Annotated in this window: 100 protein-coding genes and 1 rRNA gene; 25 read left to right on the forward strand and 76 right to left on the reverse strand. The window is 28.6% G+C overall.

All coding sequences use genetic code 11. The features are described from left to right. Nucleotides 1-339 precede the first annotated feature (339 nt). The 21 genes from ASHG_RS08190 to ASHG_RS08290 form a co-directional block, all read right to left on the reverse strand. Nucleotides 340-822: a helix-turn-helix domain-containing protein gene (locus tag ASHG_RS08190; RefSeq protein WP_051145911.1), complete on the reverse strand. Its 483-nt coding sequence runs from the start codon at nt 820-822 to the stop codon at nt 340-342. A gap of 110 nt (nt 823-932) precedes the next feature. Beyond that, nucleotides 933-3,029, reverse strand: coding sequence for a glycoside hydrolase family 3 protein (locus tag ASHG_RS08195; protein ID WP_040398796.1), 2,097 nt, complete (start codon nt 3,027-3,029; stop codon nt 933-935). A 24-nt stretch (nt 3,030-3,053) separates the two neighbouring features. Further along, on the reverse strand, nt 3,054-4,430 hold the full coding sequence (locus ASHG_RS08200) for an MFS transporter (protein ID WP_040398797.1): 1,377 nt from the start codon (nt 4,428-4,430) through the stop codon (nt 3,054-3,056). Between the two features lie 68 nt (nt 4,431-4,498). Then, the gene (locus tag ASHG_RS08205; protein ID WP_040398798.1) at nt 4,499-5,494 is read right to left on the reverse strand and encodes a sugar kinase; all 996 of its coding nucleotides are present in this window, start codon (nt 5,492-5,494) and stop codon (nt 4,499-4,501) included. Beyond that, on the reverse strand, nt 5,494-6,120 hold the full coding sequence (locus tag ASHG_RS08210) for a bifunctional 2-keto-4-hydroxyglutarate aldolase/2-keto-3-deoxy-6-phosphogluconate aldolase (RefSeq protein ID WP_040398799.1): 627 nt from the start codon (nt 6,118-6,120) through the stop codon (nt 5,494-5,496). The genes ASHG_RS08205 and ASHG_RS08210 overlap by 1 nt, the downstream gene beginning before the upstream one ends. 12 nt (nt 6,121-6,132) lie before the next feature. Continuing rightward, the gene (gene uxaC, locus ASHG_RS08215; RefSeq protein ID WP_040398800.1) at nt 6,133-7,542 is read right to left on the reverse strand and encodes a glucuronate isomerase; all 1,410 of its coding nucleotides are present in this window, start codon (nt 7,540-7,542) and stop codon (nt 6,133-6,135) included. A 10-nt stretch (nt 7,543-7,552) separates the two neighbouring features. Further along, nucleotides 7,553-8,854 carry a TRAP transporter large permease gene (locus ASHG_RS08220; RefSeq protein ID WP_040398801.1) on the reverse strand — a complete coding sequence of 434 codons (1,302 nt, stop codon included), beginning with the start codon at nt 8,852-8,854 and terminating at the stop codon, nt 7,553-7,555. Further along, nucleotides 8,854-9,405, reverse strand: coding sequence for a TRAP transporter small permease (locus ASHG_RS08225; protein ID WP_040398802.1), 552 nt, complete (start codon nt 9,403-9,405; stop codon nt 8,854-8,856). The genes ASHG_RS08220 and ASHG_RS08225 overlap by 1 nt, the downstream gene beginning before the upstream one ends. Then, complete coding sequence (locus ASHG_RS08230; protein ID WP_040398803.1) at nt 9,406-10,425, reverse strand: TRAP transporter substrate-binding protein; 1,020 nt, start codon at nt 10,423-10,425, stop codon at nt 9,406-9,408. Between the two features lie 15 nt (nt 10,426-10,440). Continuing rightward, complete coding sequence (gene uxuA / locus ASHG_RS08235) at nt 10,441-11,511, reverse strand: mannonate dehydratase (RefSeq protein WP_040398804.1); 1,071 nt, start codon at nt 11,509-11,511, stop codon at nt 10,441-10,443. A gap of 12 nt (nt 11,512-11,523) precedes the next feature. After that, complete coding sequence (locus tag ASHG_RS08240) at nt 11,524-13,101, reverse strand: mannitol dehydrogenase family protein (protein WP_040398805.1); 1,578 nt, start codon at nt 13,099-13,101, stop codon at nt 11,524-11,526. 76 nt (nt 13,102-13,177) lie between these two features. Beyond that, nucleotides 13,178-14,173 (reverse strand): LacI family DNA-binding transcriptional regulator, encoded by a 996-nt coding sequence (locus ASHG_RS08245; protein ID WP_040398806.1) that lies wholly within the window; start codon nt 14,171-14,173, stop codon nt 13,178-13,180. 662 nt (nt 14,174-14,835) lie between these two features. Further along, a complete protein-coding gene (locus tag ASHG_RS08250) occupies nt 14,836-15,690 on the reverse strand; it encodes a DegV family protein (protein ID WP_040398807.1) in 855 nt (284 codons plus the stop codon). Nucleotides 15,691-15,756: 66 nt separating this feature from the next. After that, nucleotides 15,757-16,446: a 2,3-diphosphoglycerate-dependent phosphoglycerate mutase gene (gpmA, locus tag ASHG_RS08255; RefSeq protein ID WP_040398808.1), complete on the reverse strand. Its 690-nt coding sequence runs from the start codon at nt 16,444-16,446 to the stop codon at nt 15,757-15,759. Next, entirely contained in the window at nt 16,446-17,495 is a 1,050-nt protein-coding gene (mreB, locus tag ASHG_RS08260; RefSeq protein WP_040398809.1) for a rod shape-determining protein, read from the reverse strand. The genes gpmA and mreB overlap by 1 nt, the downstream gene beginning before the upstream one ends. 8 nt (nt 17,496-17,503) lie before the next feature. After that, a complete protein-coding gene (gene metK, locus ASHG_RS08265; RefSeq protein ID WP_040398810.1) occupies nt 17,504-18,673 on the reverse strand; it encodes a methionine adenosyltransferase in 1,170 nt (389 codons plus the stop codon). Nucleotides 18,674-18,722: 49 nt separating this feature from the next. Further along, nucleotides 18,723-19,199 (reverse strand): 2-C-methyl-D-erythritol 2,4-cyclodiphosphate synthase, encoded by a 477-nt coding sequence (gene ispF, locus ASHG_RS08270; RefSeq protein WP_040398811.1) that lies wholly within the window; start codon nt 19,197-19,199, stop codon nt 18,723-18,725. Further along, nucleotides 19,200-19,889, reverse strand: a complete 690-nt coding sequence (gene ispD, locus ASHG_RS08275) for a 2-C-methyl-D-erythritol 4-phosphate cytidylyltransferase (RefSeq protein WP_040398812.1) — start codon at nt 19,887-19,889, stop codon at nt 19,200-19,202. Between the two features lies 1 nt (nt 19,890). Further along, nucleotides 19,891-20,991 (reverse strand): PIN/TRAM domain-containing protein, encoded by a 1,101-nt coding sequence (locus tag ASHG_RS08280; protein WP_040398813.1) that lies wholly within the window; start codon nt 20,989-20,991, stop codon nt 19,891-19,893. A gap of 20 nt (nt 20,992-21,011) precedes the next feature. Then, the gene (locus ASHG_RS08285) at nt 21,012-21,491 is read right to left on the reverse strand and encodes a CarD family transcriptional regulator (RefSeq protein WP_040398814.1); all 480 of its coding nucleotides are present in this window, start codon (nt 21,489-21,491) and stop codon (nt 21,012-21,014) included. Nucleotides 21,492-21,571: 80 nt separating this feature from the next. Then, on the reverse strand, nt 21,572-22,510 hold the full coding sequence (locus tag ASHG_RS08290) for a diacylglycerol/lipid kinase family protein (RefSeq protein WP_040398815.1): 939 nt from the start codon (nt 22,508-22,510) through the stop codon (nt 21,572-21,574). Nucleotides 22,511-22,667: 157 nt separating this feature from the next. On the opposite strand from ASHG_RS08290, the gene ASHG_RS08295 reads away from it, so the two are divergent. After that, complete coding sequence (locus ASHG_RS08295; protein WP_040398816.1) at nt 22,668-23,216, forward strand: energy-coupled thiamine transporter ThiT; 549 nt, start codon at nt 22,668-22,670, stop codon at nt 23,214-23,216. 37 nt (nt 23,217-23,253) lie between these two features. Here the strand turns inward: ASHG_RS08295 and ASHG_RS08300 are convergent, their stop codons facing one another. The 10 genes from ASHG_RS08300 to ASHG_RS08345 form a co-directional block, all read right to left on the reverse strand. Further along, on the reverse strand, nt 23,254-24,180 hold the full coding sequence (locus tag ASHG_RS08300) for a type I phosphomannose isomerase catalytic subunit (protein WP_040398817.1): 927 nt from the start codon (nt 24,178-24,180) through the stop codon (nt 23,254-23,256). Nucleotides 24,181-24,245: 65 nt separating this feature from the next. After that, nucleotides 24,246-25,058, reverse strand: coding sequence for a hypothetical protein (locus tag ASHG_RS08305; protein WP_040398818.1), 813 nt, complete (start codon nt 25,056-25,058; stop codon nt 24,246-24,248). Next, on the reverse strand, nt 25,051-25,740 hold the full coding sequence (locus ASHG_RS08310) for an ABC transporter ATP-binding protein (RefSeq protein ID WP_040398819.1): 690 nt from the start codon (nt 25,738-25,740) through the stop codon (nt 25,051-25,053). Before ASHG_RS08310 ends, ASHG_RS08305 begins: the two co-directional genes overlap by 8 nt. Continuing rightward, on the reverse strand, nt 25,740-26,099 hold the full coding sequence (locus tag ASHG_RS08315; protein ID WP_040398820.1) for a GntR family transcriptional regulator: 360 nt from the start codon (nt 26,097-26,099) through the stop codon (nt 25,740-25,742). Before ASHG_RS08315 ends, ASHG_RS08310 begins: the two co-directional genes overlap by 1 nt. Beyond that, the gene (locus tag ASHG_RS08320; protein WP_040398821.1) at nt 26,100-26,357 is read right to left on the reverse strand and encodes a glycine zipper domain-containing protein; all 258 of its coding nucleotides are present in this window, start codon (nt 26,355-26,357) and stop codon (nt 26,100-26,102) included. It abuts the gene before it with no gap. A 462-nt stretch (nt 26,358-26,819) separates the two neighbouring features. After that, the gene (locus ASHG_RS08325) at nt 26,820-27,893 is read right to left on the reverse strand and encodes a DUF4097 family beta strand repeat-containing protein (protein ID WP_040398822.1); all 1,074 of its coding nucleotides are present in this window, start codon (nt 27,891-27,893) and stop codon (nt 26,820-26,822) included. Continuing rightward, nucleotides 27,886-28,242, reverse strand: coding sequence for a DUF2089 domain-containing protein (locus tag ASHG_RS08330; protein ID WP_040398823.1), 357 nt, complete (start codon nt 28,240-28,242; stop codon nt 27,886-27,888). The genes ASHG_RS08325 and ASHG_RS08330 overlap by 8 nt, the downstream gene beginning before the upstream one ends. A gap of 177 nt (nt 28,243-28,419) precedes the next feature. Beyond that, nucleotides 28,420-29,112 carry a hypothetical protein gene (locus ASHG_RS08335; protein WP_040398824.1) on the reverse strand — a complete coding sequence of 231 codons (693 nt, stop codon included), beginning with the start codon at nt 29,110-29,112 and terminating at the stop codon, nt 28,420-28,422. Further along, complete coding sequence (locus ASHG_RS08340; RefSeq protein WP_040398825.1) at nt 29,109-30,116, reverse strand: LTA glycolipid anchor biosynthesis glycosyltransferase, IagA/BgsA family; 1,008 nt, start codon at nt 30,114-30,116, stop codon at nt 29,109-29,111. Before ASHG_RS08340 ends, ASHG_RS08335 begins: the two co-directional genes overlap by 4 nt. After that, nucleotides 30,097-31,254: a glycosyltransferase gene (locus ASHG_RS08345; protein ID WP_040398826.1), complete on the reverse strand. Its 1,158-nt coding sequence runs from the start codon at nt 31,252-31,254 to the stop codon at nt 30,097-30,099. Before ASHG_RS08345 ends, ASHG_RS08340 begins: the two co-directional genes overlap by 20 nt. A 144-nt stretch (nt 31,255-31,398) precedes the next feature. On the opposite strand from ASHG_RS08345, the gene ASHG_RS08350 reads away from it, so the two are divergent. After that, nucleotides 31,399-31,770, forward strand: a complete 372-nt coding sequence (locus ASHG_RS08350; protein WP_040398827.1) for a hypothetical protein — start codon at nt 31,399-31,401, stop codon at nt 31,768-31,770. A gap of 43 nt (nt 31,771-31,813) precedes the next feature. Here ASHG_RS08350 and sdaAA read toward each other — a convergent pair whose 3' ends face one another. The 3 genes from sdaAA to ASHG_RS08365 are packed head-to-tail and all read right to left on the reverse strand — an operon-like array spanning nt 31,814 to nt 34,002. Continuing rightward, nucleotides 31,814-32,695, reverse strand: a complete 882-nt coding sequence (gene sdaAA, locus ASHG_RS08355) for an L-serine ammonia-lyase, iron-sulfur-dependent, subunit alpha (protein WP_040398828.1) — start codon at nt 32,693-32,695, stop codon at nt 31,814-31,816. A gap of 3 nt (nt 32,696-32,698) precedes the next feature. Continuing rightward, nucleotides 32,699-33,355 carry an L-serine ammonia-lyase, iron-sulfur-dependent subunit beta gene (gene sdaAB / locus ASHG_RS08360; protein ID WP_040398829.1) on the reverse strand — a complete coding sequence of 219 codons (657 nt, stop codon included), beginning with the start codon at nt 33,353-33,355 and terminating at the stop codon, nt 32,699-32,701. Continuing rightward, the gene (locus ASHG_RS08365) at nt 33,355-34,002 is read right to left on the reverse strand and encodes an HAD family hydrolase (RefSeq protein WP_040398830.1); all 648 of its coding nucleotides are present in this window, start codon (nt 34,000-34,002) and stop codon (nt 33,355-33,357) included. Before ASHG_RS08365 ends, sdaAB begins: the two co-directional genes overlap by 1 nt. A 117-nt stretch (nt 34,003-34,119) precedes the next feature. On the opposite strand from ASHG_RS08365, the gene ASHG_RS08370 reads away from it, so the two are divergent. Next, nucleotides 34,120-35,562 (forward strand): nicotinate phosphoribosyltransferase, encoded by a 1,443-nt coding sequence (locus tag ASHG_RS08370; protein WP_040398831.1) that lies wholly within the window; start codon nt 34,120-34,122, stop codon nt 35,560-35,562. Continuing rightward, nucleotides 35,517-36,305 (forward strand): SDR family NAD(P)-dependent oxidoreductase, encoded by a 789-nt coding sequence (locus ASHG_RS08375; protein ID WP_244264289.1) that lies wholly within the window; start codon nt 35,517-35,519, stop codon nt 36,303-36,305. The genes ASHG_RS08370 and ASHG_RS08375 overlap by 46 nt, the downstream gene beginning before the upstream one ends. 98 nt (nt 36,306-36,403) lie before the next feature. On the opposite strand, the gene ASHG_RS08380 is transcribed toward ASHG_RS08375, so the two are convergent. The 9 genes from ASHG_RS08380 to ASHG_RS08415 all read right to left on the reverse strand — a co-directional run bounded on the left by ASHG_RS08380 (nt 36,404) and on the right by ASHG_RS08415 (nt 44,908). Further along, nucleotides 36,404-37,339: a D-ribose ABC transporter substrate-binding protein gene (locus ASHG_RS08380; RefSeq protein WP_040398832.1), complete on the reverse strand. Its 936-nt coding sequence runs from the start codon at nt 37,337-37,339 to the stop codon at nt 36,404-36,406. 10 nt (nt 37,340-37,349) lie between these two features. Next, nucleotides 37,350-38,294: an ABC transporter permease gene (locus ASHG_RS08385; RefSeq protein WP_040398833.1), complete on the reverse strand. Its 945-nt coding sequence runs from the start codon at nt 38,292-38,294 to the stop codon at nt 37,350-37,352. Next, complete coding sequence (locus ASHG_RS08390) at nt 38,291-39,772, reverse strand: sugar ABC transporter ATP-binding protein (protein ID WP_040398834.1); 1,482 nt, start codon at nt 39,770-39,772, stop codon at nt 38,291-38,293. The genes ASHG_RS08385 and ASHG_RS08390 overlap by 4 nt, the downstream gene beginning before the upstream one ends. Nucleotides 39,773-39,781: 9 nt before the next feature. Continuing rightward, on the reverse strand, nt 39,782-40,174 hold the full coding sequence (gene rbsD / locus ASHG_RS08395; protein ID WP_040398835.1) for a D-ribose pyranase: 393 nt from the start codon (nt 40,172-40,174) through the stop codon (nt 39,782-39,784). Further along, nucleotides 40,171-41,064 (reverse strand): ribokinase, encoded by an 894-nt coding sequence (locus tag ASHG_RS08400; RefSeq protein WP_040398836.1) that lies wholly within the window; start codon nt 41,062-41,064, stop codon nt 40,171-40,173. The genes rbsD and ASHG_RS08400 overlap by 4 nt, the downstream gene beginning before the upstream one ends. Next, nucleotides 41,051-41,590 carry a substrate-binding domain-containing protein gene (locus tag ASHG_RS09435; RefSeq protein WP_244264290.1) on the reverse strand — a complete coding sequence of 180 codons (540 nt, stop codon included), beginning with the start codon at nt 41,588-41,590 and terminating at the stop codon, nt 41,051-41,053. Before ASHG_RS09435 ends, ASHG_RS08400 begins: the two co-directional genes overlap by 14 nt. Before the next feature lie 32 nt (nt 41,591-41,622). After that, complete coding sequence (locus ASHG_RS09440; RefSeq protein ID WP_244264291.1) at nt 41,623-42,051, reverse strand: LacI family DNA-binding transcriptional regulator; 429 nt, start codon at nt 42,049-42,051, stop codon at nt 41,623-41,625. Nucleotides 42,052-42,231: 180 nt separating this feature from the next. Further along, a complete protein-coding gene (gene radA / locus ASHG_RS08410) occupies nt 42,232-43,605 on the reverse strand; it encodes a DNA repair protein RadA (RefSeq protein WP_040398837.1) in 1,374 nt (457 codons plus the stop codon). Further along, nucleotides 43,592-44,908, reverse strand: coding sequence for a glutamate-cysteine ligase family protein (locus ASHG_RS08415; RefSeq protein WP_040398838.1), 1,317 nt, complete (start codon nt 44,906-44,908; stop codon nt 43,592-43,594). Before ASHG_RS08415 ends, radA begins: the two co-directional genes overlap by 14 nt. A 162-nt stretch (nt 44,909-45,070) precedes the next feature. On the opposite strand from ASHG_RS08415, the gene ASHG_RS08420 reads away from it, so the two are divergent. Then, nucleotides 45,071-45,736, forward strand: coding sequence for a hypothetical protein (locus ASHG_RS08420; RefSeq protein ID WP_040398839.1), 666 nt, complete (start codon nt 45,071-45,073; stop codon nt 45,734-45,736). 12 nt (nt 45,737-45,748) lie between these two features. Beyond that, nucleotides 45,749-46,468, forward strand: coding sequence for a hypothetical protein (locus ASHG_RS08425; RefSeq protein WP_040398840.1), 720 nt, complete (start codon nt 45,749-45,751; stop codon nt 46,466-46,468). A 235-nt stretch (nt 46,469-46,703) separates the two neighbouring features. Here ASHG_RS08425 and ASHG_RS08430 read toward each other — a convergent pair whose 3' ends face one another. Beyond that, nucleotides 46,704-47,891, reverse strand: coding sequence for a M20 metallopeptidase family protein (locus ASHG_RS08430; RefSeq protein WP_040398894.1), 1,188 nt, complete (start codon nt 47,889-47,891; stop codon nt 46,704-46,706). Between the two features lie 143 nt (nt 47,892-48,034). On the opposite strand from ASHG_RS08430, the gene ASHG_RS08435 reads away from it, so the two are divergent. The 4 genes from ASHG_RS08435 (at nt 48,035) to ASHG_RS08450 (ending at nt 55,409) form a co-directional block, all read left to right on the forward strand. Continuing rightward, the gene (locus ASHG_RS08435; RefSeq protein ID WP_040398841.1) at nt 48,035-48,997 is read left to right on the forward strand and encodes a hypothetical protein; all 963 of its coding nucleotides are present in this window, start codon (nt 48,035-48,037) and stop codon (nt 48,995-48,997) included. Beyond that, nucleotides 48,997-49,446 (forward strand): methylated-DNA--[protein]-cysteine S-methyltransferase, encoded by a 450-nt coding sequence (locus ASHG_RS08440; protein ID WP_040398842.1) that lies wholly within the window; start codon nt 48,997-48,999, stop codon nt 49,444-49,446. Before ASHG_RS08435 ends, ASHG_RS08440 begins: the two co-directional genes overlap by 1 nt. After that, nucleotides 49,436-50,239, forward strand: coding sequence for a hypothetical protein (locus tag ASHG_RS08445; protein WP_040398843.1), 804 nt, complete (start codon nt 49,436-49,438; stop codon nt 50,237-50,239). The genes ASHG_RS08440 and ASHG_RS08445 overlap by 11 nt, the downstream gene beginning before the upstream one ends. Before the next feature lie 448 nt (nt 50,240-50,687). Beyond that, nucleotides 50,688-55,409 (forward strand): lectin like domain-containing protein, encoded by a 4,722-nt coding sequence (locus tag ASHG_RS08450; RefSeq protein WP_040398844.1) that lies wholly within the window; start codon nt 50,688-50,690, stop codon nt 55,407-55,409. 73 nt (nt 55,410-55,482) lie between these two features. On the opposite strand, the gene ASHG_RS08455 is transcribed toward ASHG_RS08450, so the two are convergent. After that, the gene (locus tag ASHG_RS08455) at nt 55,483-56,481 is read right to left on the reverse strand and encodes a Gfo/Idh/MocA family protein (RefSeq protein ID WP_040398845.1); all 999 of its coding nucleotides are present in this window, start codon (nt 56,479-56,481) and stop codon (nt 55,483-55,485) included. Further along, on the reverse strand, nt 56,474-57,100 hold the full coding sequence (locus tag ASHG_RS08460) for a hypothetical protein (protein ID WP_040398846.1): 627 nt from the start codon (nt 57,098-57,100) through the stop codon (nt 56,474-56,476). The genes ASHG_RS08455 and ASHG_RS08460 overlap by 8 nt, the downstream gene beginning before the upstream one ends. 57 nt (nt 57,101-57,157) lie before the next feature. On the opposite strand from ASHG_RS08460, the gene ASHG_RS08465 reads away from it, so the two are divergent. From ASHG_RS08465 to ASHG_RS08490, 6 genes are all read left to right on the forward strand, one after another. After that, the gene (locus ASHG_RS08465) at nt 57,158-57,604 is read left to right on the forward strand and encodes a hypothetical protein (protein WP_040398847.1); all 447 of its coding nucleotides are present in this window, start codon (nt 57,158-57,160) and stop codon (nt 57,602-57,604) included. Between the two features lie 576 nt (nt 57,605-58,180). Then, the gene (locus tag ASHG_RS08470; protein ID WP_040398848.1) at nt 58,181-58,867 is read left to right on the forward strand and encodes a ZinT/AdcA family metal-binding protein; all 687 of its coding nucleotides are present in this window, start codon (nt 58,181-58,183) and stop codon (nt 58,865-58,867) included. Nucleotides 58,868-58,912: 45 nt separating this feature from the next. Beyond that, complete coding sequence (locus ASHG_RS08475; RefSeq protein WP_040398849.1) at nt 58,913-60,250, forward strand: metal ABC transporter solute-binding protein, Zn/Mn family; 1,338 nt, start codon at nt 58,913-58,915, stop codon at nt 60,248-60,250. Then, nucleotides 60,231-60,902, forward strand: coding sequence for a metal ABC transporter ATP-binding protein (locus tag ASHG_RS08480; protein ID WP_040398850.1), 672 nt, complete (start codon nt 60,231-60,233; stop codon nt 60,900-60,902). The genes ASHG_RS08475 and ASHG_RS08480 overlap by 20 nt, the downstream gene beginning before the upstream one ends. Then, a complete protein-coding gene (locus ASHG_RS08485) occupies nt 60,896-61,696 on the forward strand; it encodes a metal ABC transporter permease (RefSeq protein ID WP_004814465.1) in 801 nt (266 codons plus the stop codon). Before ASHG_RS08480 ends, ASHG_RS08485 begins: the two co-directional genes overlap by 7 nt. 200 nt (nt 61,697-61,896) lie before the next feature. Continuing rightward, nucleotides 61,897-62,880: a hypothetical protein gene (locus ASHG_RS08490; protein WP_244264292.1), complete on the forward strand. Its 984-nt coding sequence runs from the start codon at nt 61,897-61,899 to the stop codon at nt 62,878-62,880. A 257-nt stretch (nt 62,881-63,137) separates the two neighbouring features. On the opposite strand, the gene ASHG_RS08495 is transcribed toward ASHG_RS08490, so the two are convergent. From ASHG_RS08495 to ASHG_RS08525, 7 genes are all read right to left on the reverse strand, one after another. Then, nucleotides 63,138-65,543, reverse strand: coding sequence for an ATP-dependent Clp protease ATP-binding subunit (locus ASHG_RS08495; RefSeq protein ID WP_040398852.1), 2,406 nt, complete (start codon nt 65,541-65,543; stop codon nt 63,138-63,140). Then, complete coding sequence (locus tag ASHG_RS08500; protein WP_040398853.1) at nt 65,543-66,511, reverse strand: ATP--guanido phosphotransferase; 969 nt, start codon at nt 66,509-66,511, stop codon at nt 65,543-65,545. The genes ASHG_RS08495 and ASHG_RS08500 overlap by 1 nt, the downstream gene beginning before the upstream one ends. After that, nucleotides 66,508-67,083, reverse strand: coding sequence for a transcriptional regulator (locus ASHG_RS08505; RefSeq protein ID WP_040398854.1), 576 nt, complete (start codon nt 67,081-67,083; stop codon nt 66,508-66,510). Before ASHG_RS08505 ends, ASHG_RS08500 begins: the two co-directional genes overlap by 4 nt. Nucleotides 67,084-67,087: 4 nt before the next feature. Continuing rightward, nucleotides 67,088-67,552, reverse strand: coding sequence for a CtsR family transcriptional regulator (locus ASHG_RS08510; protein WP_040398855.1), 465 nt, complete (start codon nt 67,550-67,552; stop codon nt 67,088-67,090). A gap of 403 nt (nt 67,553-67,955) precedes the next feature. After that, nucleotides 67,956-68,642 carry a zinc metallopeptidase gene (locus ASHG_RS08515; protein WP_040398856.1) on the reverse strand — a complete coding sequence of 229 codons (687 nt, stop codon included), beginning with the start codon at nt 68,640-68,642 and terminating at the stop codon, nt 67,956-67,958. A gap of 695 nt (nt 68,643-69,337) precedes the next feature. Then, the gene (locus ASHG_RS08520; RefSeq protein WP_040398857.1) at nt 69,338-70,003 is read right to left on the reverse strand and encodes a potassium channel family protein; all 666 of its coding nucleotides are present in this window, start codon (nt 70,001-70,003) and stop codon (nt 69,338-69,340) included. 9 nt (nt 70,004-70,012) lie between these two features. After that, nucleotides 70,013-71,380, reverse strand: a complete 1,368-nt coding sequence (locus ASHG_RS08525) for a TrkH family potassium uptake protein (protein WP_040398858.1) — start codon at nt 71,378-71,380, stop codon at nt 70,013-70,015. A gap of 170 nt (nt 71,381-71,550) precedes the next feature. On the opposite strand from ASHG_RS08525, the gene ASHG_RS08530 reads away from it, so the two are divergent. Then, a complete protein-coding gene (locus ASHG_RS08530) occupies nt 71,551-72,051 on the forward strand; it encodes an LURP-one-related/scramblase family protein (RefSeq protein ID WP_040398859.1) in 501 nt (166 codons plus the stop codon). Nucleotides 72,052-72,221: 170 nt separating this feature from the next. Beyond that, the gene (locus ASHG_RS08535; RefSeq protein ID WP_040398860.1) at nt 72,222-74,900 is read left to right on the forward strand and encodes a cation-translocating P-type ATPase; all 2,679 of its coding nucleotides are present in this window, start codon (nt 72,222-72,224) and stop codon (nt 74,898-74,900) included. A gap of 911 nt (nt 74,901-75,811) precedes the next feature. Here ASHG_RS08535 and ASHG_RS08545 read toward each other — a convergent pair. After that, nucleotides 75,812-76,372, reverse strand: a complete 561-nt coding sequence (locus ASHG_RS08545) for a chromate transporter (RefSeq protein ID WP_040398861.1) — start codon at nt 76,370-76,372, stop codon at nt 75,812-75,814. Continuing rightward, complete coding sequence (locus tag ASHG_RS08550; protein ID WP_040398862.1) at nt 76,365-76,898, reverse strand: chromate transporter; 534 nt, start codon at nt 76,896-76,898, stop codon at nt 76,365-76,367. The genes ASHG_RS08545 and ASHG_RS08550 overlap by 8 nt, the downstream gene beginning before the upstream one ends. 113 nt (nt 76,899-77,011) lie before the next feature. Here ASHG_RS08550 and ASHG_RS08555 point away from each other — a divergent pair, with 113 nt between their 5' ends. Next, complete coding sequence (locus ASHG_RS08555) at nt 77,012-77,551, forward strand: GNAT family N-acetyltransferase (RefSeq protein ID WP_040398863.1); 540 nt, start codon at nt 77,012-77,014, stop codon at nt 77,549-77,551. Between the two features lie 16 nt (nt 77,552-77,567). After that, a complete protein-coding gene (locus ASHG_RS08560) occupies nt 77,568-78,221 on the forward strand; it encodes an HAD family hydrolase (RefSeq protein WP_040398864.1) in 654 nt (217 codons plus the stop codon). Between the two features lie 276 nt (nt 78,222-78,497). Here the strand turns inward: ASHG_RS08560 and ASHG_RS08565 are convergent, their stop codons facing one another. From ASHG_RS08565 to ASHG_RS08625, 13 genes are all read right to left on the reverse strand, one after another. After that, nucleotides 78,498-79,859, reverse strand: coding sequence for an MATE family efflux transporter (locus tag ASHG_RS08565; RefSeq protein ID WP_040398865.1), 1,362 nt, complete (start codon nt 79,857-79,859; stop codon nt 78,498-78,500). Nucleotides 79,860-80,068: 209 nt separating this feature from the next. Further along, the gene (locus tag ASHG_RS08570) at nt 80,069-80,848 is read right to left on the reverse strand and encodes a dimethylarginine dimethylaminohydrolase family protein (RefSeq protein WP_040398866.1); all 780 of its coding nucleotides are present in this window, start codon (nt 80,846-80,848) and stop codon (nt 80,069-80,071) included. Between the two features lie 92 nt (nt 80,849-80,940). Continuing rightward, on the reverse strand, nt 80,941-82,053 hold the full coding sequence (locus tag ASHG_RS08575; protein WP_040398867.1) for an ABC transporter ATP-binding protein: 1,113 nt from the start codon (nt 82,051-82,053) through the stop codon (nt 80,941-80,943). A gap of 51 nt (nt 82,054-82,104) precedes the next feature. Next, on the reverse strand, nt 82,105-83,565 hold the full coding sequence (gene malQ, locus ASHG_RS08580; protein ID WP_040398868.1) for a 4-alpha-glucanotransferase: 1,461 nt from the start codon (nt 83,563-83,565) through the stop codon (nt 82,105-82,107). Between the two features lie 8 nt (nt 83,566-83,573). Next, nucleotides 83,574-84,605 (reverse strand): LacI family DNA-binding transcriptional regulator, encoded by a 1,032-nt coding sequence (locus ASHG_RS08585; RefSeq protein ID WP_040398869.1) that lies wholly within the window; start codon nt 84,603-84,605, stop codon nt 83,574-83,576. 4 nt (nt 84,606-84,609) lie between these two features. After that, on the reverse strand, nt 84,610-85,446 hold the full coding sequence (locus ASHG_RS08590) for a carbohydrate ABC transporter permease (RefSeq protein WP_040398870.1): 837 nt from the start codon (nt 85,444-85,446) through the stop codon (nt 84,610-84,612). Further along, nucleotides 85,446-86,291 carry a carbohydrate ABC transporter permease gene (locus ASHG_RS08595; protein WP_040398871.1) on the reverse strand — a complete coding sequence of 282 codons (846 nt, stop codon included), beginning with the start codon at nt 86,289-86,291 and terminating at the stop codon, nt 85,446-85,448. Before ASHG_RS08595 ends, ASHG_RS08590 begins: the two co-directional genes overlap by 1 nt. Nucleotides 86,292-86,406: 115 nt before the next feature. Then, nucleotides 86,407-87,765, reverse strand: coding sequence for an ABC transporter substrate-binding protein (locus tag ASHG_RS08600; protein WP_040398872.1), 1,359 nt, complete (start codon nt 87,763-87,765; stop codon nt 86,407-86,409). Between the two features lie 743 nt (nt 87,766-88,508). Next, nucleotides 88,509-88,775, reverse strand: coding sequence for a hypothetical protein (locus ASHG_RS08605; protein WP_040398873.1), 267 nt, complete (start codon nt 88,773-88,775; stop codon nt 88,509-88,511). Between the two features lie 8 nt (nt 88,776-88,783). Further along, a complete protein-coding gene (locus tag ASHG_RS08610) occupies nt 88,784-89,029 on the reverse strand; it encodes a hypothetical protein (RefSeq protein WP_040398874.1) in 246 nt (81 codons plus the stop codon). Further along, complete coding sequence (locus tag ASHG_RS08615) at nt 89,019-89,759, reverse strand: TIGR03915 family putative DNA repair protein (protein ID WP_040398875.1); 741 nt, start codon at nt 89,757-89,759, stop codon at nt 89,019-89,021. The genes ASHG_RS08610 and ASHG_RS08615 overlap by 11 nt, the downstream gene beginning before the upstream one ends. A 4-nt stretch (nt 89,760-89,763) precedes the next feature. After that, nucleotides 89,764-90,999 (reverse strand): putative DNA modification/repair radical SAM protein, encoded by a 1,236-nt coding sequence (locus ASHG_RS08620; protein ID WP_040398876.1) that lies wholly within the window; start codon nt 90,997-90,999, stop codon nt 89,764-89,766. A gap of 152 nt (nt 91,000-91,151) precedes the next feature. Further along, a complete protein-coding gene (locus tag ASHG_RS08625) occupies nt 91,152-91,880 on the reverse strand; it encodes a hypothetical protein (protein WP_040398877.1) in 729 nt (242 codons plus the stop codon). A gap of 92 nt (nt 91,881-91,972) precedes the next feature. Here ASHG_RS08625 and ASHG_RS08630 point away from each other — a divergent pair, with 92 nt between their 5' ends. Further along, nucleotides 91,973-92,239 (forward strand): hypothetical protein, encoded by a 267-nt coding sequence (locus tag ASHG_RS08630; RefSeq protein ID WP_040398878.1) that lies wholly within the window; start codon nt 91,973-91,975, stop codon nt 92,237-92,239. A gap of 719 nt (nt 92,240-92,958) precedes the next feature. Here the strand turns inward: ASHG_RS08630 and megL are convergent. Then, nucleotides 92,959-94,149, reverse strand: coding sequence for a methionine gamma-lyase (gene megL, locus ASHG_RS08635; RefSeq protein ID WP_040398879.1), 1,191 nt, complete (start codon nt 94,147-94,149; stop codon nt 92,959-92,961). Between the two features lie 90 nt (nt 94,150-94,239). Here megL and ASHG_RS08640 point away from each other — a divergent pair, with 90 nt between their 5' ends. After that, on the forward strand, nt 94,240-95,157 hold the full coding sequence (locus ASHG_RS08640) for a LysR family transcriptional regulator (RefSeq protein ID WP_040398880.1): 918 nt from the start codon (nt 94,240-94,242) through the stop codon (nt 95,155-95,157). Here the strand turns inward: ASHG_RS08640 and ASHG_RS08645 are convergent. The 4 genes from ASHG_RS08645 to ASHG_RS08660 form a co-directional block, all read right to left on the reverse strand. Continuing rightward, complete coding sequence (locus tag ASHG_RS08645; RefSeq protein WP_040398881.1) at nt 95,120-96,514, reverse strand: Na+/H+ antiporter NhaC family protein; 1,395 nt, start codon at nt 96,512-96,514, stop codon at nt 95,120-95,122. The two genes, ASHG_RS08640 and ASHG_RS08645, sit on opposite strands and share 38 nt — an antisense overlap. A 398-nt stretch (nt 96,515-96,912) precedes the next feature. Next, the gene (locus tag ASHG_RS08650) at nt 96,913-98,715 is read right to left on the reverse strand and encodes an acyltransferase family protein (RefSeq protein ID WP_040398882.1); all 1,803 of its coding nucleotides are present in this window, start codon (nt 98,713-98,715) and stop codon (nt 96,913-96,915) included. Further along, the gene (locus ASHG_RS08655; RefSeq protein WP_040398883.1) at nt 98,705-99,091 is read right to left on the reverse strand and encodes an MORN repeat-containing protein; all 387 of its coding nucleotides are present in this window, start codon (nt 99,089-99,091) and stop codon (nt 98,705-98,707) included. The genes ASHG_RS08650 and ASHG_RS08655 overlap by 11 nt, the downstream gene beginning before the upstream one ends. Nucleotides 99,092-99,235: 144 nt before the next feature. Then, nucleotides 99,236-100,606, reverse strand: a complete 1,371-nt coding sequence (locus ASHG_RS08660) for a Na+/H+ antiporter NhaC family protein (protein WP_040398884.1) — start codon at nt 100,604-100,606, stop codon at nt 99,236-99,238. A gap of 234 nt (nt 100,607-100,840) precedes the next feature. Between ASHG_RS08660 and ASHG_RS08665 the strand changes: the two genes are divergently transcribed. From ASHG_RS08665 to ASHG_RS08675, 3 genes are all read left to right on the forward strand, one after another. Continuing rightward, nucleotides 100,841-101,794, forward strand: coding sequence for a 3-hydroxyacyl-CoA dehydrogenase (locus tag ASHG_RS08665; protein ID WP_040398885.1), 954 nt, complete (start codon nt 100,841-100,843; stop codon nt 101,792-101,794). Nucleotides 101,795-102,253: 459 nt separating this feature from the next. Then, nucleotides 102,254-103,477, forward strand: a complete 1,224-nt coding sequence (locus tag ASHG_RS08670) for an amidohydrolase (RefSeq protein ID WP_051145912.1) — start codon at nt 102,254-102,256, stop codon at nt 103,475-103,477. A 13-nt stretch (nt 103,478-103,490) separates the two neighbouring features. Beyond that, nucleotides 103,491-104,777, forward strand: a complete 1,287-nt coding sequence (locus ASHG_RS08675; protein WP_040398887.1) for a dicarboxylate/amino acid:cation symporter — start codon at nt 103,491-103,493, stop codon at nt 104,775-104,777. Between the two features lie 126 nt (nt 104,778-104,903). Here the strand turns inward: ASHG_RS08675 and ASHG_RS08680 are convergent, their stop codons facing one another. The 3 genes from ASHG_RS08680 to rrf all read right to left on the reverse strand — a co-directional run bounded on the left by ASHG_RS08680 (nt 104,904) and on the right by rrf (nt 106,338). Continuing rightward, the gene (locus ASHG_RS08680) at nt 104,904-105,191 is read right to left on the reverse strand and encodes an AraC family ligand binding domain-containing protein (RefSeq protein WP_040398888.1); all 288 of its coding nucleotides are present in this window, start codon (nt 105,189-105,191) and stop codon (nt 104,904-104,906) included. A gap of 52 nt (nt 105,192-105,243) precedes the next feature. Next, on the reverse strand, nt 105,244-105,816 hold the full coding sequence (locus ASHG_RS08685; RefSeq protein WP_040398889.1) for a uracil-DNA glycosylase family protein: 573 nt from the start codon (nt 105,814-105,816) through the stop codon (nt 105,244-105,246). Between the two features lie 405 nt (nt 105,817-106,221). Next, nucleotides 106,222-106,338 (reverse strand): 5S ribosomal RNA (gene rrf / locus ASHG_RS08690). Between the last annotated feature and the right edge of the window lie 31 nt (nt 106,339-106,369).

The raw sequence follows: 106,369 nt of genomic DNA on the forward strand, positions 1-106,369 counted from the left end.
TTAATATTTAAAAATTTACACAGTCTCTTCTTTTTATTTATTGTTAGTCCTGATCTTTTTAACATGACTGTTATTCTTCTATAGCCGTAGTTTGGATTTTCTTTTCTTATTTTGAATATTTTGTTTTCTATTTCTATATCTTTATTTGGTCTATTTAAACGTTTTTGCCAATACATATATGCTGATTTGCCAAGATGAAGTTTTTTTAACAAGTCTTTTAGTTTGTATTTGTTCTTAAGAGCTCGATTGTTTCAGTAATTGTCTTATTTCTGCATCTGTCATCTGAGACAATTCTCTCTTTTTTATTGCATAATTTTCTAGCTTAAGCCAATAGTTTTTTTATTCTAATTTCTTTATTTTTTTTAATTGTGCTTGTGTTAATAATTCATTTTCTGAATTGCTTAAGTTTTCTGATGATTCTATTTTAGTGTCTTTTGATTTATTTTGAGACTTTGGCATTTTTGAAGGTCTTCCTCTCTTTTTAGATTTCAGTTCTTCTATGCCTTTTTCTCTAAAGTCTATTACCCATCTTGCTATTATTGATGGGTTGTTTATCTTTAATTCATTTGCTAGGCTTTGATAGGACATTTTTCCTGTTAAGTACAGGTTTACTACATTTAACTTAAATTCCAAAGTGTATTGTGTATTTTTTCTCTTTACTTTTAGCCCTTCATAGCCTTGTGATTTGTATGCATTTACCCATCTTTTTACTATTTCCTGATGAGAAAGTTTATATTTTTCTGATAAAGATTTATATGAGATGCTTGATTCTAAATATTCCTTTACTACTTTCATTTTAAATTCTGTACTATATTTTGTCATTTAAAAACTGACCTCCTTTAGTTAGTTTTTAGGTCTAATTTTTGGGAGTCAGTTCATTCTATTCATCACCTTTTTATTTTTATTAAATTTTGAAATTTTTAAAAATTTATTTAATAACTTAAGCCATGTCCTAATTTGTAAATATTTCCATCTTTATCTTTATAAGCATAAGTCATGCCTTCTGGCATATATTTATCCTTATCATATCCAGGAACATCATTTGGAGAAATGCATTCACCATTTTCATCTACTGCGATTACTTTTTCGCTTTGTGGGAATGTGAATGGTAGTTTTCCAACTGGTGAAACTTTTCCTAAAAGTACATCTAATTGGGCATCAATGTAGGTTTCAAAATTTGCGCAAAGAGCGTCTGCTTTTTCTTCAATTGAATCAAGAAGCCATGGCATGGTTGAGTTTACACTTATTATTAATTTCCCATTATTTTCTTTCATAATTTTTGAAAGCTCATCTACCCTTTTAATGTTTGAAACTGTTGTTTCTTTATATTCGCTTCCATCAATTGCTATATTGGTTTTATCTTCGCAAAGCGCAAGTTCTAGAAGGCCTGGTGTAGCTGAAAAATAATTTCCAGATTTTGGTGTTATAAAACAAATTGAATAATCTGCATCTTTCGGATCGTCAACAAGTTTTATTTCAGAATATTTTTTTGCTTTTTCTATAGCTTCTTTTCTAAATTTATCTGCTTTTTCATTTTCTTTGTGTAAAAATTCTATATAAATTTTAGAATTTTCTTTTATTGGCAAAGTCTTTTCAGAATTTTTAAGAATTACTAAAGATTTTTGATGAGCCCTATATGCTTTTTTCCTATTTTCTTCATTTTCTATAATTTCACTTGCCTTATTCGGATCTACATATGTTTTATCATCAAATAAACCTAATGCAAACATTTCTGTCAAAAGTCTTACATTTGCTTCGTTTATTCTTTCTTCTTTGATTTTTCCTTTTTCTACAGCTTCTAAAATCCAATGAACTTCATTTGTATCAGAAATTAAATCAACTCCATTGTTTATAGCAAAGGCTGCTCTTTCATCTTTTTCAAGATGCAAAACTCCCCAAGCCATATTATCCAAAATTCCACTATCTGAATTTATATATCCCTTAAATCCAAATTTATCTCTTAAAATATTTTGAATAAAATATTCATTAAAAGCAAATCCTACTGGTTCAAACGGAACTCTTTTTCCATCAAAAAATTGTACAGAGCTTTTTTCATGACTTGGTATAGAATAATAAGGCATTATTGATGAAACATTCTCCTCACAAGCTACTTTAAATGGAGGAAGATGATATTTTTCTAATGAGCCTTTAGTTTTATAAACATTATATTTTCCTTCTTTATAATGTGGATCAAAACCATTTTCTCTAGCTCCTCCACCTGGAAAATGCTTTATAGTTAAGGCTACTGATTCTGAATCTAATTTTTCTCTTTGGAAAGCATTAATCAATCTTTTACAAGCATCTGAAATTAAATCTGTATCTTCTCCAAAAGTTCCATAGAATCTTTGCCATCTTGGATCTGTTGCTGTATCAACCATATACATATATCCTTTTTTTAATCCTGTAGCTTTCCATTCTTCTCTTGCTATTTCTCCAAATTCTGAAAATATTGAGGAGTCTCCGCCCTTTGCCCTATCTCCTAAAGCAATTGCAGCAAGACCTAAAGTTGATGGATAAGTTGTAAAAACTCCAACAGCATCATTCATTCCAAAAGTTGCCTCAGCATTTTCATTTCTTGAATTTGATGCAATTATTGCAGGAATTCCAAGTCTTGTTGATTCGCAAACTTCATTTACTGCATTTGTCCACTCAGCAATATCTTTTTCGCTAAAATTATCTCTTAAGATAAAATGTCTTAAATGTAAATCTTTTATATGACCTGTTGTTCCATAATTTTTTTGTCCTATAAAAACTGTTTGGTCATAAAAAACTTCTTCATCTAAAATTCCATTATGGCTAGTCTTTGATTTGTCTTCTTGATTTAAACCCATTTTTTGAGATTTTATCATCATATTTCCACACTTTTCTTCTAGTGTCATCCTATTTACCAAATCTTTTGCACGACATAGAGGATCAAGTCTCCAATCTTCATAAGGGTCCAATCTTCCATTTCCATTTAAATCTTTAAATAATAAACCTTCTTCTTTTATTATTTTTTTACTTTTTGTTTCGAGTTTAGGTTGGTACATATAAGCTCCTCTTAATTTTTTTACTTATCTGTTTTCTTCTAATATTTCATTATTTCTTAATACAGTTTTTCTGTTTAGTGGATATATAAAGAATAAAACTAATCCTGCTACAATCAAGGCTATTGCTGGCATTAAAGTTGTCACTCTATATATTCCATTTGCAACCTCAACACTTTGGTCTGCAAGACCAGAAACATATCCAACTGAAGCCAAGGCAAATCCACCAAGACCTCCTGCTGCTGCTTGTCCTAATTTTCTTGCAAATGAATATACTGCATAAACTTTTCCGTCATCTCTTTGTTTGTTTTTAATTTCCAAATCATCAATTACATCTGTAATCATTGCCCAAGTTAGGGTGTTAAATACTCCTAAAAACATAAAGGCTAGAGCATTTATAAATAAAAATACGTACATATTTTTTATTTTTAGTATAAATAGGGCTAAGAAAATTAAACCTGAACCCAAAACTCCAATTGTTGAAGCTTCTTTTTTACCTACAGTTTGTCCCAATTTCATAGCAATTGGAGCTGTTATTAAAACTGGTAAATTCATTGCAAGTCCTGCAAGAGACATTCCTACTGAGTTTTTAAAATAAACATTATAAACATAAGCGTTCATAGCCATTACTAAGAGCATTGCTAAAAGTTGTAATATAGAAATTAATATTATAGCTATAAGTGATCTTTTATTTAATAAATTGAAAATTCCTGATAAAATTGAAGTTTTTTTAGTTTCTTTTGCAATATTTACTCTTTCTGTAACACTTTTATAGCAAAACATATATGATAATACCGCTAAAATTCCAAATACTCCAGCAACTATTGGAAATCTTCCGTGTAAAAGTACATCAGCTTCACCCGGTGTTTTTCTATAAAGCAAAAATGGTGTTACAAACCCTATTGATAATTGAGCTACTGTTGTTCCTATAGTTCTAAAAGTTGACAATTCTGTTCTATCATCTGTGTCAGGACTTATTGCTGATGCCATAGATCCGTAAGGAATATTTATAAAGGTATAACAAAATGATCCCCAAAATAGGTAAGTTACATACATATAAATAATTTTAAAAGTCATTGACATATCTTTAAGACCAGTTTGGAATAATAAAAATGATGCAAAGGCTACTGGTATAGCTCCCCATTTAATAAATGGTCTAAATTTTCCATCTTTATTTCCCATAAACCTATCTACAATAGTTCCCATTCCTACATCTGTAAAAGCATCTAAAACTCTTGCCAAAACAAATAAACTTGCTACAATTTTTCCATCAACTCCCCAAACATCTGTGTAAAATAGCATTAAATATCCTGATACAAAGAAAAATGTAAAGTTATTTGCTATATCTCCTGCCGCATATCCTAGTTTGTCCATAATGCCAAACGGTTTTGTTTTTGCTTGCATAATTTGCACTCCTTTTTTATTTTTTGGTAACGTTTTTTTTATTTTTTATAAAACTAGCCTTACTAGTTTTATCTTTGAACTTTTCCTGAAGTATCTCCTCCTACAAGATTTTCTATTTCTCCACGGCTTGCCAAATTTACATCGCCTTTTATTGTATGTTTTATTGCTGAAGTTGCTACAGCAAAATCAAGTGCATCTTTTTTATTTTTTCCATCCAAAAGACCGGTCAAAAGTCCTGACGTGAAACTATCTCCACCGCCAATTCTTTCTACAATTTCTATATCGATTGCCTTTGTAAAATAAGCTTGGTCTCCACTATAAATTCCTGCAGACAGTCTATTTCTTGATGCAGAAAAACATTCTCTTATTGTTGAACAAATATTTTTTATTCCTGTTCTTTGGTAAGTTTCTTTAAACATTATTTCAAGACTTTCTTTATTAAATTCACCCTTATATGATTTGTGAATTTGTGGAATAACTCCTATACAAAGGTCTACATACTTGTTTGTTTTTTCATAAAATTCTAAAGCTTCGTCAAGTGTCCACAATTTTGATCTGTAATTTAGATCAAAAGATACAAAAACATTATTTTCTTTAGCTTTTTTCATCGCCTCAAGGGTTATTTCTTGACAATTTTTTGAAATTGCTGGAGTTATTCCTGAAACGTGAAAAACATCTGTATTTTTAAAGATTTCATCAAAATCAAAATCTTCAACTTTCGCTTTTGAAAATGATGAATTTTTTCTATCATATATTACTTTTGATGGCCTAAGTGAAACTCCATTTTCTGAATAATATATGCCTACTCTGTCTCCACCTCTTTTAATATAATCAGTTTTGACTCCAAACTGTCTCAATGAATTTATTGCCGCTTGTCCAATTTCATGTTCTGGCAATTTTGTTACAAAATATGCATCATAGCCAAAATTTGATAGGGCTACTGCAACGTTTGCTTCTCCTCCTCCATAAAATGCATCAAAATTTTGTGCATGCAAAAATCTATCATATCCTTTGGGAGATAATCTTAACATTATCTCCCCAAGAGTCACTATTTTTTTTGCCATTATTTTCTTACCTCAGAAATTTTTTCTAAATATTCTTTTGCTTTTTTAGTAATTTCTTCTCTTGATCCTTTTACAAGATTTGACCCTGCTCCAACTGCAACTACTCCAGCTTCAAACCAATCTTTTATATTTTCTAAACCTACTCCACCTGTTGGCATAATTTGAAAATGTGGATATGGTCCATGGATTGCCTTTACATATGATGGTCCTGGTAGGGAACCTGGGAATAATTTTATAATATCTACCCCATATTCATAAGCTTTTAGCATCTCTGCAGGTGTGATACATCCTGGCATATAAGGAATATTATATCTATTGCAAAGTTTTGCAACTTCTTTGTCAAATGATGGACTTACTACAAATTTTGCTCCATTCATTATTGCAAGTCTTGCAGTTGTTGGATCTAAAACCGTTCCTGCTCCTATTAAAGTATCTTCTGGTAATTCTTTTTGAAGAATTTGGAAAACTTCGATTGCATTTGGAATTGTAAAAGTTACTTCGAGTGTATTTATTCCTCCATCGATTAAACCTTTACAAAATTCTACCGCTTGTTCAGAAGAATTTGCTCTTATTACTGGCACTATTCCCAATTCTTTTATTCTTGAAAGTGTTTCAATTTTTGACATATAATCTCCTTCTTACATTTCTATTTTTATAAAATTTTTAGCATTGTTTATGCAAATATCTTCAATGACTTTTCCTAAAAATTCTTCATCCCAAGGATATTCACCATTTTCTACAAGGCCTCCTACAAAATTACAAAGGATTCTTCTAAAATATTCGTGCCTTGGATATGATAAAAACGATCTTGAATCTGTTAGCATTCCAACAAATTTAGCCAAAACACCTACTTGAGAAAATACTTTCATTTGCTCAATCATTCCTTCTTTGTGATCAAGATGCCACCAAGCTGTTCCAAGTTGTACTGTAGAAATTTTTTCTTCATTAAATCTATTAAATGATCCTGCAATTGTCATTACTGGATAATTATCTTTTGGATTTAGCGGGAAAATTAATGTTCTTGGTAAGCCTTCGCCTTCTTCTATATCTGATAAAATATTTGCTAAATTTTGAGCGTAAGCTAGGTCTGATTGAGCATCTCCTCCAACATCAGCTCCTATGGCCTTAAACATTTTTTTGGAATTATTTCTAATTACTCCAACATGAATTTCCATTGCCCAATCAAGTTTTTGATATTCTTTTGCCAAAAACAAAAGCATTTCTGTTTTGAATTTTTCTTCTTCGTCCTTGTTTATGTTTTCTTCAGAAAATTTCTTTTTCAAAATTTCATTTATTTCTTTTTCAATTGCTCTTTTGTATGGGACATATTCAAAGGCTTGATCGCTTGCCCTACATCCATTTTCATTAAAGAAATTAATTCTTTGCTTTAAAGCTTCTTTTAAACTTTCAAAATCTTTGATTTCTACTCCGCTTATTTTTGATAAGTCTTTTAAATAAGTATTAAAAGTATCTTTTTCTATATAGATTGCATTATCTGGTCTAAAGGCTGGTTTTACTACAAAATCAAGATTTTCTTTTTCTAGTTTTTGATGGTAAATCAACTCGTCTATGGGATCATTTGTTGTACAAACTGCTGCCACCTTGCTCATTTTTATCAAGCCTTGTGGTCTATATTCATCTTTTTTCAAAAGTTCATTACATTTTTCATAGATTTCTTTTGCTGTTGATTTGTCCAAACAATAATCAATTCCAAAATAATTTTTAAGTTCAAGATGGGTCCAGTGATAAATTGGATTTCCTATTAAATTTGGCATTATTTCTGCGTATTTTTCAAATTTTTCAAAATCTCCTGCATCGCCAGTTATATATTTTTCATCTACTCCACAAGCTCTCATAACTCTCCACTTGTAGTGATCTCCACCAAGCCAAGCTTCGGTTATTGATGGAATTTTTTTATTTTCATAAATTTCTTTTGCCTCAAGATGACAATGAAAATCAAATATTGGAACATCTTTTGCATATTTATGAAAAAGAATTTTCCCATATTCATTTCTGAGCATAAAGTCATCTGTCATAAATTTATTCATCTTTTCCTCCTTAAATTAAGCCTGCGGCTTGTGGCAAGCCAAGTGACATAAATGGAACGTAGGTTACAAGAATTAAGCCTAATAAAATTCCTGCATAAAATCTAAGCATATAAGGCATAACTTCTGCAAGGCTTGTATCTCCAACTTTTATAGCAACAAAAAGTGTGTTTCCAACTGGTGGAGTTATATTTCCTATACAAAGATTGTAAACAAGTATTAAACCAAAATGTATTGGATGCATTCCAAATTCTGTAACTATTGGCAAGAATAATGGTGTGAAAATCAAAATTGCTGGTGTTACATCCATGAATGTTCCTGCTATTAATAAAATCACATTTATAATTAGTAAAATTATATATTTATTATTTGTTATTGATAAAAGGGCTGCCCCTATCATTTGTGGAATTCCTGTAAATGCCATAACCCATGACAAAATATTTGAAACTCCTATAAGAAATACTACAATTCCACTCATTTTTGTAGATTCTACTAAAATATTCCATACTTTTTTTACATTTAAGTTTTTGTAAATAAATCCAAGTACTAAAGAATATAAAACTGAAATTGCTGAACCTTCTGTAGCTGTAAATACTCCAATAATTATTCCACCAATAACTACAATTATTAATCCTAGTGAAGGAAGGGCCTCTATTGTTGCTTTTCCTAAATTTTTCCACGAAAATTTTCCTTCATTTGATGTGTAGCCTTTTTTCTTTGCAAATGCAATTGCAACAACAATACATGCTACTGTCCAAATTATTCCTGGAATATATCCTGCAAGAAACAGTGCTGCAACACTTGTTCCTCCTGAAACTAATGAATAAGTAATTAAGGCATTTGATGGTGGAATTAAAAGTCCTGATGGAGCACTTGCTCCGTTTGCACTTGATGTAAGTGCCTTATCATAGCCTTGTTTTTCTTCTCCATCTTTTACCATTGATCCAACTGCTGCAGCAGCTGCTGATGCTGATCCTGAGATTGCACCAAAAAGTGCATTTGCTCCAACATTTGTAACCATCAAGGCTCCTGGAAGTTTTCCAAGAATTGCCATTACAAAATTTACAAGTCTTTTTGCAATTCCACCTTCATTCATTAAATTTCCTGCAAGAATAAAAAATGGTATGGCGGTTAAGGTAAAAGAACTCATTCCAACGAATGTTCTTTGGGCTGCTGTTATAACTGATATATTTAGGGCGACTGTTAACAAAATTCCAGAAATTGCTGCTATACCTATTGAGAAAGATATAGGAACTCCAAGTATTAATAAAATTGCTAGTACGCAAAGTATAACTGCTAGTGCTTGTAATGCCATTATTTCTCACCTCTCTTTAGGTATTTTTCTGTTTCACTATCTATTGCACCTTCTGTAGAAGATTCTTCTACAGATTTTTTTTGAGTGAAAATTATTTTTCCATCAAAAATATCTTTTATATTGAGTAGGGCATAAATAATATTTACAATACCTGAAATTAAAATTGGTATATAAAATATTCCTATTGGAACTGAAAGTGATGAGGTCATTTGTCCCATCGCAAGTTTAGTTATAGAATATCCTCCATAAACCAAAATTACTACTGAAAATATTAAAATTATTATCTCTGAAAAAATTCCTACTATCTTTTGAACTTGAGGACTTCTTTTATCCATTATTACTGGAATATTCATGTGTCCTCTTTCTCCTACAACAAGGCTTGCTCCAAAAAGAGTTGACCAGGCAAAAAGATATGCTGTCAATTCTTCTGTCCATGTTGCTGAATTATTTAAGACATATCTTGTAAATACTTGCCAAATTACAAGTATAAACATCACAGCAAGGGTTGTGGCTGATAAAATTTTCATTATATTATCTAATATTTTTCTCATTTATTTTGCCTCCTTTGCTGGATATTTCTTGTTATATTCTTGAATTTTTTCATAGTAAGGTTTTAATTTTTTGTTTTTATTTATTACTTCTTCTTTTAGTGGTTCTACAACTTTTGAAAAGGCCTCTTGGTCTGGGTAAATAAATTCTACTCCCATTTCTGTTGCCTTTGTTTTTGCATTTTCTACTGAACTTTTCCACTCTTTTCTTTGTTTTTCTGATAAAACCTTAAATCCTTCTTCAAAAACTTTTCTATCTTCTTTTGGTAAGCTTTCTAGCCACTCATAATTTGCTATTACTATATCTGGTACCATTTGGTGCATATCATAAGAATAGTATTTACAAATTTCTCCATGTCCATTTTCTGTCAAGGACATCTCATTATTTTCTGCCCCATCAATTATTCCTGATTGTAAGGCTGTATAAACTTCTCCAAATCCCATTGGTGATGCACTTGCTCCAAACATATCCATCATTTTTACATTTGTTGGTGATTGTTGAACTCTTATTTTTAATCCTTTTAAGTCTTCTGGTTTTTCTATTTTTCTATCTTTTGTATAAAAAGATCTACTTCCTGCATCTAACCAAGTTACTCCAACAAATCCACCTTCTTTTGTTGATGAAAAAATCGGTCCTGTTATTTCTTTATCGTCCATTACTGAATGATAAGCTTTTTCTGATGAAAATAAGTATGGTAGGTTAAATATTTCGTACACATTATCAAACGTTTCAAGAATAGCATTACTTGCAACACAAATATCTATAGCTCCTGTTTGTGTCAATTGAACCATATCTGTTTGGCTTCCGAGTAGTTCGGAAGGATAAACTTGAACATCATATTTATCTCCAAGTTTATCTTCCACATATTTTTCAAATTCCAAAAGTCCTATATGAGTTGGGTGCTTTTGAGATTGGTTATGTCCTACTCTTACAATAATTTTTTCTTGGGCGTTTGATGAACATGATGCTAATATTAAAACCATAAATAAGCTTAATATTATTGATTTTAATTTTTTGTTCATATATCCCTCTTTTTTTTATTTATTATTTTTATCTATTGCTTCCCATAAACCGTTGATATAAGCTACTCCAAGTGCCCTATCATAAAGTCCATAGCCTGCTCTTCCTTCTTCGCCCCAAATCATTCTTCCATGGTCTGGTCTTAAATATCCATCAAATCCTGCATCATACAAAGCTTTCATAATTTTATACATATCTAGGCTTCCTGCAGATGATAGGTGAGCTGATTCATAAAATTCTTTTTCACCTGTAAATTTTATATTTCTAACGTGCATTGCTCCGATTTTTCCTCTTTTTGCAAAATCGTAGATTATTTCAGCAACATTATTTTCTTTTCTTGAACCAAGAGATCCTGTACAAATACAAAGTGTGTTTGATGGACTATCTACTAGATTTACAATTTTTTCTAAATCTTCTGGTGTAGATGTTATTCTTGGTATATTAAATATTGGCCAAGCAGGATCATCTGGATGAACTGCCATTTTTATTCCTACTTCTTCGCAAACTGGAATTATTCTTTCTAAGAAATATTTATAATTTTCTCTTAATTTATCCTCATCTATGCCTTCATAAATTTTAAGTGTATCTTCAAGTTGGGATAATCTTTCTGGCTCCCAGCCTGGAAGTTCAAAATTTCCTGCTCCATCTAAAATTTCATCAACCATATCTCTTGGACTTAATCCTTCTACCTTTTTTTGATCAAAAGCTAGAGTGTTTGAGCCGTCAGATAGCTCTTTTTTTAGGTCTGTTTTTACCCAATCAAAAACTGGCATAAAATTATAAATTACTGTTTTTACTCCACAAGCTGCAACATTTTTTAAAGATTGTTTATAATTTTCTATATATTTATCTCTTGTATCAAGTCCCATTTTTATATCTTCGTGGACATTGATTGATTCGATTATTTCACATTCAAGTCCAACTGCATGGCATTTGTCTACGTATTTTTGGAAAACATCTTTTTCCCAAACTTCGCCTGCTTCCCACTCATTCATCATAACCATTACCCCAGTAACTCCTGGAATTTGTGCAACATATTCTAGTGATATTGGGTCGTCGTTTCCATAATGTCTAAATGTCATTTTCATAATTTTTTACCTCTATAAATATTTTTTTAATGTCTCTCTTACTGAACCAGGCTTTTGGGATAATTCTTTGAAATATTCTTTTACCTTGTCGGAAAGTCCTACTTCTTTTAAATTTACTCCAAATATTCTTTCATTTTCTAATAATTTATTTAGTCCTTCTGTTTCTTTAAATTCTCCCAATTTTATTCCTTCAAGATCTTTTTGTAATTCTTTCATTAATGGATCTGGTGAAAGGTCGAATTTTTCTCCCTTATCATTTACGCCCAATAAATATCTTAGCCATCCTGCAAGAGCAAGTGGTATATATTTTAAATCTTTGGCATCTTTTCCTTCAGTTTTCACATAAGATTTTATGGTTTCTCCAAATCTTATGGCAACTTTTTGTGATGTATCTGTTGCAATTCTTTGTGGTGTGTCTGGTATGAATTTATTTGGAAGTCTCACGTTTATTACTTCATCAATAAAATCTTTTGGATCTAAAATTTTTGGATCTGCCACTACTGGAAGTGCCTCGTCATAGCCTATTTTTTTAATTAATTTTACAAGTTCTTCATCTTTCATTTCTTCAGAAATTGATTCATAGCCTAAAACGCAACCATAAGTTGCAAGAACTGTGTGAAGTGGATTTAGGCAAGTTGTAACCTTCATTGTTTCAATTTTGTTTACAGTTTTTCTATCAGTTAAATACACTCCAACCTTTGAAAAATCTGGTCTATCATTTTTGAAATCATCTTCCATTACCAAATATTCTGCTTCTTCACTGTTTACAAAAGGAGCTATATAGGTATTTTTGCTTGTAATTACTGTATCCATATTTTCAAATCCAAGTTTTTCCACATAATCTTGAACTTCTTTTGCAGGTCTTGGTGTGATTTTATCTATCATTGTCCATGGATAAGAAACTTTTTCTTCAAGGTATTTTATAAACCCATCTTCTACCTTTCCTGATTCATTCCATTTTTTAGAAATTAGCATTACAGAATTTTTTACCTTATCTCCATTTTTAGAACAATTGTCAAGACTTAAAAGGGTTAGCTCTTTTGCATTTTTCTTAAATCTTTTGTACAAAAGATTTGTAAGAATACTCATCAAATGTTTACCATCTTCTGGATTGTTTTCCAAATCATTTTTTACAACATCCATTAAATCTCCGTTTGGAGCATACAAATTGTATCCTTTTTCTGTTATTGTAAAACTTGCTATTTGAAGATTATCGTTTAAAAATATTTCTTCAATTCTTTTAAGATCATTTAGTGTTAAACTTTCTACCAAATTTGCAATTAAGTTTGTGTCAAATTTCCCATTTTTGTGAAGGGTCACTGAAAGAGCAAGGTTATCATGAGGCTTATATATCTTTTCAATTATTTCGCCATCAAAAGTTTCAACTACAGAAATTCCCCTGTCAAACTCACCTTCATTTATCAAATCTTGACCAATTCTTGCAATGTATCCCCTAAAAATATTTCCAGAACCAAAAGCAATCCATTTTGGATCCCTAATGGAATCTTCTCTCAATTTTTCAACATCATATTTAGGAAACTCATCAACATTTTTTTCGATTTCTTTTAAATTTTTCAAATCTAATTTCATAATTACTCCTTTAATTAAACAAGAAACATTCCGACCTTAAGTCAACACTTTGACCAATCTATATATATTTTCTAAATTAAATACTCTGTTTTTGAACAAATTTTGCTTTAATTAAATTAATTTGTTCAAATTTTTCACCCTTTTCAAGCCTAAACAAATTTTCTATGGCAATTTCCGCCTGCTTTCCTATGTTTTGATCAATCGAAGAAATAGGCTTATAGGTATAATTAGTAATATCCTCATTATCAAAACCACAAATTCCAATATCTTCTGGAACCCTTATATCATTTTTTAAAAAATATTTGTAAAATTTAACCGCGAGACTATCAAGCTCAAATTGAATGCAATCTATTTTTTTCTTTTTAATAAATGAAACTATTTGATCAACATCCTCATTAAAATCTTTTACCATAAATTCAATAAAGTCATTTTGAGGATAATTTTTTTTCAAAGATTCAATAAAACCAGTTTTTTTCGCCTTATAAGCCCTTGTTTGATTTTTATGACCCTTTGAAATAAAAATAGGTTTTTTGTAGCCCTTCTTCTTAAAAAAAGATAAGGACTGGTCTATTGCATCAACTTCATCACAACAAACATAAATAATATTCCTATACTTTTTTTCACCAATAACATTTAACATCACAAATGGAATTTCCCTAGAAATATTCTCAAGCTCTTTCAAAAAATCTTTTTCCCCATAAGTTGAACCAACGGTTATAATTGCATCAACTTTCTTTTCTCTCAAAACTTTAAGGTAGTCAAGCTTTTCACTTTCATCATCACTTGTATTACAAAGAATTGAAACAATTCCACGAGCTTTTAGATTTCTTTCAAGTGCGTAGGCAGATTGATTATCAAAATAATTTCTAATATTTCCAACCATAATACCAATATAGTTTGTTTTTGAACTTGCAAGAGCTCTTGCAACATCATTAGGTATAAAATTTAATTTTTCTATAGCATCCTCAACTTTTTTTCTAGTTTTATCAGATACCCTATTGGTACCATTTATAACCCTAGAAACGGTTGCAACAGATACGTCAGCATATTCTGCAACATCATAAATGTTCATAAATCCCTCTAGTAAAATATAACAAGCTGTCATGATTTTAAGCAATAAAATTCCTATTTAAAGCACCTAAGCCATTTAATAATTTTGATTTTATCTCTACCAAAAAATTAATAAATACTAAAAACTTCTTTTTAAAACCATGAAATTCCACCAAAAATAAGATTTTAAATCTTAAAGTTCTATAAAAATTAAGTATCTGAAATAAAATTTCTAATTGGAAATTTTAATTTAAATCTTAAATATTTACTCTTAAATTCATTACAATGCTTACCCAATTTTTTAAATCAAAAAATTATTTTCTCAAAAAAATTTTGATGAAAACATTTTTGTAACCGCTTACATTTTTAATAAAAATATATAAGCCCTAGGGCTTAACAAGATTATTTTTTCTTAGAATAAACTTCAATCTTTATCTACAATAAATATATCATAGTTTTTTATCAATTACAAGCTTTAAATTTAAATTTTCATAAATTATATCAAGCTAAAACTAAATTTTTTTGAAAAATAAAAATATCTTGCTAAAAATTAAAAATGAAAAAATATCACTAAATATTAAAAAAATATAAAAAATAAGCCATCTCTATTTATCGAGACGACTTAAATAAGATTTTTATATATTATTTTAATTTTTTTCTTCATTATTAAAGAACATATAAAATTTAGCAATCAACAACACTTACAAGTAGAGATTTGGGGCCTAGGTGGACTCCAAATACTGGTGGGACTGACATTTCTTTGAATAGTTTTGCATTTTTTATTTCATCTTTTAATAATTCTTTCATTATTTTTATTTCATCAAAGCTTGACCCACCGCCTATTGCTAGCATATATTCTTTTTTGTCTTTTATTTTTTTCTTTACAATTTTTGCCATTTCTTTGAAAGACTTTTTCTTACCTATTACTTTTTTGGCAATTTTAATTTCCCCGTCTTTCATCGTAAAAATCGGAGTGAAGTTTATTAGATTTGCTACTTTTCCTATTGATTTTGGTAGCCTACCTCCTTTTACAAGGTAGTCAAGACTATCTGCCCTTACAAATACATTTGCTTTTTCTACATCTGCTAGGGCCTGTTTATAGATTTGATCATAACTTTTTTTATCTATTGCAGCTTGGGCTGCTTTTGTTGCTATAAAATAAATGGGGAGAGAGGCTATTTTTGTATCTATTACATCTATTGTCACATCTTTTTCTATATGATCTTTGGCCAAATTCATCATGTTATTCATGCCAGAAAGTGACGACCCTATTGAAAAACAAAGAAATTTATTATAGCCTTCTTTTATATATTTTTCCAACATTTCTGTAAATTCTCCAACTCCCGGAATTGAAGTAGTCACTTTTTCTTCACTTTTTCCAAGTTTTTCAAAAAATTCTTCACTTTCTATGTCAACTTGGTCTGTGTATGTCTTATCCTCAAAGTGAATTTTAAATGAAATTACACCAATATTATATTTTTTAGCTTCTTCAAGGCTAATAGAACTTCCTGAATCAACTATTATTTTTATTTTTTCCATTTTATTCCTCGATAGTAACATTAGAAAAAGAGCCTCAAAACAAAAAGTTTCAAGGCCTTGTCTTTTTTATAAATAATATTTTTTAATTACATTTAGATTATCATCTAATTCGTAAACTAGTGGTTTTCCTGTTGGAATTTCTAAGTCCATTATGTCGTCATCAGAGATTTTTTCTAAATGTTTTGCCATAGCTCTTAAAGAGTTTCCGTGTGCTGCAACTAAAACTGTTTTTCCATCTAATAAGTCTTTTGCAATATTGTCTGTGTAGAATGGAAGACATCTTTCAAGTGTTACTTTTAAGTTTTCAGCTACTGGGATTATTTCTTTTGGAAATTCTTTAAATCTATCTTGGCTTGCTTGTTCTTTTGCATCTTCTTCTGAAAGAGCTGGTGGAAGTGTATCGTATGATCTTCTCCAGATATGAACTTGTTCATCTCCATATTTTTCTGCTGTTTCTTTTTTGTTTAAGCCTTGAAGTGCTCCATAGTGACGTTCATTTAATCTCCATGATTTTACTTGTGGAACAAATAATTGGTCAGAATATTCTAGGGCAAAGTTACAAGTTTTGATAGCTCTTTTTAAAATTGATGTATAAGCAACGTCAAATTTAATTCCAGCTTCTTTTATTTTTCTTCCTGCTTCTTTTGCTTCTTCTACTCCTTTTTCTGATAAATCAACATCCACCCAACCAGTAAATTTGTTGGCAAGGTTCCATTCACTTTGTCCGTGTCTTACGAAAACTAATTTTTTTGTCATTATCTTCTCCTCATTTTTTCCTTTTTTTCAAGTTGTTTTTGCTTGGCTTTCATTGACTCATTCTTTTCTTCATCAATGTTATCAATCCATGTGAGGGCATTTGCAGTTCCCTTTATTACACATTCCCTAGGATCTTCTGCAATTTTTACACCAATTTGTAATCTTTCATTTATTCTTTTTGAAAGACCAAGTGTTAGCGCTCCTCCACCTGTTAAGAATATACCTCTTTCGTATAAATCTGCAGCAAGTTCTGGTGGAGTTTGCTCCAAAACATTTTTTATTCCATTAATAATTTTATCAATTGATGGAAGAAGGCAATCATATATTTCTCCCACAGGAATATAAATTCTTGATGGAAGTCCATCTTCTATTAACCTTCCAACAACCTCAATTGAATCTGTAAAGTCTGCTTCTTGGGCTTTAATTTTTATCATTTCAGCACTAGATTCTCCAATTAGCATCCTATATCTTTTTCTAATATGATCTTTTATATCATTGTCAAAATCATCACCAGAAATTTCTATAGAAGCACTTGTTACAATTTGTCCCATAGAAACTACAGCTATATCAGAAGTTCCTCCTCCAATATCTATAATCATATTTCCCTTTTCATCTGTAATATCTATATCGGCACCAATTGCTGCTGCAAGAGGTTCATCAATTAAATAAACTCTGTGGGCCCCAGCATTTTCTGCCGCTTGAAGCACTGCTCTTTTTTCAATTTGAGTTGCCTTACTTGGGACGCAAATCAAAAGATCTGGCTTAAAAAAGGACTTATCCAAGGATTTTTTTAAAAAATATTTTAACATTTCTTCTGTTGCTTTAAAATCTGCAATAACTCCATTTTTCAATGGTTTTAGGGCAACTACATTTCCAGGAGTTCTGCCCAATATTTTTTTAGCGTCCTTTCCTACTGAAAGTATTTTTCCAGTAAGAGTGTCTTTTGCTATAACTGAAGGTTCTTCTAAACAAATTCCCTTACCTTCTACAAAAACTAGGACTGAGGCTGTTCCCAAATCTATTGCAACACTTTTTCTAAACCTTGACATGGCCTCTCCTATTTATTTTTTAATTTATCCACTTGGTCTAATTTTTCCCAAGTAAAGTCTTTATCATTTCTTCCAAAATGTCCATAAGCAGCTGTTTTTTTGAAAATTGGTCTTTGTAAATCTAATTTGTCAATTATTGCTTGAGGTCTAAAATCAAAAACTTCTTTTACAATTTCTGATAATTTTTCATCTTCATATTTACCAGTTCCAAAACTATCTACATAAATTGAAAGAGGTTTTGCAACTCCTATTGCGTAGGCTACTCCTATTTCACATTTTTTACAAAGTCCTGCTGCTACCATATTTTTTGCTGCATATCTTGCCATATAGGCTGCTGACCTATCAACTTTTGTAGCATCTTTTCCAGAAAATGCTCCTCCACCAGATTTTGAATATCCACCGTAAGAATCTACAATTATTTTTCTTCCTGTAAGTCCAGAATCTCCTTTTGGTCCACCGATTACAAACTTTCCTGTTGGATTTATATAATATTTTGTATCATCATCGATGTATTTTGGATCTATTACTTCTTTGATTACTTTTTCAATTACATCTTTTTTAATTTGTTCAAGACTTACATCTTCTGAGTGTTGGGTTGAAATAACTATAGAATCTACTCTTTTTAAAACCCCATCTTCATATTCGACTGTAACTTGGCTTTTGCCATCCGGTCTTAAATAATCAAGAATTTTTTCTTTTCTAACATAGGTTAATTTTTGGGCAAGTTTTTGGGCATAAACAACTGATAGTGGAAGATATTCATCTGTTTCATCATCTGCATAACCAAAAACCATTCCTTGGTCACCTGCTCCAATTTTGTCATATTTATCATTTGTTGACTTATAATCCATAGAATCATCAACTCCTTGAGCAATATCAGGAGATTGTTCTATAAGAGATGTTAAAACTGCAACATTTTGATAATCAAATCCTAATTTTGGATCATCATAACCTATTTGTCTTATTGTTTCTCTTGCTATACTTTCTATTGGGGCATAAGCATTTGTAGAAATTTCTCCAACAACCATTACAAGCCCTGTTGTTGTGATACATTCACAAGCTACCCTTGAGTTTTTATCTTGTTTTAAACATTCATCCAAGATGGCATCAGATATTTGATCGCATACCTTATCTGGATGTCCTTCTGTTACTGACTCTGAAGTAAATAATTTTTTCATCTTAACTCCCTTCTTTTAAGGATAATTATACCTTAAAGACTTTATTTTTTTAAGCTATTTTTTCTAATAAAACTACGGCTCTTGCCTCAATTCCTTCTCCACGTCCTGTGAAAGATAATTTTTCTGAGGTTGATGCTTTTATTGATACATTTTCTATATCTGTTTTTAAATGTTTTGCTAATTTTTTTTGAATCTCTTCTCTTTTTGGTGAAATTTTTGGCATCTCACAAATTATTACCGTATCCAAATTTCCAATTTTATAGGATTTTTCTTCCATTAATTTTACCACCCTATCAAGAAGTTTTATGGAATATATATCCTTATATTCATCATCTGTATCTGGAAATAAATTTCCTATATCAGGAAGATTTAAGGCTCCAAGAATTGCATCCATTATGGCATGAACCAAAACATCTGCATCAGAATGACCCAAAAGTCCCTTTTCATATTGAAATTCTACTCCCCCAAGGATTAATTTTCTATTTTCTACTAATTTGTGAACATCATATCCTAATCCAATTCTCATCTAATCCTCCAAAAATCCTCTAGCAAATATCAAATCTTCTGGCGTTGTCATCTTTATATTTGAGTATTCACCTTCAACCACTTTTATTTTTTCTTCACTAAAGATTTCAAAAAGTTGGCTATCATCTGTAATTGTAAAATCACTTTGTATATATTTTTTATAATAAGATAAAATTAGTTCTTTATCAAAAGCTTGAGGTGTTTGAACATTATAGACTTCTTTTCTAAGTGGTGTGTTTTTCACTAATAAATCTTTGTCTACAATTTTTACCGTGTCTTTTGATTTTACAGCACTTATTACTGCCTTATATTCTTTTGAATTTTCTATTACTTTTTCAAATAATTCTTTACTTGCAAAAGGTCTTACCCCATCATGAGTTAAGACCAATTTAGAATTTTTATCTACAGCTTTTAAGCCTTCATAGGTTGACAGTTCTCTTGTTTGTTTGCCAAATACATAAGATATTTTTTTATCGTATTTTTTGATAATATCTTTTAAATAGTTTTCATCATCTTTTCTAATTACTACAATTATTTGGTCGATTTCTTCTAAAGATACTATTGTATCAAGACATATTTCAAGAATTTTTTTTCCTTTTAATTCTATGTAAGGTTTGGCCCTATCTGATTTCATCCTAAGTCCATTACCTGCTGCTGTAATTACTGCTGATATTTTTTTCCCATCTATCATACTATTCCTTCGCCTTTACAAAAATCATTTTTCCTGCAGATGTTTGTAAAACACTTGTTACTGTTGTATTTATTTTCTCTCCAATTAAATCTTTTCCATCTTCAACTACAACCATAGTTCCATCTTCAAGATACCCAACTCCTTGGTTTCTAGATTTTCCTTCTTTTATAACTTCAATTTCCATAAGCTCTCCTGGAAGAACTTTTGTTTTCATAGCATTTGCTAAATCATTTATATTTAGTACTGTAATCCCTTGTACATCTGCAACTTTATTTAAATTGTAGTCGTTGGTAAATATTTTTGCCCCCGTATCCTGAGCATATTTTAATAATTTTGAATCAACTTCTTTTATTTTTGGATAATCTATATCACTTATTTCTAAATTTATTTCCTTATTTTTTTTAATCTCTTTTACAACATCAAGTCCACGTCTGCCTCTTTCTCTTTTTAAATCGTCTGGACTATCTGCTATATGTTGGAGTTCTTCTAGGACAAATTCTGGTATTATAAGCTTTCCTTCAATAAAATTTATCTTTATAATATCCAAAATTCTTCCATCAATTAATACAGATGTATCAATTAATTTTGAGGAGTAATCCTTATCTAAATTCTTTTTACTTTCTTTTCTATTTTGTATTTTTACCTCTTTTACCTTTTGAAATATTTGAGGGTACTTGTCTGGATATTTTGATGCAATTCTCCAACCCAAAAGTCCAAAGCCCAAATAAATAATAATAGATAATAGCACAAAAATTGAATTACCAACAAGTGGTAATGATAAAGAGCTTAGTGGTCTGGTTACAAGAAATGCCAAAATTAAACTTACAATTACTCCGCTTATTCCAACAGCAACACTTAATGGGGGCAAATCCTCCAAATATTTTTCTAATTTCATAAATACATCTTCCAGCATTTTATAAATAAATCCTGATAAAAAATAAAATAATATCGCAAATAATAAAGCTACTAAGACATTAGCTGCAACAAAAAAAACAGAACTATCTATTGTAAAATTCACAACAGATAGTACCAATTTAAATACAGATATGCCTAGAATAGCTCCAATTACGAAAAACATAATTCGAAATATTCTATTAAACATTTTTTTCTCCTAATATTGGATTATAATCCTATCGATTCGTCAATCATTTTTTCAGCGTCATCTTTTTCTAAAGAACCTGACATAACTAATTCGCTAGCCATAATTCTTCTTGCTCTGTTTAAGAGTTTTTTCTCCGTTGTTGAAAGTCCCTTGTCATCGTCTAAGGCAACAAGGTCTCTTACCATATTTGCAATTTTAAAAATGTCTCCAGTTTTTAAAATTTCTTGATTTTCTCTATACCTTAGATTCCAATTATTGTTTAAATCTTCTGGATCTTCTTCTAAAATTTTAAGTATTTTCTCTCCTTCTTCTTTTGATATAACATCCCTTATATTCATTTTATTAATATTTGATTTTGGAATTGAAATATCCATGTTACCTATAGGCATCTTAAGAATAAAATATTCTTTTTCTTCGCCTAAAAATTCCTTAATTTCTACAGAATCTATTATCCCTGCTCCATGCATAGGATAAACTATTTTATCACCGATTTTAAACATTTTGACCTCCTAGGTTCTCTCTTTTATTATAACCTTTTTCGGCCAAATAGTAAATGAAATAATTTTACAGTATACTACCACTAAGATTTTTTGTCAATCATTTTTTTATTAGCTATAAGCTCTTTTGAATCTTTTGAAAAACCACATCTCATTTTTACAGCTCTATTTAAAACTTTTATTTCACTTTTTTTATAAGATCCACCATAATCTCCATCCAAAGTCCAAGAAATTTTCCCATCACTTTCAACTTTGAAAACAGAACCCGATCTAAAAATCACATTATCATTTTCTTTTTTACTTCTAAGTCCTTCGATAATTTGATTTAGTTCTATAAGCCCGTTTGGTTTTTTTATTAAAACTGCCTCAAAAATTCCATCATCAAGACCAATATTTTTTTTGTAAAAATTATTAAAGCCTCCAACCGATACAGAATTTGTTGCCATAAAGTGGATAAATTCTCCTTCAAAAACTTCATCATCTATTGTTATTTTTGCTTTGTAAGCTTTTAAATTTGAAACAGTTTTTACTCCTTCTAGTATATAGGCAAATCTACCAAAAATATTTTTCATTGATTGGTCTGTTTCATAAGAAACTTGGGCAATTGACCCAAAAGCTGCAACATAGGTGAAAAATTTTGAATTAAATTTTCCAACGTCTATATCCATAGTCTCACCATTTATAGCAATCTTTGTAGCTTTTTTTATATCTGTTGGTATTTTTAATGATCTTGAAAAATCATTTGTAGATCCTGTTGGAATATATCCTATTATAGATTTTTCTTCTGATTTTAATAAGCCTGATACAACTTCATCCAAAGTTCCATCACCACCACTTACCAAAATTTCATCGTATTCTTTTGAAAATTCTTTTACTTTTTCTCTAGCATCGTTAGCTTTTTGAGTAGCGTATACAGTTGGAAAATAAGATTTTTTGCTAAAATATTCTACAATTTCACTTAAATGATTTCCAATAGTTTTTTGTCCACTCATTGGATTATATATATATAATAATTTTTTCATTCTATCCCTCGAATTCAATCATAAATATATTTATATTTTACTTATATTCCAATATTTTTAAAGTATTTTCTTATCAAAATATTTTTATTTTACTTATTTAAGTGATATACTTAAAATTGATAACATATGAAATATAACATAGAAAAAGGAGATAATTATGGAGAAAAATAATACAAGGTTTATAGTTGAAGGAGGAGTATCAATAGCTCTTTCATTTATACTTTCCTTTGTGGTTTTATTCAGGATGCCACTTGGCGGATCTGTTACCCTTGCTTCTAGACTTCCCCTAGTAATTTTTGCTATAAGATGGGGTTTTAAAAAAGGCTTGTGGGCAGCTCTAATTTTTGGAATTTTGAATATGGTTTTTGGAGGATATGTGATTCATCCAGCCCAAGCTATCTTGGATTATATCCTATCTTTTTCAGCAATTGCCATTTCTGGAATTTCTTTTGGAAAAAGCAAAACAAAATTTTCTTATATTCCATCAATTATTATTTCTTATTTGGTAAGTGGTTTATTTAATGTAATAAGTGCCTTCGTATTCTTTAATGATATGGCAACAGCAAAAGCTGCAGGATTTAATAATTTCACCCTATATGCCTTTGCTTACAATTATTCCTTCTTGGCAGTTGATGCCTTGATTTTAATTGTTGTATTCTTATTAATTTATGATAGGTTGAAGCTTTATTTAGATAAGCAAAGTTAAAAATAAGAATTTAAAAAGACCATCCTTGGATGGTCTTTTATTTTGATACGGATTCTACTATTTCTAGGTCTCCTTGGAAAGTATAATTTTTTACATAATTTGTCAAAATGAAAAAATCTCCTTTTTTTATTGGATATTTTTCATCATCTACTATAAGTTGGCCCTCTCCATTTATTACACTTTCTAATAAATAAGGATCTTTTCTATCAAAAGAATCTTTTCCTTTTATATTTATTTTTTTTACTAAAAAATACTCATTATCATACAAAATTTCTGATTTTTCTTCTAAATTTTCATGAGTTTTTTCTGTGTCAAGGCACTTTATTGCCTCTTTTGATTTTTCTAAATGTAAATCTCTCAAGTTTCCATTTTTATCCAACCTATCATAATCATAAAGTCTATAAGTTAAATCTGATGCTTGTTGGATTTCTAAAATCAAACTTCCTTTTTTTATAGCGTGAACCATACCTGCAGGAACCTTAAAAAAATCTCCTTTTATAGATTTTTCTACATTTAATAATTCATCCCATTTTTTATTATCAATCATTTTTATAGCATCTTTTTTATCCTTAGTTTTTAGACCATAAATAATTGAGGCCTCATCTTCATTTAAAATATACCAACATTCACTTTTACCGTAGGAATTTTCTTTTTTTGCCATGTCATCATCTGGATGGACTTGGATTGATAAATCATCATTTGCATCTATTAGTTTTATCAAAAGGGGAAATTTTTCTTTATTTTCATTTCCAAAAAGATCTTTTTGGTTTTGGTATAAAAAATCTAAATTTTCACCCTTATATTTTCCATTTAAAATTTTTGACGGAAATTCTTTCATTGCAGAAATCGCCCAATATTCTCCTATACTTTTTGAGTCAAATTGATAGGGAAATTCTTTTTCAAGTCTTTTCCCTCCCCAAATTTTTTCTACAAATTCTCCTTTTAAAAATAAAATTTTTTCCATAAGTCACCTCTTTTTTATTATACTAAGAAAAAAATAAAGCCCAAGGATAACCCTTGAGCCTATTTTTATGCTACTGTTAATTTATTTTTGTGGAAGAAGTTTGTAAGATAAATTTGAACTGCTGATACTACTATGTTTAAAATAGTACCTAAGCCCATTATTCTTGTTAGCTCTTCTACTGTTTCTATCTTGCTTAAATAAAATCCATTTTGTGTTTGAGCTGAGCTTTCTGATACTTTTAACGCAAATGTTTCAAAAAATTTCACTCCTAATGTAAGTCCCAGTATTGAAACTATTATTGTTATTATTATAAATACCAAAACCGGTCCAAATTTTCCCATATCTTTAAAAGTTTTGCTTGAACCTATGCTGATTGATGCCAAAATTCTTGTAAAAGTTGCAAGCAAGGAAAATATTAGTGTTATTATCCCCATTATTAATGTTTTTGATGGAAATTGATCCAAAAAACTTTTTATTTGGTCAAATAATTCTTTTATTCCTATTCCATCTTGTCCTGTCGAAATAACTAAAAATCCAAAAAATTCTATCAAAAATATTAAACCTGCAAGTATGGCAAGAATCATTATATTTAGAATTCTTGATGCTGTTACATCTTTTGATTTTACTGGGAGTACATCATAAAAGGCAGCTTCTTCTCCATAAAATTTCTTATAATCGTTTAAAATAACAATTATCATAGAAATTGCAAAGGATGAATACATGACTAGCATTGAGATAGCCATGATAAAATCCAAAAACGCTGAATCAAAATATGAATTTACAAAATTTAATATCATTACCAAAATTATAGGAATCACTACCCAAGGAATTATGTCCCTAATATTTTCTTTTAATTGGTGTTTTAATAATTTAGCCATTGAAAACCTCCTCGAAGTATTCTTCAACTCCCATCTTGTGATTTTGTCTTAAATCATCAATGTTTTCTTCCAAAATAATTTTTCCATCAGAAATAAATACAACCTTATCCAAAAGTCTTTCGATTTGACTAATCAAATGAGTTGAAATAATCATAAGTCCTTCTGAATCAAAATTTTCTATTATTACATCCATAATTTTTCTCCTACTTGCAGGATCAATCCCACTCATAGGCTCATCCAAAAGATATAAATCAGATTTTCTTGAAAGGGAAAGGGCAATTTGAACCTTATCTTTCATTCCCTTAGACATATTTTTTATTTTCATATTCATATCAAGCTTAAACTCTCTAATTATTTTTTCAAATTTTTCTTTTGAAAAATCTTCAAAAAATTCACCATATAAGTTTGAAATTTTTGTTAAATTGTATGATTTATCCAAAGAAAGATGGTCTGGTTGATAGGATACAAAAGATTTTGTAAGATAGTCTGGATTTTCCCCACCAATTTTAACATCGCCCTCATAATTTTTTTCAAGACCTGCAAGAATTCTAAGTAAAGTTGTTTTTCCCGAGCCATTTGGACCCAAAAGCCCGACAATTTCTCCCTTTTTAAAAGATAAATTCATCTTATCTAAAACAAGTTTATTTTTGTATGCAATAGATAAATTTTTAATCTCTAACATTAGTCCACCTCCCAAAATTTATTAAGACCATCAAGAGCATCTTCTTTTGAAATTTTTAAATTTTTTGCATTTTCTATAAAATCCTCGCAAATTATTTCAAAAGCATTTTTTGACAAAGATTTTATCAAATCTTTATCATCAGTTACGAATCTTCCACTAGTTCTTTGGCTTTGACAAAGCCCATCTCGTTCAAGTTCAGCTAAGGCTCTTTGAACAGTATTTGGATTGACCTCATAAAATTTTGCAAGATTTCTTACAGAGTCAATTTTTTCACCAGGACTCCAAATACCACTTGAAATTTTCGACTTAAAATCTTCCAAAATTTGAAGATAAATAGGTCTATCATTATCAAATTCCATTTAAGCCTCCTTTTTCTCTATAGCTTGGCCAATAGTTAAACCTAAAAGCATGCCAATAGAAATCCAATATCCCATATCATCGAAAAGACTTCCAAAAGCTGCTCCAAAAACTATCCCAAGTCCTATTCCTTCAGCCAAATAATTTTCATCGTTTTTTGAATTTTTGCCTTCCATCTTTTTCTTATCTAATTTTTTTATCAAAAAAACTAAAGAAATCCCCAATAGAAGTATTGGTAAAATTATTTTTAAAATTTCCATAAATATCCTTTTTGTACTTCTGTATTATTGTACCAGTTCCTTAATACAATAATATTATATCTCCAATTTTTATTTTTGTAAAGACTTTTTTTTAAAATTTTATAAAAAATTAAAATTTACACTTACTTTACAAAATTTTTTTCTTATTAAAACATATTTATCCTATTATTAATTTGAAAGAAAAAAGATAAATTACTTAATGATTTCAAAAATAATTGCTCTTCCTTATTAAATTATAATTTCTTCCTTTTTTCTTTTAAGAAATATTTGTTCATAATCCCTCTAAATACAAATATTTCATTAATTTATCTTGGATCTTTTACAAAAAGTGATTTTTAAAAGTCCAAAATTAAATTGAAGTTTATAGCTTCTATTAGTATAAGATATGTCAAGGGCATATCTTTTTTTATAATTTCACATAAAAAAATAGCCTTAGGAAAAATCCTAAGACTAATTTTTTTATTATCTAATGCTTACCTTACCAAAACCAGATTTTACATCTATATTAAGGTCATTTTCTTCTGGATTTGTTGAAACTTGGTAGCCATTTTCTTTTTGCAATTTATTTTTAAATTTGTCAGCTATTGAATAAGAAGAAGCTTTTATTAAAGCTTTAATATTTTTTCTAAATTCATTTGTATCTATTACAACTGAACCAAATTTAGTATCAATATTTATTTCTTTGCTATCAACAATTTTATAAATTCTGATTGAACCTGATTTTGATGAAAGATTTATATTTTCCATATTTAATCCATCAACTCTAATAGATCCATTAACTAAATTAATATCAGCTTTTCCTCCACTTACATTTGTAAGATAAACAGAACCATTTACATTAGAAACTTCTATGTCTCCATTTGTATTTCTAAGCTCAATTCTTCCGTTTGTGTTTTTAAGGTCGATATTTCCTGCAGAATTAATTACAGTAAGTCTTGCATTAATTGATTCCATATTATTTTCTTTAAAATCAACATCACAAAGTTCAACTTGACCATTTACAATATTTACATCAATTCTATCGTAGATATTTTTTCCCAAGTACAATTTTACATTTGCACTTGCATCCAAGAATTTATAATCTTGTTTTGTATTAATAATAAGTTTATCATCAACAACTTCGATATTTAGATATTCTTTGTCCATATCTTCCTTGTTTTTATAATAAACTTTTTGTTCAACTAAAATATGATTTTCTTGAGCTCTTTCAATTTCGAAAGAACCATTTGTTACATCAATTTCAATTGAATTAATATCATCATCAATTTTGGTTTGATTTTCAGATTTTGTTGAGTTTATATGATAAATATTTGGAATATTTACATTATCAAGGTCAAAATCAAAATCAAAATTTGAGATAGTTTCGCTAGTTTTTTTCATGATTTTTTCAAAAGAAGTAGATAATTTATCAACAAAACTTTCTTCGTTGTTTTTTGATTTATCCTTACCTACAGCTTCCAAAAGATCACTAGCTTGTTCAACTGTAATTTTTCCTTCTTTTAACATATCTAAAATCATTTTCTTTTCATCATTCATCTTTTAACTCCTTTAAAAGTTCACTTGCTTGATCTGGAGTAATTTCTCCCCTATCAACCATGTTCAAAATATCAATTCTAGATTCTTTTTTATCTATTTTTCCACCAAGTTTTTTTACTATCTTGTCAATTCTATTTCTAACAGTTGGATAAGAAATCCCTAGACTCTCACCAACATCTTTTATACTTCCACGCTTTTGTAAAAAAAGCTCAATAAATTCCAAATCTTCTATATCAAGCATTTGAAATTTACCCATTTCAAATTCGCCACTAACTTCTGTCAAACATGAATTACATTTATAAGATGTGATAACTAAGTCATCACCACAATTAGGACATTTATTAATCAACTCGAGCCTCCTTTTATATTTATAGTATACCATGCTTTTAATTTTTGTAAAGTCTAATTTTAATATTTTTAATATTTTGATTCATTTTATTAATTAAATTAATATTTTATTTTAATAACCTTAGTTTTAAAATTGATTTATCTTAAAATTAAAAAAAGACAAAAGAAAATCTTTTGTCTAAATTATTTTTTTTGCCCAATAACTTTTTAGTGTTCTTATTATCCATATTACCGTATTTACCATAAGTCCAAAGTTTACAGTAAAATTCAATAAAAGAGACATTGTGTATATATTGGGATTTTTTATAAATTTATATGGATTTAGGTAGGATAATAAAGAAAATATCAAAAATACTATTATCCATTTTATAGATGTTTTCAAATTCTCTGAATAATCTAGGAAAATAAAGTGTCTATTTTTGTATCTTTTTATAAAATTATCTCTTTTTTCTTTATAAATTTTTCTATCATCTCTTTCATTTTTTATCAAACTCGCATAATAAAATATCCAATCATCATAAGTTGAAGAATATTTTTTCAAATTACCAAGCTCATCCTTTGAATAAGAAAGATCTATAATTTTTTTACTAATATTAGCCTTCGATTTATATGATATTCTTTTTTCTCTTAAATATTTTAATTTTTCTATATCATTTTCATTTTCTATTAATTTTAGAGTTTCATTTTCATACTTCATTATATTTTTTCTTATTAGATAATATGATCCCATCAATATAACAAATACAATAAATTGGCCTAAAAGTACCAAATAAATATTATCTACGCCCAAACTTGTAATAAACATCATTACAAAACTTGGTATAAAAATTATTATAAAGGCATAGACTATAAATTTTAATACACTTCTCATTTTTCTTCTCTTTCTAAAAGCTGTTCATATATTTTTTTTAGTCTCTCACCGACATTTTCTAAGGACTTTTCTTTAGCTAAAAGATAAGCTTTTTCTTTTAAAGAAGGAAGTTTACCCTCAAGAATCAATTTTATTTTTTTATAAAACTCCTCCTTATCTTTTGCCTTATAAATATTTTCCCCTTCTTTTAAGTTTTTATAAATTTCAATATCTCTAATTATAATATCAGCCTTTGTCGAAAGCGCCTCAAGAAGGACTATGCCTTCAGTTTCTTCAAAAGTTGGAAAAATATAAAGATCTGATCCAGAGTAAGCTTCCCTTAATAAATTTTGATCAACATAACCTGGAAAATGTAAATTATTTAAATCTGTTTTTACAGCTTTTCTTATTTTTTCTGGGACAAGTTTTAAATTTAATTCTCCAAACCAAATAAATTCATATTGGGGAAGTTTTTTAGCTAGATCAACGAAATCCAATATTCCCTTTCTTTCTATAAAAAGTCCAACAGAAATTATCGATTTTTTATTTTTATCAAGACCATATCTTTGGTAAAAATTCTCCCTATCTTTTTTATCTTCCTTCCAAAAATTCAAATCAATCCCATTTGAAACAACTTCAATTTTTCTATCCATATTATAAGATTCTAGGATTTTTTTGGAATAATCCGTCGGAGTTAGAATTAAGTCTCCCATTTTATAGCAATGGATCAACCATTTTTTAAAAAAAGGAGCGATTTGGTTTGAAAAAATAAAAGAATTTTTAAAATCTTCTTCTGTAGAATGACCGTGATACACAACTTTTTTTCCTGCTTTTTTTGCCTTTTTTGCAAAAGATACAGATTTTGGAAATACTGTATTAATGTGGCAAATATCATGATCATCCTTAGAATTTAAAGTATAAGAAACACCCGCAAGTTCTAAGGCTTTTTTTTGGTGATCGATGGCCTTTCCAACTCCAGATTCTTTAACCGTTTGATAATCCTCGTTATATATAAGAATTTTCATCTATTATTTCCTTTTCTAAAGCTTTTTTATAAATTTTCTCACATTTTTTACCAAAAGAATCTATGGAAAAATTCTCAAGAGCATAATCTCTGGCATTTTGAGAAAGCTCTTCTCTTTTTTTATCATCTGAAAAAATAATTTGCAAAAATTTTTCAAAATCATAAAAATCTTTATATTGATATCCATTAAAATCATCTATTATTACATGGTCAAGGCACAAATCTTTTCTACAAATTGCCAAAGTACCATTGCTCATAGCTTCATAATAAGTAAGACCTTGAGTTTCAGACTTGCTTGCAGAAACAAAGGCATCTGCCATCCTATAATAATTATTTACCTCTTTTGGTTTAACCATTCCTGCAAAATAAATTCTCTTGTCAATTTTTTTGCTGTATTCTTTCAAACTATCAAGATAAGGGCCACCACCTACAAGAATAAATTTTAGCTTTTCAATATGAAGTTTGTCATAATAATCAATAAGCTCCTCAATATTTTTCTCTTCGGCAAGCCTACCCAAATAAAGAATTATCTTATCACTTTTATCAAACCCATAATAATCTCTTAGCTTATATTTATCTGATAAATTTTCAGGCATCTCTATACCTGTTGGAATTATTTTTATTTTTTCATCCTCAATATCGTAAGATTTCAAAATCTCCAAAGTTTTTTTGCTAGGAGCAATTATATAATCTGTCCTATCAGCTATGGCCTTAGAAAATACAGAAATAACTTTTTTTCCAACTTTTTTTGATGGAGAAAAATAATGGGTGTAATCTTCATAAATAGTATGATATGTATGAATAATCGGACAAGATGCTTTTTTTGCAATTTTTGTTGCCATCATAAAGGTCGAAAATTCGCACTGGGAATGAACAACATCAGGTTTCCAATCCTTAATTTCTTTGATAAATTTATTTCTCAAAGTAGCTGAAATTCTCGCCTCTGGATAAATTTTACCAGCACCCAAACTTCCTATATAATAAACATTTTCTTTTTTATAACTTTCAGTAGAATTTGATAGGGTTAAAACTTTTACATCAAAACCACGATCTTCAAGATAGGATTTTAAATTTAAAATTGATCTTACTACACCGTTTACAACTGGATGATACCAATCAGATGTAATTAAAATTTTCATAAAACCACCTCTTAACTGATTAACTTTCTTTATTAAAACTAAAAAGCTTCATTATTATTGTATGCAAAAACTTATAATTTTTCAATTTTCTAAAAATGAGGTATATTTTATCTAAATGAATCGTTTAAAAGAAAGGGTGATTATTTGGGAAATTTAATAGTAGGAGATGTGCTTTTATTATTCTTTTCAATATATGTAGGAATATTTTTCAAAAAATTTCATACAGATTATCCAAAAATGAAGGTAGGTTTTCATATTTGGGAAGTTTGCTATAACAAAGAATGTTGGGAATATGGAAATAATTTTTCTGGAAATCTTTCAATTATTCTTGGAATAATACTATTTGGCATAATTTATCCAATAATTATATATTTAAAAGTAAAAAGAACTATATGTGTTATTCTTCTAATTCTTTTTACTATCCTATATTTTATCCTTTTACTTTTAATTTTAAGATACCACATGAGAAAAAAATTTAATTTAAAAGATGAAAAAGATGATGAGGATAAAAAATAAAGCTATTTTACAAAAAAGTAAAATAGCTTTTTATTTTAAAATTTTAATCTTCTTCTTTGTCTATATATTTTCTTTTAAGTCTTATAGCTGATGGGCAAGCTGCAACTCCACCATCTCCAGTTTCTCTTAAACTTGCTGGAAGAGCATCTCCAACTTCTTTTAAAGCATCTACTGTTTCATCAAATGTTACCAAAACTTTTACTCCAGCAATTGCCATATCAGCTGCAGAAAGTGCATTTATAACACCTGATGCATTTCTAATATTGCAAGGAAATTCTACCATTCCTCCAATTGGATCACAAACAAGACCCATAATTGATAAAAGTGCAATTGATGCAGCATCTTCCATTACATCAATACTTGCTCCTCTTAAATAACAAATTGCAGCTGCACACATAGCTGCTGCAGATCCACATTCAGCTTGGCATCCGCCTTCAGCTCCTGCAAATGTTGCATTATCAGCAATAATTTGTCCAAATTCTGTTGCAACAAGCATAGCTTTTATTAACTCTTCATCAGAATATCCATATTTTTCACGCATAGCCATAAGACTTGCTGGAACAATTCCTGCAGATCCTGCTGTTGGACTTGCTACAATTTTTCCCATTGAAGCATTAACTTCTGATGTAGAAAAAGCCATAGCCATTGCCTTTGTTGGCAAATCACCCATTATTGTATCATCTGATAGAAAATAATTATTCATTGATTTTGCATTTCCACCAGTCATTTTTGTCATTGACATTAATTCTTTATCCAAAGCTCTTTGTGAAGATTTTTTCATAACATCAAGTGATTTTTGTAATAGTTCAAAAACTTCTTCTTTTGATTTTTTTGTAAGTTCCATCTCATCTTCAAGAGCAATTTCCCAAACTTCTTTATTCTCTTCTTTTATTCTATTTTTAATATATTCCATTGTTGTTTTCATATACTACCCCAAATATTTTATAAACTCAAAATTCTTTCCAGCTTCAATTTCTTTGTAAATATCTTCTTCCAAATCTTGATCTAATTCTACAATTAGCATAATTATTCCACCTTTATGCATGGTTTTCATGTTTTTAATATTATAATTGTGGTCAAACAAAACATTTGAAATAAAAGCAATCATTCCCTTTTGTTCAGGATATGTACAAATAATTGTTGGATTTTTACCATTATATTCTACTTCATTATCCATTATTTGATTGATCATAATATTTCCACCACCAATTGATGAACCTCTCAAATTAAATTCGTGTCCATCTGGATAATGTAGAACTATTTTAACTGTGTTTGGATGAACTTCTCCCATATCTTGTGGTATGAAATTATAAGAAATTCCTTTTTCTTCAGCTAATTTAAATGAATCTCTTAATCTTTCATCTTCTGGTCCAAAACCTAGAATTCCTCCAACCAAAGCTCTATCAGTTCCGTGACCTTGGTAAGTTTTTTCAAATGATCCATGTAAATAAAAATCTACTTTTGTAAATCCTTCTCCTCCTAAATCTCTTGCAATTTTTGCAATTCTATTTGCCCCAGCAGTATGGGATGATGATGGCCCAATCATTACAGGACCAATAATATCAAATACTGATAAATTTGCCATTATACTCTCCTTATTTTTGAAATTTCTTTTGGATTATCTATTATAAGATTTGGTTTTGAATTTTCAAGAATTTTTCTTTCTCTAAAACCCCAAGAACATCCTACAGTAAATACTCCAGCATTCTTACCGCACTCCATGTCGACTTCGCTATCTCCAAAATAAATTATATCTGAAAAATCGACTTCAAATCTTTCTTTTATTATATACATCCCCTCAGGCGAAGGTTTTCTCTTTATATCTTCTCTATATCCTAAAATAAAATCAAAATAACCCTCGCCAAAAACATCACTTATAACTTTTTTGCAAGTAGAATCTGGCTTATTAGAAAAAGCAACCAAAAATTCATCTCTTTTTTTAATTTTTTCAAGCTCTTCTACAATTCCTTCATATGGTTTTGTAAGGTAAGACGGATTATCATCATATCTTTTATTATAAGAATTTAAAACTTCTTCTCTCTTATCAGATTTTTCAAATCCTATGTAATCAAGAGTTTTTTCCATCAAAACTTTTGGTCCATTTCCAACAAATTCTCTAACTTTATCTTTAGGAACTTCTTTTAGTCCAAAAGATTTCAAAGTTTGATTTATATTATATGATATGGAGTCAATCGTATTAAGTAGCGTTCCATCTATATCAAAAATATACATTTATTAATTCTCCTTTTGTTTGTAACATACGCAAACTATTATTACTATACCACTTATTAGTGGTATAATAAAAGTAATATGTAGAAATGAAAATTTAAAATTATAAGGAAGGAAAATATGCAAACAAGAAGAAATTTATCCATGCTAAGTGATTTTTATGAATTCACCATGGCTTATGGATATTTTGAAAGTGGAATGGAAGATACGATTGCAGTTTTTGATGCATTTTATAGAAAAAATCCTGATGAGGGTGGATTTTCAATTTTTTCAGGATTAGATGATATTATAGATTATGTTGAAAATATCCATTTTGATGATGAAGATATAGAATATTTTAGAAAAAATACAAAATTCTCAGAAGAATTTTTAACATATTTAAAAAATTTTAAATTCACAGGAGATATTTGGGCATTTCCTGAAGGATCTGCAATGTTTCCATCTGAACCAATTGTTACCGTTAGAGCTCCAATAATCGAAGCTCAAATTTTAGAAACATATTTGCTTTTGTCTTTAAATTATGGATCTTTGGTAGCTACAAAAACAAATAGAATTGTAAGGGCTGCAAAGGGAAGAACTGTGATGGAATTTGGGGCAAGGCGTGCCCAAGGGCCTGACGCTTCTGTAAAGGGAGCAAGGTCTGCCTTTATAGCTGGAGCTCCAATCACATCAAACACTCTTTCAAGTCAAATGTATGATTATCCTGCTGGAGGAACTATGGCTCACTCTTGGGTTCAATCATTTGATAGCGAATATGAGTCATTTTTGGCGTACGCAAAATTATATCCAGATAACTGTATTTTATTAATTGACACCTACGATGTTTTAAAACAGGGTTTGCCAAATGCTATGAAAGTTTTCAAGGAAGTTTTAGATCCTTTGGGAATTTCTGGAGGAGTTAGGATTGATTCAGGAGATATTGCCTACCTATCAAAAGAATGTAGAAAAATTTTGGATGAAAACGGCTACAAGGATGCAAAAATTGTTGCAAGCAATTCTCTTGACGAATACAAAATCGAATCCCTTCTCCAACAAGGAGCAGAAATAGATTCATTTGGAATAGGCGAAAGATTAATTACAGCAAAATCCGATCCAGTCTTTGGTGGAGTATATAAACTTGTCGAAATAGAAGATGAAAATGGAAAACTCGCAAAAATAAAAGTATCAGAAAATGTAGAAAAAATTACAACTCCTGGTCTTAAAGAAGTTTACAGACTATACGATAAAAAAACCGGCAAGGCAGAGGCTGACTATATAACATTAAAAGAAGAAGTTGTTGATGATAGTAAACCTCTTGTAATTTTTGATCCACACTTTACTTGGAAGATGAAAAGAATGGAAAATTACGAAATTAGAAAAATGCAAGTTCCAATTTTTAAAAACGGAAAAAAAGTTTATGAATCACCAAAAATTGACCAAATAAACGAATATTGTAAATCAGAAGTAAAATCATTGTGGGATGAGGTAAAAAGATTCGACCAACCTCATAATTACTATGTCGATCTTTCCCACGATTTATGGAATTTAAAACAAAACCTAATAATGAAGGCAATGAGCAAATAATGATTGCCATAATCACAGGTGCAAGCTCTGGAGTAGGTTATGAATTTGCAAAACAAATAGATAAAAAAAATTATGAAGAAATTTGGTTAATAGCTAGAAGAGAATATAAACTTAAAACTTTATCTAATAAGTTAAAAACAAGGGCAAAAATATTTGCCCTTGATTTATGTGATGAGAAATCTTTTGAAATTATAAAAAAAGAATTAAAAATTTCAAACAAAAAAATTGGACTTTTGATAAACTCTGCTGGAATGGGAGAAAATGATTATTTCAAGAACACAAAACTTGAAAAAGATATGAAAACTTTGAATTTAAACATAAAAGCTCTCACAGCTATGACAAAAATATGCTTAGAATTTTTCCAAAAAGATGGCATAATTTTAAATATAGCATCTTCTGCCTCCTTTATTCCACAAGCAAAATTCGCCCTTTATGCCGCAAGTAAATCCTATGTTCTATCATTTTCAAGGGCAATAAGACGAGAATTTAAAGATATAAAAGTTTCTGTCTTATGTCCAAACAGGGTAAAAACAGAATTTTTAAAAAAATCTAAAAATAATTCCACAGGAATAAAAAATTTAGGAAATGAAAATTTAGAAAAAATGGTAGAAAAAACCATTAAAAAAATGGGCAAAAAAGACCTAATTACAAGTCACCCAAGTGCAAAAATTTTGTTAATAATTTCAAAAATCCTACCCCATTCTTTTATCTTGTGGATTGAGGGATTTATGGGTCTATATTAGTTTTTACAAATTTTATAGCTTAAAAAAATGAGCTAAGAAAATAATCTTAGCTCATTTTTTAGTCTTTTTTAATTTTAGGATCTTATTGCTTTATTTTTTTATTTTACTAATTCTAGTGGTGAGTCTACTTTTTCTTCTACTTTTTCACCTTTTAGATATTTTACTGCAGTTTCTAGGGCGATTTTTCCCATTTCTTTTGGTTTTTGTGCGACTGTTGCTGTCATTGTTCCTTCTTTTACTGCATTTATTGCATCTTCGTTTCCATCAAATCCAACTAAAACTATATCTTTTCCACTTGCTTTTATAGCTTCGCTTGCTCCTAGTGCCATTTCATCGTTTTGGCAAAATACTGCTTTTACATCTGGTTGAGCTTGGAGTAAATTTTCCATTACTGTCATTCCTTCAGCCCTATCGAAGTTTGCTGTTTGGCTTGCTACTAGGTCAATTTTTTTATCTGTTGCTTTTTTAAATCCTTCTCCTCTTTCACGAGTTGAACTTGCACCTGGAATTCCTTCTAGTTGAATTACTTTTGCATCTTTTCCTGCTTTTTCTAAAATAAATTCTCCAGCAAGTTTTCCACCTTCGATGTTATTACTTGAAATAAAGCTTACTATTTCTCCTTCATCTGAGCTTCTATCTACACAAATTACAGGAATATTTGCTTCGTTTGCTTTTTTTACTGATGATGAGATTGCTGTTGAATCTACTGGATTTATTATTATTAAATCTACTTTTTGTGTTATTAAATCTTCAACTTGGTTATTTTGTGATGATGAATCGTTTTGTGCATCTGTTATTACTGTTTCAACATCTTTATCTTTTGCAGCTTCTTCTACTCCCTCTCTAATTGATACGAAAAATGGGTTATTTAATGTTGATAAGGAAACTCCAACTTTTAATTTTCCGTCTTTTGCTTTTTCTTCCTTTTTTGTATTTGATGAATTATCTTTTGTATCTTGTCCTTCAATGCTACAAGCTGTAAATGTAAATATAGCTATAGCTAAAATAGCCAATATTTTTCTAAATTTTTTCATGTTTTTTCTCCTATTTATTTCTTTTTCTGTCTATTAGAACTGCAATTAAGATTACAATTCCTTTTACTATTTGTTGATAGAAACTTGAAACTCCCAATAAGTTTAGTCCGTTATTTAGAACTCCTAAAATTAAAATTCCTATTAATGTTCCTGTTAATGATCCGCTTCCACCTGTCATGCTTGTTCCACCTAATACAACGGCTGCTATAGCATCCATTTCGTAGGCAGAGCCTGCTGTTGGTTGAGCTGAATTTAATCTTGATGTAAGTACAAGTCCTGACAAAACTGCCATCAAAGCACTTATTATATATACAAATGTTTTTGATTTTGCTATATTTATTCCTGATATAAAACTTGCTTTTTCATTTCCTCCTACAGCAAATATTTTTCTACCGTAGGATGTTTTGTTTAAAAGCATCCATAATATTAAATAAACTATTATAAATAAGATTACTTGGAAAGGAATTCCAAAAATTTGTCCTTTTCCTAAAAATTGAAAAGCAAAATCATCTCTTTGTCCTGCTATTGGTCTTCCATCCATTAAAACTAAGGTTAGTCCTCTAAATATTGTCATTGTTGCAAGGGTTACTATAAATGGTGCAAGTTTTCCTTTTGTAATTAATAAACCATTTATTAATCCCAAAATAAGACCCAATAAAATCGCAATTATTATTGCAAGTATTGTGCTTATTCCACTTTGCATAAGCCAGGCAAATACTGCCGAACTTAAAGCGAGGGTTGATCCAACTGAAAGGTCTATTCCTCCTGTTAAGATTACAAAGGTCATTCCTAGGGCAACAAAACCATTTATTATTAATTGTCTCATTAAGTTTAATAAGTTACTTATTTGCAAAAATGCTGGATTAAGTACACTTACAAAACATATTAAAATTAATAAAGCAAGTATTGTGCCAAGATTTTGATTTTCTTTAAATCGATTTTTTATATTGGTCATATTTTTCCTCCTGTGGCAAGGGTCATTACTTTTTCTTGACTTGCATTATCGCTTGAAATTTCTCCTTGCATTTTTCCTTCATATATTACATAAATTCTATTTGATAAGCTGAGTAGTTCTGGTAAATCGCTTGATATAAGTATGATTGATACGCCTTTTTTTGTTAAATCTTTTATAAGATCGTATATTTCTCTTTTTGCTCCTACGTCTACTCCCTTGGTTGGTTCATCTAAAATTAAAATTTCTGGATTTATGGCATACCATTTTGCAAAAACAACTTTTTGTTGGTTTCCTCCTGATAAGTCTGAAACTTTTGATTCTGATGATTGGGTTTTTACTTTAAAACTATCAACCAGGCTATTAGAAAGATTTTTTTCTTTATTCTTATCTATAAAAGAATTTTTTGAAAATTTTTCAAAGTTTAATAAGGAGATATTTTCTCTAATAGATTCATCAAGTATTAGTCCTTCTTCTTGCCTGTTTTCTGTTACAAAACCAATTTTATTTTTTATGGCATCAATCGGTTTATTTATTACAACTTTTTTGCCATCAATAAAAACTTCTCCCCTATCTTTTGGGTCAAGTCCAAAAACAGATCTCATAATTTCAGTTCTTCCTGCTCCCATAAGACCAGAAATTCCCAAAACTTCACCTTTTTTCGCCTTTATATTTATATTTTCAAAATATCCTTTTCTACTAAAATCTTTTATCTCAATTTTTACATCAGATATTTCAGCATCCATTTGAGGATAAAAATCTCCAATATCACGACCAACCATAGCTGAAACCACTTCTTTTTCACAAGTTTGGTTTGTATTCATTAGTGATACTGACTTTCCATCTCTCATTACTGTTATTTTATTTGTAAAAGAAAATATTTCTTCCATCCTGTGAGAAATATATATCATGGAAACTTTTTGATCTCTTAGTATTTTTATTAGCTTAAATAATTTTTCAATTTCATTATTGGTTAGGGCAGATGTTGGTTCGTCAAGGATTAGTACATTTACCTTATTTAAATTCGCCTTGGCTATTTCCATCATTTGCCTTTGCCCTACGGATAATTTTGAAACTTTTATATCTGGATCTATATCTAGGTCAAATTTTTTAAGAAGTTCTATGGATTTTTTTCTCATAGCTTCCTTATCAAGAAAAATCCCCTTCCTAATTTCATTGTTCATAAAAATATTATCCATTACAGTAAGATCTGGCCAATCTGATAATTCTTGGTGGATAAAACTTATACCATATTTTTTGGCATCGTTGGTGTTATTAATTTCAACTTTTTTCCCATCAATTAGTATTTCTCCCTTATCTTTTGGCAAAACTCCGGATAAAATATTCATGAGGGTAGATTTACCTGCTCCATTTTCTCCAACCAAGGCGTGAATTTCTCCTTCATTTAAGGTAAAATCTACTCCTTTTAGGACATCATTTTTCCCAAATGATTTGTAAATATCTTTCATTTCAATTTTCATAAAATCCTCCTAAAAGATATTTTTTGATCTTAAAATTATATTTGAATAAGGAGTATCCTCACCAGTCCTTATAACAAATTTCACATCTTTTAATTTTTTCTTAAAATCTTCATGAGATATATATTCGCATTCTAGCTCTGGTAAAAGATTTTTTATATCATTTTCTTGTTTAGGATTATTTTCTTTTATTTCTTCTGCCAAATAATAATATTCGCAGCCAAAATCTTCAAGTAAAATTTCTAAGACATGGATAAATTTAGGCTCGCCAAGCTTTAAAGCTAAGTCAATTTTTTTATCAGGATCAATTGGCAAACCACAATCTCCAATTGCTATTAAATCCATATGACCCAAATCAGAAAGTCTTTTTGAAATTTCGCTGTTTAATATTCCTTTTTCCTTCATATTTCTTTCCTTTCAAAATTATTCACATCATCAAGGCTTGGAATTGAGATGCTTGCTCCTTTTTTTGTAACAGATAAGGCTGATGCCTTGCTTGCAATTTCCATAGACTCTTTTGTATCCTTTCCCTGATAAAGTTGAGAAACAAAAAATCCTGTAAAGGTATCGCCTGCTCCTGTTGAATCAATAGCCTCAACCTTGAAAGAGTCTTGTTTTATTTTTTCATTTTTATCTATAAAGATTGAACCCTTACTTCCCAAAGTCATAACTATTTTTAAGTTTGGATAAGTATTTTTAAAATAAGAAATTTTCTCATCATTTGTTTTTTTTCCACTAATGCTTGCTGCCTCATGTTCATTAACCAAGATAAGGTCGATTTTTTCATAATCAAATTCCTTTATCCTATCTGTTATAGGAGAAGGATTCAAGACTATTTTCATATTTTTCTCATAGGCTCTATCTATCAAATATTTCATAGAATTAATTTCATTTTGTAAAACTAAAACATCATTTCCATCAAAGTCTTCCAAAACTTCATCTATATATTTTTCATCGTTATCAAAATTAGCTCCCTTGTAAAGAACTATTGAATTTTCTCCCTTATCATCTACCTGAATTATTGCATTTCCTGTCATTTTTTCAGATTTTTTTATGTATTTTGTATTAACATTTTCTTTTTCTAAGTAATCAATCAAAAAAGACCCATCTTGACCCACACTTCCTGCATGATAAACTTTATCAAAACTTTTAGCCAAGGCAACAGATTGGTTTAAACCCTTACCACCAGGTCTTTTTTCAATGCTTTTTGCGCTAATAGTTTCTCCAGGCCTTACAATTTCTTCAACCCTAAAAAATATATCAATATTTAAAGAACCAAAATTAAGTATCTTCATTTTTCATTCCTACACTTTCTCCAAAATTTATAAAAGGTTCTACCATAACCTTCCTACTAACTTTCTTATTTTTTATCAAATCATCTGCCATTTTAATAGAGTATTTTGCTATTTTTTCAAGATTTTGATCAATTGATGTAAGATTTGGACTAACAAGATGATTTAAAAATAAATTATCATAGCTTATCAATGAAATATCTTTTGGAACTTTAACATTATTTTCAGAAAAAAATTTCAAAAGTCCGTATGATGACATATCAGAAAAAGAAAAAATAGCATCAACATTTTTTTCCAAAAAAAATTTTCCAGATTCATATCCACCCTCAAAAGTATAATCACCGTGAATTATATTTGAAGAATTAATATAAATATCATTGTTCATAGCAGCTTTAATAGCTCCTGAAAGTCTTCTAGAAGAATTGGCAGTAGATCTTGGACCAATAAGAATTCCAATATTTTTAAAGCCCCTATCAATTAAATACTGCATCCCCAAAAGACCACCCTTTTCATTATTTCCAGTTACCATGTGATAATTCCTGTCGTTAAAATCAACCTCATCTAAAAAAATAATATTATTTTTTTAATCAAATCTTGGTCAATATTTTTTACATTTCTATCAACTATCAAAGATGCTGCAAAAAAATTACTATTTAAAATTTTTGAAAATTTTGACTTTTCTAAACCCTTATTATTTGTGTTGTGAATATATAAAAAATACTTATATTTTTCTGCATAATAGGTAAGATTTTTAACTAACAAAGAAAAAAATGGATTGGAAATGTCGGGAATGATAGCCATAATCACATTACTTTTTTTGCTAGCAAGAGCCTTTGCAAAATTATTTGCATTATAATTTAAGCTTTCGGCTGCATCAATAACTTTTTTTCTAGTTTTTTCAGATATTTTATTGTTAGTATTATTCAAAACCATAGAAACTGTAGTAATAGAAACCCCAGCATGTTTTGCTACATCTTTAATATTTGCCATAAAAAACTCCGTTAAAACGTTTTAATCATTTATAATATAAACTTTTAACTTGATTTTGTCAATATTTTTTTCTATTTCTTCTTTAAAAATTGTTCTTATAAAAAATAAGTCTAGAAAAACTATGAATAATCACAATTTTTCTAAACTTATTTAAATCTAACACTTTAATATATTTAATTTTTATTTTCTAAAAACATCCAAAATAACTTCTTTTATATTTTTCATCTCTTTTATCTGAAGATTTTCGAATTCTTTTTTATCAATTTGAGATTTTCCTATATAGGCTTTTTTGTAGCCCAATCTTTCTAGCTCTTTTAGCCTTAATTTTATTTGTGGAACTTTTTTAAGCTCCCCAGTAAGGCCAACTTCTGCTATAAATACTGTTTTGTTATCGATTGGTTTTTTTAGGTATGAAGATGCAATTGAAATCATTATGGCAAGATTTACTGATTGCTCTCTCATTTTAAGGCCACCTGTTGCCTTTATTATTACATTTTCATCAAACAAATTAATTCCAGCTCTTTCTTGTAAAATTGAAATTAAAGTATTTAAATCATCTTTTCTTAAACTATCTCCAATTCTTTGAGGATAAGGCATAAATGATTTTGAAACCAAAGATTCTATTTCAATTTCTAAAAGTCTTGTTCCTTCTTTCATTACAGAAATTGCAGATCCTTCTACTTCTGTATCTCTTTCTGTAATAAAATACTCTGAAGGATTTGTTATTTCAATCAAGCCTTCTTCTTGCATGGAAAATAATCCAACTTCCCCTGTCGGACCAAACCTATTTTTTGTACTTGTTAAAAGCCTAAGATCATCTTCATTTTCTCCATCCAAAACTAAAACTGTATCAACCAAGTGTTCCAAGGTTCTAAGTCCTGCCATTTCTCCCGTTTTATTCATATGACCAACCATAATAAAGGCTCTTTTTTTCTCAGGATTTTTAGCAAGGTCTACGCATTTATTTGCACATTCTATAGTTTGGGTTGGGGAACCTTGTTTGTTATCAAATTCATTTAGGCTAAAAGTTTGAATCGAATCCAAAATTATTATATCTGCATCTTTTTTCTTTATTTCACTTTCAGCAAGATCCATAGAATTTGTCGATAATATCCAAATATTAGGAGAAATTTCTCCAATAATTCTATCGGCTCTAGACTTAATTTGCGATTCACTTTCTTCTCCCGAAATATACATAACCTTAAAGCCATCTTTAGCATAGGAAGATGATAATTGCAAAAGAAGAGTTGATTTTCCAGCTCCAGGTCTTGCAGTTAAAATTGAAACAGAATCTTTTACAAGTCCTCCTCCTATTGCCCTATCAAATTCTTCAAATCTTGATTTAATTCTTTCTGATTGGTCAAGTTTTATTTCTTTTAATAATCTTGCCTCATTATCAGAATCTATGGAAATCGGATTTTTTGATGAAGATTCTTTTTTTACAGTTTTTTCAATCAAAGTACCCCATTTTCCACACTCTGGACATTTACCTGCCCAAACAGCTTGTGTGTGACCACAATTTTTACATTCAAAAGCTTTTTTAAGCTTTGCCATTAAATTCACCTACTGCATAATTTACAGAAAATTTCTCACAAGCTTTTTTAGGATCTTCTTTGTAGATTTTTTCAAATTTATCTTTCAAAGTTTCTTTTTCATCTACTAATTTTTCTATACAAGTTAAATATGATTTTTCCTCATCGTTTAAAGCATTTTTTGAAAGAGAAATAAAATATTTTATCCATTCATAAATAGTTTTGTCTTCATATTTTGCATCAAATCCTTTTTCACTTGCATCAATCTTTAATTTTTGACAAGCTTCATAGGTCATATTTTTAAAATCTTCCCTTAATTTATTTAAGTTTTCTTCATTATAAAATAAGCCTTTCAAAAGAGCAGGGAAAGAAATATTGTATGGATAAGGAACTGCATCCGGCATTCTAATTTCTAAATATTTTTTTGCCCTAACATCTGGAAAAACAATTGATAGAGCATGGAAAATCATCTCGTCTGAAAAGTCTTCATCCATTATTTTTTCAAATTTTGTATCTGCCTTATAAATATCTTTTCCATTTTCATGAACAAAAATTATATCTGTATCTAGAATTTTCTCTGCATATTTTTCATATCCCATATCTTCATCAAAGGCAAATTCATAAACTCCAGTCCTGTTTTTATCACAATATTCCCAAATTTCTTGGCGAAGATTTCTCTTTTTATAAACTTCACCTTCAAAAATATAAGCATTATCATAAAGTGTATACATAAAGGCTGATAGGGCATTTGCTACAAAAAATTTCTTTTTGAAATCTTCTTCATCATGATAATCAATAGCACTTTGAACACTTGCAGTTCCCCTCATCATATTTAGGGCATATTTTCCAGCAAATTCTGTAAAATATTTTTGCATATACCTATACCTATCTTTTGGAATAATTTTCAAATCCATAATTTTTGATTTAGGATGATAGCCCAAAGTTTCTAAGTATTGGTTTTTTTCTTCAAAAATTGGCATAATTTCTGTCATTATCTTTTTATAAGATTCATCCAAGTCTTTTATATTTTTCTTTGCATCAATTGCAAGTTCAAATTGACCTGCAGGCTCAAGGTTTACAGCAATATCAGCTTTTCGAAGTCCAAGGATATATCCTTCTTCTTCATTTGTTAGCTCAAAACCCATATGATTTAATTTTCTTAGAGTATCTCCTACTCCTTTTTTACCAAAATAATCATAGGAAAAAATTTTATCTTTATCTATAACAAAATGTTCCATTTCAAGACCCATTTTAAAATTTTCTTTTTGACTTTCACCTGATTTTATATAGGCTACTATTTTATCTTTTTTTTCTTGATAATTCACGCTTATCCTCCATCCTCTAGACTTTCACTAATTAATAATATACCCCTTTTGTCCTTTTAATAAATTTCTATCTTTTTACTAAATATTTTTTGGTTTGTTAATACTTTCTCTTTATTTTGAAAATGGTATATGATTTATATAAGAGATTAATAAGGAGGATATATGATTAAAAAAATTTTTATTGGCCTTTCCCTGCTAATTTTTATGACAGGATGTGGTAAAGAAAGGTCAGATACTAGTGTGGAAATTTATAACAAGGCTTCTTTAGAAAATAAGGAAAATAACTTAAATTCTAACGAAAAATCAAATACAAAAGAAGCTGCAAAAAAAGTAAAGGATCCATATCAAGAAATTTACAAAAAAATCGAAGGGATTAAATTTTATCTATCTGGTGGCTCTGAGATGGAATCAATTTATTTTTATAAGGATGGATATTTTGATGGGGCCTTAAAAACTGGTGATGGATATGAAATAAAACAAGCTTTTTATAATGGAAAGTTTGATATAGTTGAAAAAATTGATAATACAAGCTACAAAATAAAACTTATAAGGCTTGATTATGATAGCAAAACTGGAGAAAAATCTAGCAAAAATATAAATGGAACTAATTTCCAAATAACAAATATCAAAACAGATCTTTTTGATAATGAAAATAAAACCTATATTCTCCACCTGCCTGATACAAAAACAGCTTTTCTTAATGAAAATATAATTACTGGAATGAAAATGGCTGGAAATAACTTTGGAGAAGATAAGATTGGTCTTTTTCTTCTAACAAAAGAAGTTGCAGAAGGAGAATCTTTTGCCATGGTCCAATATAAAAAATAAGGAGGAATTTTTATGAAATTTACAAAAAAATTAGGATTAATTCTAGGCTTTATAATATTTATCCCATCCATAACACATGCAAGTAAGCTTGTTGATATTAAAGAAATTAGGGGAGATAAAAATCATTACATGGATTTTCTTTTTAACAATACACAGATGGTCTGTGATAAAAACGAAGTCCAAGAAAAATCCCAAGAAAATGGTCAAGGAAAAAATAAAGAGGATGAGAGATGGGAAGGCGATATTTTAAAAGAGCTTTCTGGTAAAAGTTTTTCATTTTATTCAGGACTTGGTGCTTGGATGACAAATTTAACCTTTACAGATGAGAAAGGAAATTTCAAGGCAAGTTTTTCAGATTCTGATATGGACCAAGTTCAAGGGGCAGAATGCGTGGGAAAATTTAACCTTGTGGAAAGAATTGACGATACGTCTTATAAGTTAAAACTTTCAAATGTAAAAACTACTTCACAAATTGGCGAATCTTATGTAGATGGGAAATTAAATATAGGAAAAAAAGTTCCCTATGGTTTAGAAACTTTGGAAAATCCCGATGAATATAATGCTTCCTTTAGCCTATATTTACCAAAAAGATTAAAGTCTCAAATAGATGAAAATGTATATGGCTGGGCATACAATGTAACTGATCACGCCTATATAGATGATTACCAATCAAGAATTTTTATCCTAGCAAACGACTCCACCAAGGCTGGTTTTGCTGAAAATATAAAATAAAAAACAAAAAAGCCTTTATATTATTGAAAAATTTGAAATCATAAAGCTAATAAATATCCTAGTGAAAAATTGATTTTTTTAAATTTTTTTCTAAAAGAGGTAAATATTAAAATTATCCTACTTAAAATATTTTAATATTTACCTTCTTTTTTATAAATTTATGATTTTTTAAATGTATCAATTTTTATTTCGTATTTTATAATAAAAACTATTAAAAGTTTAATCTTATTAATTTTTAAAATTCTTTCAAATACCTATAAGCGATCTCTGCCATAAGTCCTGATCCAATATAAAATACGCTCTCATCTACGTCAAATTTTGAATTATGGTGAGGATAAATTTTTCCATCTTTATTAGCCTTTAAATTATTCAAAGATAAGAATGTTCCCTTTGTTTCTTTTTCAAAAAAGGCAAAATCTTCTCCACCCATGGTAGGCTTTGAAATTTCTATTACCTTATCATCTCCCAAAATTTCTTGGGCTATATTTTTTACATAAGCTGTGAATTCTTTGTCGTTAATAACTGCTGGATAATATCTTTTATAATCAAGCTCAGCTTCACACCTAAAGGCCTTGGCAATACTTTCAGAAATTTCTTTCATTCTTTTTTCAACAAAATCTCTCACATCTTCATCAAGAGTCCTAACAGTTCCTTCTTCCCAAACCTCATCTGGAATAATATTTTGACAAGTTCCTCCATGAATTTGGCAAATAGAAATTAAGGCAGATTTTGTTGGATCAAGTTCTCTAGAAATTATTTTTTGTAGTGCAAGGTTAATTTCACTAATTGTAACGATTGGGTCAATAAAATTTTCAGGCCTTGCCCCATGTCCTCCGTGACCCTTAACTTTTAAGATAAAAGCATCCATAGAAGCCATCATGGCACCTTCTTTATAACCAACAGTTCCTGTTGGAAGATGACCAAAAATTCCACCTTCGTGTAGGCTAATAACCCTATAAACTTTTGGATTTTCCATACAGCCCTCATCAATCATAGGTTTTGCCCCACCTGGAATTTCTTCTCCTGGTTGGAAAAATATTTTTACCAAGCCATCAAGATCTTTTTCATTTTCTTTTAAAATTCTACAAGCTCCAAGAGCCATTGCCGTATGACCATCGTGGCCGCAAGCATGCATCTTTCCTTCATGAGTTGAACAAAAAGAAAGAGAAGTTTCTTCCTTAATAGGAAGGGCGTCCATGTCAGCTCTTATAGCTATACATTTTCCCTTATAATCACCAATTTCTGCAACTATGGCATTCCCATCAACCATTTTTTTGTAAGAAATATTTAATTTTTTTAATTCATTTTCTACATAAGCTACAGTTTCTGGGAGAGATAATTGTAATTCTGGAATCTTATGTAAATTTCTCCTATCATTAATAATTACATCTTCAATCTCTTTTGCTCTTTTCAAATAATTCATTTTATCACCACCATAAATCATTATATTTTTATTTTATCCTAGAGGGCTTTTGAAATCAAAAATATTTGAATTATAGTACTTACTTGTTTTTTATTTATAATATAGATAAAATAAAGATAAGAATATGATTAAAAGGAGCAATTATGAAAAAGAAATTAACACTTATTTTTGCTTTAACATTAGTTCTAACATCTTGTGGCGGATCAATGGTAAAAGTTAATCAAGCTGAAATAGCAAAAAATAAAGCTGAATTAGAGGCAAAAAACCAAAAAAAAGAAATCGAAAGTTTAGAAGCAGATAAGACAAAAGAAAAATCTTCTAAAAAAACAAAAAAAGACAAGTCAAAGAAAAAATTAAAATTAGAAGATGATTCTAAAGATAAGAAAACCAAAAATAAAAATAAAGATCATAAAAAATCTGAGAAAAAAAATGTAAAAAATAAAAATACAAAACAAAACGAAAATCAAAATACAAAAAATAATAATGAAAATAGTGAAAGAAACACGGAAAATGCAAATCAAGGCGAACCAAAACCTAGTCAAAACAATTCATCTAGAAAGTTTGTAAATTCTGACACTTCAGATAATTCTAGTAATCATCCAGAAGTATTAAATGATTTAAATGGAAAAAAATTCGTCTTTTCATCAGGTGCTGGCGGTTGGCAAACTGTTTTGAATTTTTCAGAAAATGGTAATTTTACAGCTAAATACGAAGATTATGACTTGGATTCTGTAGCAATTTGTGAATTTAACGGAAAATTATCCATAGATTCAAAAGTAAATGAAACTGCCTATATTTTAAGACTTGACAGGGCAGAAATAACTACTCCAATAAATACTGAAGAAGTAAAAAATATTGGTGGAAAAAATATGACTGTAAGATATGTTGATCTTCCTTATGGATTTGCAGTAAATAATGACAGCGATCATTCTTTCCAAGGAATGTTCTCACTTTATCTTCCTCTAAGAAAAAGATCTGAAATGAGCGCAGAAGTTAATCATTGGCTTGATATAACAGGAGAAAAAAACGTAGAAAAAGATATAAGTAGAATTTATTTGCTTGTAAATAACAAAACAATAGATACATTTAGAGAAAAAGTAGAATAATGAAATCTTATTATAAAAAAGATAAGTTAATTTTTGAAATAGGATATAATGAAAAAATCGAATCAATAAAAATTGTAGAAAAGGAGAAATTAGGAGAAAAATCTCCCCTAACAGACCTTTCCTTTAAAGAAATTTCAAAATTTCTTGATGGGAAATTAGAAAAATTCTCTTTTGAAATTAATCCCAAAGGCACAAACTTTCAAAAAAAAGTTTGGAAAGAAATAGAAAAAATACCATACGGAAAAACAATCACCTATAAGGATTTAGGAGATAAAATAAATTCCAGGGCCTATCAAGCAATAGGATCAGCTTGTGGCAAAAATCCTATTTTATTTAGGATTCCCTGTCACAGAGTCCTTGGGAAAAATAATCTGGGAGGATTTTCCTATGGACTTAATTTAAAGAAAAGATTATTAGAAATGGAAAAAAAGGAGAATTATGAAAAATAGTCTACTTACAATAATTATTGCTCTATTAATACTCACATCATGTGAAAAAAATCATGACAAAAATACAAAAGAAAATTCAAACACTAAAAAGAAAATAACATCTATGGAAATGAATTCAAATTTAAATAAGAAATATAATAAAAAAACTAAAAATAATAATGACCATGATTTTACTAATATTTACAAAGACTTAGAAGGGAAAAAATTATATTTTTCTTCAGGAGCTATGGTAGAAAGTCTATATTTTTACCAAGATGGCAAATTTGATGGCGCATATAAAAAAGGAATAGAAGGAAATATTGATATGGGCCTATTTAATGGTAAATTTAAAATCATAAAAAAATTATCCGATACATCTTATATATTATCATTAGAAGATATAAATTATGAAACTTCAGTAAATTCTGACAAAACTAAACATATAGGTGATAGAGATTGGTTAATACATTATGGAGAATCTGAAATATTCAACGAAAAAAATTTAAATGATCAATTCACATTATTTCTTCCAAAAAGCTCATTATCAAACTTTACAGAAGAAGAAAAATCGTTTATAAATATGGCTGATTTTGATAAAGATAAAGAAAATAAAGACTTTATAGAAAAATTTGCCCTAAAGAAAAATGATGATAAATCAATCCTTCTTGTTGAATTTAAATCTGATAGTGAAAAATTTAAAAAAACAGATAAAAACTATTATGAAGATTTATTATTAGACAATGCATCATTGTTTATAGATAAAAGTCAATTTGAATATTATGATATTAACCCTAAAGATCTTGGAATAAATTAAATATCAAAAACAAAAGGCACCAAAATAATTAAAAATTATTGGTGCTTTTTTAATTTTATTTGTTTTTTTTAAGAAAAATATATAAAATATTTATTTGTTTATTTTTATTCATTTTTATATTTATTTTTTATTATTTTTTTATTATTTTAAAAATATTGATTTTACAATATTTAAAGTCTTAAAATTTCTAATTTTTTTTGTATTTTATTTTTTTTGATATTAATTTCACTTATTACATTATAAGTATATTTTTATTTACAATTTATTTTTTTTATTACTTTATCATAAGATGTTTTTTATGAAACAATTATGTGCTAAAATAATTAATGTAGAAATTATGTAGGTATAAATTTTTCTTGAAATCTATACCTTCTTTATTTTTCTTTATTTTATTATTTACTTAATAATTCTTATTATCTAAATAAAATACACTCAGAAAGGAATTACTATGAAGAAAAAAGCAATTATACCTTCCTTGTTACTTGCTTTTTTTGCCTTATCAAATCCTTTAACAGCAAAAGCTGATAATAATTTTTTAAGTCAAAGACAAAGTACAGGAATGGAAATTCAAGGTTTAAGTCCTGAATTTAAAGAGTTTGAAAAAAATTCAGCTCAAAAAAATAATAAAATTTCTGACGGAGATGGATATATTCCAGAACCTTTTGAAATTGTTGACTCTAAAATTGAAAATCAAGCTGATAGACATTTGCCAAGAAGTTTTGATTTAAGAGATCACAATAAGGTTTCTCCAGTTAGAGATCAAGGGCCTAATGGTTCTTGCTGGGCTTTCGCAGCTTATGCATCATTAGAATCTACTTTAATGCCAGAGGTTCACGATTTCTCAGAAAAACATATGAGAAATACCCACTCTTTTGATTGGGCTCCAACAAAAGGAGGAAACAGATCAATATCAGCGGCCTACCTTGCTAGATGGTCAGGGCCTATAGATGAAAGTGATGACCCATATTCACCTTTTAATTTTAATTCAAGCCATTTATTAACCAGGTCAATGGATTCTGGAAATATTTTATTTTTACCTGATAAAACAAGTGTTCAATCAAATATGAACATTTTAAAAGAACACATTATGGATTATGGTGCAATTCAAACAGGTATGCACATGGATGATCAATTCTTAAATGAAGATACATGGGCACATTATAATTATAGTCCGATTTTAAGTAACCATGCAGTTGCAATTGTTGGATGGGACGATAATTATTCTAAATATAATTTCAAAAGTACTCCTCCTAGTGATGGGGCTTGGTTAATTAAAAACTCCTGGGGTACAGGTATGGGTATTGATGGTTATTATTGGATATCTTATCACGATTACAACGTTGCATCATCTAACGCTCAATATTTTGCAAATTCTAAAGGAAGAAATTCAAATATTTACCAATACGACTGGTTAGGAATGACTTCATCTTTTGGTTATAGAGGCCAAGGTTTTATGGCAAATGTCTTCCAAGCTTCTAACTATGATCAATATTTAAATACAACAGGATTTTTCACACAAGCTGATGATGCTGATTATGAAATCTATGTTGTAGATAATTATACTGATAAGTCTTCATTTAATAATATGAGAAAAGTTTCAAGTGGTCATATTGATAGTGCAGGATATCACACAATAGATTTTGGATCACAAAAAATAAAAGCAAATAATAAATTTGCTGTAATAGTTAGACTAGCAAGTAACTCAACTTATTATCCTTTAGGAATAGAAAAACCAATTAGAGGATATTCTTCTAGAGCAAGAGCAGGTTATGGAGAATCTTTTGTATCTGGTAACGGTTATGACTGGGATGATCTATCATCTTATAGTTATGGTACTAATGTTTGCGTAAAAGCATTTACTTCAAGAAGACCTACATCTGTAATAGATCATGACGATTCTAATAACGATGACTTCCCTAATGAAAATGACTTTACTTACAAATTAAATTTCAACGAAAAAACTTTATTTGTTGGTGAAACATTTAAATTAGATTTTGATAGTCCAAAAGATGTTTTATGGAAATCATCTAATCCTAATATAGCAAGCGTTGATCAAAACGGTAATATTAAAGCTAATAAAGCTGGTAAAGTAGAAATCAAAGCTTCTTCAAATGGAAAAAGCGATATAGCTGTTATTAATGTTATAGAAGATAAAAAGGCAAGATTTGAAGTTAGTACAGATAAAAAATCCTACGACCTAAATGAAAATGCCCTAATTAAAATTCAAGCTTACGATAAATTTGATAAATATTTAAGTGCACAAAAAGTTAATGTAAAACTTACACTTCCAAGTGGAAAAACTATGACTTTGGATAGACTTACAAATATCAATGGTTATACTGATGTTTATGCATATCTATCAAACTTAGGTGAAACTGGAAAATATAAAGTTAAAGTATCAGCTTTTGTTGAAGATTATTTAATTGAAGGTGAAACTTCATTTATTGTAAATGGTGATCAAGATAATCACACTTACAAATTAAATGTTAATAATAAAGACTTGAATGTTGGAGATAGATTTAAATTAGAATTTGATAGTGCTAATGAAATAAAATGGTCTTCATCTAATGAAAATATAGTAAGTGTTGATCAAAATGGTAATATTGTAGCTAAAAAAGCTGGTAGAGCAATAATAACTGCAAGATCATTAAATAAATATGATACTGCTATTATTAATGTTAAAGAAGCTAAAAAAGCTAATTTAGAATTAACAACTGATAAGAAAAAATATAGTATAGATGAAGATGCTAAAATAAATGTAGATTTATTTGATGCTGAAAATAATCCTGTTAGATATAGTAGAGTTGTTTTAAAACTTACTACACCAAGTGGAAAAACTCTAACTCTTGCAGAATTTACAAATAGATATGGACACGCTCAAACACAAGCATTTTTATCAAAATTAAATGAAATTGGAAGATATAAAATAGAAGCTTCTACTTATGTTGATAATAAATTAGTAGAAAAATCATGTGAATTTGATGTTTATAATATCGATACTCATACTTACAAGTTAAATATAAACGAAAAAAGTTTACTTGTTGGAGATATAATAAAACTTGATTTTGATAGTGCTGATCCAATCGAATGGAAATCAACAAATTCAGATATTGTAAGTGTTGATAGAAATGGTTATGTTTATGCTAAAAAAGCTGGCCAAGCTGAGATAATAGCTACATCAAATGGAAAATCTGATAAAGCTTTAATAAAAGTTTCAGAAAATAAAAAAGCAAATATAGAAGTTAAAGCAAACAAAAAAGATTATTATTTGGGAGAAAGCGCATTAATAAATGTAAAAATTCTAGATAACAATAATAATCCTATAAGAAATCAAAAAGTAAACCTAACTCTTCAAACACCTAGCGGAAAACTTGCAAAAATAAGTAAATATACAAATAATAATGGATATGCTACTATTAACGCAAAAGTTAATGAAAATGGAGAAGAAGGCCTTTATAAAGTCTTTGTTGATTCTTATGTTTACGGAAAATTAATTGAAGCTAGAACAGAATTTAATGTTAAAAAATATGTAGAAATTGATAAACACACCTATAAATTAAATACAAATGATAAATCTTTATTTGTAGGTCAATCATTTAAACTTTCTTTTGATAGTAGTAAAGAAATAAGCTGGCAATCATCTGATTCTAATATAGTTAGCGTTGACCAAAATGGTAATATTTACGCTAAAAAAGCTGGTAAAGCTATAATAACTGCTAAATCTAATGGAAAATCTGACAAGGCAACAATAACAGTTAAAGATAATAAAAATACTGATAATAAAAAAGCAAGATTTGAAATTAGTGCTAACAAAGATTCTTATGATCTTAATGATAAAGCCGTATTTAATATAAAAGCCTTTAATGATTATAATATGGTAGTTAGAGGAAATAGATTTAACGTAAAAGTTCAAACTCCAAGTGGAAGAGTGTTAAGAAATAGCAAATTAACTAATTTCATGGGAGAAGCTCAAATAAGCGTAAACCTAAATAGCATAAATGAACAAGGCGAATATAAACTTATAGTTTATGGAAACTTAATGAACAAAGAAGTTACTAATTCAATAGACTTTACTGTTGGAACCCCTGATAAATATATTGAAAAAATAGACAATCATTCCTATACTTTAAATGTTGATAAAAAAGAATTAAATGTTGGAGAAATGTTTAAACTTATATTAGACAGCTCAAGTAAAGTCCAATGGAAATCTTCCGATGAAAATATAGCTAGTGTTGATCAAAATGGTAATATCAAAGCTAAAAATCCTGGAGAAGTTACAATAGAAGCTGAATCTAATGGTAAAACAGATCAAGCTACAATTTCTATAAAAGATGACAAAAAAGCAAGATTTGAAATCGAAACAGATGAAAACTACAAAGCAAATCAAAAAGCTAATATAAGCATAAGCGCATTTAATAAATACGATATGGTCGTAAGAGGACAAAGATTTAATGTAAAAGTTATAAGTCCAAGCGGTGAAATTTATGAAACAAATAAAGTTACTGACTATGACGGATATGCTGATGTAGAAATAGATAAAGATTATCTAAAAGAAGATGGTGAGTACGAAATAGAAATTTCCGGAAAAATCATGGACAAAGAAGTTTCAAACTCAGCCAAGATAAATCTTGATAAAGACATCGAACTAAAACAAGATAATTTTGAAATAAACATTGGAGATAAGGTAGAATTCTTAAAAAATAAAGATGAAAACTATAGCTTCCAAATCGAAGATGAAGATATTTTAAAAATTGTTGATCAAGAAATTGTAGGACTAAAAGAAGGCCAAACAAAAGTTAAAATTTCAAACGAAAATCAAGAATTAATATTTGAAGTAAATGTTAAAGAAAAAGAAAATGACCAAGATAGAATTGTATTAATTCCTTTTGAAGACTTATCTGATGAAATAAAAGAACTTGGCGAAGTTAAAGTATTCAAGTTGATATCAAAAGATAATGAAGCAATTAAAAATCAAATGGTTGAATTAAATTTAGAAAAACCTTCTGGTCAAAAATATGAACTCGAAGTTGAAACTGACGAAAATGGACAAATAATTTTAGATTTAAATTCTGATTTATATGATACAGTAGGATCTTATAAACTTGAATTAAAAACACAATTAAATGAAAATGATAAGCTAAAATATTTCGATATTTTTAGTCTAGAATAAAAAAATAAATCCTCCTGAATAAATAATTCAGGAGGATTTTTCTATATAAAAATTTGAAAATTACTACTATGTTTTACATATTAGGCTCTATATAATTATAAGAATCTCTAATATCGGCAGATTTTTTTAATTTTTCTAGAATCTCAAGGACATCTTTCGATTCTTTTAATCTTTTTTCACATTCTTTTAAATCATTTTTTTCATATATTTCCCTAAAATAGTCAAATTCATAAAAATATAGAGAATTTTCATCTTTTATATCTAGATAATTTAATTTTCCATCTGAAAAATACTCAATCTTTTCAGCCTCTTGGATATTTCCACATACCTTAATGTAACCTTCTTGACCTTGGATTAAAATAAAGTTTTCTGATTGGCAATCTTTGGCATTTGTAAATGATACTGTTAAGTCCTTATAAGAAATTAAACCACTTCCTGCAATATCAACACCATAATCATTTATATTTCCAAAATATGAAAAATCATCTCCCTTTCCAAAAAGTTCATATATTAAATGTAGATTGTAAATTCCAAGATCTGCCAAGGCACCTGCTGAAAATTTACTTGTAAAAATATTTTCAACAATCCCCTCTTTGTATTTATCAAATCTTGAAGAATATTGAGAATAATTAATTATACATGTTGAAACTTTGCCAATTTTTTTAATTAAATCTTTCAAAACTTCAAGTCTTGGCAGATATTTTATGGAAATCGCTTCAAATAAAAATAGATTTTTTTCTTTGGAAATTTTTATAAGCTCATCAAGCTCTTTTGTATTTGTAAAAAATGGTTTTTCACAAATTACATTTTTCCCAGCTTCAAGGCACATTCTTGCTTGTTTGTAGTGTAAAGAATTTGGACTTGCTATATAAACAAAATTAATTTCAGGATCTGAAAGCATCTTTTCAAGTGAATCAAAACTTTTCTCTGCTCCAAATTTTTCCTTTAATTTATTAGCCTTTTTTATAGACCTAGAATAGGCCCCATAATACTTATAAGCTTCCATTTTTGTAAGTGTACTTAAAATATTGTGAACAATAAAATTTGAACCAATACTTGCAAATTTAATCATATAACCCACTCTTTTTTACCCTTATATAAAAAATAATTATAGAAATAAAATAACAAATAATAAATAAATACATTAAAGAATATTTTGTAAATACCATTCCTATTAGTAAATCAATTAGAAATGAAGGAATCATTGATTTAAAATAGGTCAATCCAATATATTTATCTCCAATCAATGGCCTTGGATATTCTGTAAATATAGGCTTATTATAAAATAACAAGACTATATTCTCACTTGCCAAAGTCCCTAGAATTAATATCAAAATATTAAAAAAATCTTTAATATTTACAAGTTTATATTTTAATAAAAAACTAAGTAAAAACACTATAATTACTAGGATACTTACTAGAAAAATTGCAAATAAATTTTTACTTAAAATATATGATAGGATATTGTTTTTATTAAGATTTTTCTTGTCTTCAAAATAAATTTCATCCGTAAGACAAGCTTCTCTAAAAATAAGAGAAGTCAAAAGTGAAATCGAAAAATAAAATAAAAATATTAACTCATCTGCCTCTATCATTATTTTCAATAATAGATATGCCAATGCAGAAATTGTAAGAATAATAAAAATTAATTTTTCATCAAAAAATCTTTTGAATGTATCTTTAAAAAACATATATTCTCCTAATAAATTTCTACCCAAAATTTGGGTAAACCAATTATAGGAGGAATTATGAAATATTTTTTATTAATATGTTTAGTAGTATGGATTATCTTTATCAAATCCATACAAAAAAGGATAAGTATTAAGATCATGTTTTTACCAATATATTATTTTATTTGCCTTGGACTTTTTTTGATTTTATTTTTGATAATTTACAAATACTCTTTTACTTTTCTAGATTTTTCCATAATTTTCTTGATAAGCTTCGGATTTTTCTTATCCTTAAAAAGTCAAGGAGTTACAAAAAATTCTATTATTATTTTTGAAAAAATTCCTGATCTTCCAAAATTTATAAAGTTTAAAGACATAAAAAATATAGAAACTATAGAAAATTCAAAATATCCAAAGTGTAGAATTTGGGCTTATGGAAATTTTTATGACATTTACTTCAAAAATTATGAATCTCTAGATACTTTCAAAAAAATTATATTTGAAAATTACAATAAATCTTGCTAATACACTAACTTTTCAATATTTTCCAAACAAAACTCTAAAATCTAATATTTAAAACTACAATTAGCCTTGTTTTAAAAATTCAGCTTAAATTTTAAAATAAATTCAACTATGAAAAACATTTTTACCTTTAAAGACAAAAGCTTTTTTTAAAAAAATCAATGTTTTAAGAAGTTTTTGTCTTTATTTTCAAAAATCCCATTAAATTTTTAAAATATCCTATTAAAGAAGATATTCTTTTGAAAATTTCTAAAAACTCTAAATTTTTATATCTTAAATCTTATTAAATACCATATTTTTTCAAATTTTTCTAAGAAAAAGTTTATAATTTATATTTAAAACTTTGCATCCTTATCTCATAAAACAAATGTTTTTCTATTTTATTTTGATTGTTTATTTTTTTAATCTATATTTTAAAATATATTTTCTTAAGTATCTTCATAAGAATAACATCTTTAAAATTTTTAATGATAATGCAAATCATTCTTGACATTTGTTATTTTTATTGCTAATATTTAATTGTCGATAGTTAATTAACTAAAAATACAAATTTATAAATTAAATAATAAGGAGAATAAAATGAAAAATAAAAAATCACTTAGTTTAATTGCCCTTTTATCTTTGGGCCTTGTTATGACAGCTTGTGGGAAAGATCAAAAAAATGATGAGACTTCAAGTTCAAATGTTTCTCAAGAAATGAAAAAAGATGATGCTTCTAATGTAAGCGATTCTTCTTCAAATATGGAAGAGAAAAAAGAAGACTCAACAGATGTAAGTCTTTCTGACTGGGAAGGTGAATGGAATGATATGGGCGGATATCTTGAAAAAGATGAAGTTCAAAATGCTTTTAAAACTTTAGCTGAAAAAGAAAAAGTTGATGAAAAGGAAGCTAAGGAAAATTATTTAAAGAAAAGAAAATGTGATTTTGGTGGTCTTGAAATAAAAGATAACAAAATCAAATTCTTAAAAGATTTCCCTGATAAAAAAGGTGAAGTTATAGGTGAGAGCGAATATAAATATGTTGAAAAACAAGAGGTTGAACACGGTGGCCATAAATTAGAATGGGATATTTTTGAAGCTGTAAATGATGATGCACCTTATAAATTTATTCTTATGATGCCAATTCACGGTGAAGAAAGCCTAACACATTTCCACATGAGATATGGCGATGACAAAGATAAATTATTAAAAGATGAAGGTTGGTTCCCTACTTTTGTAAAACCAAACACAACTGATGCACAAATAATTGATGAAATTACTGAATAGATTATATGGGTTGAAATTTTTCAACCCTCTTTCTAAGGAGGAAGAATGAAAAAAAGATATATAAGTTTTTTTGTTTTCTTACTTTTTCTATTTAGCTCTTGTGCAAATAAGAATGAGCACTCTTCTGATAAACCTTTGGTTTATACTTCTTTTTATCCTGTTAACGAAATGACAAAAATGATTGGTGATGACACAATAGATGTTGAATCTTTTATGCCCCTTGATAAACAACCTCACCTTTGGGAGCCAAGTCCTAAAGATATGAAAAAATTAGCAAAGTGCGATCTTTTGGTTGTAAATGGTGCCAATATGGAACCTTGGCTTGATAAGGTTAAGGAAAATTTACCAAATCTTGATATTTTAAAATTATCTGACTCTGTTGACCTTATTACTTATAAGGGAGCAGCAGCTATCGGTGATTTTCAATACATGTCCAAGGTAAATTTAAAAAAGGGAAAAAATAAATTTGATTTTGGCCACACTCATGAAGATATGATGAGGGTTGCCTTTATAAAAGATGATGGTAGTCGTGGAGAAAATTTGGTGAAAAAATGTAAAGATATAATGAGCCAAAAAGGAGAGTTGATTCATCAAAAAGAAACTTTCGACCTTGAAGAAGGAAAGGTTTATGGTCTTGAGATGGGACATGAATCTGGAGAGGTTTTCTTTAATGTTCCAAAAGATGGAGACTATATTTTTATAAGCGACAGGATAAGTGAAGATCTTCTTCCATATAATTTGGTTGGAAGCGATGGTAAATTTTTAAAAGATGAAAAAAAGGAAGAGCCTTTGATGGAAGGTTCATCTTCTGGATTTGATAAAATAACTTATGATCCCCACTCATGGTTATCCATTACCAATGCAAAAAAATATTTAAATGCTATCAATGAAAAATTAACCGAGAAATATCCGAAAAATGAAAGAGTTTATAGGAAAAATAAATTAAAGTATGTTGATAAACTTACTGATATTGATGCAAAATATAAGGAAAAATTTTCAAAAATCGATAAAAATAATAGAAATTTTTTAGTAATTCATTATGCCTATGCTTATATAGCAAGAGATTTTGATTTGTTTCAATATCCATTACAAGGATTGACCAGTTTAGAAAATCCTAGCCTTAAAACTATAAAAAAAGCCATAGACTTTTCTGAAAGTAAAAATATTTCCACAGTTTTCTATGAATATGGACAAAATCCAAAGCAAGCTAAAGCCTTAGCCGAAGAAATCGGTGGAAAAGTATCCCCTCTTGCCTCTATGGAATATGTGAATAAAGAGCAGGAAAAAAACAAACTTAATTATATTGATCTTATGGAAATGAACCTTGAAAATCTCTACAAATCTATGAGCGAGGAGGAAAATAATGAAAGCAATATCAATTAAAAATTTAAATTTTTCTTATTCACAGACTCCAGTTTTAAAAAATTGTAATTTAGATGTTGATGTTGGTGAATTTACAGTTATTCTTGGCGGAAATGGGTCAGGTAAATCGACTTTAATAAAGCTTATGCTTGGAGAATTAAAAAAGAATAGTGGAGAAATTAAAATTCTTGGAAAAAATATTGAAGATTATGTTTCTTTCAAAGATATTGGTTATGTTCCACAAATAAATATAGTAAATAAAATTGCCTTTCCTATAACTTGCCTTGAGCTAGTTTCATTAAATCTTTATGAGGAATTTGGCTTTATCAAAATTCCCAAGAAAAATCATTACCAAAATGCAAAAGATATATTAAAAAAAATGGGCATGGAATCTTATATCAACACTCCTGTAAATGAATTATCGGGAGGTCTTGCTCAAAGAGCAATGATTTCAAAAGCTATGATAAATGATCCAAAAATTTTGATTCTTGACGAACCAACAGCGGGAGTTGATAAGTATTCTAAGGACCATTTTTTTGAAACAATAGATTTTCTTTCAAAAAAATTTAATGTAACTATAATTATGGTTACTCATGAATTAAAAGAGATGGAATCTTTGAGTATTGATTTTACAAAATATGAAATGGTAGAAGGGAGTTTGAAAAAATGCTAGAATTTGCTTTTATGAGAAAGGCTCTTATTTTGGGATTTTTACTTTCTATTATGATTCCTATAATAGGAATTGTTATGGTAAATAGAAAAACTTCCATGATAGGTGATGCCCTATCTCACACAGCTCTTGCTGGAGTTGGGATGGGCCTAATATTAGGTTTTGATCCACTTTTAGGATCTTCAATCGTATGTGTTGTCGCTGCTTTTTTGATAGAATTTATCAGAAAAAAACTTCCCCAATATGGGGATATGGCAACAGCCGTTATTATGAGTACAGGACTTGGAATTGCAGCTATTCTTTCAGATTTTGCTCCCGGGGGAAATTCTTTTGAATCTTACCTTTTCGGATCAATTTCATCAGTTACAGATAGAGATATAGTAAACACAAGTATTGCCTTTATTTTGGTTTTAATATTATCAATTTCAAGATACTCATCTCTTTTAGCTATAGCAATAGATCCAAATACAGCTAGGCTTGCTGGAGTAAAAGTAAAAAGCTTAGACGCATCTTTTACTCTCCTTGCAGCCATAACTATAGCCTTGTCTGTAAAAATAATTGGAGCTTTAATGGTTACAAGCTTAATAGTTTTACCAGTAGCAACAGCCTTAATTATTGCTAAAAGTTATAAACAAACATTTTTTATAACAATTACACTCGGCGTAGTCTATATGATGCTTGGTATTATTCTAAGCTATCAATTCGATATAAAGCCAGGTGGAGCAATTGTTGTAAATTCAATAATAGGAATGTTATTCTTTGTTTTATATAAAAAGTTAAGAAAAAATAAAGTATAAAAGTTGGGCTTTACAAAATATAATATTTTGTAAGGCCCATTTTAAATTTAAAAAATTTACCCAGCTTAGTTTTGCTTTCATAAATTTGATAAATTAATATCTTTAATTATAGATTAAAATATATAGTATTGATTAATAAGTAGCGTTTTGATAAAATTATAATAAATTATGAAGAAAATTTGTTTATGAAAGGAAGTCATATGAAAAAAACAATTACAAAAATTTTATTTGCTGTTTTGGGACTGTGCGTTATTGGAGCAATCGCTTTTTTTGCCTTTGGACAAAAAGATGGAAAGAATATTTTGAAAAAATCTGATGGAAAAATTGATACTTCAAAAGCAGACATTAAAGTTGAAATTAGTGGTTTTGACGGCTATGGAAAGGCTAAACTTTCAAAAAAAGAAGTTGAGAATTTGGATATAGAATCTTTAAATGATGATTATTCTGCAGAAGATATTTTAGATAACATTGATATAAAATTAAAAGCTAACAAATTAGAAAATCTTTCTAATGGTGATGAAATAAAGGTTACTATGAATTTTGAAAATAATTCAGACCTTGATATAGATATTTCTAATAAGAAAGTCGTTAAAAAAATTAAAGTTAAAGGACTTGAAGAAATTATAAATTCTTTGGACGATTTTGATGATGATACCCTTGATAGGATGAATAAGGATGCAATCAAAAATCTTTCAAAAGATTTTTACGATCCAAATAAGGGCTCTGATATAGATCATTATTATAATGGGGATAAGATGAATTATGAATTTAACCAACTTGCTACCCTAGAAAAACCTCTAACTGAAGAGGAAATTATTGAAAAAAGCAAATTCGATAACCAAAAATCTTATGCTATTGCCATGATTTATGAAATTAAATTTGAAGAAATTAAAGAGATGGATTGGGATGACGATGCTGATGAGACAATAATCACTAAAAAAGAAGATAAGGTAAAATATGCTGTATTTACTTTTGAAAATATCCAAAAAAATAATGGTGGAATTATTTATTCTACAAACAGACCTTATTTAGTTGATAGCGAAGAAAAAGCTTTAAATCAAATAAAATATGATGGTTATGAATTAATTAATGATGAAGATGAAAAAACTGAAATAAGTAATGAAACAAGTAATGACGAAAAAAATCAAGATAATAAAAAAGATAATAATGTTTCAAATAATTAAATTTAATTTGTAAAATTCATTATTATTAAAAAATATAATAATAAAAGAGGCTAATAAAGCATCTCTGACTGTCGACAAACTAAATTTTTTCCCATTTCGAGCGAACGAAGTGAGTCGAGAAATCTCGTGAGATCTCTCCGTGCGTTCGTTTCACTCACTTAGTCGAGATGGGTCAGAGATTAATTTAATTCTAATTACTAATGATTTTTTATAATTAGACTTTGTCAACGCTCTGAGAGGCTAATAAAGCCTCTTTTTTATCCCAAAACTTCAGATTTTTCTTTTGTTTTTTCTTTTTTATTGGCAAAATTTATTTTTCCTTCTTTTACTGTAAGATTTATTACCATATCTTTAGATAATTTTCCTTCCAATATTTCTTCTGCCAATTGGTTGTCAATTTTATTTGTAATATGACGTTCAAGTGGTCTTGCTCCATATTCTTTTGAAAATCCACCTTCTGATAACAAATCAACAACTCTCTTGTTATAATTTATTTCTATACCAAGATTTTTAAGTCTTTCTTTTGTTTCATCAAGTAAAATTTTTGTAATTTCTTTAATTGCATCTTCATCAAGGGAATTAAACATAATTATATCGTCAAGTCTGTTTAAAAATTCTGGAGCAAAAGCATTTTTTATGGCCTTATTTATAATCTCCTTATTTGAATCTTCAATTTCCTTATCAACATCGCTAGTTCCAAATCCAATTTTTGGATTTTGATTTAAAGATGAAACTCCAACGTTACTGGTCATTATTATAATTGTATTTTTAAAATCTACAGTTCTTCCTTGACCATCTGTAAGCCTTCCATCATCTAAAATTTGTAAAAGTAAATTGAAAATATCTGGGTGGGCTTTTTCAATTTCATCAAATAAAATTATAGAATAAGGATGTTTTCTTACAGCTTCTGTAAGTTGTCCACCTTCTTCATAACCAACATATCCTGGAGGAGATCCAACAAGTCTTGACACAGCAAATTTTTCCATATATTCACTCATGTCCATCCTAATTAAATTGTCCATATCTCCAAATAAATTTTTGGCCAAAGATTTGGCAAGATATGTTTTACCAACTCCTGTTGGTCCTACAAAAATAAATGATCCTATTGGTTTATTTGGATCTTTTAGTCCAACTCTAGATCTTTTTATTGAGTGAGAAATAGCATCAATAGCCTTATCTTGACCTATAACTTCTTTTTTAAGATCAATATCTAGATCCATATATTTTTGTTTTTCATCTTCTGTTAATTTTGTTATTGGAACTTTTGACCAATCTGAAACTATTTTTGCTATTTGATCAAATCCAATTTTTAAATTACTTTTATTTTCTTTTTCAAATTTTTCGCGAGCTTCGTTTATTTGATCTCTAAGACTTGCAGCTTTTTCAAAATTTTGCTCATTTATCGCTTGAGCTTTTTCTTCTATAAGTTTATCCAAAATTTCTTTGTTTGAACTTTGATCTTTGTTTTCTCTATAATTTTTGATTCTTTCTTTTGAACAAGCTTCATCAATTACATCAATCGCCTTATCTGGCAAAAATCTATCTTGGATATATCTTTGTGATAAATCAACTGCAGCTTTTATGGCATCATCTGTAATTTCTACCTTGTGATGATCCTCATATTTATCCTTTAATCCTTCAATTATTTTTATAGTGTCATCTTTATTTGGTTCTTCTACGTGAACTGGTTGCATTCTTCTTGTCAAAGCTTGATCTTTTTCAACGTGTTTTCTATATTCATCAATTGTTGTTGCCCCAATTATTTGAATATCACCCTTAGCAAGAATTGGTTTTAAAATATTTGCTGCGTCCATGCTTCCTTCGCTTGCACCAGCTCCCAAAACCATATGAAATTCATCAATAAATAAAATTACATCTTCTCTTTGTTCAAGTTCTTCAAATAATTTTTTAAGTCTTTCTTCAAAATCTCCACGATATTTAGTTCCTGCAATCATACTTGCAAGATCTAGAGAAACAATAGTTTTATCTTCAATAATTATAGGAACTTTATTTTCAATAATTCTTTGAGCAAGTCCTTCAATTATGGCAGTTTTACCAACTCCTGGATCTCCAATCAAAATTGGATTATTTTTGCTTCTTCTTAAAAGAATTTGGATAACCCTTTCGATTTCTCCATCTCTTCCAATAACTGGGTCAATTTTTCCAGCCTCTGCCAAGTCATTTAAATTTTTAGCAAATTTTTTAAGATTTTCGCCCAAACTTTTGGATGAATTTATAGATTTTTCATCATTTTGTAAACGAATTAAATTATCTCTGATATTTTTTTTATCAAGTCCTGATAGCATAAACATAAGATTTGTAAATGAATCATCATCGTTTAAAATTGCAAGAAGGACATCTTCCTCGCTTGCAGAGATTTTTTTTCTTTTTTGGGCAAAAAGTCTTGCCCTATCTAAAATTTGTCTTACTTTATTTGAATATTCTTTTGTTGGTCTTACTGCTGACCCCTTGCCAATATTATTTATTACAATTGATCTTAAAAGCTCATAATTTGCTCCGGCTTCTTCCAAAGCTTTTGTTGCAAGAGAACCAGTTTTCATAAGAGCCAAAAGCAAATGTTCAACTCCTATATAATCATGGCTAAGAGAATAAGATTCCCTTCGGGCCTGACCCGTTAGCCTATTTAATTTATTATTTTCCATTATCTAGCCTCCATATATGAATTAAAAAATTCATATCTTTCTTCATCTCTATTTCCCTTAAACTTATTCTTTGTAATATTGAAAATCAAATAATCAATTTCTTGATTTGATAGTTTTGTAGAAAATCCCAAAACATTATATTTTTTCAAATCATAAAGACAATTTATCATGCTAGTTAAAGTTTTTAAATTCTTACTAAAAAGATTAGTTTCTAAAATTTTTATAGAATCTTTTATATCTTCATCATTTAAACCATTTAAGCTTTGAAAATCTCTCCTAAATCTTCTTTCATTTCTAACAACAGTATCAAGAATTATTTCGAAATTTTCTAGATATTCGCCCATATCTTTTCTATAATTTCCAAAATTTTTCAAAATATAAATATCATCATCATAAGATTTAAAATATTCTGGAACAAATCTTGTAATATAAATCCCGTCATGAGCAAGACTTGATTTTAATGTTAGATAAGCTTGGCTATTATCTAAAAGTCCAAACAAAAACATCTTTAATCTAATTTCAATCCCATTTCCAGAATTTCTTCCAAAACTTGTTAGATATCCATATTGAGGAGAGAAAGCAAAATCGAATTTTTTATCCAATTTCTCCTCAATTTCCATCGCTCTATCATAGGAAGCTTTAATTTCTTCCCCAAAATTTGTAATATTTATAGAAATATGGTCGCTATCATTTATTACAATAACATGGTCATCAGAAAAAATGAATCCTATAACTGCTTCCTTATTCTTAGAATCAGAAGAAATTATTCCTGCATTTATTAATTTATTTAAAGTAATCTCATCTAGCTCATCAATTAATATTAAATCATCCCCATAAATTTCCCTAAAACTTTCTATTATTTCTAGGGAGTCTTCTTCTGACATATTATTTGGGAAATTATATCCTTCAATATTTCTTTTCAAAGATAAGTTATTTTCAAGTATTATGTCCTTATAATAGTCTATCAATTTCTCACCTTCATATTTAATTCATCTATTTTTTCTTTAAGATCTTGAGCCTTCTCAAAATCTTCAATCTCAACTGACTTTTGCAACTGTTCTTGTAAATTCTTAATCTTTATTGCCACTTCCCTAAAATCTCTATGTTTTCTTGGGAATTTTCCATCATATTTTTTCAAATTATTTACAACCTTTAGAACCTCTCGGCTTACTTTTTTATCAAGCTCATAACAATGTGGGCAACCAAAAATTCCAGCCTTTATATTTGCCACAGAATTACCACACTCTGGACAATGTTCTTCTTTTAATGATGAAAAATAATCATAAGAGAAATTATTTTTGGAAATTTTATAATCATAATAAGAATCTATAATTTGATCAAGGCTTGGTACAAATTTTTCTACCAAACTTCTCCAATCAAAATTATTTACATCAACTTCTTTATAATCTTCAAAACCTGTAACTTCACCTTTAGATAATTTTTGTACACAATCATTGCAAAGGTGAAAGTCATGTTCTGTACCATTTACTATTGCCTTTACAGTAACACTTGCTTCATTATCACATCTGTCGCATTTCATATAATCAACTCCTTATTAGAAAGCTTAGTAAAATATTTTTTACTATATCATGCCTTACTAAATTTCTCTTATTTTTTTCTACATTCATAAGCGACTTATCAAGAGTTGCATAAACTGCAATTCCCAATTCTTTCTCGTCCATATATCCCTTGTTAAAAAGTTCTGTAAAAAAACTTTTCGCCCTTTCTTCAGTTAATTCTTTATCTAAATTTTTAATAATATATTTTATATAATCATCTTCATCTTCGACTATAGTAATAATTCTTATAAAGCCATTGCCGCCTCTTTTGCTTTCAATTAAATACCCGTTATAAGGTGTAAATCTTGTAGAAAGCACATAATTAATTTGACTTGGAGAACACTCAAACCTTGTCGCCAAATCATTTCTACCAATTTCTACAAAACCTTCTTGAGTATTATCCAAAAGAGCCTTCAAGAATTTTTCTATATCAGACGTTAATCCTGCCATAGATTTACCTCGATTTCTTTGACTTTCTCTGACCTTTTATTTTATTGTACACTAAAATAGTATAGATTCAAGAATAATGAACTTATAAAAATTTATAAAAAAAATAAGGCTAAAAATTTAGCCTCAGACTGTTGACAAACTAAAAATTTAACCATTTCGACCGAACGTAGTGAGTGGAGAAATCTCATGAGATCTCTCCGTGCGTTCGTTTCACTCATACTAAAACACGTTTGCCTTGCTAACTTTTTCGTGCTTTCGCACTTAGTTTTAGGGATAAATATGCCAAATCAAGGCATATTTATCTAGTCGAGATGGTACGTAGCTTTATTTTTATTATAAAATAAAATATTATCTACATTCGTACTTTGTCTATGCTCTGAGGCTAAAAAATTTAGCCTTATTTTTAATCATCTCTTCTATTTCCAAACAAAATCCAAAGTCTTAAAAATTGAAGAGCAGTAGAAATTGTTGCTGCAACATAAGTTAGGGCAGCAGATTTTAACATATCTTTTGCATAATCATTTTCAACTCCAATAAGCATACCAGATTCTTTTAAAACTTTTAAAGCTCTTCTTGAAGCATCAAATTCTACAGGAAGTGTAATTATTTGAAAAATTAATACAAAAGAAAAAAGAAATATTCCAATAGTAATTAATTTTCCCATAGAAAGAAAAATCCCTAACAAAATCATAGGAAAAGATAATTTTGATCCAAGATTTACAGCTGGAACTATGTAGGATTTTATTTTTAAAGGAATGTAACCTTCCTTATATTGAATAACGTGTCCACATTCGTGAGCTGCAACAGCTAAAGATGCAATTGATGTATCAGTCATAGAAGTTTCTGATAAAGCTATTTCTTTACTTACTGGATTAAAATAATCAGATAGAGATCCCCTAACTTTTTTTATTGAAATATCGTTATAAGAATTTGTAGACAAAATATATCTTGCCGCATCAAAACCTGTTATAGATTTTTGAGTTTTTATTTTTTTATACTTATCAAACTTTCTTTGAATATTAGCTTGAGCAAGACTACTAATAAGAAGTCCAATCAAAACTAAAAAATAAGTTCTGTCGAAATAAAACATAATTTTCTCCTTTTATTTTTTTTCAATATACTATTGGAATTTTTTATTTCAATTGGAAAAAATAAAATACAAGGAAATTAGAAAATTAAAAAATAAATATAATAAAGAAAACTCTTTACTACTAAAACCAGTTTTCTTCGAAAGCTTTTACGTGATATCGCATTATTTTTTAGAGATAATTCTGACAAATCTAGGCATAATTATCTGCTCGAGGTACGTTGCGCCTTGTTTAATTTCAAATAATTATAATTTATAGAAATAGACTTTGTCTAAACTGTGAAAATTTAAAAAAATTAAGTAAATAAAAAATAAACTCTTGTTAAAAATTAAAAAAATAAAAAAGCTAACAAGAAATAAAGAAAACTTTAGCAATTAAATACATAAAAAATGAACCCATCTCGAGCTTGTCGAGAGATCTCTTTATCTAAATTTACAAAAAATTAATTACAATTCTTGAAAATTTTTGGCAAAATAAAAAGACCTCTCTGGGTCTTTTTATAATATAGAAAAGAATAAGTTAGTCCTAGTTTTCTATAGGGAAAACTATAAGGAATTAATAATGAAAAACCTAGCTATTTACTAGCTAATATTATTATAGCATGATTTTTGAAAAATGCAAACTTTTTTTTCTTATTTTTTTATTCTTGATTTTCCAACGTTTTTTATGGTAATTTTCGTTTTCCTAAACTAAGATTTTATTTATATCTATCTACTTCTTTTTGAAGTTTTTCTGCATCCTCGCTATCTCCTAATAAAACCAAGGTGTCATCTTCTTGAATTTTCCAATTTGTATCTGGATTTATTTTCATTTCTCCATCTCTTTTATAAGCAATTACCATCATCTTATATTTTTTTCTAAAATCTATTTCAGATAAAGTTTTACCAACAATATCATCAAACGCTTTTAGTTCAAGCATAGAATAATTGTCAGAAAAATGGAAAAATTGTAGAAGATTTGATCCAGCTATACTTCTTGCAAGTTTTTCTCCCATATCAATCTCAGGGAAAATTATTTGATCTGCTCCAATTTTTTTCAAAATTCTTGCATGATTTTTGGAAGTTGCTTTGGCTATTATTTTTTTCACTTCATGGTCTTTTGCAAAAAGTGTTGCTGCCATAGAAGCTTCCAAGCTTTCTCCTGTAGCAATTACAGCCACATCAAAATTTCCCATTCCTAATTCTTCAAGTGCTTTATCATTTGATATATCACATTGAACTGCACTTGTAACTTTATCAGAAATATTTTGCACCAAATCATAATCTTTATCCACTGCCATAACTTCCAAACCATCTTCAAAAAGTTTTATTGCTACTCTTTCTCCAAATCTTCCAAGCCCTAAAATTATTGCACTTTTATCCATATTTATCTCCTAACCTATACTAATATTTGCTTCTGGATATCTAATATATTTTGTTTTTGATTTAAGTCCAATCGAATAAGCCATTGTCATTGGACCAATTCTTCCCAAATACATACTTAAAGTTATCAAAATTTTTCCGATTTTTGAAAAATCTCCTGTAATTCCTCTACTTGCTCCAACTGTTCCGAAGGCTGACGCTACCTCGTAGAAAATGTCTAAAACTTTAAAATTTTCACTCAAAGATAAAATAAATATTACCAAAAATATTAATCCCATATATACCATTATAATTGCAAGAGCCTTTCTAATAGTTTTTGAGTCAATATGTTTATTAAAAATTTTAACCTCATCTTCTTGTTTAAAAATTGAAATTGTTGATAAAACAAGAACTCCAAAAGTTGTTGTTTTTAATCCTCCGGCAGTTGATCCTGGAGATCCTCCTATAACCATCAAAACTATTAAAAACAAAACGCTGGTGTCATGCATTTGATTTAATTTTACAGAGTAAAATCCTGCCGTTCTTGCAGAAACAGATTGAAATGTTGATTGCAATATAGAATTTTTAATTCCTTCTTGGTACAAAACTCCACCAGCTTGTCTTTCTATCAAATAAAAGGCAAAACTTCCTATTACAATAAGAAAAGCACTTATTATTAAAACTAATTTTGAATGGGTAGATAATTTTTTGAAAGATCTTTTCCTAAAAAGTTCTGCTGTAACCATAAAACCAAGTCCACCAATTACTACAAGACTCATCAAAGTTACATTTATCAAAGTATCATTTCTGTATGGATAAATCGAATCTCCCAAAATATCAAATCCAGCATTACAAAACGCAGAAATCGAATGGAAAATTGAATACCACCAACCCTTTCTCATTCCAAAAATCGGAACAAAACGAAGAGATAATAAAAATGCTCCCAAAAATTCTACCAAAAATGTAAAAACTAAAACATACCTAAATAGTTTCATAATTCTTTTAAGGCTATCAATATTTAATTGTTCTTTTAAAATTTGTCTTGATTTTAAGCCGATTTTTTTTCTCAAAAGTAAGGGAAAAAGTGTCGCCAAAGTCATTACACCCAATCCTCCGATTTGAATTAAAATTAAAATCAAAAGATGACCATAAGAATTCCAATGCTCTGCCGTATTTACTGTTGTAAGTCCAGTTACACAAGATGCTGAAGCTGCTACAAACATGGAATCAATTAAATTTGTAGGCTCTCCACTTCTTGTAAAAATTGGTAAAGATAAAATACATCCTCCAATAATAATCAAAATCGCAAAACCCAAGGTCAAATACAAGGGTGGATTTGATGTGATTTTATCTGATAATTTTTCCAAAAAATTTTGTTTATTTTTGCTAATATTTCTCATTTTCCTTCCTTAAATAATAAAAAATAAATTATATCCTATTTCTAGGCTATCTCATCTAATTTTATACCCTAGATTATAAATGTCAACTCAAATACAAAGACTTTACAAAGAATTTATTTTTCTTTTTTTTATGTTTTTGGGTATAATTTTAGTAAAGAAATGGAGTTTTTATGAAAAAATATTATTTTAAAGAAAAATTTTTTAAACTTACAGATAAGTATCCGATTTTGGATGAAAACGGAAATGAAGCCTATTATTTTGACCAAGATTTTAAATTTGTAGGCTACAAGGCAAAATTAAAAGATATGGATGGAAATATTTTGTTTGATATCTCCAAAAAAGTATTTTCTTTTCTACAAACTTATTATGTTGATTTTTATGATGAAAGCCATATGGAAATAAATCAGAAATTGTCTTTTTTAAAAAGAAAAGTCAGTGCTTTTTACCAAGGAAAGGAATTGACTTTAAAGGGCAACTATCTTGATCATGATTTTGAAGTTTACTTTAAAAATAATTTAATCGCCGAAATGAACAATAAGTTTTTTACTTTTACCGACCAATATGAGCTTACAGTTTATGATGAATCTTTAAGCCTTGTTCTTATAGCCTTATGTCTTTGCATAAATGAAATGAAAAATAGAGATGATGCTGCAGCTAACGCTTCAAATTAATATTGATTTTTCCTATATTTGATATATAATTATATCAACAAGAGGGAGTAGCTTAATTATTCAATCGTCATTACGGTTTTACCCGGTTGAATAAACCATCTGGTAGCAAGACTTTTGGCGATTTGTCAGAAGTCTTTTCTTTTGTAATGAAAAATTTTAAGGAGGTAGGAATGGACTATTTAGGTCAAAAAAATGATCTTGTAAAAAAACTTGACTCTGATAGTGCGAGAGGCTTATCAAAAGATCTTGCAGCTAAACGTCTTGAAGAAAACGGCCCAAATAAAATTGAATCCAAGAAGAAAAAATCTCTTGGCAAAAAAATCGCCGAACAAATTATTGACCCTATGGTAATTTTGTTGATAGTTGCATCAATCGTATCAGCCTTTACTGGAGATACTGTTGAGTGTTTTATAATTATTGCCATTGTTATTATTAATGCTATCATGTCAATTATTCAAGAAGGAAGGGCTGAAGATTCTGTTGAGGCCTTACAAAAAATGTCATCACCCGAGGCAAGTGTAATTCGTGATGGTAAAAAAATAAAAGTTAAGGCTGAAGAATTAGTTGTTGGTGATATTGTTGTAATTGAAACTGGAGATATCGTTCCGGCTGATATGCGTTTATTGGAATCATCAAATTTAAAAATCGATGAATCTTCTCTTACAGGAGAGTCTGTTGCAGCAGAAAAAAATTCTGAGGCAGTTTATGACAGCGAGGTAGGAATTGGTGATAGGGAAAATTTTGCTTTTTCATCAACAATAGTAACTTACGGACACGGAAAAGGAATTGTAACTCAAACTGGATCTGATTCAGAAATGGGAAAAATCGCATCAAGTCTTCACCAAGTTGAAGATAAGGATACACCTTTACAAAAACAATTAAATAAATTATCAAAACTTTTAGCAATTCTTGTAGTTGTCGTTTGTATAATTGTATTTGTTGTTGGATATTTTAGAACTGGCGATTCCCTATTAGAAAATTTAATGGTTGCAGTTTCTCTTGCAGTTGCAGCAATTCCTGAAGGACTTACAGCAGTTGTAACAATTGTTTTATCAATCGGAATGAACAGAATGGCTGATAGAAAAGCCATTGTAAAATCCCTAGTTTCTGTAGAAACACTAGGTGCAACAACCGCAATTTGTTCAGATAAAACTGGAACTTTAACTCAAAACGAGATGACCATTACAAAAGTTTGGACAAATGAAAAAGAATATGAAGTTGAAGGAAGTGGATACGAACCAAAAGGTCACATAAAACTTGACGATAAAAAGATAGAAGAAGAAGAAAACATCAATCTTTTGATGAAAATTTCAACTTTGTGTAATGACGCTGACCTAACAAGAGAAGGCGACCAATATAAAATTATTGGAGATCCAACAGAAGGAGCCATGCTTACATTTTCTGAAAAATGGGGAATAGTTCAAGAAGATTTGGAAGAAAAACATCCAAGACTTGAAGAAATTCCTTTTGATTCTGACAGAAAAATGATGACAACCTTCCACAACATTGAAGAAAATTATAAATCAATGACAAAGGGAGCTCCTGATATAATTATTTCAAATTCTTCAAAAATTTTATTGAATGGTGAAATTGTAGATTTCACTGAAGATTTAAAGAAAAAGGCAATGGATGAAAATAAAAATCTTGCCAAACAAGCTCTTCGTGTAATGGCTTATGCCTTTAGAGAATTTGATTCAATAAAAAATGAAGAATTGACAAGCGAAAATATAGAAAAAGACATGGTCTTTGTTGGATTAACCGGAATGATAGATCCTCCAAGACCAGAAGCAAAAAAAGCAGTAGCAGAATGTCACTCATCAGGAATTGATGTTGTTATGATTACTGGAGATTATTTAGAAACAGCCTTCGCAATTGCAAGAGATTTGGGAATTGCAGATTCCAAAGACCAAGCAATTGAAGGAAAAGAATTAAATAATATGACAGATGTTGAAATTAGAAAAATTGCCAGAGAAAAAAGAGTTTTTGCAAGAGTATCTCCGCAAAATAAAGTTCAACTTGTAAATGCCCTCCAAGAAAATGGCGAAATAGTTGCCATGACAGGAGATGGAGTAAATGATGCTCCAGCAATTAAAAATGCTGATATAGGAATTTCAATGGGAATTACAGGAACTGACGTTGCCAAAGATACTGCAAATATGATTTTGGTTGACGATAATTTTGCTACAATTGTAAATGCAGTCGAAGAAGGAAGAATAATTTTCTCAAATATTAGAAAATTTGTTTCATTCTTACTTTCATGTAACATAGCAGAAGTTTTGATTGTATTTTTGTCAATTTTATTTGGCCTACCTTCTCCACTTACACCTATTCAACTACTCTGGTTAAATCTAATAACAGATGCTTTCCCAGCACTAGCCCTTGGAGTTGAGCCTGGAGAAAAAGATATAATGGAAAGAGATCCAAGAGATCCAAAAGAATCAATAATTTCTGGAAATTTAAGAAATTCACTAATAGTTCAATCAATAGCAATTACTGTAGCAGTTTTAGCTTCCTATATAATAGGACTAAAATGGATTTTCCCAGGAAATATTGAAGGAGCTCACACAATGGTTTTTGCAACCTTAATTACAAGTGAGCTTTTGAGAGCATTTTCTGTAAGAAGTACAAAATATACCTTAAAAGAATTGGGAATTGGATCAAACAAACAATTAATAAAAGCAAATCTCTTATCATTTGCCCTACTTTTATTAGTAATGTATGTAGGACCATTAAGAAATTTATTTGAATTAGAATTAATCACTTGGCAATGGTTAGTAATTTTAGCGCTTGCCTTTATCCCATTAATTCTTGGAGAAGTTCACAAAATTAGCGTGAAAAAAAATAAATAATTTTAAAAAAGCAAGAGTTTTAATTCTTGCTTTTTTTTGGTTAATTAGTATAATGTAGTTACTAAGAGATATGAAAGTATACAACCAATCAAAAAAAAGCAGGAGCGGCAACTCCTGCTTTTTTTGCCTAATTATCGTCAATATATCTATCTAAAAATTTGCAAATATAGTGGCAAATTATACCTGCTAAGATAGAAATTACTAGAGATACGAACAAACCAATCACCCCCTAACTGTTACCAGTTTAGGTTGACGATAACAAAAATATTATATCATAATTTTTATTTCTCAGTTTTAGCATAAAAATTTTCATTGATTTTTTATTTTAAATAAGTATATTGTTTTCGAGTAAAAGAATATAGATTCATGGAATCAAAAAAGCAGGATGACAAATCTTGCTTTTTTTCTTATGTCTTAGTATAATGAAAATGACTAAAGGAACATATAGTTCATTGTAAGACTAAAAAAGCAGGAGGGCCAACTCCTGCTTTTTTTGACTAGTTTCACATTTGTCATTGACATCTAAGATTTACAAATAAAATGAACTATTGTATCATAACAAATTAGAGGTAGATTTATGAGAAAAAAAGAAAAACAAAAATATTTTATGGAAAAACTTCACCAAATTTACAATGATAAAAATTTAAATTTAACTGAAACTTGTAGGAAAAAAAATTTTAGACCAATATAAAGAATTATCAAATAATAAGACAAATATAAACTATGCCTCATATAAGCTCTATCCGTATTTAAGAGATGCCCTTTATGACAATAAGGACTCCGAACTTTTAAGTGATTTTATGAAAATAATTTTAAAATACAGATGGAAGGCATATTTTGCAATGATTTTACCTACAAGATTTTAATTTCAAAAAAGCAGGATGAAAATTTCCTGCTTTTTAGATACAATTTTATAATTTAAAAATAACACCAAACAAAGCTCCCATACCTATTATTAATAGTGGATGGATTTTTTTATATTTTCTTAATAAAAATAAAAATCCCAAAAACAAAACAAGTTGGATTAATTGAAATAAATCTAGGAAATTTCCCGTTTTTTCATATAATTTTACATTAAATAAAGAAATTACCATTACATTTAACATAGCTCCCAAAATTAGTCCTGCTGTTGATGGTCTTATAAATTCAAAGGCATTTTTTACCCTAAGAGATCTTTTAAATTTATCCATAGATTTTGCTATTATTAAAATTATTATTATTGCAGGACTTATTAATGAAAAAGTTGCAAGAATTGCCCCAACGATTCCATAGGCTTTGTATCCTGCAAAACTTGCTGCATTTATCCCTATTGCCCCGGGAGTCGATTCCGAAACTGCAATCATATCCAATAATTCTTCGCTTGTAAACCAATCATAATTTTCTGCCATTTTTTGCAAGAAAGGAAAAGTTGCCATTCCTCCTCCTATTGCAAAAAGTCCAGTTTTGAAAAATTCCCACATCAAGCTAAGCATATTTTCCTCCAAAAAGAATTCCAAAAATCCCACAAGCTATAACGATAATTATGGGTGAAATTGAAAAAATTCCTATTGCTACAAAAGTTAGTACAAATATTAAAATTTTTGTTTTTGTATTAGATGTTTTTTTTACCATATTTATTACTGTATTTAAAACTAAGGCTGAAACTGCAATTCTAATTCCAGCAAAGGCGTGTTGGATGATTAATAAATAGGAAAATTCTTTTAAAAAATTTGCAATAAGGGTGATGATTATTATTGATGGGGTGATAAAACCAAAGGAGGCAAATATCCCTCCCAAATTTCCTTTTCTTTTTCTCCCACAAAATGTTGAAGTATTTACTGCAATTATTCCAGGTGTTGTTTGTCCAATCGCATAATAATCTAGCATTTCTTCTTCTGTAATCCACTTTCTTTTATCAACCAATTCCCTTTGTAAAAGTGGAAGCATGGCATAACCTCCTCCAAAGGTAAAAGCACCTATTTTAAAAAATGTTATGTAAAGATCTAATAATATTTTCATTTTAATTCTCCTTTTAATTTATTATAGCACAAGGGATGAGATTGGCTAAATCGCTTGAATAGAGCCTTTTTATTAGTATAATAATTTTTATAGCGAAAAACGAAAGGATTTTTATGAATTTAACTTTATCTAACTCCTACTTAAAGTATTTAAATGAAATTAATGATTTATATATAGAAGCTTTTCCAAAAGCTGAAAGAAAACCAATGGATCAAATTATAAAAGTTTGCCAAAATGGTTACGGAAGAATTATTCCAATTTTAATGGATGATGAATTCGTTGGAATGTTTATAACCCTTGATTCAGATGGCGATAATACGCTTTTGATTGATTATTTTGCAATAAAAAGTGATTACAGAGGTTTAAGCCTTGGTTCAAAAGCTATTGAACTTTTAAATAAGATGGAAAATAAAACTATAATTATCGAAATTGAACCATGTATAAATGAAGCTAATAATCTTTTGCAAAGACAAAAAAGAAAGAAATTTTATGAAAACCTTGGTTTTAGGCAAACTGACATAAATATTTCTTGGTTTGGGGTTGATCTTGAATTAATGAGCCTTAATAAGACTATTAATTTTAACCACTACATAGACTTATTGACTTCAATTTTTCCAAAAGCTTACATTGAAGAAAACATTAAACTTACTTAAATCTTAAGGAGATTTTATGAAATTATTATTTGATTGTGACGGAACTATTCTAGATTCTATGCATATATGGCTAGAACCAATTGGGAAATTGTTGGATCATTATAATTTTAAACTAACAACCGAACAAAAAGGACAAATTGAATCCTTATCTTTTATTGATACTATTAGGTGGCTAAATAAAAATGTATGTCCAGAAAAAAGTGAAGAAGATTTAATAAATTATTTTTCAGATACAATTTCTAAAGCTTACAAAAATTCACTTATGCCAAAAATTGGTGCTTGTGAAATTTTAAGAAAATTAAAAAACGAAGGCTATGATATGTGCATTTGTTCATCAACTGACAAAGTTCACTTAGAAAACGCCCTAAATAGATTAGATCTTTTTAATTTATTTGATTTTATCCAAACTCCAGATAGCATTGGTTTCAAAAAAAATGAAAATGGATATTGGCAAAACGCCCTTGATAAATATAATATAAAAGCAAAAGATGCTGTTTTGTTTGATGACGCCCTTTATGCTATAAAAGCTGCAAAAAAACTCGGAATAAAAACAGTAGGAATAAAAGATTTCCCTTATAACCAAAATGAATGGGAAGAAATAAAAAAAGAAGCCGATATAATTCTCGATAATATCAAAGATATAGATATGGAAAAAATCAAAAATTTATAAAATCCAGCAAAAGTTACTATTAATGTAAAAAAATAAAATTCATATTTAAACTATCTAAACAAAGCCCATTTTAGTAATTTATAAATTTGTTGTATATAAGAAGCTTAGAGTTTTCTTGAGATATCTCGACTTCGCTCGATATGGGTTTTGTATTGTTTTTTTATTAATTCATTTATTAATTAAACAACTAACTTTATACAAACTCAAAAACCACCAAAATCATGATTCTGACTTTTAACAAAGTATAAAATCTGAATCACAAAACGGTGGTTTTTTTTATCTAAACTCTGCAAACTTCAAATTCTTTTTCATCTTCTTTCTGAGTAAAAATAAAGAAAGTATTCCTTTTATTATTGAGGTTATAGTCATTGATAGCCAGATTCCCAAAACCCCAAAATATGGAATTAATAAAAATGAGATTGGAATTCTTGCCGCATTAAAAATTACAGAAATAGCAGATGGAGTTCTTGTATCAGATAAACCTTGAAAAACTCCAGTAGAACCAATTTCTAACGACATCATTAATTGGCTTGCTGAAAGAATAGCCAAATATTTTGCCCCCAAATTAATTGTTTCAATATCGCCTGGCACAAAAACTTTAAACAAAGAATTTCTAAAGCAAAAAAGAATAATTGTAGCAATAAGTCCGATTGTTCCAACAAGTTTCAAACTTTCTTTCACGCCTTTTTTTACCCTATCAACAAGACCTGCACCATAATTTTGAGCAATCAAAGATTGAACTACAGATTGACAACCTTCGGTTGTTTTCCAAGAAATAGATTCTAATTGACTTCCTATTGAATAAACAGCAACTGGCTTTGGTCCAAATCCTGCCATAAGTTTATTCAAAACTATAGTTATTATAGCATGAATCCCATTAATAAAAGAAACAGGAAGACCTAGTTTAAAAATTCTTTTTTGCCATTTTGTAGATAAAGTAAAGTTTTCTAAAGAATTTTTAATAACTCCCTCTTTTCTTCTCATCACAAATAAAAAAATTAAAAATACAGTAGCTTGACCTGTAACAGTTGCAATTGCTGCTCCTCTTATTCCCATAGCTGGAATTGGTCCAAAGCCAAAAATAAAAAGAGGATCCAAAATAATATTAAGAACAAGACCAATAGTATTTATTTTAAAAGGAGTCACACTCTCACCAATTGAGTAAAATGATTGGGAGAAAATAGGATTTAAAAAAACAAACAAGTAACCTAAAGTAGTAATAGAAAGATATTGGTTAGCAAAATAAGAAACTTCCTTTCCAAGCTTATAAAAATCAATAATATAAGTTTTAAAAGTCAAAATCAAAGATATGTAAATAATTGATGTTATAAATCCCTGAAAATATCCATTTTGAAGAATCAAAGACGTAAGTTTTTTATCTTTTCTACCATAAGCTTGGGCAGCATAAACCCCTCCGCCAATCTTTGCAATCAAAGATAAAGCCTCTGCAATCCAAGCCAAAAAATAAGAAACTCCAACAGCAGCAACAGCATTTGAACCAATTCTTCCAATCCACACCATATCGACCAAGGTGTATGCAATTTGGACAAAAGCTGTAAGAGTCAAAGGTATAGATAAAATTATCAAAGACTTTCTAATATTATCTTTTGTTAGATCAATACTTTTTCTTTTCTCCATAAAAACTCCTTTCCTTATTTAAATCACCTTATTAAAGCTAAAAAATAAATAAATCCATTATAATCTCCTAAATTTTACAAAAAATAAATTAAATTGTCAATATTTATCAAAATAAGAAAAATTTTAAATAATAAAAAAATCAAAAATTAAAATTTGCAAAATAAAAAAGCTGCAAAATATTTTTCATATTTTGCAGCCAAGTATTTTTACTAGAATCTCAATGATAAGCAGGTTAAACTTCCATCAATTTTTTTAAACTCATCTGTATCTACAACTTTTACAGGATATCCTAAAGATTTTATATGTTCAAGAGTTTTTGGAAATCCCTTTGGTACCATAACAGTTCCATTAATATATAAGGAATTAATCGCATATAATTCATCTTTTTCAACAACATATCTATTAAATTTTTGAAAATCTTCTACTTCATTCATTTTTTCACTTACTAACATATTATTATTTTCTAAATAAATTGCAAAATCTTTTAAATGAAGACCTTCAGTAACTTCAACTGTAGAAGTAGTATATCCAAATTTCTTAACAATTTCATCAAATTGTCTAGCTCCTTCAGCATTTGTTCTTTCAGATTGTCCAATATAAAAATGTTTATCAACCAACATTACATCTCCACCTTCCATAGTTCCTGGAGCTTCGATATAAAAAATTTGATCGTCATTATAGAATTTTTTCAAAGGTTCAATAATTTCATGTTTTTCACCATTACGGCTTTCTCTAGGAGAATTAGTAACAATTGCACATTCTTTCATAACTACAGCTGGATCTTCAACAAAACATGAATCAGGATATTCTTCCAAAGCTTTCAAAACCAAAACATCAAGACCCAAATCTTCCAAAGTTTTAACATACCCATCATGTTGTTTCAAAGAATCTTCATAAATAGGAGCCTCCTCGGAAAACATCCCAGTAGAAATTCCTTCAATCATAGCCTTACATGGTTTTCTTACAATAGCATTTTTAAATTCTAACATTGATACACCTCTATTTTTTTATTTTCAAATAATTATTTTTTGTCTCTACAAAATTATTTTATTAAAAAACGCCCTTTTATAGAGCGTTTAATTTATTCTATTATCAATGAACTTTCTTTATCAAATAAATAAGATTTTTCCATATCGAATGCGAATTTTCTTTTTTCTCCAACTTTTGCTTTTGTTGAAGGTTTTACTCTTGCTGTTATTTGATCATCACCAAGGTCAAAATATAAATAAACTTCTGCTCCCATTAGTTCATAAACTCTTATTGGAGCTTCAATTATTGATCCTTTATCTGTTTTTTCTAAATAATCGTCATCATCATATAAAGATTCTGGTCTTATTCCAAAAACAACTTTTTTTCCTATATAGTTTTTATCTTCAAGGACACGGCCTTTTTCTTCTGGAAGTTTTAATTTGATGTAATCATTTTTTACATAAATTCCATCATCTTCCTTTAAAACTTCTACATCAATCAAATTAATTTGAGGAGAGCCTATAAATCCTGCCACAAATAAGTTTTTTGGGTGGTCGTAAAGGTTTTGTGGGGTATCAATTTGTTGAACTACTCCGTCTTTCATTACAACGATTCTTGTTCCAAGTGTCATTGCTTCTGTTTGGTCATGGGTTACATAAATCATTGTAGTTCCCAATTTTTGGTGGAGTTTTGAAATTTCTATTCTCATTTGAACCCTAAGTTTAGCATCCAAGTTACTTAAAGGCTCATCCATCAAAAATACCTTTGGATTTCTAACAATAGCTCGTCCCATGGCAACTCTTTGCCTTTGACCACCCGATAATTGTTTTGGTTTTCTCTTTAATAAATTTTCTATTCCCAAAATTTGGGCAGCCTCTTTTACTTTTTTGTCAATTTCGTCTTTTGGCATTTTTTTGATTTTTAGAGAAAATGCCATATTATCATAAACTGTCATGTGCGGATAGAGGGCATAGTTTTGAAAAACCATGGCTATATCCCTATCTTTTGGTAAAACATCATTTACAACTTTGTCGTCTATTTTTAATTCTCCAGAACTAATTTCTTCTAGTCCTGCAATCATCCTCAAAGTCGTGGATTTTCCACATCCTGATGGGCCAACGAAAATTATAAATTCCTTATCTTCTATTTCCATATTAAAATCTTTGACAGCGTGAAAGCCGTTGTCGTAAATTTTATTTATATTTTTCAAACTTAAATTTGCCATTTTTTCTCCTTTAATATTAGAATCTACAGGGTAAATTTTAATATTTCGAATTCATTTCCTATTTTTTTCTATAATTTTTTTCAAAAATTCTTCTTTTTCTTTTAAATTTTCCATTGAAGTGAATTTGAAGGACCAGTTTTTATCGTCTAAAGTTGCTGGAGTGTTGATTCTCGCTTCATCTCCCAAGCCCAAAATATCTTGGAGAGGAATTATTACATATTCACTATCTCTTCTCATGGCAAATTCAAAAAAATCTTCTGCTGTATTTTTGTTTTTTATACCAAGTTTTTCAAATAATTTTCTTATATCTTCTCTTCTTCCTTCACTCAATCCCTCATACCAATCCATTAAGGTCTTGTTGTCGTGAGTTCCTGTGTAGGCTACTGAATTTTTTGGGGCATAAATATATTCTTCTTCTTTTGGTTTTAAAAATTCTTGGATTATAACCATGCCTTTTAGGTCAAAATAATCTCTAAGTTCATAAACTTCTGGTCTTATTTCTCCCAAATCTTCTGCTATAAATTCTACATCTTTTAATTCCTTTTTTACTTTTTCAAATAATTCATAGCCTGGTGCAAGAAGCCACTTTCCTTTGATTGCCGTTTCTTCTTTTGCATCAATAACCCAATAGGTATCAAAGGCTCTGAAGTGATCAAGTCTTACTATATCGTAAAGTTTTCCGTTATAGGCAAGTCTATTAATCCAAAATGAATAATCATCTTCTTTTATTTTTTCCCAATTATAAATTGGATTTCCCCATCTTTGTCCTGTTGCTGAAAAATTATCTGGTGGAACTCCTGCTATTGATTTTGGATTTCCCTCTTTTGTTATTTGGAAATATTTTTGATTTTCCCAAACATCAAGGCTATCAAGTCCAACATAAAATGGAATATCTCCTACAATTTTTATTTGGTTTTTGTTGGCATAAGCCTTTAAATCCATCCATTGTTTGTAAAAAACATATTGGATAAAAATTTCATAATTAATTTTATCTTGGTAAGGGGCCAAATCGAATTTTTTATCAACAATCCAATTTTTCATCTCATCTGGCCACTCATTCCAAGATTTTAAGCCATTTTCTTTTTTTAGAGTGATAAAAACTCCATAATTATAGACAAAATCAAATTTTAAAAATTCTTTGTAAGATTCATCTTCATATCCCCTATTTTTTTTGAAATTTTCATAGGCAATTTTCAAATATTTTCCCTTAAATTCGCGAACAAAGTTATAGTCTATTATATCTTTTTGTTCAATTTTAGGTGGATTTTCACAAAGAAGTCCATCTTCATGTAAAAGTTCTAGACTTATATAAATTTCATCTCCAGCAAATGAGGAATATGGTTGGTAGGGAGAATTTCCATAGCCCAAGGGATTTAAAGGCAAAATTTGCCACATATCAAATCCCGACTTTTTTATTATATCTATGAATTCATATGCTTTTTTTCCAAAATCTCCAACCCCATGTTCACCGTTTAGACTTTGAAGTGGTAATAAAATACCTGCTTTTTTCATTTTTACTCCTAACTAACTATTTCTTTTGTTGTTTTTCCTATATATAATTTCGCATCAAATTTTGTTATCTTTTCATATTCTTTTTTATTTATTATTTTAAATAAATCTTTTACAGACTTATAGGCAATTTCTGATGCTGGCTGGATAATTGTTGTGATTGGTTTTAATAAATATTTGTTCATTTCTATTCCATCAAAACCTACAATTGAATAATCTTCTGGTACTTTTTTTCCAAAATCATCTATGGCCTTAATTGCTCCAATGGCAACCGTATCTGATATGGCAAAAATCGCTGTACAATCTACATTTTCTTTGACAATTTTTTTACCAATCTCGTATCCATGTTCTAGGGAATAAGGATTTACTCCTTTTTTGGGAGAAAAAATTAAATTTTCATCAAATTTTAAGCCTTCATCTTCAAGTGCTTTTTTGTAACCCATAAGCCTTAACTTTCCTATACTTTCATCGTCTGTTCTTGGTGCAATGAAGGCGATTTTTTTGTGGCCGAGACTTATCAAATATTTTACTATTTTTTCGCTTTGAATAAAATCATCTATGCCTAAGCAAGCTGACCTGTTAATTTCTAAATCCTTATTTATTATTGTTGTCATTGTAAAAGGAATATCTAGAGCTTTTAAACTTTTCCTATCATTTACAAAATATCCACCCAAAAATATTATCCCCTCAGGTTTTAGATTTTTTACAACCTTATGGGCAATTTCAACCTCGTTTGAATTCTCTTCTACCTTTTGTAGGGCAAAAGTGTAGCCTTTTTTTGTAATTTCTTCTTCAAGAACTTTTAGCATGGGAGTAAAAAATGGATTGGTAATTCCTTTAATTAGGACAGCTATGGTTTTTGTTTTTGTTATTTTTAAGTTTCTAGCATTTTGATTTGGAACGTAACCAACTTCATTTATTGTTTTAATAATTTTTTTTCTAGTTTTTTCACTAATTTCCCCACCATTATTGATAGCTCTTGAAACTGTGCTAACACTTACTCCACACAAAGATGCTATTTCTTTTATGGTTACTCTTTTCACTTTTTTATCCTTTTATAGCTCCAGCAGCAACTCCTTTTACAATATGTTTTTGCATAGTTAAATAAAATACTATTACAGGTAACATTGATAATACAAGCATAGCCATCATTGCTCCCAAATCTTTATTTCCATTACTTCCAACAAGCATTTGGATTACAACTGGAATAGTTTTATATGGTGTACTTACTCCTATTACAAGATATGGAAGAAGATAATCATTCCAAATCCACATTGTATTTAATATTGCAACTGTAATTGCTGTTGGTTTTAAAATAGGAAGAATAATATAAAAGAAATGCTTTATTGGCGAACATCCATCTATCATTGATGCTTCTTCGATTTCTATTGGAATTGATTTTATAAATCCTGAAAACATAAATACTGAAAGTCCACTTCCAAATCCCAAATACAAAATAACCATACCAATAGGATTATTTAAATGAAGCATATCTGCAACTTTTATTGTTGGAAACATAACCATTTGGAATGGAACTATCATTGAAAATACAAATAAATAATAAATTATTTTTGTAAATTTATTTTTTACTCTAGTTAAATAATAAGCTGTCATTGCTGAAAAAAGTACAACAACTGCAACTGAGACTATTGTTATAAAAAATGACCAACCTGCTGCTTGGAAAAATCCTGTTCTTGCAAGACCAGAAATATAATTTTCAAGACCTGCAAAAGATTCTCCTGTAGGAAGGGTAAATGGTGAATCACTTATAAAAAATTTTCCCTTAAAAGAATTTATTAAAATAAAACCAATTGGAAATAGGAAAATAAAAAGTAGAAACAACATTATTACAAACAAAATTGCATTTATAGTTTTTTCTTTCATTATTGTTCCACCTCTTTTTCTCTAGTAAGTTTGATTTGAAGATAAGCTATAAAGGCTACAATTATAAAAAATATTACGGCCTTTGCTTGTCCAACTCCTTCAAATCCATTTCTTGAAAACATTGTATCAACTATATTCATAGCAAGCATTTCAGTTTTATACATTGGAGCTCCTGCAGTTAAAGCAAGGTTTTGGTCGTATAATTTGAAACTATTTGTAAGGGTTAAAAATGTACAAATTGTAATTGATGGCATTACCATTGGAATTGTGATTGATTTTAAAATTTGCCATTTACTTGCTCCATCAATTTCTGCAGCTTCTATCAAAGCAGGTGGCACATTTTGAAGGCCTGCTATATAAATTACCATCATATAGCCAATCAATTGCCAATTCATAAGAATTACCAAGCCCCAAAAACCAAATTTAGGATTTGCCAAAAGTGTTTGACCAAATTTTAATAAAAATGAATCGATCATAACTTGCCATGTATAACCAAGGACTATTCCACCGATTAAATTAGGCATGAAAAATACAGTCCTAAATAAATTTTTCCCTCTAATTTTTCGTGTAAGAATAACAGCAAGTGCAAATGCCAAAACATTAATAGAAATAACACAAATTATTGTAAAAATTATTGTAAATACAAAGGCCTTACCAAATCTTTGTCCACTTGAAAGAGCTGTTATATAATTTTGAAAACCTACGAATTCGGAATTAAAAATTGTAGTGAATTTTGTAAAGGATAAACCAATTCCTAAAATAAATGGAATAATAAAAACTATACAAAAAACTAAAAAAGTAGGTAAGACAAAAAATGGGAAATATTTTTTCAATATTTTTTCCATAAAAACCTCCTTTATGGATTTGTTTTTTAAAAAAAGTCCGAATGTAGAACTTATAAAATTTTCATACATTCAGACTTTTTATTAGGATAGATTAATTAAAATTATCTTTTAAGCTTTATTTTTGAGCTGCTTTTTCATCTTTCCAAGACTCAACGAAAGAATCTTTTACTTGGTCCCATTTCATTTCTCCAGATGCATATTGACCTAAAGCTTGACCAAAGAAATCCTTAAATGCTTGACTTGGGAATGATGTGAAATTCCAATCAATATTATATAAGTCTTCATCTGACATATATTTTACAACTTCCTTAGCAAGAGGATCTGATGGTTGATCAGTTTCTTTAAATGTATCAAATGGTGAAATAAATCCAAGATCTTTTGTTACAAATTCTTTTCCTTTTTTAGATGTAAATAGCCATTTCAAAAATTCTTCTGTAGCTTTTTGATCTTTTTCACTAGCTTTTGAATTTATTGAGAAGAAGTTTTCAGTACCAACACAAATACCTTGTTTTTCTTCGCCTTTAACTCCTGTATAAATTGGTAAGAATTTAATATTTTCTTCCTTAACTTTATTTCCAGAAACTTCTGAAATTTGGCTCCATGCCCAGTTTCCGTTTTGAACAAATGCAGCTTTTTCAAGAGCAAATTCAGCCATAGAATCTGTAACTGATTTTCCTGTCAAAGCATTTTTTTCTACTGTAGAATTATTTATATAAAGATCGAAAATATTTTTATAATTTTTCGCATATTTAAATTTAACTTCATCCATATCCTTTACTTTATTGTCTTTATATTCATAATAAATTGGTAAATTTGCAAGATGAGTTTGCCATCTCCAATCTTCACCCGGTTTTAAGGAAGTAGAAGCGAAAGCTCCGTCAATACCAAGGTCAGCTTTTTTTTCTTGCATATCCTCAGCAACTTCTTTCAATTTTTCAAAATCATTAATTTCATCAACACTTTTAATTTTTGCGCCGTCAAGTTTTATATATTTTTGTAAAATTGCATCGTTATAGATAAGTCCATATCCTTCAACAACATAAGGAATACCAAAAACACCTTCTCCATCCTTAACAGCAAGTTCTTTGTCTATAAGATGTTTATAAAGTTCAGAATCCTTCAAATCTTTTGTATAATCTTTCCAGTTTTGATATCCAATAGGTCCATTAATTTGAAAAAGAGTAGGGGCATCAGATTTTGTAATTTCTGCCTTCAAAGTTTTTTCGTAAGTACCACTTGCAGCAGTAACAACTTTTACAGGAACACCTGTTTCATCAGTATAAGTTTTTGCAATCTCATTCCAAACTTTTTCAACTTCTGGTTTGAAATTTAAATAATAAACTGAACCTTTTGCACTTTCACCACTTGCTTGGTTAGAAGTATTATCAGCATCCTTTTTTTGCCCACAGGATGTGAGAGTTAAAGATGTTGCAAGAAGCAAGGCTGTTGTTAATAACGTTTTCTTAAATTTCATAAAAAAATTCCTCCATTTTTAATTTTCCCGTACACCAAAAATATTTTTAAAATAATAGCTAAAACTATGAATTTAATTTAATAATTTTAAATTTTAAAATCCCTATAACTTAGAAGCATTTTATGCAAACTATTTTCGGTACCGTTTCCGTAAATTCACTATATCATATAAAAAAATAAAAATCAAGCTTTTAATTAATTATTCTTAAAATATAATCATCCTTTACTTCTTTATTTTTAAATCTTTTAAGAAACATTTGTATTTTTCCAAAAAAATATTTTTAGTTTTTCAAAGTTTTTTACTATAAAAATACAAAAATTATAACATTTTCCCAAAATAAAAAAGACCCTAAAGTCTTTCATACTGTTGACAAAGTATATAAATCCTCATGCTAAGAATATCATTCGGAAAAAATTGATTTGATTTCAAATTTGAAAATTCGTCAAAAATCGCACTCTAAAATTTAAAGCTATGATTATTTTTTTAATAAATTAAATTCAATTAAATTTTAATTCCTCGTTTTATTCCGAGGGATAAATATTAAAATCGTGCCACTGGCACAATTTTAAGCTATTTATCTGTCCTCGCGTTAGCGAGTTTGCGATTTTAGAATGTCAAATTTAGAAATCAACAATTTTTGGAGTCAGATATTCGTGATTGAGGGTTTGTCTACGCTCTGAAAGACCCTAAGGTCTTTATTTTTAAGTAAATAATATCAAAAAATAAATTTCTTGCTCATAAAATTAGTAAACCATATATCCAATTATATTTGTAAAGAAAAAGGTAAATATTAACAAGATATTTAAAAACAAAAATACATAATTTTTATTTTTTACAGAAAAAATTGATCCTATAATCCCACATATAGGACACAAATATAAACTTGTAAATCCTAAGGGTCTAAGTCCTTTACCAAATATAAATTCCATTGACTCATATGGGACAATTATTGAAATTATCAAAATTATTATAGCAAATAAAAATATATAAATTTCTGGTCTTTTTTTCATATTTTCTCCTAAAGCATTTCCAAAAAACTTACAATCATCAAAATAAATGACCCTATCATAGTTAAAATATTAAAAAACATATTATTTTTTTCTTTTTTAATAAATATTTTATAAATCATCCCACTAAATACAATTGCCGTAAATATTGCATTTGGAGCATTTGTAGGAAGTTTTTTTAACCATGAAATTATCATAACTATAATATATGCTATTACTCCTCCAATAATTTGATAATCTGAAATATTATTTTTCATTTCTCCTCCTGTTTTTTTCTGGCAAATATTTCCAATATTTTTTTGGCATATTTGAAATCATAAGTTTTTTATTTTTTCGCTCTTTTATAGAAATTGCATCATAAAATCCTATCCAAAGATTTTGAAAAAATTTCTCTTGGTCACTTTCTTCTATATCGAGATTTAAAATTTCTACAACTTCTACATTTCCATAAATTGAAATAAATGCTTTTTTTCTATTTTTATCGTAAATAATAAATTTTTCCTTGGGCATTCTTCTTAGAAAATGTCTAGAAAGATCTTCCAAAATATTATTGTGGGATTCGTACTCAGAAAATAAAAATCCCTCTTGAATTTCTCTAAATCTCAATAGCCCCTTATAAGCATGAGCTTCGCTTGTATAATTTTTTATCATTTTATTAAAAGTTATAGCATATTTATTAGTAGAATTTATAATATTTTCTCCTTTTAGAAAAGAGAGTTTTATAAGCCTTGCAATTATTATGTCCTTATTTTTATAATCTGACCTAAAGGCTATTTTTATTTGATAAAAAAATTCTTTTGATATATTTTTCTTTATAGAATTTTCTACCCTTCCTGCCTTATCATATTCAGTTTTTATAAAAGTCTGATCAAAAAAAGAAATTTGATTATTTTCACATTCAATTCTAATTTTAAAAAGTTCTTTATAAAAAATAAAAATTACTGTCAAAAATCCTTCAAGTGACCCATCATATACAATATTTTTCATATTTTTACCCAAAAAGTGATAATTGTTCAAAAGATTTAGGATCAGAAAGGCTCATAGTATCTTTTAAATCTTTTTGATCTTTAAATTTAAAGCCTTGATATTTTCCATTTACAGTTATAAAATTTCTTGCTCTTTTTACAGAAATATTCAACTTTTTTAAATGCCAATACTCAAGTTTTCTGAATTTTCTTGCATTTATGATTTTTCTTGCTGAAATTCTTCCAATACCTGGAATTTTTATTAAATCAGAAAAGCTTGCCTTATTTATTTCAATAGGAAATTTATCAATATTATTTATTGCCCAATTAGTTTTTGGATCAATTCTTAGGTCAAAGTTTTTATTTTTATTATTTAATAAATCAGAAGATTTAAAGTCATAAAATCTCAAAAGCCAATCAGCCTGGTAGAGTCTATGTTCTCTTAAAAGAGGCGCTTTTTTAATATCTTTAGTAAATTCACTTTTTACTACAGGAACAAAAGCTGAATAAAAAACTCTTTTTAATGAATAAGAATTATATAAATTTTCTGCCCTATTTACTATATCAAAATCAGATTCTCCTCCTGCTCCAATTATCATTTGAGTAGTTTGGCCTGCAGGGAGGAATTTTGGAGTATGCCTATACAATTTTATTTCATTTTTTCTTTGAATTATTTTTTCCTTGGCAAAATTCATAGAAGATTCTATAGCCTTGGTAGATTTTTGGGGAGCTAAAATTTTTAGAGAATTGTCTGATGGAAGTTCAACATTAACACTCATCCTATCAACCAAAATCCCCATTTTTTTAACTAAATCAGAATCAGCTCCAGGTATAGATTTCATATGTATATATCCATTATAATTATAATCATTTCTCAAAATATCTGCAGTTTTTATCAAAAGCTCCATTGTATAATTTGAATTTTTGATAATTCCTGATGATAAAAATAAACCTTCTATATAATTTCTCCTATAAAAATTAATAGTCAAATCAGCCACTTCTCTTGGAGTAAATTCTGCTCGTTTTGTGACATTTGATGACCTATTTACACAATATTCACAATCATACACACACTTATTGGTAAATAAAATTTTCAAAAGAGAAATACACCTTCCATCCTCGCTCCAAGAATGACAAATCCCAGAAATATGACCATTACCCAATCCTTTTGAAGAATTTTTTCTATTCGATCCTGAAGATGAACAAGACACATCATACTTGGCAGCATCTGTTAATATCTCTAATTTTTCCAAAATATCCATAGCTATCCCTTTCTATTTTAGACTTTTACTGTCCTATAATTATATAGGAATTTTTTAAACTTTCAAGAAAAATAGAGTCCATAAGCCTCTTTAATGTTTTAAATTTAAAAATTACAAATAATTAATCATTGCTTTAGTAATATTATCATAATCTACTTTATATCGATTGACATAAAAGTAAAAGCAAGGCTATAGCCTGCATTTATGGATAGGTTCATTGAATCTATGTGGGAAAATTGACTTGCTGTAATTGGCATTATTTCTTTATTATTTTTTAAAATTTCATAGGTCATATTGTTTAACATATAAGCCATAATTTTCTTATATTTTGGATCTTTGGAAAATTTTTGACATGAAAATTCCCAAAAATACTTAGAATTTTTGCTAAAAGATCCCAATCCTATTAATTTTTTATCATCATAATAGGCATAAGCAAATTTTGAATTAAAATAAGGGTCATCAAAATCAAATACAAATTTGTATTTTTTGTATTTTTCGGCATTTTTAAGGTCGATTTTTTCAAATTTAAAAGCTCCTTGAATTTTTTTAAAATTTTTATTAGGCTCAAATACTGGACCAAAGTTTACAATTTTTTGACCATATTTTCCAATAATTTTATCTATTTTATAAATATTTTCATATTCAAAAAACCATTCTGATGGAAAATCTTCCAGTTCATCTTTCAATTCTTCTAATATTTTCTTATTATCTGATTTTATAAGGACATTTTTCCCACATCCTATTATAGAAGTTGGATAAAGATTGTAGGTCAAGGATTCTTTTTTATATTTCATATTTAAAAAAATATTTTTATTTTTAACTAAATCATCATTTTCTAAACCGAAGTCGTAAAGGATTTGTTTTTTTGTTAAATTTCTCATTTTATCCCCTTTCTTTTAAAACAATTAAGTTTGACATATTTTTTTATCTATAATATTGTATAAATAAAGAAAAGGAAAGGAAAGGATTTTTTATGAAAACAACAGTGATTTTTATAGTAATTTTAATAATAAGTGCAATAGTTAATTTCCTTTTATTGTCAAAATTCAGTTTTGGTGATGATAGGGATAGGAAAATTTTTAATAAAACCTGCTCTCATACCCTAATGGCCTTTATAATATATCTTTTACTTGATATTATTTTACCTTTTACAAATAATACAGATTCTTTTACAAATCTTTTTGTAATTTCCTTTTTATTTTTGATCAATCAACTTGTCTACAGGAAGAAATTATCATAAATTTTGAATTGCAAAACAAATATTTAAAATTTAACACAAAAAAATCGACTTTAAACTTTCTTTACAATTTAAAGTCGATTTATTTTATATGTCCACTAGCACAGCTTTCTGATTTTGGTTCAATCACGCTTATGTCCTTTCTTTTTTCATATTTAAATATACATTCAAAGTTTATTTAAATATCTCGGCATATTGACAGTTTTGTATATCTTTTACTTTATGGGAAAACTTCCTCCTAACATTTTTTTACTTTATTATTCAATTGTCATTATTCAATTGTCGCTTGGCTTTTTCTTATTTATACCATAAATAAATCTTTTAGAAAAATGTCAGATGGCTTTATTTTACACTTGATTTCCACCACTTTTTCTATGAAATCCTTAATCAAATTCTTTTTTTAAATAATCATCACTATTGTAAAGTTTCTAATTAAAAATTTAAGATTTAAAATACATTTAAATTCTTATAGTCTAAATAAATTTATAGTTTAAAACTTTTCTATATTACTAATTACTATAAATCTTAAGCCTATTATTTAATCCTATGCTAGTGGACTATCAGAAGATCTTATCTTCTGTTATTATAATGATACCCTGTGAAATCGATTCTAAACATTTTTTTAATAAATTTTTTAAATTTTTATTTTAGTTAAATAAAATAGCATACATATTATTTTAAAAAATAAAAAAATCTCCCAGTTAAGGGAGATAATTTTTATTTTAGATTAAGTCTAAGGCTTGATTTAGATCTTCTATTATATCATCGCTATCTTCTAGTCCTACTGATAATCTTATTAAACCTGGTGCTATTCCTGCTTCTTTTAAAGCTTCTTCCGTGTAAGTTGAATGGGTCATTGTTGCTGGGTGTTCTATTAATGTTTCAGCATCTCCCAAACTTACAGCAAGTGAGCATAATTTTACATTATTCATTATTGTTCTTCCTGATTCAATTCCACCTTTTACTTCAAAGGTTACCATTGCACCATAATCTTTCATTTGTTTTTTAGCAACTTCGTGGTTTTTAAAATCTTCTAGACCTGGATAGTATACTTTTTCTACGTTTTTGTGTTTTTGTAAGGCTTCTACTACTTTTTTAGCATTTTCTATATGTTGTTTCATTCTAACTTCTAGAGTTTTCATTCCTCTAAAGATCAAAAATGCATCATGAGCAGATAGGACTGAACCTGTAAAATCTTTTTGTCCTACTAGTCTTACTTGGGTCATTAGTTCTTTTGAACCGCATGAAAATCCTGCTATTACATCTCCATGGCCGTTTAAATATTTAGTTGCAGAATGTACTACTATATCCACTCCAAGTTTTAATGGATTTTGTAGATATGGTGTTGCAAAAGTATTATCTGCTATTACCATAGTATCTTTTGAGTTTTTCTTTGCAAGTTTTACAACTTCTTCTATATCTATTATATCAAGGGTTGGATTTGCTGGTGTTTCTAGATATACTATTCTTGTATTTTCTTTTAGATGACTTTTTACTTCTTCAAGATCTGTCATATCTATAAATTCTACTTCTATATTAAATTTTTGAATTTCATTTAAAAATGCAAAAGTACATCCATAAAGTGTTCCACAAGCAAGTATATGATCTCCAGCTTTTATAAAAGGCCAAATTGATGATGTAATTGCTCCCATACCTGATGATGTTGATACTGCTGCCTCTGCTCCTTCAAGAGCTGCAAGTTTTTTTTCTAAGGCATCATTTGTTGGATTTCCAAGTCTTGAATAAATAAAACCTTCTTCTTCTAGGGCAAATCTTCTTCCACCTTGTTCAGCGCTATCAAAAATAAAGGTTGATGTTTGATAAACTGGTAGTCCTAATGAACCATATGTATCTTTCATCGCTCCTGCGTGAATTGTTTGTGTTGCAAATGATCTTTTTTTGTTTTCTGTCATATTTCTTATCCTTTCTTTTTTATTATTTTTTATCTCTTTTATTTTTATAAATATCTAATATAATATATCCAAATACTTTAAGGAGATATTATGAATTTAAATAAAATCTATTATGCTATAGAAGTTTCTAAAACCGGCTCAATTTCAAAGGCTGCCAAAAACCTCTATACTTCCCAACCTGCCATTTCTATGGCTATAAATGATCTTGAAAAAGAGTTGGGCTTTAAAATTTTTCAAAGATCTCAAAGTGGAACTCAAACTACTGCCAAGGGTCTTGAGTATTTGATAAAATGTCAAGATTTAATCGGCAAGTACAAGGAGATTCAAAGACAATATTGTTCTGACAATAATGATATTTCCGAACTTAGAATTTCAAGTCAACATTTTAATTTTGCTGTATCTGCCTTTATGAAATTAATCGAAAAATATAAGGATTCTCCTTTTAAGTTCTACCTTAAGGAAACGACTTCCCTTCATGCTATTAATCATGTTGAAAATGATTATTCAGACCTTTCTTTCATTTACATAAACAAATCTTATAGTGAAGCTATCTTTAATTTATTTAAAGAAAAGTCTTTAACATATGTATCAATTGCCAAAGTAATCCCTCATGTTTTTATAAATAAAAACCATCCTTTGGCAAATAAAAATTTAATAAAAATTTCTGATCTTTATGATTATCCTATGATAATTTATGAGCAAGATGATACTCAAATTTTACCAGAAGAATTTGTAAACTTGCCTAATCATAAACAAGTAATTTACACCCAAGATAGGGGTACAACTTTAGGGCTTATATCAAATACCAATTCTTTTAATGTTGGAACTGGATGCCTTCACCCTAGTAATGGATTTTCTAACATAAAAACTGTTAAACTTGAAAATCCTGAAAATTTGTCTATGGATATAGGCTATGTTTACAAATCTTCTAGAAATCTTTCAAAACTATGTAAAGAATACCTAGACCTTACTAAACTTGAGCTTCTACATTGTCTCCCAAGTTTTTAGAATGGTCAGCTAATTTTGATTCTGGCATATCATATTTAAAATTCCACTTATCTTTTGCTTTAGTAAATGGTACATAAATTGATATTATAGAAATAGCTCCTAGAATAAATTGATACCAGAAATATGGCATAATTTGGAATGGTGCAACTGCACCTTTTGTAAATCCTGCCGCTATCAAAACTTGAGCTGCATAAGGAACTAATCCTTGGAATACACAAGAAAAAGTATCAAGTAATGATGCAGATCTTCTAGGGTCAATTTTATATTCGTTGCACATTTTCTTTGCAATTGGTCCTGAAATTATAATTGCTACAGTATTATTTGCAACTGCAACATCTGCAAGAGAAACTAGAGCAGCTATACCAAACTCTCCAGATTTTTCACCTTTTGCAAATTTTTTAATTTTAGAAATAATCCAATTAATACCACCTTCTTTGGTAACCATATTGGAAAGACCCCCAATCAACATTGATAGTAGGAATATTTCAAACATTCCTGTAAATCCTTCCCACATTGTTTGGGAAAGTTCTAGTAGATTAAATCCGTTGTTCATAAGTAAAACTACACCAGAAAGTGCTATTCCACCAGTAAGTACCAAGAAGACGTTTACTCCCATAAGAGCAACAACCAATACAAATAAGTAAGGAATAACTTTAATTATTTCATAATTTAGTGCAGTTTGGCTAGGCCTAGATTCTGGAGCGCCAAAAATAAGTAGTAATATAAATGTAATTATTCCAGCTGGAAGAGCTAGCTTTATATTCATCCTAAACTTATCTTTCATATCACAGTTTTGAGTTCTTGTTGCAGCTATAGTTGTATCAGAAATTACTGATAAGTTATCACCAAACATAGATCCACCTACCAAGGCTCCAAGCATTAAGGGAAGTTTTATTCCTCCTGAAGTTGCAAGACCTATAGCTATAGGACCAAGTGCTGTTATAGTTCCAACTGAAGAACCTGTTGCTATAGATATAAAACAAGCTATCAAAAATACACCTGCTGTCAAAAATCTAGCTGGTATAAAAGATAAACCTAATCCTACAACAGAATCAACTCCACCTGAAGCTGATGCTACAGTTGAAAAAGCTCCTGCCAATATGTATATCAAACACATTATAACTATGTTTGAATCGCCACAACCTTCAATTAAATTGTCAAATTTATCATCAATACTTCCACCAAATAAAATAAAAGCACTAATAATACCAACAAAGGCTGCTATAGGTGCTGGCAATTGATAAAATGCCATTTCCACTCCTCTTAAGTGAAGCATTATACCTGTGAATAGGTACACAACTATAAAAACTAAAAATGGAATTAAGGCTTTACCAGAAATTCTTTCATTTTCTTTCAAAATATTCACCCCTTTTTTAAATGATTACGTTTTCATGATTATAATACATTATTTTAAATTCATCGTAAAATACATATAAATTATGATCTATATAAGTAAAACTTATATCCATTAGAAAGGCTATTTTTTCAAAATAAAGAGGATATTAAAATCAATTTTTTTCTTTTATCAATACAAAGTAACTTATTTTACAATTTATAATAAAACTAAATTAAATCAAATATTAATAAATTATTAGCTTGAATTAATAACTAAATATAAACTTTCTAATTTCTAAACTTTAATTAAAGCAATTTTTAGATAAAATATTTTGATTTAAAAGACTTATCTTGTTTTTAATTTATAATTATATAAAAAAGAAAAACCTGAATTTTTAGGTTTTTCTTTTAATAATTTTGTTATTTTGCCTTATTTTTTAAGGATTGATCTATTGAATTTTTTAGCATTTTTAAATAAGCATCATACACATTTAATCTTCCAAAATAATGAACTCCATCTGTTCCTGAATAATATTCTGGATGAGCCATTGCTTCTTTTTCCCAATCCATTAGGGTTATGAAATCATATTTTTTCGAAATTTCTCTCATAGCAACCGATACTCTGTGAGGTTGTTTATAGCGATTATCATAGCAAGTTACCAATATTAAGCGTGTTTTTTGAGGAATTGCCTTTATAATTTCTTCAAGACTTTCTTTTGGATCTTTTATAGCGTTTGTTCCAAGGGCAATTACGACAACAGATCCCAATTTTCCTTCTTTTTTCATTTGATTTATTAAATCACTTGCCGAATCAATTGGCCTACTTCCTTCTGCATTTACGTAAATATTTGGAATGTTTTCTTGAATCATTTCCCTATTACCCAAAAGTACACTATCTGCCAAAACATTAATCATAACATCATTATTTTCATTTGTAACTTCTTTATTTTCAGATTTTTTTATAGCCATATCAAGTAAATTTTTATCCATTTTTATCTTATCTATATCTTGTTTAATAGATTTTTCTAAAATGGTTTTTTCTATACTTACCATATCATCGGCTTTTTTATCCAAAATATATGCCATTGTTATTGAGGATGAAAATATAAGGACAAGAAAAATTTGTATAATCATCTTATTATTTTCATAAATGATTTTTTTATTATTAAAGAATTTTTCTCCAAGATATATATCTTTTCCATTAAATAAAGGCTCAAACAAATGAAAATTAACCAATACTAATAGTGCTGTTACTAACACTGCCAATATCACTCCAAAAAAATTATCAAAAACACTTGTAATTATTACAAAACTTGGCCAATGGAAGATGAAAATTCCGTAAGAATACATGGATAATTTATTAATTATTTTTTTCTCTTCTATATTTTTATTTGAATAAGAAACCAATATCATCAAAGCTGTAATAAAATCAGTTAAAATGAAAGCTAATGTATAGGTTGATTTATTATTGTAGGAAAAAATAAAACTAAATACAATCAAAATCACTGAAAATATAGCTGTTGGTTTTAGGTATGGAATTTGTTTATAAGAAAATCTTTTTACAAAGCACCCAACAAAGGCCCCCATAATAAAAGATCCCATTCGGGTAAAATCATAAAAATAAACAAATGATATTTTGTCTTTTGAGCTTATTACAAGAAAAATCATCAATAAATATGAAATAAAATAAAGGCAAATGCAAATTTTCATTAATAATGAGGAATATTTCTTCTCATAATGTTTTATACTTTTAAATTTATTAACTATAAGGGTCAAAACCAAAGGCCAAAGTAAATAAAAGTGAACTTCTATAGCCAAAGACCAAGTTGGCATAAATAATTGTCTTATAAATTGTCCCTCATAAGAACCCCCTCTTACAATTTCAAAAATATTGTAATTAAAGCTAATAGCTGATATAAATTGATCAAAAAATCTTACACTGTAATCCTTATTAATAAAAAAACAAAAAAGGCTAGTTAGAAAAACCATCAACAAAACTGGAGGAAAAATTCTAACAAATCTTTTATAATAAAATTTTCTAATATCAATTTCTTTATTTTTATATATTTCATCTAAAAGATGGTAGGTAATTAAAAAACCTGATAATACAAATAATATATTTACTCCTAAAAACCCCCCAGGAATAAAATTTGAAAAAAAGTGGTAAAATACCACCAAAAAAATTCCCAATACACGAATATAATCTAAGCCTTTAATTCTCATCTTTACCTTCTAATCTCATCCAACCATTTTTTACTTTTTTATAAATATATCCATCCTTAAGTTTGATTTTTATATCTTTGTTAGCCTTATTTTTATTAAATTTAGAAAAATAAATAAAATCATCTCCTACAAATTTACCTACCCCATCAAATCTAGAGTCTTTAAATTCTCCAATATATTTTCCTTCAGGAGTAGTAAGATTTCCTTTTCCATTTAATTTATTTTTAACAATTTCACCACTATATCTTATATCTTTTGCTACTTTGTAATTTGATACTTTTTTGGGCTTTAACAAAAATAAAATATATATAAAAGAAATAACCATCAAAATACCTACAAAATATGCAAAAAATGAATTGAATTTTTTATTATCCATATCTACCTCTTTACTATCATCATAGTAATTATATCAAAAACAAAAGCTTTTATCACCTATTATATATTGATAAAATAATAATTATTTAAGTCTAAAAATTCAAAAATTTTTATTTTAATATCTTTTGAAATTCTTAGCAAATTTTTACTTACTTTTTATATTTTCTTTTAATTTTGATTCAACCATATCATATTCAAAATTCCACTTATCTTTTGCCTTTGCAAATGGAATATATATAGAAATTATTGCAACTATACCAAGTATAAATTGATACCAAAAATATGGAATTATTTGAAAAGGAGCAACTTTTCCCTTGCTAAAACTTGCAGCTATCAAAACCTGAGCAGCGTAGGGAACTATTCCTTGAAAAACACAAGAAAATGCATCAAGCAAGGAAGCTGATCTTCTTGGATCAATTTTATATTCCTTGCACATTTTTTTGGCAATTGGGCCAGAAATTATAATTGCAACAGTATTATTTGCAACAGCAATATCTAAAAGAGAAACAAGCATAGCTATACCAAACTCTCCTGATTTTTCTCCTCTTGCAATTTTTTTGATTTTTTCAATAATCCAATTTATACCACCTTCTTTACTAACCATATTAGAAAGTCCACCTATTAACATGGAAAGTAAAAATATTTCAAACATTCCTGTAAAGCCTTCCCACATAGTTTGAGATAGGGCTAATAAATCGAATCCATTATCTAAAAGAAGAATAAAACCAGAAAAAGCAATTCCTCCAGTAAGAACCAAAAATACATTTAATCCCATAAGTGCTGAAATAAGAACAAATATGTAAGGGATAATTTTAATAATTTCATATGATAAAACTTTTTGAGCTGGCATGCTTTCAGGCGCTCCAAAAATTAATAAAAGAATGAAGGTAATGATGCCTGCTGGAAGGGCTATTTTTATATTCATCCTAAATTTATCTTTCATTTCGCAATTTTGAGTTCTTGTGGATGCAATTGTTGTATCAGAAATAATAGATAAATTATCTCCAAACATAGCCCCACCAACCAAGGCTCCAAGCATAAGTGAAAGATTTATTCCACCAGATTCAGAAAGACCAACAGCAATTGGACCTAGAGCAGTAATAGTTCCAACAGAAGTTCCAGTAGCTATAGAAATAAAACAAGCTATCAAAAATACACCTGCTGTTAAAAATTTAGCGGGAATAAATGAAAGTCCCAATCCTACTACAGAATCTACTCCTCCAGATTTGGATGCAAGGGCAGAAAAAGCTCCTGCCAATAAGTAAATCAAACACATAATAATAATGTTTGAATCTCCACAACCTTCTATTAAATCTTCAAATTTATCATCAATACTTCCACCAAATAATAAAAATGCACTAATAATTCCAACAAAAGCTGCAATAGGTGCTGGAAGTTGATAAAATGCCATTTTCACTCCCCTAAGATGAAGAATAATACCTGTTGATAAATAAATAATTATAAAAACTAAAAATGGTATTAAAGCTTTTGCAGAAATTTTTTCCTCTCTATTCATTAAATTAACTCCTTTATATTGAAATAATTTTTTATAAAAACTTATAAAACAAATAGTAAAACTAAAATTTTAAATATTTATATGCCTTTTATAATTATAACAAAAGTTAGAAAATTTAAATAACAATATGAAAAACAAAATATTTTATAAAAATTAAGATAAGCAAAAATAATAAATTTAAAAAATAAATGGGTATAAATAAAAAAGAGATTAAAAGTTATAAAGGAGAATAAAATGAATATAAAAAACGTAACTGTTGCTGGCGGTGGAGTACTAGGTGCTCAAATAGCTTATATAACAGCATTTCATGGATATAATGTAACCCTTTGGGGAAGAAGCGAAGCTTCTATTGAAAGAATTAAACCAAGAATTGAAAGACTCTACAATATTTTTTCAAAAGAATTAGAAATTGCTCCAACTTATATTGGACAAGAAAATCCAGATTATCCTAGATCTTTTTTCAATGACAAAAGTGAAATTACTGAAGAAAAAATAGAAGAGTTAAAAAATGTAAATAACAAAATTTACAAAGATATGAAATACACTACTGATCTTGATGAAGCTTTTTCAAATGCGGACTTAGTTATAGAAGCAATTGCAGAAATTGTGGATGAGAAAAAAGCATTTTACGAAAAAATTTCATCTCATTTAAAAGAAGATACAATAGTAGTTTCAAACTCATCAACTCTTCTACCTTCACAATTTAGTGAATATACAAAAAGAGAAGATAAATTTTTAAATCTTCACTTTGCAAATAACATTTGGAGACAAAATGTTGCAGAAATAATGAAACATGATAAAACAAGTGATGAATCTTTTGAAAGTGTGGTAGAATTTGCAAAATCAATTGGAATGTATCCAGCAATACTTAAAAAAGAACAACCAGGATACATTTTAAATTCACTTCTAGTTCCACTACTAGATTCAGCTTTAATGCTTTATGGAGCAGATATTGCTGAACCAAAAGATATAGATATGGATTGGAAAATAGGAACAGGAGCACCAAAAGGTCCTTTTGAAATTATAGATATAGTTGGAATTACAACAGTAATAAATATAACAAAGATAAGTCCAAAAGCAAAAGATCCAAACTCACCACTCGCAAAAGCTGTAAAAAAACTAGAAGAAAGAGCTGAAAAAGGTCTTAAAGGAGTAGAAACTGGAGAAGGATTCTACAAATATAAATAAAAAAAAGTAAAAATTCTCTTAACCTATACTTTAATTTCTAGGTTAAGAGAATTTATTTTTATAAATATTTTATACTTGACTATTTTAGTCAGGATTGTATAATTAGTTTTGTAATATTAATGACGTAAAAAAGAAGAGAACATAAAATACACTTATTACAGAGAAAGTCTAAAAAGCTGAGATAGACTGTGAGATATTTATGTTTATGCATCTTTGAGTCTTATTGGCGAAAAAAGTAGTCAATAACAGGTGCGCCTGTTATAGCGCTAGGAGTTGTTAGACTCCGATTAAAGTAATAACTTAATTTTTCAAATATTTAAGTTAAACTTTATTTAATGAGGCTTTTTATTTAAAAATAAAAAGTGAATAAAGGTGGAAACACGGTAACTCGTCCTTTTTGAGGGGCGGGATTTTTTTTTACTCATTTTTATTATCTCAAAAACGAAAGGAGATAAAAATATGATTAACAAAGAAGAACTTAGTATTAGCACAAAGGATATCAAAAAAAAGGCAAAAGAAAACCTAGCTTATGGTAAGGCTATTAGAAATTATCTACACACTTATCCAGAACAATCCAATAAAGAATTCAAAACAAGTAGTTTTTTACAAAATGAATTAAAAAATATGGGATATAAAATCATAAAAATTCCAAATAAAAATTCATTTCTTGCCCTACTTGATAGTGGAAAATTTGGAAAAACTGTTGGCTTTAGAAGTGATATGGATGCTCTAAAAATTTTAGAAGATTCTAATAATCTAAGCCAAAAAAGAGAGGTTATTTCAAAAAATAAGGGTCTAATGCATGCTTGCGGTCACGATGGACACATGGCCATTGCCTTAACTTCTGCAAAAATTCTTAAAGATTATAAGGATATTTTAAAAGGAAAAATTTACTTTATATTCGAACAAGCTGAAGAAACTTGTGAGGGAGTTTCGGATGTCATATCTTTTATAAAAGATAAAAACATAAGCTTTGATGCAATTTACGGTAACCATGTCGATCCAAGTCTTGATATTGGAAAATTTTCTATAAAGAATGGGACAATTCAAGCAGGAAGCATGGGATTTGATGTTGATATTTATGGAAAAGGTGGACATGGTTCAAGACCTGACCTTTCCAATTCACCAATTCAAGCCTTAGTTAAAATTATAGATAATCTAGAAAGTCTATGGATATCAGAATTTGATCCTAGAGATAATATTTCCCTATCAATTGGATCAATAAATGCTGGTTCAGCTCCAAATATTATTGCTGACAAGGCTAACTTTAAGGGAACTTCCAGATTTATAAAAGATGAAACAGGAGAAAAAGCCCTAGATCTTTTTAAAAATATTGTAGAAAATACCGCAAAACTATATTCTTCTAAGGTTAATTTTAACGATTATACAAAAATCGTAACCTATCCTACAATTAATGATGAAAAACTTGCAAAGCTTTCAAGAAATGTAGCAAACAGTTTATTTGAAAATCCAATTGTAGATAAAAAAATGTCTTTTGGATCTGAAACATTTTCAGCCTATTCAAATTTAGCACCTACAGTATTTGTAGAGCTTGGCATAAAAAACAAAAAATATGGATCAGGATCAAATATTCACACAAAAAATTTTGACCTTGACCCTAATGTAATCTACTACGCATCATCACTTTTAAGCACTTTCGCTTTTGAAATTTTAACAAAATAATAAAGGAGTATATATGAAATTTTTAACATTATTTATAGGTCTTATACTTTTCTACCTATTAGGATTTATGAAAAAGAAGGGAATATCCTTTGGAATGAGGGTGATTTCAGGATCAATTTTAGGAATAATTCTTGGATTTTTCTTTAAAGAAAGTACAGAATATATAGGAGTTTTTGGTAGAATTTATGCAAATCTGCTATTTTCTGTTGTTATACCTCTCTTACTTGCATCAGTAATAAAAATTGTAATATCAACAGAAAACTTAGCAAATCTTAAATCAATGGGACTAAAGACAATTGGAGTTTTGAGCCTTCACAATGTCCTAGGTTCATCAATAGGACTTATACTTGCTGTAATATTTAAAATAGGAAAAGATGCTAATATTCCTATAACAAAATCAAGCGAAGTAAAAGAAGTTCCAGGATTTGCAGATGCTTTTGTAAACTTCTTTCCAAAAAATATAGTCCTAGACGCATCAGAAGGATCTGTAATCCCAATAATAGTATTTGCAGTTCTAATTGGACTTGCTATTCTTCAACTAATAGAAAGAGGAAAAGAAAAAGAAGTTAAGCCCTTTGTGGATTTTATAGAATCTTTTTCTGAAATAATATTTAGACTAATAGGATTTATAACAGACTTTACCCCTTATGCTGTATTATCTTTATTAGCAAATTCAATAGGAAATATAGATTATACAGCAGTTAAGCCTCTTTTATTCATCCTAATATTAACCTACGTGGCATCAGTATTCCATTCATATATAACAACAGGAGCTCTATTAGCAATACTTGCAAAACTTAACCCATTTAAATTTTTCAAGAAAAATTGGCCGGTTCAAGCAATAGGATTTACAACCCAATCATCAGTTGGTTCAATTGCCGCAAACATTGAAAACCTAACAGAAAATATGGGAGTAAGTCAAAAAATAGCTTCCTTCGTTGCACCAATGGGAGCAACAATGGGAATGCCAGGATGTGCAGGATTTTGGCCAGTAATGTCAGCCCTATTAACAGCAAATGTACTTGGAATAAACTATAAAGTATCAGATTATATAATGCTAATATTTGTAGCCTTATTAGTTTCACTTGGAACAGTAGGTGTACCGGGAACAGCGACAATAACAACAACAGCAGTTTTTGCTGCAATGGGACTTCCAGTAGAAATGGTAGTAATCCTATCACCAATCTCATCACTTGCAGATATGGGAAGAACAGCAACAAATGTAACAGCAGCTGCATCATCAGCCTTGATAGTTGCTGCAAATGAAAAAGAAATAGACAGAGACACTTACAACAAATAAAATAAATAATTTTTAAAGACAATTAAAAAATATAAGAAAAAAACTCGACAAGAAACATTAAACTTGTCGAGTTTTATAATATAAATAATAAATTAATAAAAATCTTTTTTTCCTAATTATTGTATTTTAAATACTTGCCTTAATAACCATCAAATCACTATCTTCAATAGCACTTAAAGCATGCAATTCATTGGGTTCCATATTAATTATATCGCCTGGTATTATAATCTCACTCCCATTTTCTCCAGTAAAATTAACCTTACCATTATAAATTACAACTATCACATTTTTATCTGATTTATGACTAGCAACTTCATCACCTTTCTTAATTTGAAGGTGAGTGATTTGTAGTTTATCCTCATCAATTAAATGTTCAAATTTACCATCCAAAACATTAGCACTTAATTTTTTCATATAATCTCCTTATTTATAATAATTATTATCTATTTCATTATACTATAACAATTTAAAGTATCTTTAGGATAATTTTTTTAAGTTCTGGAAGAGTTTCATCTTTAAAAAAAGTATTTTTAGCTAACCACCTATTATTTAAAGGACTCGGATGAACTAGAGGAAAATAATTTGGCAAATAGTCTCTAAAACTTCTAACAGTTTCTGTTAAGTTCTTCTTAAAATTATCTTTTAGGTAAAATTTTTGTGCATATGCTCCTATCAATATAGTTAATTTAACATCTTTAAGCTCTTCAAGTAGAAGAGGATGATATTCTTTGGCAATAAATTTTCTAGGAGCCTTGTCCCCACTTTTTCCCTTACCTGGATAATAAAAATCTATAGGTATTATAGAAAAGTCTTTACCATGGAGGATGTCCTTATTAATACCAAGCCAATCCACTAAATTCTCCCCGCTTTTATCATTAAATAAAATTCCACTTTCCTCAACTTTCCTACCAGGAGCTTGACCAATTATCAAAATTTTACAATCTCTATTTAACTGAAAAATCGGTTCAATTCCCCTATCCGTATAGCTTTTATTTCTATAATCTTCCTTTAACTTTTCAAATATATCTTCTACTTGCATAGAACCTCCTTATTCAATCATAAATAAATTTTTACCAATTTACAATAAAATTCTAGGGAAAAAATAAGCCTATAACAAAAATCCTACATATAAAATATACACTTATTTTTTAATTATATAAAATATTGTTGCACTAGGATTTAAATTATTCAAAGATAGATTAAATTTGTTTTTAAATATCAAAAATATACTATAAAAAATAAGATATAGAATAAATCATTCCATATACTAAATTAAAAAATAAATAAAAGAAATTTAAATTAATATATAAATTAATTTCTTAATGATAAAACCTGAATATAAAAGTAAAAAATTTATAAAATTAAAACTAATAAAAATATTAACATAAATGAAAGAAAAAATAAAATATAAATCAAAAAAGACCAGCCTAAGCTGATCTTGTTTGTTTGGCAACTACCTAGTCTCCCGGGAGGTCTCCCTCCGAGTACCATCGGCGTTAGAAGGCTTAACTTCTGTGTTCGGTATGGGAACAGGTGTATCCCTTCTGCCATCGTCACCACATATTTAATATACTGTTTTAACCTTTTTAATC

This window comes from Anaerococcus senegalensis JC48, assembly GCF_000321005.1.
GTDB lineage: Bacteria > Bacillota > Clostridia > Tissierellales > Peptoniphilaceae > Anaerococcus > Anaerococcus senegalensis.

Coding starts and splice junctions, on each gene's coding strand:
- ASHG_RS08190 (WP_051145911.1), bottom strand. CDS start 822: ATGACAAAATATAGTACAGAATTTAAAATGAAAGTAGTAAAGGAATAT.
- ASHG_RS08195 (WP_040398796.1), bottom strand. CDS start 3,029: ATGTACCAACCTAAACTCGAAACAAAAAGTAAAAAAATAATAAAAGAA.
- ASHG_RS08200 (WP_040398797.1), bottom strand. CDS start 4,430: ATGCAAGCAAAAACAAAACCGTTTGGCATTATGGACAAACTAGGATAT.
- ASHG_RS08205 (WP_040398798.1), bottom strand. CDS start 5,494: ATGGCAAAAAAAATAGTGACTCTTGGGGAGATAATGTTAAGATTATCT.
- ASHG_RS08210 (WP_040398799.1), bottom strand. CDS start 6,120: ATGTCAAAAATTGAAACACTTTCAAGAATAAAAGAATTGGGAATAGTG.
- uxaC (WP_040398800.1), bottom strand. CDS start 7,542: ATGAATAAATTTATGACAGATGACTTTATGCTCAGAAATGAATATGGG.
- ASHG_RS08220 (WP_040398801.1), bottom strand. CDS start 8,854: ATGGCATTACAAGCACTAGCAGTTATACTTTGCGTACTAGCAATTTTA.
- ASHG_RS08225 (WP_040398802.1), bottom strand. CDS start 9,405: ATGAGAAAAATATTAGATAATATAATGAAAATTTTATCAGCCACAACC.
- ASHG_RS08230 (WP_040398803.1), bottom strand. CDS start 10,425: ATGAACAAAAAATTAAAATCAATAATATTAAGCTTATTTATGGTTTTA.
- uxuA (WP_040398804.1), bottom strand. CDS start 11,511: ATGAAAATGACATTTAGACATTATGGAAACGACGACCCAATATCACTA.
- ASHG_RS08240 (WP_040398805.1), bottom strand. CDS start 13,101: ATGAAATTAGATTTGAAAAATTTAAAAGAAATCGAAAAAAATGTTGAT.
- ASHG_RS08245 (WP_040398806.1), bottom strand. CDS start 14,173: ATGAACATTTATGATGTTGCAGAATATGCTGACGTATCTGTTGCAACC.
- ASHG_RS08250 (WP_040398807.1), bottom strand. CDS start 15,690: ATGGAAAAAATAAAAATAATAGTTGATTCAGGAAGTTCTATTAGCCTT.
- gpmA (WP_040398808.1), bottom strand. CDS start 16,446: ATGACAAAAAAATTAGTTTTCGTAAGACACGGACAAAGTGAATGGAAC.
- mreB (WP_040398809.1), bottom strand. CDS start 17,495: ATGTCAAGGTTTAGAAAAAGTGTTGCAATAGATTTGGGAACAGCCTCA.
- metK (WP_040398810.1), bottom strand. CDS start 18,673: ATGAAAAAATTATTTACTTCAGAGTCAGTAACAGAAGGACATCCAGAT.
- ispF (WP_040398811.1), bottom strand. CDS start 19,199: ATGAGAATTGGATTAGGATATGATGTTCACAAATTAGTAGAAAATAGA.
- ispD (WP_040398812.1), bottom strand. CDS start 19,889: ATGATAGATGGGAAAAAAATATCAGCAGTAATTACAGCAGCAGGTAAT.
- ASHG_RS08280 (WP_040398813.1), bottom strand. CDS start 20,991: ATGTTTAATAGAATATTTCGAATTATGTTTTTCGTAATTGGAGCTATT.
- ASHG_RS08285 (WP_040398814.1), bottom strand. CDS start 21,491: ATGTTTAAAATCGGTGATAAAATAGTTTATCCTATGCATGGAGCAGGG.
- ASHG_RS08290 (WP_040398815.1), bottom strand. CDS start 22,510: ATGAAAAAATTATTATATATATATAATCCAATGAGTGGACAAAAAACT.
- ASHG_RS08295 (WP_040398816.1), top strand. CDS start 22,668: ATGGAGAAAAATAATACAAGGTTTATAGTTGAAGGAGGAGTATCAATA.
- ASHG_RS08300 (WP_040398817.1), bottom strand. CDS start 24,180: ATGGAAAAAATTTTATTTTTAAAAGGAGAATTTGTAGAAAAAATTTGG.
- ASHG_RS08305 (WP_040398818.1), bottom strand. CDS start 25,058: ATGGCTAAATTATTAAAACACCAATTAAAAGAAAATATTAGGGACATA.
- ASHG_RS08310 (WP_040398819.1), bottom strand. CDS start 25,740: ATGTTAGAGATTAAAAATTTATCTATTGCATACAAAAATAAACTTGTT.
- ASHG_RS08315 (WP_040398820.1), bottom strand. CDS start 26,099: ATGGAATTTGATAATGATAGACCTATTTATCTTCAAATTTTGGAAGAT.
- ASHG_RS08320 (WP_040398821.1), bottom strand. CDS start 26,357: ATGGAAATTTTAAAAATAATTTTACCAATACTTCTATTGGGGATTTCT.
- ASHG_RS08325 (WP_040398822.1), bottom strand. CDS start 27,893: ATGAATGATGAAAAGAAAATGATTTTAGATATGTTAAAAGAAGGAAAA.
- ASHG_RS08335 (WP_040398824.1), bottom strand. CDS start 29,112: ATGAGAAGTGTATTAAAATTTATAGTCTATGCCTTTATAATAATTTTT.
- ASHG_RS08340 (WP_040398825.1), bottom strand. CDS start 30,116: ATGAAAATTCTTATATATAACGAGGATTATCAAACGGTTAAAGAATCT.
- ASHG_RS08345 (WP_040398826.1), bottom strand. CDS start 31,254: ATGAAAATTTTAATTACATCTGATTGGTATCATCCAGTTGTAAACGGT.
- sdaAA (WP_040398828.1), bottom strand. CDS start 32,695: ATGAAAACAACAATGGAATATATTAAAAATAGAATAAAAGAAGAGAAT.
- sdaAB (WP_040398829.1), bottom strand. CDS start 33,355: ATGGCAAATTTATCAGTATTTGATATTATTGGTCCTGTAATGATTGGG.
- ASHG_RS08365 (WP_040398830.1), bottom strand. CDS start 34,002: ATGTATATTTTTGATATAGATGGAACGCTACTTAATACGATTGACTCC.
- ASHG_RS08370 (WP_040398831.1), top strand. CDS start 34,120: ATGCAAACAAGAAGAAATTTATCCATGCTAAGTGATTTTTATGAATTC.
- ASHG_RS08375 (WP_244264289.1), top strand. CDS start 35,517: ATGGAATTTAAAACAAAACCTAATAATGAAGGCAATGAGCAAATAATG.
- ASHG_RS08380 (WP_040398832.1), bottom strand. CDS start 37,339: ATGAAAAAATTTAGAAAAATATTGGCTATTTTAGCTATAGCTATATTT.
- ASHG_RS08385 (WP_040398833.1), bottom strand. CDS start 38,294: ATGACCAATATAAAAAATCGATTTAAAGAAAATCAAAATCTTGGCACA.
- ASHG_RS08390 (WP_040398834.1), bottom strand. CDS start 39,772: ATGAAAATTGAAATGAAAGATATTTACAAATCATTTGGGAAAAATGAT.
- rbsD (WP_040398835.1), bottom strand. CDS start 40,174: ATGAAGGAAAAAGGAATATTAAACAGCGAAATTTCAAAAAGACTTTCT.
- ASHG_RS08400 (WP_040398836.1), bottom strand. CDS start 41,064: ATGAAGATACTTAATTTTGGTTCTTTAAATATTGATATATTTTTTAGG.
- ASHG_RS09435 (WP_244264290.1), bottom strand. CDS start 41,590: ATGGTAACTGGAAATAATGAAAAGGGTGGTCTTTTGGGGATGCAGTAT.
- ASHG_RS09440 (WP_244264291.1), bottom strand. CDS start 42,051: ATGGCAAATATTAAAGATGTAGCAAAACATGCTGGGGTTTCTATTACT.
- radA (WP_040398837.1), bottom strand. CDS start 43,605: ATGGCAAAGCTTAAAAAAGCTTTTGAATGTAAAAATTGTGGTCACACA.
- ASHG_RS08420 (WP_040398839.1), top strand. CDS start 45,071: ATGATTAAAAAAATTTTTATTGGCCTTTCCCTGCTAATTTTTATGACA.
- ASHG_RS08425 (WP_040398840.1), top strand. CDS start 45,749: ATGAAATTTACAAAAAAATTAGGATTAATTCTAGGCTTTATAATATTT.
- ASHG_RS08430 (WP_040398894.1), bottom strand. CDS start 47,891: ATGAATTATTTGAAAAGAGCAAAAGAGATTGAAGATGTAATTATTAAT.
- ASHG_RS08435 (WP_040398841.1), top strand. CDS start 48,035: ATGAAAAAGAAATTAACACTTATTTTTGCTTTAACATTAGTTCTAACA.
- ASHG_RS08440 (WP_040398842.1), top strand. CDS start 48,997: ATGAAATCTTATTATAAAAAAGATAAGTTAATTTTTGAAATAGGATAT.
- ASHG_RS08445 (WP_040398843.1), top strand. CDS start 49,436: ATGAAAAATAGTCTACTTACAATAATTATTGCTCTATTAATACTCACA.
- ASHG_RS08450 (WP_040398844.1), top strand. CDS start 50,688: ATGAAGAAAAAAGCAATTATACCTTCCTTGTTACTTGCTTTTTTTGCC.
- ASHG_RS08455 (WP_040398845.1), bottom strand. CDS start 56,481: ATGATTAAATTTGCAAGTATTGGTTCAAATTTTATTGTTCACAATATT.
- ASHG_RS08460 (WP_040398846.1), bottom strand. CDS start 57,100: ATGTTTTTTAAAGATACATTCAAAAGATTTTTTGATGAAAAATTAATT.
- ASHG_RS08465 (WP_040398847.1), top strand. CDS start 57,158: ATGAAATATTTTTTATTAATATGTTTAGTAGTATGGATTATCTTTATC.
- ASHG_RS08470 (WP_040398848.1), top strand. CDS start 58,181: ATGAAAAATAAAAAATCACTTAGTTTAATTGCCCTTTTATCTTTGGGC.
- ASHG_RS08475 (WP_040398849.1), top strand. CDS start 58,913: ATGAAAAAAAGATATATAAGTTTTTTTGTTTTCTTACTTTTTCTATTT.
- ASHG_RS08480 (WP_040398850.1), top strand. CDS start 60,231: ATGAAAGCAATATCAATTAAAAATTTAAATTTTTCTTATTCACAGACT.
- ASHG_RS08485 (WP_004814465.1), top strand. CDS start 60,896: ATGCTAGAATTTGCTTTTATGAGAAAGGCTCTTATTTTGGGATTTTTA.
- ASHG_RS08490 (WP_244264292.1), top strand. CDS start 61,897: ATGAAAAAAACAATTACAAAAATTTTATTTGCTGTTTTGGGACTGTGC.
- ASHG_RS08495 (WP_040398852.1), bottom strand. CDS start 65,543: ATGGAAAATAATAAATTAAATAGGCTAACGGGTCAGGCCCGAAGGGAA.
- ASHG_RS08505 (WP_040398854.1), bottom strand. CDS start 67,083: ATGAAATGCGACAGATGTGATAATGAAGCAAGTGTTACTGTAAAGGCA.
- ASHG_RS08510 (WP_040398855.1), bottom strand. CDS start 67,552: ATGGCAGGATTAACGTCTGATATAGAAAAATTCTTGAAGGCTCTTTTG.
- ASHG_RS08515 (WP_040398856.1), bottom strand. CDS start 68,642: ATGTTTTATTTCGACAGAACTTATTTTTTAGTTTTGATTGGACTTCTT.
- ASHG_RS08520 (WP_040398857.1), bottom strand. CDS start 70,003: ATGGATAAAAGTGCAATAATTTTAGGGCTTGGAAGATTTGGAGAAAGA.
- ASHG_RS08525 (WP_040398858.1), bottom strand. CDS start 71,380: ATGAGAAATATTAGCAAAAATAAACAAAATTTTTTGGAAAAATTATCA.
- ASHG_RS08530 (WP_040398859.1), top strand. CDS start 71,551: ATGAAAAAATATTATTTTAAAGAAAAATTTTTTAAACTTACAGATAAG.
- ASHG_RS08535 (WP_040398860.1), top strand. CDS start 72,222: ATGGACTATTTAGGTCAAAAAAATGATCTTGTAAAAAAACTTGACTCT.
- ASHG_RS08545 (WP_040398861.1), bottom strand. CDS start 76,372: ATGCTTAGCTTGATGTGGGAATTTTTCAAAACTGGACTTTTTGCAATA.
- ASHG_RS08550 (WP_040398862.1), bottom strand. CDS start 76,898: ATGAAAATATTATTAGATCTTTACATAACATTTTTTAAAATAGGTGCT.
- ASHG_RS08555 (WP_040398863.1), top strand. CDS start 77,012: ATGAATTTAACTTTATCTAACTCCTACTTAAAGTATTTAAATGAAATT.
- ASHG_RS08560 (WP_040398864.1), top strand. CDS start 77,568: ATGAAATTATTATTTGATTGTGACGGAACTATTCTAGATTCTATGCAT.
- ASHG_RS08565 (WP_040398865.1), bottom strand. CDS start 79,859: ATGGAGAAAAGAAAAAGTATTGATCTAACAAAAGATAATATTAGAAAG.
- ASHG_RS08570 (WP_040398866.1), bottom strand. CDS start 80,848: ATGTTAGAATTTAAAAATGCTATTGTAAGAAAACCATGTAAGGCTATG.
- ASHG_RS08575 (WP_040398867.1), bottom strand. CDS start 82,053: ATGGCAAATTTAAGTTTGAAAAATATAAATAAAATTTACGACAACGGC.
- malQ (WP_040398868.1), bottom strand. CDS start 83,565: ATGAAAAAAGCAGGTATTTTATTACCACTTCAAAGTCTAAACGGTGAA.
- ASHG_RS08590 (WP_040398870.1), bottom strand. CDS start 85,446: ATGAAAGAAAAAACTATAAATGCAATTTTGTTTGTAATAATGTTGTTT.
- ASHG_RS08595 (WP_040398871.1), bottom strand. CDS start 86,291: ATGGAAAAAATATTGAAAAAATATTTCCCATTTTTTGTCTTACCTACT.
- ASHG_RS08600 (WP_040398872.1), bottom strand. CDS start 87,765: ATGAAATTTAAGAAAACGTTATTAACAACAGCCTTGCTTCTTGCAACA.
- ASHG_RS08605 (WP_040398873.1), bottom strand. CDS start 88,775: ATGAAAAAAAGACCAGAAATTTATATATTTTTATTTGCTATAATAATT.
- ASHG_RS08610 (WP_040398874.1), bottom strand. CDS start 89,029: ATGAAAAATAATATTTCAGATTATCAAATTATTGGAGGAGTAATAGCA.
- ASHG_RS08615 (WP_040398875.1), bottom strand. CDS start 89,759: ATGAAAAATATTGTATATGATGGGTCACTTGAAGGATTTTTGACAGTA.
- ASHG_RS08620 (WP_040398876.1), bottom strand. CDS start 90,999: ATGGATATTTTGGAAAAATTAGAGATATTAACAGATGCTGCCAAGTAT.
- ASHG_RS08625 (WP_040398877.1), bottom strand. CDS start 91,880: ATGAGAAATTTAACAAAAAAACAAATCCTTTACGACTTCGGTTTAGAA.
- ASHG_RS08630 (WP_040398878.1), top strand. CDS start 91,973: ATGAAAACAACAGTGATTTTTATAGTAATTTTAATAATAAGTGCAATA.
- megL (WP_040398879.1), bottom strand. CDS start 94,149: ATGACAGAAAACAAAAAAAGATCATTTGCAACACAAACAATTCACGCA.
- ASHG_RS08640 (WP_040398880.1), top strand. CDS start 94,240: ATGAATTTAAATAAAATCTATTATGCTATAGAAGTTTCTAAAACCGGC.
- ASHG_RS08650 (WP_040398882.1), bottom strand. CDS start 98,715: ATGAGAATTAAAGGCTTAGATTATATTCGTGTATTGGGAATTTTTTTG.
- ASHG_RS08655 (WP_040398883.1), bottom strand. CDS start 99,091: ATGGATAATAAAAAATTCAATTCATTTTTTGCATATTTTGTAGGTATT.
- ASHG_RS08660 (WP_040398884.1), bottom strand. CDS start 100,606: ATGAATAGAGAGGAAAAAATTTCTGCAAAAGCTTTAATACCATTTTTA.
- ASHG_RS08665 (WP_040398885.1), top strand. CDS start 100,841: ATGAATATAAAAAACGTAACTGTTGCTGGCGGTGGAGTACTAGGTGCT.
- ASHG_RS08670 (WP_051145912.1), top strand. CDS start 102,254: ATGATTAACAAAGAAGAACTTAGTATTAGCACAAAGGATATCAAAAAA.
- ASHG_RS08675 (WP_040398887.1), top strand. CDS start 103,491: ATGAAATTTTTAACATTATTTATAGGTCTTATACTTTTCTACCTATTA.
- ASHG_RS08680 (WP_040398888.1), bottom strand. CDS start 105,191: ATGAAAAAATTAAGTGCTAATGTTTTGGATGGTAAATTTGAACATTTA.
- ASHG_RS08685 (WP_040398889.1), bottom strand. CDS start 105,816: ATGCAAGTAGAAGATATATTTGAAAAGTTAAAGGAAGATTATAGAAAT.